109 protein-coding genes and 2 pseudogenes (2 of these 111 running past the window's edge) are annotated in these 111,911 nt (G+C 66.7%); 72 read left to right on the forward strand and 39 right to left on the reverse strand.

The annotated features are described in order from the left end of the window. From OVA06_RS18400 to OVA06_RS18430, 7 genes are all read left to right on the forward strand, one after another. On the forward strand, positions 1-381 hold the end of the coding sequence (locus OVA06_RS18400) for a bifunctional phosphatase PAP2/diacylglycerol kinase family protein (RefSeq protein ID WP_268160314.1). The gene continues 1,116 nt to the left of window position 1, outside the view; only the last 381 of its 1,497 coding nucleotides appear in the window; its start codon lies off the left edge, out of view; it ends in the stop codon at positions 379-381. 193 nt (positions 382-574) lie between these two features. Continuing rightward, positions 575-1,540, forward strand: coding sequence for an ABC transporter ATP-binding protein (locus OVA06_RS18405; protein ID WP_056080311.1), 966 nt, complete (start codon positions 575-577; stop codon positions 1,538-1,540). Between the two features lie 5 nt (positions 1,541-1,545). Continuing rightward, positions 1,546-2,442 (forward strand): ABC transporter permease, encoded by an 897-nt coding sequence (locus tag OVA06_RS18410; protein WP_056080315.1) that lies wholly within the window; start codon positions 1,546-1,548, stop codon positions 2,440-2,442. Positions 2,443-2,455: 13 nt separating this feature from the next. Beyond that, a complete protein-coding gene (locus tag OVA06_RS18415; protein WP_268160317.1) occupies positions 2,456-3,829 on the forward strand; it encodes a sensor histidine kinase in 1,374 nt (457 codons plus the stop codon). Further along, positions 3,826-4,518, forward strand: coding sequence for a response regulator (locus OVA06_RS18420; RefSeq protein WP_268160319.1), 693 nt, complete (start codon positions 3,826-3,828; stop codon positions 4,516-4,518). Before OVA06_RS18415 ends, OVA06_RS18420 begins: the two co-directional genes overlap by 4 nt. A 58-nt stretch (positions 4,519-4,576) precedes the next feature. Then, the gene (locus OVA06_RS18425) at positions 4,577-5,476 is read left to right on the forward strand and encodes an intradiol ring-cleavage dioxygenase (RefSeq protein ID WP_268160321.1); all 900 of its coding nucleotides are present in this window, start codon (positions 4,577-4,579) and stop codon (positions 5,474-5,476) included. Between the two features lie 10 nt (positions 5,477-5,486). Further along, complete coding sequence (locus OVA06_RS18430) at positions 5,487-6,794, forward strand: M18 family aminopeptidase (protein ID WP_268160323.1); 1,308 nt, start codon at positions 5,487-5,489, stop codon at positions 6,792-6,794. Here OVA06_RS18430 and OVA06_RS18435 read toward each other — a convergent pair. Together OVA06_RS18435 and OVA06_RS18440 are read right to left on the reverse strand one after the other, a co-directional pair. Next, a complete protein-coding gene (locus OVA06_RS18435; protein WP_268160325.1) occupies positions 6,791-7,462 on the reverse strand; it encodes a NeuD/PglB/VioB family sugar acetyltransferase in 672 nt (223 codons plus the stop codon). The genes OVA06_RS18430 and OVA06_RS18435 overlap by 4 nt on opposite strands. 14 nt (positions 7,463-7,476) lie before the next feature. Next, positions 7,477-10,164, reverse strand: coding sequence for an AAA family ATPase (locus OVA06_RS18440; protein ID WP_268160327.1), 2,688 nt, complete (start codon positions 10,162-10,164; stop codon positions 7,477-7,479). A 442-nt stretch (positions 10,165-10,606) separates the two neighbouring features. Here OVA06_RS18440 and OVA06_RS18445 point away from each other — a divergent pair, with 442 nt between their 5' ends. The 5 genes from OVA06_RS18445 (at position 10,607) to rplI (ending at position 14,048) form a co-directional block, all read left to right on the forward strand. Continuing rightward, the gene (locus OVA06_RS18445) at positions 10,607-12,025 is read left to right on the forward strand and encodes an amino acid permease (RefSeq protein ID WP_056080336.1); all 1,419 of its coding nucleotides are present in this window, start codon (positions 10,607-10,609) and stop codon (positions 12,023-12,025) included. A gap of 224 nt (positions 12,026-12,249) precedes the next feature. Next, on the forward strand, positions 12,250-12,555 hold the full coding sequence (gene rpsF / locus OVA06_RS18450; protein ID WP_013602900.1) for a 30S ribosomal protein S6: 306 nt from the start codon (positions 12,250-12,252) through the stop codon (positions 12,553-12,555). 73 nt (positions 12,556-12,628) lie between these two features. Next, positions 12,629-13,210: a single-stranded DNA-binding protein gene (locus tag OVA06_RS18455; RefSeq protein WP_015939035.1), complete on the forward strand. Its 582-nt coding sequence runs from the start codon at positions 12,629-12,631 to the stop codon at positions 13,208-13,210. 128 nt (positions 13,211-13,338) lie between these two features. Continuing rightward, positions 13,339-13,578 carry a 30S ribosomal protein S18 gene (gene rpsR / locus OVA06_RS18460; protein WP_003800144.1) on the forward strand — a complete coding sequence of 80 codons (240 nt, stop codon included), beginning with the start codon at positions 13,339-13,341 and terminating at the stop codon, positions 13,576-13,578. Positions 13,579-13,595: 17 nt separating this feature from the next. Further along, a complete protein-coding gene (gene rplI / locus OVA06_RS18465) occupies positions 13,596-14,048 on the forward strand; it encodes a 50S ribosomal protein L9 (protein WP_015939034.1) in 453 nt (150 codons plus the stop codon). Between the two features lie 64 nt (positions 14,049-14,112). On the opposite strand, the gene OVA06_RS18470 is transcribed toward rplI, so the two are convergent. Then, the gene (locus tag OVA06_RS18470) at positions 14,113-14,535 is read right to left on the reverse strand and encodes a DUF1801 domain-containing protein (protein WP_268160329.1); all 423 of its coding nucleotides are present in this window, start codon (positions 14,533-14,535) and stop codon (positions 14,113-14,115) included. A gap of 72 nt (positions 14,536-14,607) precedes the next feature. Here OVA06_RS18470 and OVA06_RS18475 point away from each other — a divergent pair, with 72 nt between their 5' ends. Both OVA06_RS18475 and OVA06_RS18480 read left to right on the forward strand, forming a co-directional pair. Then, complete coding sequence (locus tag OVA06_RS18475; RefSeq protein ID WP_442793588.1) at positions 14,608-15,444, forward strand: PhzF family phenazine biosynthesis protein; 837 nt, start codon at positions 14,608-14,610, stop codon at positions 15,442-15,444. A 138-nt stretch (positions 15,445-15,582) separates the two neighbouring features. After that, the gene (locus OVA06_RS18480; protein WP_261619005.1) at positions 15,583-16,209 is read left to right on the forward strand and encodes an FMN reductase; all 627 of its coding nucleotides are present in this window, start codon (positions 15,583-15,585) and stop codon (positions 16,207-16,209) included. A 33-nt stretch (positions 16,210-16,242) separates the two neighbouring features. Here OVA06_RS18480 and OVA06_RS18485 read toward each other — a convergent pair whose 3' ends face one another. Beyond that, positions 16,243-16,815: a hypothetical protein gene (locus tag OVA06_RS18485; RefSeq protein ID WP_268160331.1), complete on the reverse strand. Its 573-nt coding sequence runs from the start codon at positions 16,813-16,815 to the stop codon at positions 16,243-16,245. Between the two features lie 805 nt (positions 16,816-17,620). Here OVA06_RS18485 and dnaB point away from each other — a divergent pair. After that, positions 17,621-19,006, forward strand: a complete 1,386-nt coding sequence (dnaB, locus tag OVA06_RS18490) for a replicative DNA helicase (protein WP_015939029.1) — start codon at positions 17,621-17,623, stop codon at positions 19,004-19,006. Positions 19,007-19,034: 28 nt separating this feature from the next. Here the strand turns inward: dnaB and OVA06_RS18495 are convergent, their stop codons facing one another. The 3 genes from OVA06_RS18495 to OVA06_RS18510 form a co-directional block, all read right to left on the reverse strand. After that, positions 19,035-20,006 (reverse strand): acyl-CoA thioesterase, encoded by a 972-nt coding sequence (locus tag OVA06_RS18495; protein WP_268160333.1) that lies wholly within the window; start codon positions 20,004-20,006, stop codon positions 19,035-19,037. 153 nt (positions 20,007-20,159) lie between these two features. Further along, complete coding sequence (locus OVA06_RS19735; protein WP_314212701.1) at positions 20,160-24,557, reverse strand: rhamnogalacturonan lyase family protein; 4,398 nt, start codon at positions 24,555-24,557, stop codon at positions 20,160-20,162. Positions 24,558-24,888: 331 nt separating this feature from the next. Next, positions 24,889-25,323, reverse strand: coding sequence for a DoxX family protein (locus OVA06_RS18510; protein ID WP_056080361.1), 435 nt, complete (start codon positions 25,321-25,323; stop codon positions 24,889-24,891). Positions 25,324-25,515: 192 nt separating this feature from the next. On the opposite strand from OVA06_RS18510, the gene OVA06_RS18515 reads away from it, so the two are divergent. From OVA06_RS18515 to OVA06_RS18525, 3 genes are all read left to right on the forward strand, one after another. Further along, positions 25,516-26,868 (forward strand): MATE family efflux transporter, encoded by a 1,353-nt coding sequence (locus OVA06_RS18515; RefSeq protein ID WP_268160335.1) that lies wholly within the window; start codon positions 25,516-25,518, stop codon positions 26,866-26,868. Between the two features lie 26 nt (positions 26,869-26,894). Next, positions 26,895-27,485, forward strand: a complete 591-nt coding sequence (locus OVA06_RS18520; protein WP_268160337.1) for a hypothetical protein — start codon at positions 26,895-26,897, stop codon at positions 27,483-27,485. A gap of 101 nt (positions 27,486-27,586) precedes the next feature. Next, positions 27,587-27,955, forward strand: coding sequence for a hypothetical protein (locus OVA06_RS18525; protein ID WP_268160339.1), 369 nt, complete (start codon positions 27,587-27,589; stop codon positions 27,953-27,955). A gap of 72 nt (positions 27,956-28,027) precedes the next feature. Here OVA06_RS18525 and OVA06_RS18530 read toward each other — a convergent pair whose 3' ends face one another. Further along, on the reverse strand, positions 28,028-28,573 hold the full coding sequence (locus OVA06_RS18530; RefSeq protein ID WP_056080371.1) for a CGNR zinc finger domain-containing protein: 546 nt from the start codon (positions 28,571-28,573) through the stop codon (positions 28,028-28,030). 71 nt (positions 28,574-28,644) lie between these two features. Here OVA06_RS18530 and OVA06_RS18535 point away from each other — a divergent pair, with 71 nt between their 5' ends. Further along, a complete protein-coding gene (locus tag OVA06_RS18535; RefSeq protein ID WP_268160343.1) occupies positions 28,645-29,706 on the forward strand; it encodes an EamA family transporter in 1,062 nt (353 codons plus the stop codon). Between the two features lie 171 nt (positions 29,707-29,877). Here OVA06_RS18535 and OVA06_RS18540 read toward each other — a convergent pair whose 3' ends face one another. Then, positions 29,878-30,141, reverse strand: a complete 264-nt coding sequence (locus OVA06_RS18540; RefSeq protein ID WP_045731203.1) for a WXG100 family type VII secretion target — start codon at positions 30,139-30,141, stop codon at positions 29,878-29,880. A gap of 224 nt (positions 30,142-30,365) precedes the next feature. Between OVA06_RS18540 and OVA06_RS18545 the strand changes: the two genes are divergently transcribed. Continuing rightward, complete coding sequence (locus tag OVA06_RS18545) at positions 30,366-30,638, forward strand: DUF2277 domain-containing protein (protein ID WP_056080379.1); 273 nt, start codon at positions 30,366-30,368, stop codon at positions 30,636-30,638. Positions 30,639-30,660: 22 nt separating this feature from the next. Here OVA06_RS18545 and OVA06_RS18550 read toward each other — a convergent pair whose 3' ends face one another. From OVA06_RS18550 to OVA06_RS18575, 6 genes are all read right to left on the reverse strand, one after another. Next, entirely contained in the window at positions 30,661-32,979 is a 2,319-nt protein-coding gene (locus OVA06_RS18550) for a heavy metal translocating P-type ATPase (protein WP_268160347.1), read from the reverse strand. A 36-nt stretch (positions 32,980-33,015) separates the two neighbouring features. Beyond that, entirely contained in the window at positions 33,016-33,255 is a 240-nt protein-coding gene (locus tag OVA06_RS18555; RefSeq protein WP_056080383.1) for a heavy-metal-associated domain-containing protein, read from the reverse strand. Positions 33,256-33,328: 73 nt separating this feature from the next. Beyond that, a complete protein-coding gene (locus OVA06_RS18560) occupies positions 33,329-33,694 on the reverse strand; it encodes a metal-sensitive transcriptional regulator (protein ID WP_056080386.1) in 366 nt (121 codons plus the stop codon). A gap of 301 nt (positions 33,695-33,995) precedes the next feature. Next, the gene (locus OVA06_RS18565; RefSeq protein WP_056080389.1) at positions 33,996-34,511 is read right to left on the reverse strand and encodes a universal stress protein; all 516 of its coding nucleotides are present in this window, start codon (positions 34,509-34,511) and stop codon (positions 33,996-33,998) included. A gap of 52 nt (positions 34,512-34,563) precedes the next feature. Further along, positions 34,564-35,313 carry a class F sortase gene (locus tag OVA06_RS18570; RefSeq protein ID WP_268160349.1) on the reverse strand — a complete coding sequence of 250 codons (750 nt, stop codon included), beginning with the start codon at positions 35,311-35,313 and terminating at the stop codon, positions 34,564-34,566. A gap of 110 nt (positions 35,314-35,423) precedes the next feature. Beyond that, a complete protein-coding gene (locus OVA06_RS18575; RefSeq protein ID WP_268160350.1) occupies positions 35,424-36,185 on the reverse strand; it encodes a hypothetical protein in 762 nt (253 codons plus the stop codon). A gap of 288 nt (positions 36,186-36,473) precedes the next feature. On the opposite strand from OVA06_RS18575, the gene OVA06_RS18580 reads away from it, so the two are divergent. From OVA06_RS18580 to OVA06_RS18590, 3 genes are all read left to right on the forward strand, one after another. Then, complete coding sequence (locus OVA06_RS18580; RefSeq protein WP_056080394.1) at positions 36,474-36,674, forward strand: hypothetical protein; 201 nt, start codon at positions 36,474-36,476, stop codon at positions 36,672-36,674. A 72-nt stretch (positions 36,675-36,746) separates the two neighbouring features. Further along, entirely contained in the window at positions 36,747-37,853 is a 1,107-nt protein-coding gene (locus OVA06_RS18585; protein WP_268160352.1) for a WD40/YVTN/BNR-like repeat-containing protein, read from the forward strand. Then, positions 37,846-38,133, forward strand: a complete 288-nt coding sequence (locus OVA06_RS18590; protein WP_015939011.1) for a MoaD/ThiS family protein — start codon at positions 37,846-37,848, stop codon at positions 38,131-38,133. The genes OVA06_RS18585 and OVA06_RS18590 overlap by 8 nt, the downstream gene beginning before the upstream one ends. Positions 38,134-38,221: 88 nt before the next feature. Here OVA06_RS18590 and OVA06_RS18595 read toward each other — a convergent pair whose 3' ends face one another. Beyond that, complete coding sequence (locus tag OVA06_RS18595; RefSeq protein WP_261618941.1) at positions 38,222-38,458, reverse strand: hypothetical protein; 237 nt, start codon at positions 38,456-38,458, stop codon at positions 38,222-38,224. 150 nt (positions 38,459-38,608) lie between these two features. On the opposite strand from OVA06_RS18595, the gene OVA06_RS18600 reads away from it, so the two are divergent. Next, entirely contained in the window at positions 38,609-39,013 is a 405-nt protein-coding gene (locus OVA06_RS18600; RefSeq protein WP_268160355.1) for a hypothetical protein, read from the forward strand. 10 nt (positions 39,014-39,023) lie between these two features. Here the strand turns inward: OVA06_RS18600 and OVA06_RS18605 are convergent, their stop codons facing one another. Together OVA06_RS18605 and OVA06_RS18610 are read right to left on the reverse strand one after the other, a co-directional pair. Further along, on the reverse strand, positions 39,024-40,250 hold the full coding sequence (locus tag OVA06_RS18605) for a pyridoxal phosphate-dependent aminotransferase (protein ID WP_268160357.1): 1,227 nt from the start codon (positions 40,248-40,250) through the stop codon (positions 39,024-39,026). Between the two features lie 11 nt (positions 40,251-40,261). After that, on the reverse strand, positions 40,262-40,771 hold the full coding sequence (locus OVA06_RS18610) for a GNAT family N-acetyltransferase (RefSeq protein WP_268160359.1): 510 nt from the start codon (positions 40,769-40,771) through the stop codon (positions 40,262-40,264). Between the two features lie 147 nt (positions 40,772-40,918). On the opposite strand from OVA06_RS18610, the gene OVA06_RS18615 reads away from it, so the two are divergent. Next, positions 40,919-41,842, forward strand: coding sequence for an AEC family transporter (locus tag OVA06_RS18615; protein ID WP_268160361.1), 924 nt, complete (start codon positions 40,919-40,921; stop codon positions 41,840-41,842). Between the two features lie 75 nt (positions 41,843-41,917). After that, on the forward strand, positions 41,918-43,006 hold the full coding sequence (locus OVA06_RS18620; RefSeq protein ID WP_268160363.1) for an ATP-dependent DNA ligase: 1,089 nt from the start codon (positions 41,918-41,920) through the stop codon (positions 43,004-43,006). Between the two features lie 190 nt (positions 43,007-43,196). Here the strand turns inward: OVA06_RS18620 and OVA06_RS18625 are convergent, their stop codons facing one another. Continuing rightward, positions 43,197-44,516, reverse strand: coding sequence for an MFS transporter (locus OVA06_RS18625; RefSeq protein WP_268160365.1), 1,320 nt, complete (start codon positions 44,514-44,516; stop codon positions 43,197-43,199). 310 nt (positions 44,517-44,826) lie between these two features. On the opposite strand from OVA06_RS18625, the gene OVA06_RS18630 reads away from it, so the two are divergent. The 16 genes from OVA06_RS18630 to OVA06_RS18705 all read left to right on the forward strand — a co-directional run bounded on the left by OVA06_RS18630 (position 44,827) and on the right by OVA06_RS18705 (position 60,367). Beyond that, on the forward strand, positions 44,827-45,630 hold the full coding sequence (locus tag OVA06_RS18630; RefSeq protein WP_268160852.1) for an IclR family transcriptional regulator: 804 nt from the start codon (positions 44,827-44,829) through the stop codon (positions 45,628-45,630). 123 nt (positions 45,631-45,753) lie between these two features. Next, positions 45,754-46,635 (forward strand): shikimate dehydrogenase, encoded by an 882-nt coding sequence (locus OVA06_RS18635; protein ID WP_056080419.1) that lies wholly within the window; start codon positions 45,754-45,756, stop codon positions 46,633-46,635. Then, positions 46,635-48,509, forward strand: coding sequence for a bifunctional sugar phosphate isomerase/epimerase/4-hydroxyphenylpyruvate dioxygenase family protein (locus tag OVA06_RS18640; RefSeq protein WP_056080422.1), 1,875 nt, complete (start codon positions 46,635-46,637; stop codon positions 48,507-48,509). The genes OVA06_RS18635 and OVA06_RS18640 overlap by 1 nt, the downstream gene beginning before the upstream one ends. Positions 48,510-48,554: 45 nt before the next feature. Beyond that, a complete protein-coding gene (gene pcaH, locus OVA06_RS18645) occupies positions 48,555-49,433 on the forward strand; it encodes a protocatechuate 3,4-dioxygenase subunit beta (protein ID WP_261618950.1) in 879 nt (292 codons plus the stop codon). A 16-nt stretch (positions 49,434-49,449) separates the two neighbouring features. Then, complete coding sequence (gene pcaG, locus OVA06_RS18650) at positions 49,450-50,028, forward strand: protocatechuate 3,4-dioxygenase subunit alpha (RefSeq protein ID WP_268160369.1); 579 nt, start codon at positions 49,450-49,452, stop codon at positions 50,026-50,028. After that, complete coding sequence (locus OVA06_RS18655; protein WP_268160371.1) at positions 50,025-51,497, forward strand: lyase family protein; 1,473 nt, start codon at positions 50,025-50,027, stop codon at positions 51,495-51,497. Before pcaG ends, OVA06_RS18655 begins: the two co-directional genes overlap by 4 nt. After that, positions 51,490-52,308, forward strand: a complete 819-nt coding sequence (locus OVA06_RS18660; RefSeq protein ID WP_268160373.1) for an alpha/beta fold hydrolase — start codon at positions 51,490-51,492, stop codon at positions 52,306-52,308. The genes OVA06_RS18655 and OVA06_RS18660 overlap by 8 nt, the downstream gene beginning before the upstream one ends. Beyond that, on the forward strand, positions 52,305-52,775 hold the full coding sequence (gene pcaC / locus OVA06_RS18665) for a 4-carboxymuconolactone decarboxylase (protein ID WP_268160375.1): 471 nt from the start codon (positions 52,305-52,307) through the stop codon (positions 52,773-52,775). The genes OVA06_RS18660 and pcaC overlap by 4 nt, the downstream gene beginning before the upstream one ends. A 104-nt stretch (positions 52,776-52,879) precedes the next feature. Beyond that, positions 52,880-54,094, forward strand: coding sequence for a thiolase family protein (locus OVA06_RS18670; RefSeq protein ID WP_268160377.1), 1,215 nt, complete (start codon positions 52,880-52,882; stop codon positions 54,092-54,094). Between the two features lie 5 nt (positions 54,095-54,099). Beyond that, positions 54,100-54,789, forward strand: coding sequence for a 3-oxoacid CoA-transferase subunit A (locus OVA06_RS18675; protein ID WP_261618955.1), 690 nt, complete (start codon positions 54,100-54,102; stop codon positions 54,787-54,789). Between the two features lies 1 nt (position 54,790). Continuing rightward, on the forward strand, positions 54,791-55,492 hold the full coding sequence (locus OVA06_RS18680) for a 3-oxoacid CoA-transferase subunit B (RefSeq protein ID WP_268160380.1): 702 nt from the start codon (positions 54,791-54,793) through the stop codon (positions 55,490-55,492). Between the two features lie 11 nt (positions 55,493-55,503). Then, positions 55,504-56,313 carry an IclR family transcriptional regulator domain-containing protein gene (locus tag OVA06_RS18685; RefSeq protein WP_268160382.1) on the forward strand — a complete coding sequence of 270 codons (810 nt, stop codon included), beginning with the start codon at positions 55,504-55,506 and terminating at the stop codon, positions 56,311-56,313. A gap of 177 nt (positions 56,314-56,490) precedes the next feature. Then, on the forward strand, positions 56,491-57,660 hold the full coding sequence (locus OVA06_RS18690; protein ID WP_268160854.1) for a Re/Si-specific NAD(P)(+) transhydrogenase subunit alpha: 1,170 nt from the start codon (positions 56,491-56,493) through the stop codon (positions 57,658-57,660). Further along, the gene (locus OVA06_RS18695) at positions 57,660-57,995 is read left to right on the forward strand and encodes an NAD(P) transhydrogenase subunit alpha (RefSeq protein ID WP_268160384.1); all 336 of its coding nucleotides are present in this window, start codon (positions 57,660-57,662) and stop codon (positions 57,993-57,995) included. Before OVA06_RS18690 ends, OVA06_RS18695 begins: the two co-directional genes overlap by 1 nt. Next, entirely contained in the window at positions 57,992-59,365 is a 1,374-nt protein-coding gene (locus OVA06_RS18700) for an NAD(P)(+) transhydrogenase (Re/Si-specific) subunit beta (protein ID WP_268160386.1), read from the forward strand. The genes OVA06_RS18695 and OVA06_RS18700 overlap by 4 nt, the downstream gene beginning before the upstream one ends. A gap of 81 nt (positions 59,366-59,446) precedes the next feature. Beyond that, a complete protein-coding gene (locus tag OVA06_RS18705) occupies positions 59,447-60,367 on the forward strand; it encodes a diacylglycerol/lipid kinase family protein (RefSeq protein WP_268160388.1) in 921 nt (306 codons plus the stop codon). Here OVA06_RS18705 and OVA06_RS18710 read toward each other — a convergent pair. Then, positions 60,351-61,190, reverse strand: coding sequence for an ACT domain-containing protein (locus OVA06_RS18710; protein WP_268160390.1), 840 nt, complete (start codon positions 61,188-61,190; stop codon positions 60,351-60,353). The two genes, OVA06_RS18705 and OVA06_RS18710, sit on opposite strands and share 17 nt — an antisense overlap. A gap of 165 nt (positions 61,191-61,355) precedes the next feature. On the opposite strand from OVA06_RS18710, the gene OVA06_RS18715 reads away from it, so the two are divergent. From OVA06_RS18715 to OVA06_RS18725, 3 genes are all read left to right on the forward strand, one after another. Then, positions 61,356-62,432, forward strand: coding sequence for an FUSC family protein (locus OVA06_RS18715; RefSeq protein WP_056081585.1), 1,077 nt, complete (start codon positions 61,356-61,358; stop codon positions 62,430-62,432). Between the two features lie 92 nt (positions 62,433-62,524). Further along, positions 62,525-63,268 carry an IclR family transcriptional regulator gene (locus OVA06_RS18720; protein WP_268160393.1) on the forward strand — a complete coding sequence of 248 codons (744 nt, stop codon included), beginning with the start codon at positions 62,525-62,527 and terminating at the stop codon, positions 63,266-63,268. Positions 63,269-63,371: 103 nt separating this feature from the next. Next, positions 63,372-64,559 (forward strand): 4-hydroxybenzoate 3-monooxygenase, encoded by a 1,188-nt coding sequence (locus OVA06_RS18725; RefSeq protein WP_268160395.1) that lies wholly within the window; start codon positions 63,372-63,374, stop codon positions 64,557-64,559. Positions 64,560-64,564: 5 nt separating this feature from the next. On the opposite strand, the gene OVA06_RS18730 is transcribed toward OVA06_RS18725, so the two are convergent. Then, the gene (locus tag OVA06_RS18730) at positions 64,565-65,104 is read right to left on the reverse strand and encodes a TetR/AcrR family transcriptional regulator (protein ID WP_268160397.1); all 540 of its coding nucleotides are present in this window, start codon (positions 65,102-65,104) and stop codon (positions 64,565-64,567) included. A 67-nt stretch (positions 65,105-65,171) separates the two neighbouring features. Here OVA06_RS18730 and OVA06_RS18735 point away from each other — a divergent pair, with 67 nt between their 5' ends. Beyond that, the gene (locus OVA06_RS18735) at positions 65,172-66,227 is read left to right on the forward strand and encodes an FAD-dependent monooxygenase (RefSeq protein ID WP_268160399.1); all 1,056 of its coding nucleotides are present in this window, start codon (positions 65,172-65,174) and stop codon (positions 66,225-66,227) included. A 14-nt stretch (positions 66,228-66,241) separates the two neighbouring features. On the opposite strand, the gene OVA06_RS18740 is transcribed toward OVA06_RS18735, so the two are convergent. The 5 genes from OVA06_RS18740 to OVA06_RS18760 all read right to left on the reverse strand — a co-directional run bounded on the left by OVA06_RS18740 (position 66,242) and on the right by OVA06_RS18760 (position 71,432). Next, the gene (locus tag OVA06_RS18740; protein WP_268160401.1) at positions 66,242-68,068 is read right to left on the reverse strand and encodes an ABC transporter permease; all 1,827 of its coding nucleotides are present in this window, start codon (positions 68,066-68,068) and stop codon (positions 66,242-66,244) included. Then, complete coding sequence (locus OVA06_RS18745) at positions 68,065-69,141, reverse strand: ABC transporter ATP-binding protein (protein ID WP_268160403.1); 1,077 nt, start codon at positions 69,139-69,141, stop codon at positions 68,065-68,067. The genes OVA06_RS18740 and OVA06_RS18745 overlap by 4 nt, the downstream gene beginning before the upstream one ends. Before the next feature lie 48 nt (positions 69,142-69,189). Next, positions 69,190-70,263, reverse strand: coding sequence for an extracellular solute-binding protein (locus OVA06_RS18750; protein ID WP_268160405.1), 1,074 nt, complete (start codon positions 70,261-70,263; stop codon positions 69,190-69,192). A 169-nt stretch (positions 70,264-70,432) separates the two neighbouring features. Continuing rightward, entirely contained in the window at positions 70,433-70,867 is a 435-nt protein-coding gene (locus OVA06_RS18755) for an acyl-CoA thioesterase (RefSeq protein WP_268160406.1), read from the reverse strand. Positions 70,868-70,928: 61 nt separating this feature from the next. After that, a complete protein-coding gene (locus OVA06_RS18760) occupies positions 70,929-71,432 on the reverse strand; it encodes a GNAT family N-acetyltransferase (RefSeq protein ID WP_268160407.1) in 504 nt (167 codons plus the stop codon). 165 nt (positions 71,433-71,597) lie between these two features. Between OVA06_RS18760 and OVA06_RS18765 the strand changes: the two genes are divergently transcribed. The 3 genes from OVA06_RS18765 to OVA06_RS18775 all read left to right on the forward strand — a co-directional run bounded on the left by OVA06_RS18765 (position 71,598) and on the right by OVA06_RS18775 (position 73,328). Then, entirely contained in the window at positions 71,598-72,116 is a 519-nt protein-coding gene (locus tag OVA06_RS18765; RefSeq protein WP_261618965.1) for a MarR family winged helix-turn-helix transcriptional regulator, read from the forward strand. A gap of 64 nt (positions 72,117-72,180) precedes the next feature. Beyond that, positions 72,181-72,414, forward strand: coding sequence for a hypothetical protein (locus OVA06_RS18770; protein ID WP_268160409.1), 234 nt, complete (start codon positions 72,181-72,183; stop codon positions 72,412-72,414). Further along, complete coding sequence (locus OVA06_RS18775; protein WP_268160411.1) at positions 72,411-73,328, forward strand: serine/threonine-protein kinase; 918 nt, start codon at positions 72,411-72,413, stop codon at positions 73,326-73,328. The genes OVA06_RS18770 and OVA06_RS18775 overlap by 4 nt, the downstream gene beginning before the upstream one ends. Here the strand turns inward: OVA06_RS18775 and OVA06_RS18780 are convergent. Then, a complete protein-coding gene (locus OVA06_RS18780; protein WP_268160413.1) occupies positions 73,325-73,999 on the reverse strand; it encodes a histidine phosphatase family protein in 675 nt (224 codons plus the stop codon). The genes OVA06_RS18775 and OVA06_RS18780 overlap by 4 nt on opposite strands. Here OVA06_RS18780 and OVA06_RS18785 point away from each other — a divergent pair. Next, entirely contained in the window at positions 73,998-74,126 is a 129-nt protein-coding gene (locus OVA06_RS18785; RefSeq protein WP_268160415.1) for a hypothetical protein, read from the forward strand. The two genes, OVA06_RS18780 and OVA06_RS18785, sit on opposite strands and share 2 nt — an antisense overlap. Before the next feature lie 12 nt (positions 74,127-74,138). On the opposite strand, the gene purB is transcribed toward OVA06_RS18785, so the two are convergent. After that, a complete protein-coding gene (purB, locus tag OVA06_RS18790) occupies positions 74,139-75,581 on the reverse strand; it encodes an adenylosuccinate lyase (protein ID WP_268160417.1) in 1,443 nt (480 codons plus the stop codon). A gap of 160 nt (positions 75,582-75,741) precedes the next feature. On the opposite strand from purB, the gene OVA06_RS18795 reads away from it, so the two are divergent. From OVA06_RS18795 to OVA06_RS18805, 3 genes are all read left to right on the forward strand, one after another. Further along, positions 75,742-76,044, forward strand: a complete 303-nt coding sequence (locus OVA06_RS18795) for a hypothetical protein (protein ID WP_056080493.1) — start codon at positions 75,742-75,744, stop codon at positions 76,042-76,044. Continuing rightward, the gene (locus OVA06_RS18800) at positions 76,044-77,414 is read left to right on the forward strand and encodes a hypothetical protein (protein ID WP_268160419.1); all 1,371 of its coding nucleotides are present in this window, start codon (positions 76,044-76,046) and stop codon (positions 77,412-77,414) included. The genes OVA06_RS18795 and OVA06_RS18800 overlap by 1 nt, the downstream gene beginning before the upstream one ends. A 105-nt stretch (positions 77,415-77,519) precedes the next feature. Continuing rightward, on the forward strand, positions 77,520-78,497 hold the full coding sequence (locus OVA06_RS18805) for an IS481 family transposase (RefSeq protein ID WP_268160421.1): 978 nt from the start codon (positions 77,520-77,522) through the stop codon (positions 78,495-78,497). 18 nt (positions 78,498-78,515) lie between these two features. On the opposite strand, the gene OVA06_RS18810 is transcribed toward OVA06_RS18805, so the two are convergent. Together OVA06_RS18810 and OVA06_RS18815 are read right to left on the reverse strand one after the other, a co-directional pair. Next, the gene (locus OVA06_RS18810; RefSeq protein WP_268160423.1) at positions 78,516-79,442 is read right to left on the reverse strand and encodes a hypothetical protein; all 927 of its coding nucleotides are present in this window, start codon (positions 79,440-79,442) and stop codon (positions 78,516-78,518) included. 239 nt (positions 79,443-79,681) lie between these two features. Continuing rightward, positions 79,682-80,107 (reverse strand): phage holin family protein, encoded by a 426-nt coding sequence (locus OVA06_RS18815; protein WP_268160425.1) that lies wholly within the window; start codon positions 80,105-80,107, stop codon positions 79,682-79,684. A gap of 160 nt (positions 80,108-80,267) precedes the next feature. Here OVA06_RS18815 and OVA06_RS18820 point away from each other — a divergent pair, with 160 nt between their 5' ends. From OVA06_RS18820 to OVA06_RS18840, 5 genes are all read left to right on the forward strand, one after another. Beyond that, entirely contained in the window at positions 80,268-81,386 is a 1,119-nt protein-coding gene (locus OVA06_RS18820) for a histidinol-phosphate transaminase (protein ID WP_268160427.1), read from the forward strand. 149 nt (positions 81,387-81,535) lie between these two features. After that, a complete protein-coding gene (gene pdhA / locus OVA06_RS18825) occupies positions 81,536-82,777 on the forward strand; it encodes a pyruvate dehydrogenase (acetyl-transferring) E1 component subunit alpha (protein ID WP_056080504.1) in 1,242 nt (413 codons plus the stop codon). Beyond that, positions 82,777-83,757 (forward strand): alpha-ketoacid dehydrogenase subunit beta, encoded by a 981-nt coding sequence (locus OVA06_RS18830; protein WP_261618972.1) that lies wholly within the window; start codon positions 82,777-82,779, stop codon positions 83,755-83,757. The genes pdhA and OVA06_RS18830 overlap by 1 nt, the downstream gene beginning before the upstream one ends. Positions 83,758-83,764: 7 nt before the next feature. Beyond that, positions 83,765-85,300 (forward strand): dihydrolipoamide acetyltransferase family protein, encoded by a 1,536-nt coding sequence (locus OVA06_RS18835; RefSeq protein WP_268160430.1) that lies wholly within the window; start codon positions 83,765-83,767, stop codon positions 85,298-85,300. Further along, the gene (locus OVA06_RS18840; RefSeq protein ID WP_268160432.1) at positions 85,293-85,943 is read left to right on the forward strand and encodes a phosphatase PAP2 family protein; all 651 of its coding nucleotides are present in this window, start codon (positions 85,293-85,295) and stop codon (positions 85,941-85,943) included. Before OVA06_RS18835 ends, OVA06_RS18840 begins: the two co-directional genes overlap by 8 nt. A gap of 23 nt (positions 85,944-85,966) precedes the next feature. Here OVA06_RS18840 and OVA06_RS18845 read toward each other — a convergent pair whose 3' ends face one another. From OVA06_RS18845 to OVA06_RS18865, 5 genes are all read right to left on the reverse strand, one after another. Then, positions 85,967-86,305, reverse strand: a complete 339-nt coding sequence (locus OVA06_RS18845; protein WP_056080514.1) for a hypothetical protein — start codon at positions 86,303-86,305, stop codon at positions 85,967-85,969. Between the two features lie 154 nt (positions 86,306-86,459). Further along, entirely contained in the window at positions 86,460-86,888 is a 429-nt protein-coding gene (locus OVA06_RS18850; protein ID WP_045732676.1) for a universal stress protein, read from the reverse strand. A gap of 46 nt (positions 86,889-86,934) precedes the next feature. Continuing rightward, complete coding sequence (locus OVA06_RS18855) at positions 86,935-88,227, reverse strand: aminotransferase-like domain-containing protein (protein ID WP_056080517.1); 1,293 nt, start codon at positions 88,225-88,227, stop codon at positions 86,935-86,937. Positions 88,228-88,297: 70 nt separating this feature from the next. Continuing rightward, complete coding sequence (locus OVA06_RS18860) at positions 88,298-89,164, reverse strand: hypothetical protein (protein ID WP_235501514.1); 867 nt, start codon at positions 89,162-89,164, stop codon at positions 88,298-88,300. A gap of 210 nt (positions 89,165-89,374) precedes the next feature. Further along, positions 89,375-89,932, reverse strand: coding sequence for an NAD(P)H-dependent oxidoreductase (locus OVA06_RS18865; protein WP_056080520.1), 558 nt, complete (start codon positions 89,930-89,932; stop codon positions 89,375-89,377). Positions 89,933-90,056: 124 nt separating this feature from the next. Between OVA06_RS18865 and OVA06_RS18870 the strand changes: the two genes are divergently transcribed. The 6 genes and pseudogenes from OVA06_RS18870 (at position 90,057) to OVA06_RS18895 (ending at position 98,195) form a co-directional block, all read left to right on the forward strand. Further along, positions 90,057-90,662, forward strand: a complete 606-nt coding sequence (locus OVA06_RS18870; RefSeq protein ID WP_268160437.1) for a TetR/AcrR family transcriptional regulator — start codon at positions 90,057-90,059, stop codon at positions 90,660-90,662. 355 nt (positions 90,663-91,017) lie between these two features. Then, on the forward strand, positions 91,018-92,001 hold the full coding sequence (locus tag OVA06_RS18875; protein WP_056080526.1) for an ABC transporter permease: 984 nt from the start codon (positions 91,018-91,020) through the stop codon (positions 91,999-92,001). 2 nt (positions 92,002-92,003) lie between these two features. Continuing rightward, on the forward strand, positions 92,004-92,984 hold the full coding sequence (locus tag OVA06_RS18880; RefSeq protein WP_056080531.1) for an ABC transporter permease: 981 nt from the start codon (positions 92,004-92,006) through the stop codon (positions 92,982-92,984). Next, complete coding sequence (locus tag OVA06_RS18885) at positions 92,981-95,230, forward strand: ABC transporter ATP-binding protein (RefSeq protein WP_261618976.1); 2,250 nt, start codon at positions 92,981-92,983, stop codon at positions 95,228-95,230. Before OVA06_RS18880 ends, OVA06_RS18885 begins: the two co-directional genes overlap by 4 nt. Before the next feature lie 46 nt (positions 95,231-95,276). Further along, complete coding sequence (locus OVA06_RS18890) at positions 95,277-96,992, forward strand: ABC transporter family substrate-binding protein (RefSeq protein WP_261618977.1); 1,716 nt, start codon at positions 95,277-95,279, stop codon at positions 96,990-96,992. Between the two features lie 136 nt (positions 96,993-97,128). After that, a pseudogene (locus OVA06_RS18895) lies at positions 97,129-98,195 on the forward strand (Gfo/Idh/MocA family protein). A gap of 171 nt (positions 98,196-98,366) precedes the next feature. Here the strand turns inward: OVA06_RS18895 and ald are convergent. Further along, the gene (gene ald / locus OVA06_RS18900; RefSeq protein ID WP_056080543.1) at positions 98,367-99,485 is read right to left on the reverse strand and encodes an alanine dehydrogenase; all 1,119 of its coding nucleotides are present in this window, start codon (positions 99,483-99,485) and stop codon (positions 98,367-98,369) included. A 232-nt stretch (positions 99,486-99,717) separates the two neighbouring features. Here ald and OVA06_RS18905 point away from each other — a divergent pair, with 232 nt between their 5' ends. Next, positions 99,718-100,938 (forward strand): PucR family transcriptional regulator, encoded by a 1,221-nt coding sequence (locus OVA06_RS18905; protein WP_268160440.1) that lies wholly within the window; start codon positions 99,718-99,720, stop codon positions 100,936-100,938. Here OVA06_RS18905 and OVA06_RS18910 read toward each other — a convergent pair. Together OVA06_RS18910 and OVA06_RS18915 are read right to left on the reverse strand one after the other, a co-directional pair. Next, complete coding sequence (locus tag OVA06_RS18910; protein ID WP_056080548.1) at positions 100,935-101,738, reverse strand: alpha/beta fold hydrolase; 804 nt, start codon at positions 101,736-101,738, stop codon at positions 100,935-100,937. The genes OVA06_RS18905 and OVA06_RS18910 overlap by 4 nt on opposite strands. A 101-nt stretch (positions 101,739-101,839) precedes the next feature. After that, a pseudogene (locus OVA06_RS18915) lies at positions 101,840-102,226 on the reverse strand (helix-turn-helix domain-containing protein); the annotation flags it as partial. A 254-nt stretch (positions 102,227-102,480) separates the two neighbouring features. On the opposite strand from OVA06_RS18915, the gene OVA06_RS18920 reads away from it, so the two are divergent. From OVA06_RS18920 to OVA06_RS18950, 7 genes are all read left to right on the forward strand, one after another. Further along, positions 102,481-103,551 carry a LacI family DNA-binding transcriptional regulator gene (locus tag OVA06_RS18920; protein WP_268160444.1) on the forward strand — a complete coding sequence of 357 codons (1,071 nt, stop codon included), beginning with the start codon at positions 102,481-102,483 and terminating at the stop codon, positions 103,549-103,551. Between the two features lie 80 nt (positions 103,552-103,631). Further along, positions 103,632-105,305: an ABC transporter substrate-binding protein gene (locus OVA06_RS18925; protein WP_056080552.1), complete on the forward strand. Its 1,674-nt coding sequence runs from the start codon at positions 103,632-103,634 to the stop codon at positions 105,303-105,305. Between the two features lie 195 nt (positions 105,306-105,500). Further along, on the forward strand, positions 105,501-106,478 hold the full coding sequence (locus tag OVA06_RS18930) for an ABC transporter permease (protein WP_056080554.1): 978 nt from the start codon (positions 105,501-105,503) through the stop codon (positions 106,476-106,478). Positions 106,479-106,502: 24 nt separating this feature from the next. Further along, complete coding sequence (locus OVA06_RS18935) at positions 106,503-107,474, forward strand: ABC transporter permease (protein WP_261618981.1); 972 nt, start codon at positions 106,503-106,505, stop codon at positions 107,472-107,474. Further along, positions 107,471-108,460: an ABC transporter ATP-binding protein gene (locus tag OVA06_RS18940; protein ID WP_056080559.1), complete on the forward strand. Its 990-nt coding sequence runs from the start codon at positions 107,471-107,473 to the stop codon at positions 108,458-108,460. Before OVA06_RS18935 ends, OVA06_RS18940 begins: the two co-directional genes overlap by 4 nt. After that, positions 108,457-109,593: an ATP-binding cassette domain-containing protein gene (locus tag OVA06_RS18945; RefSeq protein ID WP_268160449.1), complete on the forward strand. Its 1,137-nt coding sequence runs from the start codon at positions 108,457-108,459 to the stop codon at positions 109,591-109,593. Before OVA06_RS18940 ends, OVA06_RS18945 begins: the two co-directional genes overlap by 4 nt. Then, positions 109,590-111,125, forward strand: a complete 1,536-nt coding sequence (locus OVA06_RS18950) for a glycoside hydrolase family 32 protein (protein WP_268160451.1) — start codon at positions 109,590-109,592, stop codon at positions 111,123-111,125. The genes OVA06_RS18945 and OVA06_RS18950 overlap by 4 nt, the downstream gene beginning before the upstream one ends. 88 nt (positions 111,126-111,213) lie before the next feature. Here the strand turns inward: OVA06_RS18950 and ptsP are convergent, their stop codons facing one another. Next, a protein-coding gene (gene ptsP / locus OVA06_RS18955; RefSeq protein ID WP_268160453.1) for a phosphoenolpyruvate--protein phosphotransferase crosses the window boundary here: on the reverse strand, positions 111,214-111,911 show its final stretch. It continues 988 nt past the right edge of the window; 698 of the gene's 1,686 nt are visible here — the last part of the coding sequence; the start codon falls outside the window, past its right edge — the gene reads right to left on this strand; its stop codon occupies positions 111,214-111,216.

A 111,911-nucleotide genomic window follows, 5' to 3' on the forward strand; every position in this document is an offset into this window, starting at 1 on the left:
ACGTTCGCCGCCGGAACACCCATAACGCTCACCGTGGACGGAACCCCGCACCGGGTGTGGATAGCGTACGTGGGGCGTGGCCGCTACTACCCCAGGGACCATGCGCCGCTGCTCCGGCCCGTGCTGGACGACGGCGTGCTGGATTTCAGGATCTTCTCGGCGGATGAATCGTTCGCACGGTTGAGGCTTCTATGGGCGGTCCTGACCGGAACTGTGGCCAGCTCCAGCATCACCCACCTCCGTGAAGCAACCGAGGTCACCATTGACGCCAACGGCGCGCCGATGGCGCTGGCAGTGGACGGCGAAGCACTGGCCGGTGTGCGCAAGGTGCACTACCGGGTGGTCCCCAGGGCGCTGGTCTACTACTCGCCGCAGGCCTAGGACCTGTTGCGGCGCACTCGCGTTTGGGCCGGACACCGGATGCCCCGGTGCGGTCATCCGTCGGGACTACCCTGATTCGCCCCTGAATCATCCCTGAGACCGGCGAAAAGCCCTGCAGGCGTGGGTAGCGTAGGGGGTACCACCTCCCTAAACGCATTCCGCAGCCCAGCGCTGCCGATCAAAGGAACACTCCATGATTGAGGCAACAGACCTGGCCAAGGCCTATGGCGGAAAGACCGCCGTGGCCGGGGTCAGTTTCACAGTCCGGGCCGGACAGGTTACGGGCTTCCTGGGACCCAACGGCGCCGGGAAATCCACCACCATGCGCATGATCATGGGACTGGACCGGCCGACGTCGGGCTCCGTCACAGTGAACGGACTGCCTTACGCCCAGCACAAGGCGCCGCTGCACGAGGTGGGCGCCCTCCTCGACGCCAAGGCGGTACACACCAGCCGCAGCGCCTACAACCACCTGTTGGCCATGGCCGCGACGCACGGCATCCCCAAGGCACGGGTCCACGAGGTCATCGAGATGACCGGCCTGGAGGCTGTGGCCAAGAAGAAGGCCGGCGGCTTCTCGCTGGGCATGGGCCAGCGGCTGGGCATCGCCGCCGCGCTGCTGGGGGACCCGCAGACACTGATCCTCGACGAGCCTGTCAACGGCCTGGACCCCGAAGGCGTGCTGTGGGTACGCAACCTGGTCCGCTACCTCGCGAACCAGGGCAAGACGGTGTTCCTGTCCTCGCACCTGATGAGCGAGATGGCCCAGACCGCTGACCACCTGATCGTCATTGGCCGCGGCAGGATCATCGCCGACGCACCCGTGAAGGACATCATTGCCGGAACCCGCCAGGCCAAGACCCTGGTCCGCACCGACGACGCCCAGTTCCTGCAGTCGCTGCTGGCGGGCAACGGAATCACGGTGGATCAGAGCGAGCCTGAAACCCTGACTGTCACCGGCCTGGATCCGCGGCAGATCGCCCAGGTGGCACTGGACAACAGCGTGCTGGTCTACGAACTCACCCCCAAGGTGTCCTCGCTTGAAGATGCCTACTTCGACCTCACCAAGGACGAAGTGGAATACCACTCGCACCTGGCAGGCGGCCCGGCAGGCACCCAGCCGCAGGCGGCCCCGGCTCCGGCGACGGCAGGAAAGTAAGGACCATGAGCACAACAATTCACAACGCCCCCGCGTCACGTTCCGCTGCCGGTGCCCGGCACAGCCTGAGCTTCGGCGGCGTCCTGCGCTCCGAATGGATCAAGCTGTTCTCCCTGCTGTCCACCCGTATCCTGCTGGTGCTGACATTCGCAGCCATCATCGGCGTCGGCGTCCTGACCGCGTTCGTCCGCTACAACATCCTCGATTCCATGGCCGCCAACGCCAGGGCCCAGGGTTTGGAACCGTCCTCCGACATGCTGGAGCAGTCCATGCCGCCTGGCTCCGGCCTGGACCTGTACAACCTGCCCAACGCGGGGCTTCAGATCGGCATCCTGATCTTCGGTGCCTTGGCCGTCCTGTTCATGGCCTCCGAGTACGCCACCGGCATGATCCGCTCCACCATGAGCGCCGTTCCGGCCCGCACCCCGGCCTTCGCGGCCAAGGCCATCATCCTGGCGGTGGTGTCCTACGTCATCACCACGGTGGCCGGTGCCGTCACCTTCCTGCTGTCCGTCCCCATGTTCCAGGGCCTGGGACTTGACCTCTCCTGGTCCACTGACGGCGTGGTCTACAGCGTCTTCACCGGTGGCCTGTACGTGGCGGGCGTGGCCCTCATTGGCCTGTCCCTGGGCACCCTGCTGCGCAATTCAGCCGGGGCCATCACCGTGCTGGTGGGCATCTTCTTCGTCATCCCCATCGCCGCGGGCTTTGCCTCACTCATCCCCGGCGACTTTTGGAAGTACGTACCGCAGTACATCCCGAGCGAAGCGGGCGGCCGTTTCCTGGCCATCGGCGAGATCGACGCCTACATCGACCCCTGGCAGGGCGGCCTGCTCTTCCTGGGTTACGTGCTGCTGTTCCTGGTGCCGGCCATGATCGTGCTCAAGAATCGCGACGTCTGACCCTGCGGACAGCATGAACGAAGCATCAACGGCAAAGGACGCGCTGGTCGCCGGCAACTGGCAGGCCGCCGCGTCCTTTGCCGAGCTTAACGAGAGGCGCCGTGGCAGGATCCGGCGCTACCTCTACGAACACCCGCGCGTCATGGACGCCGTGGTGGCGCTGAGCTACGTCCTCCTGGTGGCTCCCACCGCCGTGGATGCATTTGTCTCCGGCAAGTGGCTGGCCGCTGCGCTGCTGGGTGCTGTGGCCGGCGCCTTGTTCCTGCGGCGTTTCCACCCGGTGGGGCTGGTGGCCTTCGTGGCGGTTATGGAGGTCGCAGTGACGCTGCTGCACCCCTGGGGGTCCAACGTTTCAACGGGCCTGTGGTTCTCGCTGTATTCCGTGGCGGTGGTGCACACCCGGCGCTTCGCGCTCATCACCATGGCGGCAGCCACGGCACCGCTCGCCCTCCTCTACCTGCTGGCCGCCGTCGGGCCCATGGAAAACTCCTTCGTCCAGGACCAGGGCGCCAACCCGGCGGACTTCCACCTGCTCACCAGCATCGCCACCGGTGCCACCATCGCACTGTCCAACGTCATCGCCACGGGCATCGGCATCGGGGTGAAGCAGCGCCGGGAACACGAGCAGCAGGTTGCCGCTTGGGCCGCGCGGACCGCCAGGCTTGCCTCCGTCAACGAACGCAACCGGATCGCCCGGGAAATGCACGACGTCGTTGCCCACTCGCTGACGGTGATGATCAGCCTCTCGGACGGCGCCGGCGTCGTGGTCCGGAAAAGTCCCGAGCGGGCCGGCGAGGTGTTGGGCGAACTGTCGCGGACGGGGCGGACAGCGCTGGCAGACATGCGCCGGGTGCTGGGCGTGCTGCGCGACGACGCCGGAACGGCGGCCCCGAGGACTCCGCTGGCCGCGGGGCAGAGCCTGGCGAAGCTGCTGGAAGGCTTCCGCACCGCCGGGTTGCCGCTGCACTATTCGCATACCGGCCCGGCGCTGCCCAACGATGCCGCGTTCCAGCTCACCGTGTACCGGATCGTCCAGGAATCGCTCACCAACGTGCTCCGCTACGGGCGTTCCCTGGGACGGGTGGACGTGGACATCGCCCGGCAGGCCGCCACGGTGACCATTGACGTGCACGACGACGGCGCCGGCGGGAGTGCCCACCGCACCGATGACGGCGGCGCCCAGGCCGACGCATCGTCGGGATCAGGCCTGCCTTTTGGGACCGGACAGGGGCTCGCCGGCATGGCAGAGCGGGCCCGGATATACTCCGGGACCGTGACCGCCGGGCCGGGCGGGCGCGGCTGGCGCGTCCACGTGGTCCTGACCTGCCCGGCTGATGAACGCCCCGAACCGATCACCGCACCCTCCGAACTCCAAGGCAAGGCATGACTGAACACGCACCGATCACCGTCCTGCTGGTGGATGACCAGCCCCTCCTGCGGATGGGATTCCGCCTGATCCTGGAGGGCGAGGAAGACCTGCACATCGTGGGCGAAGCCTCCGACGGCGCCGAAGCGGTGAAGCTCGTCCGGAACCTCACCCCGGACGTGGTGCTCATGGATGTCCGGATGCCCGTGCTGGACGGCATCGAGGCCACCCGGGCCATCACTGCCGAAGGGTCCCCGGCCCGCATCATCATCCTCACCACCTTCGACGTGGACGAGTACGCCTTCGCCGGCCTCCAGGCAGGGGCGTCCGCTTTCCTGCTCAAGGATGTGGCGCCGTCGGAACTCATCCAGGCCGTGCGCGTGGTGGCCAGCGGGGACGCCGTGGTGGCGCCCAGGGTCACCCAGCGTCTGCTGGAAACGTACGTCCGCGGTGCGGCAGCCCCGGCCCCCGCCGCGCAGGCTCCCGACCCGCTGCTGGGTGACCTGACACCGCGGGAAACCGAGATGCTCGAAGCCATGGCGGAGGGTCTGTCCAACGCCGAGATCGCGCACCGGTACTTCCTGTCCGAGGCCACGGTGAAAACGCATGTGCGCCGGATCCTCACCAAACTGCACCTCCGGGACCGGGTGCAGGCGGTGGTGTACGCGTACGAAACCGGGCTGGTGGTGCCCAGCAACCCGGACTACTGACAGCCGGTTCACAGGAACGCCCTATGCAGGACATAGGGCCAGGCCCTTTGATGGACTCATGACTTCGCTTCCGCCGCATGAATCCGGCCCTGAGGAACAGCAGCCCCACCCGAACCACGACCGGGGGTTGGAGTTCGACCTCTCCACGATGCTGAGCCGGCGGTCGCTGGGACTGTTCCTCGGCGCCGGCGGTGCCGCGGCTGCCCTGGCCGCCTGCACGCCGGGAGGTACTTCCCCGGCCGGCCAGCCGGCGTCGTCCGCTTCCCCGTCTGCGGCGACTTCCGCCAGCGCCACTGCGTCCCCCACGCTGACCCGCGCCATCGCCGAATGCGGCGTAGAGATCCCGCAGGAAACCGCTGGGCCCTTCCCCGGGGACGGTTCCAACGGACCCAACGTCCTTGAAGGGTCCGGAGTGGTCCGCAGGGACATCACCTCCAGCTTCGGCTCGGCCTCCGCCGCCGCCGAAGGCGTCCCGCTGACATTTACCCTGACCCTGCTGGACAACGCCAACGGCTGCACCCCCCTGGCCGGCGCCGCCGTCTACGCGTGGCACTGCGACCGGGACGGAAAATACTCCCTGTACGACTCAAGCCTCACCAACGAGAACTACCTGCGCGGCGTCCAAGAGGCCGATTCGAACGGCCAGGTCACGTTCACGTCCATCTTCCCGGGCGCCTACTCCGGCCGGTGGCCGCACATCCACTTTGAGGTGTTCGAGTCCATGAACAACGCGACGGCGGCGGGCCAGGTGCTGGCCGTTTCGCAGATTGCGCTCACCCAGGCCGCGTGCGACGACGTCTACGCCACGGCCGGGTACGAACGCAGCGTCACCAACATGTTGCGCACCACCCTGCAGTCGGACAACGTGTTCGGTGACGATGGCGGCATCTATCAGCTGGCCATGATGGCAGGTTCGGCGGCTGCGGGCTACACGGCGGGGCTCAACGTCACCATCTAGACTCGGGAGCATGCCTAACCAATCCCCTGCCACAGACCACATCCAGGACCTTGGCGCTTTCGTCAGCGCGTCGCCGTCGAGCTTCCACGCGGCCCACGAGGCCGGACGGCGGCTGGCGGACGCGGGATTCACCCGGCTTGATGAGCTGGAGCCGTGGGACAGCGGGGCCGGCCAGTTCTTCATCATCCGGGACGGCGCACTGATCGCCTGGGTGGTTCCGGAGAACGCCGGTCCCACCACCGGGTTCCACATCCTGGGCGCGCACACGGATTCGCCGTCCTTCAAACTCAAGCCCAAGCCGACCACCGGCGCCTACGGCTGGCTCCAGGCCGGGGTGGAAGTCTACGGCGGCCCGCTGCTGAACTCCTGGCTGGACCGGGAGCTGCGGCTGGCCGGCCGGCTGGTAATGCTGGACGACACCGAACACCTGGCCGCCACCGGACCGCTGCTGCGGTTCCCCCAGCTGGCCATCCACCTGGACCGTGCCGTGAACGACGGGCTGACGCTCGACAAGCAGCGGCACATGAACCCCGTCTGGGGACTGGGTAACCCGGCAGACTTCGACGTCCTCCGGGTCCTGGCTTCGTCCGTGGAAGGCGCCTCCCTTGATCCGGCCCGCATTGGAGGGTACGACGTCGTCATCGCGGACACGCAGGCACCTGCGGTTTTCGGAGGATCAGGTGAGTTCTTCGCGTCAGGGCGGTTGGATAACCTCTCCTCCACTCACGCCGGGCTCGCGGCACTGATAGCCCACGCTTCGTCCGGTTCCGCTGACTCTGCTGCTCCCATTGCTGTACTGGCCGCGTTCGACCACGAGGAGATCGGCTCCAACTCGCGCTCCGGCGCGTGCGGCCCGATCCTTGAGGACGTGCTGGTGCGGATCTCCGACGGCCTTGGCGCCTCGGTGAGCCAGCGGCGGCAGGCCCTGGCGGCGTCGTTCTGTGTTTCCGCCGACGCCGGCCACGCTGTCCACCCGAACTACGCCGAACGGCACGACCCCGCCAACCATCCCGTGCTCAACGGCGGGCCGCTGCTGAAGATCAACGCCAACCAGCGGTACGCCACGGACGCCCCCGGGGCGGCGCTGTGGGCACGGCTGTGCGGTGAAGCGGGCGTGCCCTACCAGGAGTTCGTGTCCAACAACGCCATCCCGTGCGGCTCCACCATCGGCCCGCTGACCGCTACGCGGCTGGGAATCCGGACCGTGGATGTGGGCGTGGCACTGCTGTCCATGCACTCCGCCCGGGAGCTGTGCGGTGTGGAGGATCCGTGGCGGCTGGCCTCCGTGGCCGAGTTGTTCTTCCGCACAGCTTCCTAGCGTTCTCCGTCGCCGCGGGCACCGAACCGCATCCGGTGCCGGTCTATGGTCCGGGCCGGGACGCCGATCCAGGTTTCGCCGTCAGGTACGTTACTGAGGATGGCGGCGCCCATCCCCACGGTGGCGTAGTCCCCCACACTGGTCCGTTCGCGGACGCTGGAGTTCATGCCAAGGTCGGCGGCCCGCCCGATCCTGACCCCGCCACCCAGGGAAACGCCTGCTGAGAACGTGGCGAAATCGGCAACGTCGTCGTCATGGGTGAACGTTACCGACGGCATAGCCACTACGTGCGCCCCCAGCGTGACGCCCGCCGTCAAGGTCACATTCCGGAGGAGGATGCTCCCCCGTCCGATCCGGCAACCGTCCGGGTACGGGACCGTGGGATCAATGGCGGTAGCGTACCTGGACTCCTGGACGCCAACGCTCCGTAACCGGTCCACCACGGACTCGCGCGCCCGTCCGGAGGCGAGGCAAACCAGTAGGAAGGCGTGCTTGAAACTGACGGCATCCTCAACCCGTCCAAGCACCGGGGCTCCATCCACCGTGGTGTCCGCCAACTGCCTGTCGTCATCAAGAAACCCCACGACGTCGTATTGCCCACTGGCCCGGACCATGGCCAGGACCTCCCTGGCCAGGCCGGTCACGGAGACCAGAATCAGCTCGCTCATGTTCAGGGCCGCTCCTAGACGATCGGCAGGACATAGGGTTCGGCGGAGGGGCTGGACTTGCCGGCGGCCAGGGCAGTCAGCTGTGCGCGTGACTCCACGCCCAGCTTCCGGTAGATGGCCGTGAGCCGCACTTCCACCGTGCGTACCGACACGTACAGGGTGCCCGCGATTTCCTTATTCCGCATCCCCCGCGCAACCATCTTGGCAAGTTCGAGTTCATGGCTTGCGAGCAGCAGCAACGCCGGGTTCCCCCGGGGACGTTCCTCGCGATCATCCATGAGCAGCACGTCCACGTGCTGGGCCCATGAAGCGGCACCGGCCTCGTCGAAGAGCACCTTGGCCCGCAGCAGGGCATCCTTGGAGTCCCGAAGCCGGCCGAAAGCGCTCAGGCGCTCCGAATAACACAGCAGCGTCCGGCCTCGCTCCACCAACGGGACGTGCCCCTTCCCGGCTTCAATGGCCTGACTGAAGAGCTGGAGGGCCTGCTCACCGTCGGCCAGCATGGCGTGGCATCGCGCGAGGGCTTCCACAAGCCAGAGGGAGCGCAGACCAGCCGGATGTGCCTCCAGGCGCTGCAGGACTTGGGTCGCCTCCCGATGCCGTCCCAACCGGACCAGGACTTCCACCAAATCGGCTTCACATCTCAGCAGCACAGGGTTGGCGAACGCCTGGCCCAGCTCCGAGGCCCGGGAAAGATACGCGCAGGATTCTGCGAGGTCGCCGCGGAGCAAGGCGAAATGACCCTCCATGGCTGCAAACTGCGCAGCGATGGCCAGGTTGTTTCCCGATGCCGCAAACTGCTGTGCATCCGCCGCATGAACCTTTGCCCGGGCTTCATCTCCCACCGCGTGCGCCCGCCACACCCGGAAGAGGCACCGCTGGCCGCGCTGGTACTTCATCTCCGGGTCGCTGCGCTCGAGGTCGTCTATAAGGCGGATAGCAGCGCCGACGTTGCCGGCACGGATTTCGTTGTCCACGGCCAGGACCAGTGCCGTTTCCCGCCACAGGGTATTGCGGGGCTCAAGATAACCGGCAACGATCGCGAACGCCTGTTGCGCTTGTGGGTACGCTTCGGCGTAGCTGAGTGCCCTGCCCTGCACCAGCAGGCTGACCATGCGGGCCTCTCCGGCAGGTTCGTGCTTGCGGGCAAGGCTGGCGGTATCGCCCCTGATGGCGTCCGTCAGGGTCTGTGCCCGGTCGGTAATGGCACGGCACTCCGCTGACGCCGCGTCCCGGAATGCCGCGCTGCGCCGGAGCACCTCGGCCGCGTCCGCCAGCTCCCACCGTTCCGCATAGTAGAGGGCTGCGCCGGCCAACAGGGCCGCGGTGAACGCGGGGCTGTGCCGGCCGAACTCCTTGGCCAGGCGCAGCACCATGCTGGAGCGCACCGACGCGCCCTGGGCAAACTGGATTTCGAAGGCCAGGCCGGTCAGCCGAAGGATGAGGGGCGGGTTGCGGGTGACCCGGAGTGCCCAGTTCAGATAACGGCGGGCGTACACGAATTCGCCATGGCTGAAGAGGACTTCGGCAATGGCAGCGAGGCGGGCGGCGGTTTCAGCCTCCCACGGGTTGAGGGTCAGCGCGCGCTCAATGTACTCGACGGCGAAGGGCACATCTCCGCCACGGATCAGGTCCACCGCGTGCCGCAGCAGGCTGAACGCCGTTTTGCGCTCCAGCGCCGTGTAGCTCAGGTGCCAGCGCCTGGCGTAGGGGTCGGAAAGCTCCGAGGCATTTGCCAGCGCACGGTGGCTGGCTGTCCTCGCCGCGGGGGCCATGGTGGAAAAGACGTAGCCGCGCAGCAACTGGTCGCGGATCCGCAGGTGGGGCCCTGTTCGGCTGACCAGGCCTTCGGACAGCAGCTCGTCGACGCCGGACCACACGTCTCCGTTGACCTGTTCCAGGGCCCCGATATCGGTCCGGCAGGAAAGCGAGAGGAGGTCGAGGATGCCGCGGGCCGCTGGAGCCAGCTGGCCCACCACCGCCGCAAAATCTGTTTCAAAGCTGCCCCTGCAGGGCAACGGGATGGGCATGGCGTATTTCCCGTCGGCCTGCTGCTCCAGCAGGTGGTGGTACAGCTCGACGGCGGCGAGCGGATTTCCCAGCGTGGCCGAGGCAACTGCGTGGGCGGCCGCCGTCGTGCCCTGGTTGGCGGGGATCGCCTCCAGCATCCGCACCGTCTCGTTGTAGCTCAGCGGATTGAGCTTCAGCGAGTCCAGCCCGGTGAACGGGCCGTCAGGCGGGGAACCACGGACGCTGAGGAACAGCGCGATGTCGGTTCCACTCAGGCGCCGGGCCAGGAAACCGATCACGGCCTGGCTGCCGGGGTCGAGCCGGTCGGCGTCGTCAATGGCAATGACCGTCCGCGTTGACGACCGCTGGAGCAGGCCGGACAGGAGCGTCGCTGACAAAGCGGGGACGTTAGGGGTGTCCGCCGCGTCACGCAGGAGCTCGTCCGCGATCCTGTTCAGGACCGGGTCGTCCATCCTGTTCAGGAGGGCGGTGATTCCGGACAGCGGCCAGCCGGATTCGGACTCGCTGGCGCTGAGGAACACCGTGGGGTATTCGCACAGGGCGGACAGTTCGGCTAGGAGTGCTGATCTTCCCGATCCCCTGCTGCCGGACACCACCAGGGCTGAATCCTTGGGTCCGCGGATCACCGACACGACCCTGTCCAGTTCCTTGCTCCGGCCTACCAAAGACATGAGGTCCCCGTCCTGTGAAGAAAGGAGACCGCATTCTTGCGCATGTGTACCCGGCACGGCAGCCGTACCGCCGGGTACCCCGGAGATCCAGCACGGCTTGTCTCCGCCCCAGTGCGGTTCCCAGCTGTAGAAAGGAATATATAGCGGCCACGGATGGGGGTGCCATCCAAATAGGCGCTGGATTGGCTCAAGATTGGTCGCCGCGTTTCTTGAAGATTTCGGTGTTGCCCGGCATGCATCGTTTGATGCCCTCAGATGTTCGCAGCTGGAGGAAGTTCTGATTTGGGCGGGCCGGGCTTGTGCCGATGCACATAATGCCGTGACCGTTAGCGGGTCTAGGGTGGGAGAAACTTGTGATCCACCGCACTGGACGGGCCCCGGGAAACCTCCGCCGCCGCCAGTAGCCCCAACTCCACGCAATAACCAGAAGGACGGCGCACGCATGCCCGCTGACCAGCAACTGTCCAAGTCGCTCAAACCACGGCACCTTTCCATGATCGCCATCGCCGGCGTCATCGGCGCCGGACTCTTCGTCGGATCCGGTGCCGCCATCCAGCAGGCGGGCCCGGGCATCCTGGTGGCCTACATGGCCGCCGGTATCGTGGTCATCCTGGTGATGCGCATGCTCGGCGAGATGGCCGCGGCCCACCCTGAGACCGGCTCCTTTTCCACCTACGCAGACAAGGCGCTGGGCCGCTGGGCCGGATTCAGCATCGGCTGGCTGTACGCATGGTTCTGGATCATCGTGCTGGGCATCGAAGCCACCGCGGGGGCGGCCATCATGCACCGGTGGATTCCGGGCATCGACCAGTGGGTCTGGGCGCTGATCCTGATGGTCCTCCTGACGCTGACCAACCTCGGTTCGGTCAAGTCCTACGGTGAATTCGAGTTCTGGTTCGCCTCCATCAAGGTCACGGCCATCATCCTGTTCCTCCTCTTCGGCGTGGCAGCCATCCTGGGCCTCGTTCCCGGCGTCCCCGCCCCCGGCCTTGACAACCTGCTGAACAAGGGCGGATTCATGCCCAACGGCCCCGGCGCCGTCCTGGCCGGAATCCTGGTGGTGGTCTTCTCCTTCTTCGGCGCCGAAATTGCCACTATTGCCGCCGGCGAGTCCGAGAACCCGGTTGACGCCGTCAAGAAGGCCGTCAAGTCCACTGTCTGGCGCATCCTCGTTTTCTACATCGGCTCCATCGCCATCGTGGTCACCCTGCTGCCGTGGAACGATGCCAGCGTGGCAAAGAGCCCTTACGTGGCCGTCATTGAGCTCTTCGGAATTCCGGGCGCCGGAACCATCATGGACATCGTGGTGCTGACCTCGGTCCTGTCCTGCCTGAACTCCGGGCTGTACACCGCCAGCCGGATGCTGTTCTCACTGTCCAAGCGCGGAGACGCCCCTGCTTCCTGGACGAAGATTTCCCGGCGCGGCGTGCCGGTTGCTGCCGTGCTCTCCTCCACGGTGGTCGGTTTTGTCACCGTTGGCCTGAACTACATCGCACCGGACACCGTATTCCTTTTCCTGGTCAACACCTCCGGCGCCATTGCGCTGTTCGTCTGGCTGGTCATCGCCTCCTCGCAGCTGATCCTCCGCAAGCGCATGGGCGCCGCCGCCAAGGACCTTGCGCTGAAAATGTGGTTGTTCCCGTATCTGACGTGGCTGTCGATCGGCAGCATCGTTGCCCTGCTCATCGGCATGGTTATCCTGGACTCCACCCGGGAATCCCTGCTGCTGTCCGTGGCGCTGGCCGGAGTCGTGGTGGCCATCGGGGTCCTGCGCTACCGCCGGCGCGGAGCTTCCGCAGGCCAGGCCGGGGACGGACTCGAAGCCGACGACGTCCCGGCCAAGGCGGGACCGGCGTCGTAATCTGCTGCTTTTCCACATAGGAGAGCCCGTGCTGCCATCCCGGCAGCACGGGCTCTAGCCTTGAGTCAAGCGCGAATCGCCTATCCCGTCCAAATGCACTAAGATATTGAAGTCTGTGCTGCGCCTCAGTCACCGTTCCGGTGGCGGGCATGCATGGAATCGCAAATGAACCTCCTGTTACGGAAATGCCGTAACCGCTTAGCCCAAAGGAGGTGGGTTCACATATGCGTCCTTACGAATTGATGGTAATCATCGACCCCGAGGTCGAAGAGCGTACCGTTGAGCCGTCGCTTCAGAAGTTCCTGAACGTCATCACCAACGATGGTGGAACCATCGAAAAGGTTGACATCTGGGGCCGTCGCCGGCTGGCTTACGAGATCAAGAAGAAGTCCGAAGGTATCTACGCCGTGGTGAACTTCACCGCCAAGCCGGAAACCGCCAAGGAACTTGACCGCCAGCTGTCTCTTAACGAGACCATCATGCGCACCAAGATCACCCGCCCCGAAGAGCAGAAGGTTGTTGCCGAGTAATTTCGGTACCACTCTTCATTCTTCACCCCGCAGGACTCGAATCTTCACCCAGGATCGAACAAGGAGGCAGTAGATGGCAGGCGAGACCACCATTACGGTCATCGGTAATCTCACCAATGACCCGGAATTGCGGTTCACACCGTCAGGTTCGGCAGTAGCGAACTTCACCATCGCTTCCACCCCGCGTACCTTTGATCGCCAGTCCAACGAGTGGAAGGACGGGGAAACCCTGTTCCTCCGCGCTGCGGTGTGGCGTGAAGCGGCCGAGAACGTCGCGGAGTCCCTGACAAAGGGCATGCGCGTCATCGTTACCGGCCGCCTGAAGAGCCGTTCCTACGAAACTAAAGAAGGCGAAAAGCGCACCGTTATCGAGCTTGAGGTCGATGAAATCGGCCCCAGCCTGCGCTATGCAAACGCCAAGGTCAACCGCACCCAGCGCTCCGGCGGTCAGGGTGGCGGAGGCTTCGGCGGCGGCAACAGCGGCGGTGGCTTTGGCGGCGGCAACTCTGGTGGAAACCAGGGCGGCAACTCCGGCGGTAACTGGGGTGGCGGCGGGGGCAACCAGCAGGCTGCACAGGACGACCCCTGGGCAACGCCCGGCGTCTCCAACGCAGGTGGCTGGGGCAACGGCCCCGACTCCGAACCGCCCTTCTAAAAAAATCATCTCGGCCCGGCGTCTGGACCGCATCACTGTGCCTGCCGGCACGGTAGCGGTTATCGCCGTCGGACCACCACCATCCCGTGGATCAATATCCACGGGCTCCCTAGAATAGGAGCTCCACGATGGCTAAGGCTGAACTCCGTAAGCCCAAACCAAAGTCCAACCCCTTGAAGGCCGCTGACATCACTGTCATCGACTACAAGGACGTAGCATTGCTGCGCAAGTTCATCTCCGACCGCGGAAAGATCCGCGCCCGTCGCGTCACCGGCGTTACGGTCCAGGAACAGCGCAAGATCGCACAGGCAATCAAGAACGCCCGCGAAGTTGCCCTGCTGCCTTACTCCGGCGCTGGCCGCGGTTAAGGAAGGGATTTACTAACATGGCAAAGCTCATTCTGACCCACGAAGTCACCGGTCTCGGTGCTGCCGGCGATGTTGTCGAGGTCAAGGACGGTTACGCACGTAACTTCCTGCTGCCCCGCAACTTCGCCCTGACCTGGACGAAGGGTGGCGAGAAGCAGGTTGAGTCCATCAAGGCTGCCCGCGCCGCCCGCGAGCACGCTTCCCTGGAAGATGCTCAGAAGCAGGCCGCTGCACTGCAGTCCAAGCCTGTCCAGCTGGTTGTCAAGGCCGGCGAAACCGGACGCCTGTTCGGCACGGTCAAGCAGGCCGACGTCGCCAACGCTGTTGAGGCCGCAGGCCTGGGCAGCATCGACAAGCGCAAGGTTGAACTGCCGGTCCACATCAAGTCGGTTGGTTCCTACCAGGCCAACGTCCGTCTCCACGAGGATGTTGCCGCTGTGATCGAACTCGACGTAGTAGCCGGAAAGTAACTTCTGACTGCACCGAAGACCCCCGCTGCCGGATCACGGCGGCGGGGGTCTTTTGCATCTGCGGTCACGGCCGGTGGAGTTGGGCCATTACGTGGTGGTAGCCGCTTCTGATCATTGCCACCAGAACCTGCCGGTCAACGTCTCCCAGCCTGTTGATGTACAGGCAGGCGGCGCCGGTCTTGTGCTTGCCGAGGGCTTCAAGCTGCGGCCCGGCATCGGGCCCGTACGTCAGCCCGTACAGGGCAAGGTTGGCCTTCCGCGGGGAGAACCCAACGGCGGCTGAGTCGCCTTCCCTGCCGGTGGCATACCTGTAGTGGTAGCTGCCGAAGCCCACGATTGTGGGTCCCCACATCACCGCCTCCTGGCCAGTGATGTCCCGCATGAGCTCCAGCAGTTCGAAACCGTCAGCCCTGCGGACCGGGTGCTCCACTGCTGCCAGGAATTCGTTGACGCCGGCCCCGGTGGGGGCGGTCTTGTTCGCTGCCATGGACGTAGTCTGGCAGACGCCGCCAGGGTACGGCCACACCGGTGATAGCCTGCACCGGTGACCACCCAGAGCATGCGAATCCGCCCGTTCCACCAGGCCGACGTGTTTTCCGCTGAACCGTACCGTGGCAACCCGCTGGCCGTGGTGGTTGATGCCGAAGACCTGTCCGCGGAGCAGATGCAGCACTTCGCGAACTGGACGAATCTCTCCGAAACCACGTTCCTGCTGCCGCCCACAGATCCTGAGGCGGATTACCGGGTGCGTATCTTCACCGGCACTGAGGAGTTTCCTTTTGCCGGCCACCCGACGCTGGGCTCGGCGCACACCTGGCTTGAGGCCGGCGGCGTCCCGAAGTCGGCCGACTGGCTGGTGCAGGAGTGCGGGGCCGGCCTTGTGCGGGTTAAGCGCGACGGCGGCCGGCTCGCCTTCGCTGCGCCGCCGCTGACCCGCTTCGAACCCGTGGACAGTTCCACCCGCCGGCAGCTGGCCGCCGCTCTTCGGCTGCCGGGGCCGGACCTCCTTGATGCGTCCTGGCTGGTCAACGGTCCCGAGTGGATCGGCGTACTGCTGGGATCTGCTGAGCAGGTGCTGGCCCTCGAGCCGGACCTGGCTGCCATGGGGAGCCTCAAGATCGGGGTTATTGGCCCGCACCAGCCGGGTGGGGACGCCGTTTTTGAGGTCCGTACCTTTATTCCGGGCGATGCCATGGTGGAGGATCCCGTGACGGGCAGCTTCAACGCAGGCGCCGCGCAATGGTTGATCGGGACCGGGCGGGCGCCGGAGCAGTACGTGGCGGCACAGGGCACCGTCCTGGGCCGTGCAGGCCGCGTCCACATCTCTGCCGAGGGGGCGAACATCTGGGTGGGTGGCCACTCCGCCACCTGCATCCGCGGGAGCGTCACGCTCTAAGTCCTCTTTCCCGTGGGACTGATGCAGGCCGCGGCACGGCTTGAGGATCCTGCACCGGGAATACCCCGGAAGCGACGCCTGTTCAACAAGTAGATGCAAATGCATGTACGATCAGTGAACCAGCAACAGGAGAACGCCATGGAAACCCGCCGCATCACCGTCCTTTCCGCCGGACTCGGCGTCCCGTCGTCGAGCCGTCTTCTTGCCGACCAGTTGGCGGCGTCGGCCAAACGTCAACTGGAGGCCGCCGGATACAGCGTGGAAGTGGAAACCGTCGAGCTGCGGGACCTGGCGGTGGACATCGCCAACAACTTCGTCACCGGCTACGCCGCGCCGCACCTGGCCGACGTGATCGCCACAGTCGAAGCAGCAGACGGCATCATCGCGGTGTCCCCCGTGTTCAGTGCGTCGTACAGCGGGCTCTTCAAGTCGTTCTTCGACGTGCTGGACCCCAAGTCCCTGGACGGCAAGGCGGTCCTGCTGGGTGCCACCGGCGGAACGGACCGGCACCAGATGGTCCTGGACTACGCCATGCGCCCCCTGTTCAGCTACCTCCGCACCCGGATTGCGGCCACGGCCGTGTTCGCCGGGCCGCAGGACTGGGGCACAGCGAGCGACGCCGGCACCTCCCTGGCCAGCAGGGTGGACCGGGCATCCGGCGAGTTTTCGCAGCTCCTGGAAGGGCTGCAGCCGGGCCGCAAGCTGGCGCCCATGGAATCCCTTCCGTTCGAGCAGCTTCTTGCGGGAATCTCCGGAACCAACTGACCAGCAGGATGGCCTTCCGCCGGCTGGCCCGCCTTAGTCGTCGAGGAGCTCGATGAACTCCCGCGCCTGCTTCATCGAAATGTCTGAGTGGCGCGTCAGGGCTGCAGCTGCTGCCTCTGCATCGCCGTTGCGGGCCAGCGTGCGGATCCTGCCGTAGATCTCGTCGTTGAGCATGTTGCTGCTGACTTCACGGGTCACGTCGCCCTTGCTGGCGATGGCCCGGTAACGGTACGGGAAGCGCTGTGGCTCGTCATCCTCGTCGTCCTCCGGCGTGCTTCCTGGCGCTTCCGGGCTGCGGTAGGGCTGTGGGTGGGAGGCCAAAGCCCCCACGGCATCGCGGGAGGCCCGCAGGCCGTCCCCGGTCGCCTCGTAATACAGCTTGATGGCCGCCATCGCCTGGCCCTGCGCGATCAGCGCATATATACGCCGATGTTCCGCTTCGGACAGCTTGGCCGCCGCGGACCTGGCAAGCTCCGCCGCTCCGGGGGAAGGCTGCTGGGGGGCGGCGTCATGCGCGGCCTTCCTGTTGCCCAGGGCCCGGGAGGCCAGTGCAACGGCAACTGCCACAGCGACGAGGATCAGGGCGGGGATGACAAGCGATTCCATGGTTCTAAAGCCGTTCTCTAACTACCTGCTGCTGCGGGTATGGCCGGGGCCGCTGTGGAAAGGACCCGGGGCCGGTGGACGTCACTGGACCCCACATAATCACCACCAGGACAATCGCAGGCAACAGAACCAAGAGTAGTTCGCCCATACCTACGAGCTTAGGGCAGATCCGGGTTATCCACAGCAATATTCACCGCGCTGCATTCTCGGTCCACCGGCAGCCCGGGCAGTCTTCCGAGGGAATATGAAATCCTCCCCTTGACCCGCATGAGGTGTGTCACGGATACCGGCAACACGCGCAGGAGCGGCATGTTCCGACACGCCGCTGTGGATGAAATTCCACAGCAGAAATATTTGCTCCACATGCCCTGAGAAGAGTTTTAGCTGGTCAGAGCCTTGATGAGGGCTAAACTTTTTTCTTTTCCACAACTTTCCACACAGGCTGTGCACAAGCTATGCCGGTTAGTACACAGGTTATCCACAGGCGGTCCCGGCGGCGGACTTTGCGGTGGGGCCGGGGCCCGCTAGCGTGACGGGGTACCTGTTCCAGGGATCAATTGCGGCCCGCGGACCTGCACGGAAGGCAGGCCGGACAGCTGCGGCAAACCCTGGGGGAGGGGTCTCTGTGGAAAAGCTGTGGATTTGGGGATAACTCCTGTGCACAAGTCGGGTCGGAGGCCAGGTCAGGCGCAGTGTCGGACCCTGCCGGTAGAAATTGGACAGGTGGCGGAACCCGGATTTCCGGCGAAGCCTTTGCAGGACGGCAACCACCGGGCAGGCCCGGTAACTATGGAGGACGGCAGCTTTGTCAATCGCGCATCTGGACGAGGTCGAAACTACCCGCGGATCAGACGCGAGCCGAAAGCCTCCGCAGGACATCCCCGCTGAGCAGTCCGTCCTGGGCGGCATGATGCTGTCCAAGGACGCCATCGCGGACGTTGTCGAGATCCTCCGCGGCCAGGACTTCTACCGCCCCGCCCACGAAACCATTTACGAAGCGATCATCGATCTTTACGGCCGCGGTGAGCCCGCGGACGCCGTCACGGTCTCCGACGAGCTGACCAAGCGGGCCGAGATCAACAGGATCGGTGGCCCGGCCTATCTGCACGAGCTGATCCAGACTGTTCCCACGGCTGCCAACGCCGGCTACTACGCCGAAATCGTTGCCGAACGTGCGGTGCTGCGCCGCCTCGTCAACGCCGGGACCAAGATCGTCCAGCTGGGCTACGGCTCTGACGGCGAAGTGGAGGATCTGGTCAACCAGGCCCAGGCCGAGGTCTACGCCGTTGCCGAGCGCCGTACGGCTGAGGATTATGTGGTCCTCAAGGACGTCATGGAATCCACCGTGGACGAGATCGAGGCCTCGGGCCACCGCGGCGAAGGCATGGTGGGCGTGCCCACCGGCTTCTATGAGCTCGACGAGCTTACCCACGGCCTGCACCCCGGCCAGATGATCGTCATCGCAGCCCGTCCCGCGGTGGGCAAGTCCACCTTCGCACTGGACTTCGCCCGCTCGGCGGCCATCAAGAACAATCTGGCCACCGTCATGTTCTCCCTGGAAATGGGCCGGAACGAGATTGCCATGCGCCTCCTCTCGGCCGAGGCAACCATCGGCCTGCAGGACCTCCGCAAGGGCACCATCAAGGACGAACAGTGGTCCAAGATCGCCACCACCATGGGCCGCATGAACGATGCTCCGCTGTTCATCGATGACAGCCCCAACATGTCCCTCATGGAGATCCGGGCCAAGTGCCGGCGCCTGAAGCAGCAGCATGACCTCAAGCTCGTCATCCTCGACTACCTGCAGCTCATGAGCTCGGGCAAGAAAGTGGAATCGCGCCAGCAGGAAGTCTCCGAATTCTCCCGTGCCCTCAAGCTCCTGGCCAAGGAACTCCAAGTGCCGGTTATCGCCCTGTCCCAGCTGAACCGTGGCTCAGAGCAGCGGCAGGACAAGCGCCCCATGGTTTCGGACCTCCGCGAATCCGGCTCCATCGAGCAGGACGCGGACATGGTCATCCTGCTGCACCGTGAGGACGTCTACGACAAGGAATCCCCGCGCGCCGGTGAGGCCGACATCCTGATCGCCAAGCACCGTAACGGCCCCACCAAGGACATCGTGGTGGCGTTCCAGGGCCACTACTCCCGGTTCGCCAACATGGCTGGTGACGCCGGCGGCGGCGGAGGCTTCTAGGCTGGACGCCGGTGCAGCCTGGCCAGGGTCAGTCCCCGGCCAGTAGGTGGTTCGGCAGCCGGTTCCCTGGCGCCGTGCCCCTGATCTCCAGCAGTTCCCGCGCGTGGGCGTGAAGCCGCTTGTCTTCGTCGCTGACCGGCACCCAGGCCGGGATGGGCACGGAGTTGCCTGCGCCGTCGCGCGCCACCATGACCGTGAGGCAATACGTGGTGAGGTTCAGTTCACGGCCCTTGGGATCGCCGGAGCGGACGTGGACGGCGATGTGCATCCCCTTCGTGCCGGTGTACACCAGGCGGGCCTCTACTTCCACCACGTGCCCGATCAGGAGGGGCCGGTAGAAGCGGACACCGCCGGAAAACACGGCCACCGTGTCCTTGCCGCAGTAGCGTGACGCGCAGACGTAGGCGGCCTCATCGATCCACTTCATGACGATTCCGCCGTGGACCTTGCCGCCCCAGTTCACGTCGGTGGGCGCAGCCATGAAACGCAACGTCACCCGTTCGGCCGTGCCGGCGTCGGTATATTCCTGATGGTTCATAGCTTCGACGATCTGTTCGCGGACCTTGATGCGGGCCAGGGCGTGGTCGCGCTGTTCGATCTCCGCTGCGCTGTAAGGCTCAAACTGCTTGACCGGGATGGGTTTGCCGTCCTCGCCCACCGCCACGAAGATCACCATGCACTGGCTGCGCATGGTGGCAGGGCCGCCCTTGGGGTCGCTGGAGGAGACGACGGTGCGGATGTGCATGGAGGACCGGCCGGTGTAGACGATGGTGGCCTCCACCTCCACCATGTCGCCGCTGTTGACAGGATCCGCGAAGTGGATGTTCCCCACATATGCCGTGACGCAGTAGGACTGTGCCCACCCCACGGCGGCGGCATAGGCGGCCTTGTCCACCCATTCCAGTACCGTCCCGGCATCCACGGAGCCGCTGTGGCCAACGTCGGTGGGTGCCGCCAGGAAGCGGAGGGTCACGGAGTTGGGCGCACCGGTCTCAGTCATGCTGCCGATCTTACTGAGGCGCCGAGTTACCCGCCGGTTCCGGTGGGTAACAGACGCAACAGCGCGGCGCGGCCAGCCGGAAATTTGGCCGGAAACGCGGCTGCCCCGCCCGCCTGGAGGACGGACGGGGCAGCGCTATGGGGGAATCGCAGGCTAGCCGGCGCGGGTGTAAACGATGTCGGGCTGGGTGGGAAGCTCCATCCCTTCGCCGATGAAGAATCCCGGATGCGGCGGCTGGTTGTAGGAGATGTTCTCCCGTGCCACGGACAGCCGGTACACCGGATCGTGCATCAGGGTGCGGAGCCGGAGGTCCGTTCCTGAACTGGTGGTGTAAATTCGCAGCTCCGTGCTGTCTGCCGAGGGCCAGGCGATCTCTTCCCGCCAGTCACCCAGGAGGTCGGCCTGGATGGCCGGGGTTCCCTTGGTGCTGTTGTTGGACTTGGCGCCCGTGGCGGTCAGCAGCCGGTCGCTGGATTCCGTTTCCCAGTTCCACTTGGCGATGCTGGGCGTGCCCGTGTTGGTTGTGGCGTTCCAGTCGTGATCGACAATCTCGCGGAGGAGGTCGCCGTCCCACCAAGCCAGGAAGTTGGCGGCGGGGATTTGCTCCGCGATCAGTTCGCCCTTGGCGGACCGGAGCTGGCCGACCGGGGAGTTCCAGGCGGCGTCCCCGCCGATGGCCCAACCCTCGGCGCCGGCGTAGCGCGGATCGATGTCACCCATCGCAGCGCGTCCGGTGTCCTTTACTGCCGGGATGCTCCACAGGATCTGGCCGGTCTTCGAATCCCGGAAGGTGGCACCAAGGTTTCCACTGGACCCCATGTCCTCATGGGCGGCGAACGTTTCCAAGCCCGGACGGGACGGATCGAAGTCGCTCGTGTGGATGGCATCACCGTGGCCCAGGCCGGTGGTGTACAGCGGCTTGCCGTTGTCATCGATGGTCATGGAACCGAAGATGAATTCGTCCTTGCCGTCGGCGTCCACGTCCGCCACAGAGAGGTTGTGGTTGCCCTGTCCACGGTACTGCGCACCGGCGATGTCCGAATCAAATGTCCAGCGCTTTGTGATCTTGCCGTTCACCAGGTCGTAGGCGGCCAGTGCGGCGCGGGTGTAGTAGCCGCGGCTGAACATCATGGATGGGCGTTCCCCGTCCAGGTAGGCCACGGCGCCCAGGAACCGGTCCACACGGTTGCCGTACGTGTCGCCCCAGGCGCCGACGTCGCCGCGTGGCGGGTCGTAGGCCACGGTGTCCATTATGGTGCCGGTGGCCCCGTGGAACACGGTGAGGAACTCCGGTCCGCTGAGCACGTAGCCGCTGCTGTTGCGGTAATCCGCGCCGGCGTTTCCGATCACCGTTCCAGCTGCGTCCCGGGTGCCGTCAGCCGTCTTCATGGCGACCTCGGCCTTGCCGTCGCCGTCGAAGTCGTAGGCCAGCAGCTGTGTGTAGTGGGCACCTGCACGGATGTTTGGTCCCATGTTGATCCGCCACAGCCTGGTGCCGTCCATCCGGTAGGCATCCACGTACACGGTTCCCGTGTAACCGGACTGGGAGTTGTCCTTGGCGTTGGACGGGGACCACATCTGCAGGATCTCGTAGGTGCCGTCGCCGTCCAGATCGGCCACGCTGGAGTCGCCAGCCGAGTAGGTGTAAGGCTGCCCGTCCTTGGTGTAGTCGTCCGCCGGTTTGTCCAGTTTCACGGACAGGTAGCTTTGCGCCAGCGGTGTGAACTCCTGGGTCAGCTGGTCACCGCCGGCGCCGACCGCCTTGATGACGTACCGCGAGGAGACCGTGCCTGCCGGGTCCAGGAACGTGGTGCTGTTGCGGATCGGCTCTTTGGTGAGCTTGACGCCGTCGCGGATCACGTGGAAGCCGATCTGCTCGGGGTCCAGGCCCAGCATGCGCCAGCCCACACGGACGCCGCCGTCCACGAGCAACGCAACGGGAGCGCGGTCGAGCTTCTCCATCTGCCGGTTCACCACAGTGATCTTTTCGGTCCCCGCCACGGGTGAGGGGGCTGACTCGCCGCCCTTGTTCACGGTTGTGACACGGTAGTAGTACTTGATGGTGGTCAGCACGGTGTAGTCGGTGTAGGTGACTTCCGATGCCCTGCCTACGTATTCGAAAGGACCATCCGGTGAGGTGGAGCGGTAGACCTGGTAGAACGCAGCGTTTGACACCTTTTGCCATTTCAACGTGACGCTGGTCTTCTCGACTGCCTTGACGTCCACCTTGCCGGTAGCCGCCGGGACGGGCGTGTTGGGATCCACCAGTGCGGTCTCCACGGTGTTGGAGGGCACTGACTCGAGACCGGTGTTGTCCAGGGCGGTCACGAAGTACTTGTACTTCAGCCCGGCCAATGCGGTGGTGTCGTGGAAGGCGGGCACGGCGACGTTCTCGGCCACCAGATGCGGTTCTGTTTCGAAGGACGCCTGCCGGAAGACTTTGTAGCCGGCGGCGTCACCCACTGCGTCCCAGGCGAGGTCCACGGTCGCGGGTTCGACCGCTGCGTCCACGGCCGTGGTGCGCAGGTTGGTTGGTCCCACCAGCAGCGGGGTGACTTCGAGGCCATTCAGGCGCTGGCCGGAGCCGCTGATGGTCAGGTTGAGCTGCCCGTCCGAGACCAGGACCTGGTTGATGATCTTGGTGGCCGAGGAGGCCCGGCTGGAGGACACCTGCCCAAACGGGATGCCTTCGGCGGCAACGTCGGTGCGAGTGGAGCCGATCCAGTCGCTGTGATAGGTCTTCAGGGCGTAGGTGCCGTTGGGTACGTCCAGCTGGAATTCGAAGCTGGTGCCGCTCAGCACGAAGTCGCGCAGCAGGTTGCTGGTTACCGCGCCGCGGTCCCGGTCGCTGAGGACAGAGAGGTCCTTGAACCCGAACGTGCGCTCCGGGCTGTAAACCATGGTGCGGTTCACCTCGGTGTAGCCGGGCTCCACGGGGGCGCCCACCGGGCCGAAGTCGAACTTGTACTTCGCCTGCTTGGTGGATACGGCCAGCGTGTCGCTGGGTTCGGAGAGGCCCTTTCCGTTCATCGCCGCGATCCGCACGCTGTACTTAGTGCCTTCTGTCAGCCCGGCCAGGTTGGCGGTTGGCACCGTGGCGGTGGTGGTGAGCTGGAAGGCGCTGTCAGGTTCGGAGGCCAGCTTGCGGTACACCTTGTAGATGTCTGCGCCGTCAACCGGCTGCCATTTGAGCAGCGCCCCGGCGTTGGAGACACTGCCCGCCACCAGTCCCTGCGGCTTGGAGGGAACAGACGACGGCGGGGCCACCTCCTTGACACGCGACGCCAGGGGAACATTGAGCTGCTTCACGCCGCCCGCAACCAGCCGGGCGATCTGGATGGCGCCGTATTCCTGGAAATGGGTGTTGTCGACCGTGCCCGTGGGCCGGTTCGGGTAGACGCCGGCGTCCACATGAAGGAACACGGACTTGGTGTCCTCCGTACCGATTGCGTCGTAGTAGGCGCGGCTCGAAGCCGACAAATCCACCACAGCCACGTTCTCCTCCGCGGCGAGCTCCTGCATCTTGGCCACGTACTCCGGGAAGCTGACCCGGAACTTGCCGGTGGCCTCGTCGTAGTCGCGCCGTCCAACCGGCGTCACCAGGATGGGGATGGCACCGCGCTGGCGTGCGCCGTGGACATAGGTGCGCAGGTATTCCTTATAGTCGGCGGGGGACGCGTATCTGTCGTCCACGCCGACGGTTGCGTCGTTGTGGCCGAACTGGACCATGAGGTAGTCCCCGGGGTTGATGACGCGGAGAACCTCATCGAGCCGGCCCTGGCTGATGAAGTTCTTGGAGCTCCGTCCGCCGATAGCGTGGTTGCGGAACGTGACGGCACTATCGAAGTACCGGTCGATCATTTGGCCCCAGCCGGCCTGCGGAACGAACCCGGGATCGTAGGTCTGGACTGTGGAATCGCCGGTGAGGTACACGGCAGGATCGGTGGTTGCAGCGCGCGGAGCCCTGGCAGCGATGACAAGGGAGTTGATGTTGGCTGCGGCGCCGCTGAAATCAAGGTTCAATTGGCCGTCAACCAGCGAGATGGGGAATTCCATCTCAAGGTATTGGCTGGCGGGCTTGTCCGTGAGCTGGACTTTGGCCATTTTCTCCGCGGTGATCGCGATGTTGGTCGCTTCCACGGCGTCGCCCGCGATCAGCTTTACCGTGTAGTCGCCGTTCGGCAGGTCTACCAGGAAGCTGCTGCCCTGGGCCTGGACGAAGTCGGACCGCAGGGCGTCCTCGGTGCCGCGGTCGGTTCCGGAGGTGACTGAGGTGTCTGAAAAGCCGAATTTTCCTGTGGCGGAATACTGAGTGCCCGCTTCGACGCGCGTGTAACCGTCAGCGGTGGCGCCGGGGCCAAAGTCGAATTTGAATCCGCTGCCAACCGGGGGAAGCGCGGTATCTGCATGGACGGGCGGAAGACCGGCGAGGGCAATGGCCGCGGATGCGGCTGCGGCAGTGACGGCCTTGGCGCCGGTACTGCGAAGCGTTCGCCGCCTGGGTGGCGGGCCTTCGGGTTGGAGCGGTACGGCTTGCTGGGTTTGTCTCACTGTCATCTCCTTCGATGCGTGGTGCAAGCGGCCCCAGCTCGGTCTTGGAACGATTCAATGGAACTGCAAAATTTCGGGAGGCGCGCAGTTGCCGAATGGTTCCGGGGAGGACCGGTGGAAGGTGTGGCTGAGACCAGGGGTGCGATGCTGCAGCTCACACTGCAACAGACATTGGTCTATCAGGCCCAGCAATTCCAGGGCAAGCGTTTTCCCATCTTTCCCGAATCTTTTTGTGGGAAAATGTTCGGCTTTGTGATGTGCGTTGCCGCGCCGGTTAAACCAGGACGGCGGCCACGCCCCGTGGCGCGCAGCCGCCGTCGTGGGCATTGCCTTAGGCCAGGACTGCCAGCTTGGAGTTCCTGCGGCCGAAGAGGGCGCGGTCCACGGAGACGCGGCCGGCGCCCGTGAGGGCCAGTGCAAAGGCGGCAGCTGCGAGGAGCAGAACCAGCTCGTAGCCGCCATTGGCAGCGAAAACTCCGGCGGAAGCGTGCACCAGGAAGAGCGCGCCCAGCATATCGAGGGCCAGGAGGGCGGCCACAACGCGGGTCAGGATGCCCAGGATCAGGGCGATGCCGCCGGCGAGTTCGAGGACGGCGACGGCCGGGGCCATCACATCGGCGGCAGGGACGCCCATCTTGGCGAAGGAGGCCTGGGTGCCGGCAATGGTCCACTCGTTGAACTTCTGCCAGCCGTGGGCTGCGAAGAGGAAGCCCAGGACAATGCGGAGGGCCGTGATGGCGGTGGTGGTCAGGCGGGATTGGTTCATGGGGTTTCACCGTTTCGGATATCGGTCGGAGCTGGACACATGCAAGCAGGGGCCGGATCGCAGCGTTGAACCCTTCCAGTGTTCCGCAGGATTGGTTGAAGAGTCAACCAATCGATGGATTCTGTGGGATATGTCATGACCGTGACGTCACAGTCGCCAGGCTCCCCGCGCCGTGGCCGTTAGGCTGGCACGGTGTCCCAACCCTCCACCTCCGCGCCTGTAGCCTCGCGCCGCGGCAACGCCCGCGAGATCCTCCGCCTTGCCGTCCCCGCGTTCGGTGCACTCGTGGCCGAACCCCTGTTCCTGCTGGCGGACTCGGCCATTGTGGGGCACCTGGGAGTGGCCCAACTGGCGGGCGTGGGACTGGCCTCAGCCGTGCTGCACACTGTCGTGGGGCTGATGGTTTTCCTCGCCTACTCCACCACCCCCGCGGTGGCACGGGCCATCGGTGACGGCCAGCTCGGGAAAGCACTGGCTGCAGGGCGCGACGGCGTCTGGCTGGCCATGCTGCTGGGCGTTGTCCTGGCGGCGGCCGGCTTTGTGGCCGCCGAGCCGCTGATCGGGCTCATGGGCGCAGAAGGAGAGGTGCGCGCCTTCGCCGTCGACTACCTCCGGTGGTCCATGCCGGGACTTGTGGCGATGTTGCTGGTCTTTGCCGGGACCGGCGTGCTCCGCGGACTCCAGGACACCCGCACCCCGCTGGTGGTGGCCACTGCCGGCTTCGGGCTGAACATCGTCCTGAACCTCTGGCTGGTCTACGGGCTCAACTGGTCCGTCACCGGCTCTGCCGTGGGCACCAGCGTGGCGCAGTGGGGCATGGCGGCTGTCTACGTGCTGATGGTGCGGCGCAACGCCCTCCGGCATGGCGTGTCGCTGTTGCCCAGTTGGCACGGTATCCGAAGCATGACCAAGGTGGGGTCGTGGCTTATGCTGCGCACCCTCAGTCTGCGGGCCGCAATCCTGGTGACGGTCCTGGTGGTAACCGGACAGGGCGCCATCAACCTGGCGGCACACCAGCTCGCCATGACCATATTTTCCTTCCTGGCCTTCGCCCTGGACGCCCTGGCCATCGCCGCGCAGGCACTGATCGGCAAGGAACTGGGCGGTTCCAACGCCGCCCGCGCCCGGTTGCTCACCACCACCATGATCCGCTGGGGCATAGGCTTCGGCGTGGTCACGGGGCTGCTCCTCGCGGCGGTGGCGCCATGGGCCGGCGCGCTCTTTACCCCCGACAGTGAAGTGCAGGCCGCCCTGGCCATCGCCCTGTGGATCCTGGCCGCGGGCCAGCCCATCGCCGGGTACGTCTTCGTGCTGGACGGAGTGCTGATCGGCGCGGGGGATGCCCGCTACCTGGCCCTGGCCGGCCTGCTGAATGTTGCCGCCTATGCCCCGATGCTGGCGGCTGTCGCGTTGTCCGGGGCTTCAGGGGTCGCGGGGCTCGGCTGGCTGTGGGCAGCATTCTCCATCGGATACATGGCGGCGCGGGCACTCACCCTGGGCCTGCGCGCCCGGAGTGACCGGTGGATGGTGCTGGGTTCGGCCTAACCGTGACGCGCAACTAAACTGGACCGGTGACACATCCCTTGACACCCGCAGGCGCCGCCCAGGGAACCGCCCCGCGCACCGACCTGTGGAAGCCGGTCCTGCTGCGCTCCGCAGTCTCGCTGGGCTTCGGAGCAGTAACGATCTTTTGGGCAACGCCCTCCGTGGAAGCCATGGGCTGGGCCGGCGGCCTGTACCTCCTGTCCATCGGCGCCATCACCCTCTGGGGTATCCCGGCCACCGGCTTCGGGCGCGAGTCTGCGGCCGGCAAGCTGCTCTCGGCCTCCGGTTCCGTGCTGGCAGGTGCGGGGTTCGCGGTGCTCCTGCTGCACAGCGACCTCCTGTTCGGTGTCATCGCGGCGCTGGGACTCGGCGTCGCCGGAGCCCTGGAGCTGGCCTGCGGCATTCGGAACCGCGGCCGGCACGTCCTGGCCCGCGACTGGATCACCTCCGGCCTCATCAGCCTCGGAACTGCGGTGATCCTGCCGTTCTTCATCAGCCTTGGTGCGCACGCGCTGCTGGGCGTGGCCGGCGGCGGGGCCATCATCCTCGGTGTGCTGTGGGTGCTGTCCGGGCTGACGCTCAGGCACGATTCCCGCAGTACGGCCGCTAAGCCGTAAACTAGGAAGGTCCCGGTTCTACTCGTTGTAGAAATTTCGCCGGGGCCACCCACAACGTATACCGGGCCGGCCATCCATGCCGCCCGCAGGGAGGACTTACCGTGGCAGACCAGCACCAGGGAAAACCGCGCAAGCTGCGGACCTCTGTGAAGGGCCCGCTGATGTTCTCCGCGTTCTGGGCCGTCGTGGCCTTCTTTGCCGTGGTGATTTTCGCTTCCGGCGGCAGCGCCCGCGCTCCCCGTTTCGACCTTGCTTTCACGGCTGCCGGAATCGCCTTCATCGTCACCCTGGTGATCGCCGCCATGCTGTCCATGAGCCACAAGGAAAATGCCGAGCACCTGGGCAAGGGGTCCGGCGTCAACCTCAGCTCGGCCAAGAACACTTCCCACGGCTTCGGCGGGACCAACGCCCCCGGCTCGCCTGAGCAGCAGGATCCCGACGGCGGCACTGAAGGTTCCGCGGGCCGCTAACCCACCGCCGGTCCCGCCGTCCGCGCCAGGCTTATGAAGCCAACCCGCCGGACGTCGAAAGCCGGCGCGCCGCTAGCCGGCCGCGGCCTGCCGTGCCCGGTAGGCCGCCACGTGAGCCCGGTTGGCGCAGTTGCCCGTATCGCAGTAGCGCTTCGAGCGGTTTCGGCTGAGGTCCAGCACCGCCGCGTCGCAGTCCTCGGCCTCGCAGACGCGAAGCCTGTCCATCTCCTTGCTGCGCACCACATCCGCCAGCGCCATCGCGGCCTCCGTGCTGATCCGGTCCGCAAGCGGGGCCTCGGGCGTGGTGGCGTGCAGATGCCAGTCCCAGCCGTCGTGCCTGACAAGTTGGGGAAGGGCGTTGGCGTCGCGGAGCAGGCGGTTGATCGTCTCTACAGCACCGTCCTCCCCAGCCACCCACGCCCCGGCCAGTTCCCCGCGCAGCCGCCGGACGCTGGCCAGCTCTGCCTCATTCCTGGCCCTGGAGCCTGAGAACTGCTCGGCTGCAAGGAACCCGTCCAGATCCTGCTGGGATGCCAGGGCTTCGCGTCCGTTGGCACCGGAATTGATGAGGTTGACCACGCTGCGCAGCGCAACCTCAGTGTCAGGGGCAAATACCATCTTGACTCCTTACAGCGCCGAAGCGTACTGTCATGACCAATACCCCACTTTACTCCTGACAGGAGGCGACGGTGCCTGCCGCAAAGAACCATCCCGCCACGCCAAACCCGGTGGCACCCCGCCGCAGTTTCCTGGCCTCCGGCCTGGGCGTCGCCCTGTTCTCATCCGCCGTCTTCGGCACGTCGGGATCGTTCGGCAAGGCGCTCCTGGAAACGGGATGGTCCCCGGGCGCCGCCGTCACGGCACGCCTCACCGGCGCCGCGCTCATCCTCGCCATCCCGGCGGTTATCGCCCTGAAGGGCCGCTGGCACCAGCTGCGGGACAACTGGCTCACCATTGTGCTCTTTGGCCTGATCGGCGTCGCCGCGTGCCAGTTGTTTTACTTCAACGCCGTGGAGCGGCTCTCCGTGGGCGTTGCCCTGCTGCTTGAGTACCTGGCCCCGGTGATCATCGTCCTCTGGATCTGGGCGGCCAGCCGCAAACGTCCGCGCGCGCTGACCTTCGGGGGAACCCTGCTGTCGCTGGCGGGGTTGGTCCTGGTCCTGGACCTCACCGGTGCCGTGAAGGTGGATCCGGTGGGTGTCCTCTGGGGCATTGCCGCAGCGGTCTGCCTGGCCATGTATTTCTTCATCACGGCCAAGGAGAATGACACCCTGCCGCCCCTCGTGCTGGCATCCGGCGGCCTGATGGTGGGCGCCGCCGTCATGTGGCTGGCCGGCGCCACGGGACTGCTGCCCATGGCGTTCAACACGGCGGACACCGCGCTCGGTCCCTGGGTGACCCCGTGGTGGGTTTCGCTGTCCGGACTGGTGGTCCTGGCAACAGTGCTGGCATACGTCTCCGGGATCATGGCGGCCCGTGCACTGGGCTCCAAGGTGGCCTCGTTTGTCTCACTCACGGAGGTGCTGTTCGCCGTTATCTGGGCCTGGCTGCTGCTCGGCGAGCTGCCCGGTGCCATCCAGCTTGTGGGCGGTGTCCTCATTGTGGGAGGCGTCCTCCTGGTCCGGCTCGACGAACTCCGGGCTCCTGCCCCCACCCCGCAACCCTCGACCGGGCAGCCCTCACCGAAAGAACCCACGGCGAAGGTGGGCTCACCGCTCGAGCACGCGAACGACGTCGAACCCGTGCCCTAAGTGCCCCGGCATGCGCGGGTGCCTGCGCACCTCTGTCCGCGGAAGAGGTACGGGGAGGTCCGCCGGTACCTGGACCGTGGTTAAACGGGTGAGGGCCCGGACACCTTTCGGTGCCCGGGCCCTCGCCGTCTACAAACAGGATCCTGGCGACAGGTCCTGCGCAGCCAGTGCTTAGCGGGAAGCCTGGTCCTGCTCTTCGGCGTTGCGCTTGGCCTTGTCGCCGGCTTCCTTCAGTGCTTCGGCAACCTTGGTCAGCATGGTGGTGTGCTGGCCCGACCATTCGTTGCGGAACTTGTCAGCGTCGGGGCCTTCCCAGTTGGTGCTGCTCAAAACCTTGGTGAGAGTGGACTTCTGCGTCTCAATCTCGGACGCACCTGCCTGAAGCTTGCTGCCCAGCTGACGAAGCTGCTGAACGTCTGCACCCCAAATAGCCATCAGTATCTCCTTGTTGGTAAGTGGATCCGAACCAGGTCGGCATCCCCAGCGGCCCCCCGGCTCATCCGGAAGATCCATTGCCTAAAACCTATCCCGGCCCTCAAGGGAGTGTCGATGGGCACCCCTGCCCATGCTGTCCTCCCCATGGACGGACCTCCTCAACCTGCCGATCAAGCAAGCCTCGAAGGGTCGATCTTAGGCGCTCCAGAGCCTAGCATGGGCCTATGTGCCGGAACATCCGAACCCTTCACAACTTTGAGCCGCACGCCACCTCCGAGGAGGTGCACGCCGCCGCGCTGCAGTATGTCCGCAAAATCAGCGGAAGCACGAAGCCGTCCAAGGCCAACCAGGACGCTTTCGATGACGCCGTCCACGAGATCGCCCACATCACCCAGCACCTGCTGGACGCGCTGGTGACCCACGCGCCGCCGAAGGACCGCGACGAGGAAGCAGCCAAGGGCCGGGCGCGCGCCGCCGTCCGCTACGGCGCGGCCTGACCCTGCGCCTGCAAGGGATCCGCTACTTTCCGAAGCTCCGGAGCCGCAGCGAGTTGGCCACCACCAGCACTGAACTGGCGGCCATGGCAGCGCCGGCGATCATGGGGTTGAGCAGGCCGAGCGCGGCCACCGGGATCCCGACGGCGTTGTAGAAGAAAGCCCAGAACAGGTTCGTCTTGATGGTGGCCAGGGTCCTGCGGGACAGTTCGATGGCCTGCGGCACCTGGGCAAGGTCGTTGCCCATCACCGTGAGATCGGCGGCCTCGATGGCCACATCCGTTCCGGACCCCATCGCGATCCCCAGGTCCGCCTGTGCGAGGGCGGCGGCGTCGTTCACGCCGTCGCCGGCCATGGCCACTGTTGCTCCCGCGGCCTGCAGCGTGCGCACGGCCTCCACCTTGCCTTCCGGCAACACTCCCGCATACACATCGGCAGGGGGAATCCCGACGGCGGCTGCCACCTGGGCGGCTACGGCGGCGTTGTCCCCGGTCAGCAGGATGGGGCGCAGGCCAAGGTCCTTCAGCCGCGCCACAGCAGCGGCAGAGCCGTCCTTGACCGTGTCCCGAAGGCTGATGATTCCTGCGGGGACGCCGTCCACGGCCACCCAGACAGCCGTGGCGCCCGCCGCCTCCGCTTCCGCCAAAGCCTCCAGCTGCGCCGGGGACGGCTCGATGCCGTTCTCCCCGAGCCAGCCGGTGCGTCCGGCCAGGACCTGCCGGCCCTCAACGGTTCCGGTGACGCCGCCGCCCGGCGCGGAACGGAAGCCGTCGACGCCGGGCAGGCGGCCGTCGTCGTCCACTGCACTGCCGGGGCGGGCCGGAACGATCCCCTTGGCCGCCGCCGCAACGGCCCGTGCCACAGGGTGTTCCGATGCCGCCTCCACCGCCCCCGCGAGCCGCAGCACCTGCTGCTCATCGAAGGGGCCGAACGCGGTGGTGGAGCCGACCGCCAGTACGCCGGTGGTCACGGTGCCCGTCTTGTCCAGCAGGATGGTGTCCACCGTGCGGGTGTCTTCCAGGACCTGCGGCCCCTTGATGAGGATGCCAAGCTGGGCCCCGCGCCCGCTGCCCGTCAGGAGCCCCACCGGCGTGGCGAGGCCAAGGGCGCACGGGCAGGCAATTACCAGCACGGCGACAGCGGCGGTGAAAGCCTGGCGCAACCCGGCGCCGTCGGCATCCGGGCCGGCCGCAAGAAGCCACAGCAGGAACGTCGCCGCGGCAATGGCCAGCACCACCGGGACGAAGACGGCGCTGATGCGGTCCGCCAGGCGGGCGATGGGGGCCTTGCCGGTCTGCGCCTGCGAAACCAGACGGGCCATCTGCGCGAGGGTGGTCTCGGCGCCCACGCGGGTTGCCCGGACCAGCAGCCTGCCCGAGGTGTTAATGGTGGCGCCGGTGACCTTGCTGCCAGGGCCCACCTCCACGGGCACCGACTCGCCGGTCACCAGGGAGGCGTCCACGGCCGAGGTCCCATCGAGGACCACGCCATCGGTGGCGATTTTTTCGCCCGGACGGACCACCAGGACATTCCCCACCAGGAGCCGGTCCGCGGGAACCCGATATTCCACCCCCTCGCGAAGGACTGCGGCGTCCTTTGCACCCAGGTTGAGGAGGGCCTTGAGGGCATTCCCGGCCTTCTGCTTGGCGTTGGCCTCCAGGTAGCGGCCCAGCAGCAGGAAGGTGGTGACCACTGCTGCCACCTCAAAGTAGAGGCCGCCCGCGTCCATGCCTTCCATGCCCGGGTGCTCTGTCATCCGTGGATCGGCTGCCAGCTGCCAGGCCGAGAACAGGTAGGCTGCCGTCACGCCGATGGAGACCAGCGTGTCCATGGTGGAGGCCATGTGCCGGGCATTGACGGCCGCGGCCCGGTGAAACGGCCAGGCCGCCCACGTGACTACCGGCAGCGCGAGGACTCCTGCCGCCCAGCCCCAGTGTGGAAAATGGAACGCAGGCACCATGGATACCAGGAATACGGGAACCGTGAGGATGGCGGCCAGGACCAGGCGCGGGCGCAGCTGCGAGGCCGTGCCGCCGTGCGCCATGTGACTGTCCTGGTCCGTGCCACCCTCATCCGGTCCGCCGGTGTCCGCGGGGGCCGGCGGGATACGCACCGTGGCGGTGTAGCCGGCGGCGCTGACGGTAGCCACCAGCTGTTCGTCGGAGATCCCCTCCGGTGCCGTGACGTGGGCGGATTCCAGGGGGAGGTTGACCGAGGCCGCTACGCCCTCCAGTTTGCCGAGCTTCTTCTCCACCCGATTGACGCAGGACGCGCAGGTCATGCCCTCGATATCCAGTTCCACCACGCGGGTGCCGGGCGGTTGCAGCAGTTCCTGGTGGCCCATGCCGTCCTCTCAGGTTTGGTGCGGTGTGCGGGGGTCCTACGCTTCGTTGGCGACGACAAGGTAACCGGCCTCGGCCACGGCTTCTCCGATTTCGGAGGGTGACAGTTTGCCCGTGGAGGTGATGGTGACGGTGGAAATGCCGCCGGCGTTGAGGTCCACGTCCACAGCTTCGACGCCGGTGAGGGATTCGAGCTCCTCGCTGACGGCGGAAATGCAGTGGCCGCAGGTCATGCCGGAGACGCTGACTTTCGTGGTGGTGGGGGAGGTGGTGCTCATGGCTGCTCCTTCGTAGCGTCCGGCGGGTGGCCGGTATGGGTAGTGGATCGGGGCGTGAAAAATTTGCTGGCCGTCAGCGGAGCAGGCGGCCGATGGCTTCCGCAGCTTCTTTGACTTTGGCATCGATGGCCTCGGCGCGTGCTTCCGGGTCCGGCTCAGCAGCGGCGCCCACCACGCAGTGGCCGATGTGCTCTTCCACCAACCCCAGGCTGACTGCGTGCAGGGCCTTGGTGACGGCGGAAACCTGGGTGAGGATGTCGATGCAGTACTTGTCCTCGTCCACCATCCGCGCGATGCCCCGGACCTGGCCTTCAATGCGTTTGAGACGGCGCAGGTAGGCGTCTTTGTTAGCCGTGTACCCGTGCTCCGGTGCATGCTGCGCCTGCTCCTGTGCCCGCTCCGTGGGCGGCGCAGCTTCTGCTTCTTCAGTGGCGTCCATGGCATCAACCTATACCCCAACGGGGTATAGGCGCAAGTACCCCCTGGGGGTATACGGGGCGGACACGTCCAGGGCACAAAAAAGCTCCGGAGTGCGTTATTGGGGGATACGCACTCCGGAGCAGCTCTTGGGCAAACCCGGCATCCACTCTTCGCGGAACCGGCCTGCTTGACTCAGCTTACTGTCTGGTAGGGGACTCCGCCAGCACCCGGAATAATTACTTTCGCTTTATTTATCGGGCCCCGTTTGATGCCCACTTTGATGCGCTTTTACGCCCCATTCCCCGCTGGCTGCGGTGATTTCAGCTGTCCTGGTGTGCGGGCATCCTGTACGGAACCACCAGTACCGGCAGGCTCTGGTGGTGGCTGAGCCAGGCACCCACGGACCCGTTGAGTGCCTCCGAAAGCCGGTGCGAGAATCCCCGTTCCGAGGTGCCCACCACGATCATGGGCGCATTGGTTTCGGCGGCCAGCCGGGCCAGCGCCCGCGCGGGATCCCCGGCGAGCGTGCGCAGCGTCCATGCCACCGTTTCGCTGCCGGCAGGGACCTTATCCACAGCTGCCATGATGTCCGCCTTCAGCCCGGTGGTCAGGGCGCGGATGTCCTCGTCGTCGGCGTCCGGATGAAGGGAAAGCCGGTGGGCGGAGCGTGCCGGGTCCCATTCCACCAGGTAGCTGGCCTCGTCCACATACGCGCAGACCAGGGGCTGGCCCAGCCGGGCGGCCAGGCTGGCAGCGGTGTGGAGGACTTCCGGGTGCTGCTTCGGCATGATGCCCACCAGCAGCGGGGCGGTGCCGCTGAACCGTTCCGATGTCATAGCCCATTGTCCGCCCGGGATGCGGCAGGTGAACAGGTCCCGCCGGCCCTTCTCAGGGAACCGCGGGAGAGGCGGTGACCACCACGTTCTTCCCCCACGGATCCTGCGTGTAGCAGCTGATGAGGACCACCCTGTTGGGGACCATGTCCCAGATGGGGCTGTCCTTGAGGCTGGCCTTCACGTAGGTGGTCACGCTGTCCACCCGGTAAGGGATGGCTCCCGTGCCGGTCTCCACGGTGAACGTGTCGCCCACGCGGGCCGCTGAACTCAGGTGGTTGAAGGGGGCGTCCGCGCCGTCCCAGCTGTGGCCGATGACGTACGTGGTGTTGGCGGAGTTGCTGCCGGGTGTTCCGTAGGGCGTCAGCCAATAAGCGTCTTTGGTTTCCGGCGGAACGATGGTCTGGCTGGCAGCCGCGGCGGAATCAGGTTCCAGCGGGTGGACCGGAACGTCGAGATCGGCGGACGGGTAACTGATGCGGACCGGGGCCGCCGCTTCAGGGAGTCCAGGCTCCGGTGCCGCCTGCTCCGGCATCCCTGTGGCAGGCGTGCCAAGTGCCGGCGTCGTACCGCTGGACGCGGCAGCAGATGCGGGAGTGGCGGAAGGGACGGGTTCGGCGGTGGCCGGAGCGGCCGCCACGGCGTTGACGACGGCGGGAGGCTGGCCCTGCTGCAGGAGCGGGCCGCCGAACGTGATGCCCATGGCCGCCGTGACGCCGCACAGGAGGATCGCCAGGTCAGCGCGGTTCAGGCGACGCCAAGGCCGCCTTGGCCGCCCCGCGCGGCGGCTGTTCTCCTCGGCCATGGCGTTCCTCCGCTGGGTCGCTGGGGGGGTAGGAAGGAAGGCGTCCCGCCGGGCACTGGCGGAACGCCTTCCTTGTCAGGGGCCGCAGGGTTGCGGCGTTGACGACGGCGTCAGGGGGCCGTCGGTGAGGAAGCCGACCGGCGGCGGATGGCCACGGCAGCTCCGGCGGCGACCAATGCGCCGATGCCACCCAGCCAGGCGGGTGAGGCCGGGTTGCCGCCGACGGCGGTCTGGGCGTTGAAGCCCTGGTTGGTTCCCCTGCTGACGGGTGCAGCGGCCAATGCTCCCGTTGCCGGCTGCACCTGGGTGGCTGCGGGCTGGGCGGGCACCACCGGAGTCACCACTGCCGGAGCTGCGGCGGGCGGGACAACGGGCGTCACCGCCGGCGGGATGACCGCCGGTGGGCTGTCCACGGGTGGATTGACGACGGGTGGGTTGTCGACCGGCGGGTTGTCCACGGGTGGGTTATCGACCGGCGGATTATCTACAGGAGGATTGTCCACGGGTGGGTTGTCGACCGGTGGGTTATCCACGGGCGGGTTGTCGACCGGCGGGTTGTCCACGGGTGGGTTGTCGACGGGAGGCGCCGCAGCACAGCCGTTGTTGTAGATCGCCTGCCCCGCAGCGTCCCAGTTCTGCCCGTACTTCAGGCCGTCGTTGGGCGGAATGATGTCGTTGCCGTGATGGCCATGCCCGTTCAACGACGGGACCGGAACCGAGTTCACCGTGTAGTGCTTGGCATTCGAGCCCGAGCCCGCGTGGCAGATGATGATCTTAGCGTCATCGCTCCAGCCGCGGTCGGCCACGGCGGGGGCGGCGACAACGAGTGCCGCCAGGCCCACGGCGCCGAGTGTTCCAATGGTGCGTTTCATTGTTATCTCCCCAATTTTTGTCGTGAAACGGACCATGGCGGGGAAAGGCCAGCGGTGGCGCCCGTATGCCCCAGCAGCACGGTCAGCTTGCTTGAGTTTTCAGGCTAGGGGCGGCGCCCGGGGCAGGTCCTCAGTAGGGTGTACTCGTCTTTTCCGGACCCGCCGGCGGCCGGGTCACTTGCCGGTACCCGATCTTTGCCCGCAACTACCTGCGGGGGAGGGCGGAGCCTTGTCCCGGAATTCGCCCGCGCCTAACGTTGAATTCAAAGAAAGGCGGGTGGATCTGGCATGGAAATTTTCATGTGGTGGCTGGACCTTGACCTGGACAGCAAGGAATGGCTCCGGGAGAACCTTCGGACGGGTGAGCTGCCCTTGCCGGTGCTCCAGGGCATCGCCGAAGCCGGCGGACCGCACCCGGATAACCCTGCAGCCGTGCTGACGGCCGCCGACTGGGACTTCATCGAAACCCAGTCCGAGTTCGTCGATTAGGCAGCTGGCTGGACGGCCCTTCCCTTTTCCGTGCCTCCAAAACCGTTGCAGCCTGAACACGGCGGTGGTTGCATGGTGGGCATGGCAACCGCAGAGAATTTTGTCTTAGCGATCGGGACCAAGAAAGGCCTGTGGCTGGCCACCAGCCAGGACAGGCGCGAATGGTCCTTCACCGGCCCCCACTTCCTGATGGCGGAGATTCCCAGCGTCGGGATCGACACCAGGGGTGGCCGCACCCGGATCATGGTGGGAGTCCGCAGCGAACACTGGGGACCCACCGTGGCCCACTCGGACGACCTGGGCGCAACCTGGTCCGAACCCGAACAGGGGGCCATCAGGTTTCCCGAGAACACCGGGGCCGCCGTGGAACGCGTCTGGCAGATCTACCCTGACGCAGAGTCCCGGCCGGGCGTGGTGTGGGCCGGCGCCGAACCCATCTCCGTATGGAAATCCACGGACGGCGGTGAACACTTCGAATTGAACCGCGGCCTCTGGGACCACCCGCACCGCAGCGACTGGGGCGCCGGCTACGGCGGTGCGGCGGCACACTCCATCGTCGTCGATCCCGCCGGGGACACGGTGCACGTCGCCATGAGCACCGGCGGCGTTTACCGCTCGCTCGACGGCGGCACCTCCTGGGAGCCCCGCAACAAGGGGATCTCGGCGTACTTCATGCCGGACCCCAACCCAGAGTTTGGCCAGTGCGTCCACAAGATCGCGGCTGATTCCGCCGTGGAAGGCCGACTGTACGCCCAGAACCATCACGGCGTGTACCGCACGGACGACAATGCGGACACCTGGACGTCGATCGCCGATGGCCTGCCGGCGGATTTCGGATTCGTCATGCTGACGCACCCCCGCCGGGAAGGAACGGCCTGGGTGGTTCCGCTGAAAGCCGACGGCGAACGCATCCCTCCGGACGGGGAACTTGCCGTCCACCGGACGGACGACGCCGGAAGTTCGTGGAAGCGGCTCAGCAACGGCCTGCCGGGCAAGGAATACAACAGTGTGCTGCGGGACGCTGCGTCGGTGGATACCGCCGAGCCGGCCGGGGTGTACTTCGGCACCCGCGGCGGAACGGTGTATGCAAGCGCAGACGAGGGAGAAACGTTCTCAGAGGTGATCGCGCACCTTCCCGACGTCCTGTGTGTCCGGGCGGCAGTGGTGGCCGGTGCCTGACATTACGGTGGTGCTCCCCAGTGTCCTCCAGCCACTGGCCGGCGGGCAGTCCGTGCTGACTGCGCCCGCCGACGGGCCGGTGACCGTGGGGCAGCTCCTCGATTCGGTTACTGCCGGGTTCGCTGTGCTCGCCCGGCGGCTCCGGGATGAAACAGGTGCGCTGCGCCGGTTCGTGAACGTCTACGTGGACGGTGACGAGGTACGGCGCCTGCAGGGGCTGGATACCGAAGTTTCCCCGGGCCAGGAGGTGCTGGTGATCCAGTCGGTGGCCGGCGGCTGACGGTTCCCGCCGCGGCTGCGGGCAGTCCTTACTGACTGCGCCCGATGCCGCGCCACTGGTGTGCCGCCGTCGTGCGTCAAAAAATGGGTCAAGCGACGCGCCAGACCGTGCACTCGTCCGTATTGATGGCTTTGCGGAGGCCCGTGATCCGGTCCAGGATCCAGACGACGCCGATTCCTGGCGCTGTTTCCTGGACGCTGCCGCGGCGGATCACCACATCGTCGTAGGAGGGCCCCACGGACAGCCGGGCTTCGATTTCGTCACCGCGGTGGAGCTGGTCCAGGGTGCGGACTCTGGTTACATGCGTAGTCGCCTTCTTCAACATCGGGGCCTCCTGGCTGGAGCTGGTGCCGGCTCTTGCCTGCATTCACCAGTGTGGGCTGCGAATGTTGCGTCCCCGTTTCCCCGCGGTTAGCTGCCGGTTAGTTCTTGGCGCCGGGCCCGTAAATGTCCGGGCCACGCCTATGGTGGTGCCATGGAGATTCTGCAGGGGATCTGGGCCGTGGTGCTCGGGGCGGCGTCGCTGGCGCCCCTGGCGACGTTCGGCGTCGTCCTTGTTGCCTACCTGGCATACCGGCAGCGGGACAGGGCCGATCGCCGGGACCAATGGTGGAAACGGGCACAGTGGGCTATTGATGCTGCCTTGGACGGCCGTGACCCGCAACGCAGACTCGCGGGACTGAAAGTGCTGGTCCAGCTCATCGGCAGCGACCTGGCAACCCCCGAGGATGCGGACCTGATGAGCGCCCTGGCCGTAGGAATCCGGGATGAAGAGGGCAGCGGCCGGCGCGGGGCGGCCATCCCGCCGCCGATGCAGGGGCTGATCGTGGCTGAGGCGGAACGGCTGGTCGAGGCCGCAAGGGCCAAGGGCCGTCCCTGACCCCCTGCCTTTACGCCGCTTCGCGGTTGCGGTAGCTCGCCAGGAACGTCGAAATCCGGCGGACCGCTTCCTCGATGTCCAGGACGGAGGGGAGGATCACGAAGCGGAAATGGTCCGGGGTGGGCCAGTTGAAGGCCGTGCCGTGGGACACCAGGATCTTCTGGTCCTTGAGCAGGTCGATGACGAACTGCTCGTCGCTGGCGATGGGGTACAGTTCCGGGTCCAGGCGCGGGAACAGGTACATGGCCCCTCCCGCGGGGACGCAGGTGATGCCCGGGATGGCGGTCAGCAGTTTGTAGGCGAGGTCGCGCTGCTCACGGAGCCGGCCGCCGGGCCGCACCAGGGCTTCGATGCTCTGGTATCCGCCCAGGCAGGTCTGGATGGCATGCTGGGCCGGGACGTTGGGGCACAGGCGCAGGGAGGCGAGCAGTTCCAGGCCTTCCCGGTAGGCGGCGGTTGCTGCGAGGGGTCCGGTAACCGCCACCCAGCCGGCCCGGTAGCCGGGCATCCGGTAGGCCTTGGAGAGTCCGCTGAAGGTCAGGCAGCACACGTCCTCGGCCACGGCCGCGGTGTGGATGTGCACGGCGTCCCCGTAGAGGACTTTCTCGTAGATCTCGTCGGAGAACAGGACCAGGTTGTGCTTGCGGGCGAGGTCGGCGAACTGCTCCAGGATGCGGCGCGGGTAGACGGCACCGGTGGGGTTGTTCGGGTTGATGATCACGATGCCCTTGGTACGGCTGGTGATCCTGGCTTCGACGTCGGCCATGTTGGGCCACCAGTTATCGGCCTCGTCGCAGAGGTAGTGGACCGGCGTGCCGCCGGTCAGCGTCACGGCGGCGGTCCAGAGCGGGTAGTCCGGTGCGGGCACCAGGATCTCGTCGCCGTTCTCCATGAAGGCCTGCAGGCACATGGAAATCAGCTCGCTGACGCCGTTGCCGATGAAGATGTCCTCCACGCCGATGTTCATGAGGCCGCGGGTCTGGTAATACTGCGAGATCGCCGTCCGGGCGGAGAAGATCCCCTTCGAATCGCTGTACCCCTGGGCGCCCCGCAGGTGGTGGATCATGTCCACCACCACGGACTCGGGAGTCTCCAGGCCGAACGGGGCAGTATCGCCCAGGTTCATCTTCAGGATCCGGTGCCCCTCGGCCTCCATGTTCTTGGCTGCCTGGAGGATGGGTCCGCGGAGTTCGTACCGGACGTTCTGGAGTTTGCTGGAGTGTTGCATGGCGCGCATGGTTGATTTTTTCACAAAGCACGACGACGGAAGGCCGGTTCCTGCGCGAGTCCCCGCCCGGGCCGGTGCGCGCGCAGGAGAAGTCCCGTGCCGCCGTCGAACGTGGTGGTGTGAAACCGCGCAGCGCGGGCCACTTCGACGAAGCCCCACGCGCTGTGCAGGCCGATCGATGCGGTGTTTCCGGCATTCACCACGTACCAGGCATCCGGGGTGCGGTCCCAGATCCAGTGGAGCCGGGCCGCCGTGAGCGCGGCACCCACGCCCTGGCGGCGCTGCGACGGCCGGACGGTCACGCCGCCAAGGTAGTGGCCGGCGGGTGCGGGGCCGTCCGGATAGTCCCAGTAGTGGGTCTTGCCCCAGCCCACCACCTCGCCCCCGGATTCCGCGACCACGACGAGCCGGTTCGGGTCTGCCAGCGCAGCAGCCAGGGCCGAGGTCGCCGAAGGATTCCGTCCGCTTTGCCGGTCGGTGTCGAGGATGCCGGGCAGGTCCCCCTCTTCCGCTGGACGCACCGTAGCCATCGTTAACGTCTACCCTTCCGGGCCGGTCTGTGTCGAGGACATGGGCTCGCGATGCACCGCGGGAAGTACTTGACCGATAAGTTTGGTACTTGTAATACCGCTGGGACTGCGCGGGGCAGTAACGCGGGACGGGAAAGGAAGTACCCTATGGGCGGCGTGCTGGTGGGGCTTGCGGTGATCGGCGCCGTGATTGCGGTGGGCTACCTGGCCGCGCGGTGCGGACTGGGTGACGAACACACGGTCTCCGCGCTGACGAAGATCGCGTTCTTCATCACCAACCCGGTGCTCCTCTTTACCGTGGTGCTGGAATCTGACATCTCGGTGGTGTTCTCCGCCTATGTGCCGCTGGCCCTCCTCACGGCCACTGTCACCGCCCTGCTGTACGTCGCCGCAAGCCGAATCTGGTTCCGCCGCCCCATGGCTGACACGGCCGTGGGTGCCATGGCCAGTTCCTACGTCAACGCCAACAACATCGGCATCCCCATCACCCTGTACGCCCTGGGCGACGCCACACCGGTGGCTCCTGTGCTGCTGGTCCAGCTGCTCCTGCTGGCTCCCCTGGTCCTGACCGTCCTGGACCTCTCCGCCGCAGGCCGCTTCTCGCCGCGGCTGATGCTGACACAGCCCTTCCGGAACCCGATGATCATCGCAACCCTCCTCGGAGCCGTCCTGGCCGCTTTCCGAGTGAAGCTGCCCGAACCGGTCATGGCACCGCTGACGCTGCTGGGCGGTGCGGCGGTACCGGTGGTGCTGCTGGCCTTCGGGATGTCCCTCCGCGGCACGCGGATGCTCCGCAGCGGCGGGCACACGGCTGAAATCCTCACCGCCACCGCGCTGAAGTCCGCGGTAATGCCCGCAGTGGCCTACGTCGTTGGCCGCTTCCTGTTCAATCTGGAACCGCACATGCTCCTGGGTGTGGTGCTCATGGCCGCGCTCCCGCCGGCCCAGAATGTGTTCCTCTTCGCCAGCAGATACGGCAGGGGAATGGCGGTGGCGCGGGAGACCATCCTCATTTCGACGGCGGCAGCCGCCCCGGTCCTGGTCCTGATCGTCTGGCTCCTGGCCGGCTGAGTCCGGCGAAGGCCGCGCCGCGCCGCACGCCGCCGGGGGTACCGCCGCCGCCACTTGCCGGGCAAGAATGGGCACATGGAACTTCCCGTGATGCCGCCCGTCCCGCCCATGCTTGCCAAGGCCGTCAGCGGCATCGACGGTATTCCCCAGGGCGGAGGCCTCAGTTACGAGCCTAAGTGGGACGGCTTCCGGTCCATCATCTTCCGCGACGGGGACGAGCTGGAGATCGGCAGCCGCAACGAAAAACCAATGACCCGCTACTTCCCCGAACTCGTGGCAGCCCTCAAGGAAAACCTGCCGCCCCGCTGCGTGGTGGACGGCGAAATCATCCTGGTTGGTGCCTCCGGTGACAGGCTGGACTTCGACACCCTCCAGCAGCGCATCCACCCCGCCGCCAGCCGGGTGAAGCTCCTGGCCGAACAGACCCCCGCGTCGTTCGTGGCCTTCGACCTGCTGGCCCTGGACGGTGACGACTACACCGGCAGGCCCTTCGCCGAACGCCGGGCCGCCCTGGAAAAGGCGCTCGCGGCCAGCAAGGCCCCGGTCCACCTCACCGCAGCGACCACAGACAAGGACACCGCAGGGCAGTGGTTCGAGCAGTTTGAAGGTGCCGGGCTGGACGGCTTGGTAGCCAAGCGGCTGGACGGGACGTATGAGCCGGACAAGCGCACGATGTTCAAGATCAAGCACGAGCGCACCGCCGACTGCGTGGTGGCCGGCTACCGGCTGCACAAGAGCGGCCCGGATGTCATCGGGTCACTGCTCCTGGGCCTGTACAAGGACGACGGCGGCCTGGCCAGCGTGGGCGTGATCGGCGCGTTCCCGGTGAAGCGCCGGCAGGAGCTCTTCCAGGAACTGCAGCCGCTGGTGACCGACTTCGACAACCACCCATGGGCCTGGGCGAAGCAGGAGGAAGGGGAACGGACACCCCGCAACGCCGAGGGCAGCCGCTGGAGCGCCGGCAAGGACCTGTCCTTCGTGCCGCTCCGGCCCGAACTGGTGGTGGAGGTCCGCTACGACCACATGGAAGGCGAGAGGTTCCGCCACACCGCCCAGTTCAACCGCTGGCGGCCGGACCGGGACCCTGAGTCCTGCACGTACGCGCAGCTGGAGGAGCCGGTGAACTTCGATCTGGCTTCCGTGCTGGAAACCGGTAAGGCCTGACCGCCCACAGCATAAGGTCCTGGGCACAGCCTGGACCGGCGGCCGGGTACCCGGTCTGCGGCCGTCGTCGTGCACTCCTGCCCAGTTACCGGCACCCCACCGCTGCCGGTGGCATGGAAAAGCCCGCCGCCTCCGGGTTTTGCGGGAGGCGGCGGGCTTTGTCCGGTCAGTAACCGGGAAGGAACGTACGTTACTTGAGGCCGAGCTGCTTGGTGGGAATCCTGTACGACTCCTTGGCCGTCATGGCAGAAACAGCAGCGATGACGCAGATGACCGCGGTGAAGATGCTGATCTGCACCCAGCCGCCGGGCTTGATGCCACCCATGGCGGCCACGATGGCCGGGGCGAACCCTGCCATCAGGAAGCCCAGCTGGGTGCCGATGGCCAGGCCGGAGAAGCGGACCTTGGTGCTGAACATTTCGGCGTAGAAGGACGGCCATACGGCGTTGGCGGCGGCGTAACCGCAGGAGAACATACCGATCGCGGCCAGGAACATCAGCGGGACGTTGCCGGATTCCAGGCTCAGCAGGAACAGCGGGGTGAGCACCGCACTGGCCAGGGCACCGTAGATGTAGACGGGCTTGCGGCCGATCCTGTCCGCCAGCATGCCGAACAGCGGCTGGGTGCCCAGTGCCACCAGGTTGGCGCCCACGACGAGCCACAGGGTGGTGGTGCCGTCCACGCCGGCCACGGTCTTGGCGTAGCTGATGGCGAGGGTGCCGAACACGGTGGATACGGCGGCGATGAAGGCGCAGCAGATCACGCGGAGCACATCGCGCCAGTGGCCCTTGAGGAGGTCGGCCACGGGAAGCTTGGAGATCTGGGCGGACTTCTGGGCTTCCGCGAAGGCGGGCGGCTCGTGCAGGGTGCGCCGGATGAAGAACGCCACCACAACCACCACTGCGCTGAGCCAGAACGGGATGCGCCAGCCGATGCCGTACTTGATTTCGTCCGGCAGGGCCAGGACGGGGATGAACACCAGGGCCGCGAGGATCTGGCCGCCCTGCGTGCCGGTCAGGGTCCAGGACGTGAAGAAGGACCGGCGGTTGTCCGGGGCGTGCTCCAAGGTCATGGAGGAAGCGCCGGCCTGCTCACCGGCGGCGGAGAGGCCCTGGCAGAGGCGGGCCAGCACCAGCAGTGCGGGAGCCCACCACCCCACGGTGTTGAAGTCCGGCAGGCAGCCGATGAGGAAGGTGGACGCACCCATCAGGACGAGGGTGAACATCAGGACTTTCTGCCGGCCCACCCTGTCGCCGAAGTGGCCCAGGATGACGGCGCCCACCGGCCGCGCAACGTACGCGAAGCCGAAGGTGGCGAAGGACATGATGGCCGCGTTGGCGTCAGCGCTGGGGAAGAAGACTGTGGGGAAGATCAGTGCGGCCGCCGAGCCGAAGATGAAGAAGTCGTAGTATTCGACGGCGCTGCCCAGGAAGCTGGCGAGAGCGGCCTTCTTGGGGGTGCCGGCATGCGTGGCGGTGCCCGCTCCGGCGGAAGGAAGTGTCTGGCTCATGGAGTTCCTTTGTGTGACGACATTGTCGCGGATGGTTCAGGAGTCGCAGCCGCCGCGGCCTGGGTGCGGGCGGGGCGCGATGCGGCCGGAGTCCTTTCAAGACCCGAGCGAGTAGCCACATGGTGAGAGCTACTTGTGCGATACAGCAATGATGACTGTGAGGGGTGTCACTTGTCAAGAAAATAATCACCATCTAGAAATAGCTCTCACATTGTGGCAACATCGATGTATGAGTGTGAATCAAGCCACAATGGCCGATGATGTCCAGGATGATCCGACGGGCGAGGATGGCCCTGCCGGTGCCCCGGAAATGCAGGGCGAATCCCCGGATGCGGCCAAGGGTGCGGGCAGGAAAGGTGCCGAGCGGACCGACATGGTGGGCAAGGCCCTTGGCCTGCTGGTGCTTTTGGGTGATGAGCCGCGCGGGGCCAGTGCGGCCGAGATTTCGCGGCGCGCGGAGCTGCCCTTCAGCACCACCTACCGGCTCCTCGGTTCCCTCGCCCGCGATGGATTCGTGGACTACGAGCCGGATGGCCGGCGTTACCATCTGGGCCTGCGGATCTTCCAGCTGGGCCAGCGCGTTTCCAACCATCACGGTTTCGCCGGAGCTGCCATGCCGGTCCTTCGCCGGGTCACGGAACGGACCGGCGAGGCCACGATCCTCAGCGTCCGGGACGGCCATCACCACCTGACGGTCAACAAGGTGGACGGCCCGCAGATGTTCAGGGTGACCAGCGACCCTGGCCATCTGGGCTCGCTGTCCGCCACCGCCGTCGGCAAAGCCCTGGTGGCCTTTGCCGAAGACGCCGAGCGCGAGAAGCTCCTCGCAGAGCTGCCGCTCGAGCCACTGACGGAAAAGTCCATCTCGGACCGTGATGCCTTCCGCCGGGAGATCGACCAGGTGCGCCGCCAGGGCTACGCCGTGATGGACGAGGAAAACGAGATCGGCATGCGTGCCGTTGCCGTCCCGCTGCTCAACAGCCAGGGGCATGTTTTTGCGTCGCTGGCGACGGCGGCTCCAGTCTTCCGGATGACCCTGGACGAGCTGAAGGCGCATGTATCGCTCCTGCAGGATGCGGCGGCCGAGCTGGCCGCGCGGCTTCCGCAAAGGTAGTCCCGCGCCGCCGATGTTCGCTAGGCGAACACTAGTGCGCAGAATGAACAATTGCTGTACTGTAATCCCTGTCACCGGCATGCCGCCCCGCGGCCCGGTGCCGTTACCAAAGGAGCTGCACGGATGAGCCAACGAACTGAGTCCTACCTGGTGGGACTGGTCGGAGATGGCGTGACGCCATCGCTCACCCCGCCCATGCACGAACGGGAAGGTGACGTGCAGGGCCTGCGCTACCTGTACCGCCCCATCGACCTCCTCGAACTCGGCTTGGCCGGGGACTCAGTGGGCGAGGTCCTCCGCAGCGCCCGCACGCTGGGCTTCAACGGCCTGAACATCACGCATCCCTGCAAGCAGCTGGTCCTGCAGCACCTGGATGAGGTGAGCCCCGACGCCCGCCGGCTCGGCGCCGTCAACACCGTGGTCATCCGGGACGGCCGCTTCATTGGCCACAACACCGATTTCTCCGGCTTCGCCGCGGCGCTCGCCTCGGGTCTCCCCGGCGCGCGGCTGGACCGCGTGGTGCAGCTCGGCGCGGGAGGTGCCGGGTCCGCCGTCGCATACGCCCTGCTCAGCGCGGGCGTAACAGTGCTGGACCTGGTGGACATGGATCCAGGACGTGCCGCCGCTCGCGCCGCTGAGCTTTCCGGGTTCTTCCCGGACAGCACCGTTACGGCACGGGCGACGGCGGAGCTGCCGCAGCTCATGCCGCTGGCCGACGGCCTGGTGCACTGCACCCCGGTGGGCATGGCCGCGCACCCCGGCGTTCCGCTGGACCTGGAGCTGGTCGAATCCCGGCACTGGGTGGCCGATATTGTCTACCGGCCCATCGAGACCGAGCTGGTGCGCGGCGCGCGTGCCAAGGGCTGCGAGGTCCTGGACGGCGGCCGCATGGCCGTGGGGCAGGCTGCCGACGCCTTCCGGATCTTCACCGGCCTCGACGCCGACCCCGAGCGGATGCGCTCGCACTTCCTTGAGCTCGTGGCAGCCGAGGAGGTGGCCGCCTGATGCGTACGGGTATCGCCACCGTCTGCCTTTCCGGCACCCTGAAGGAAAAGATGCATGCCTGCGCCATTGCGGGCTTCGACGGCATCGAAATCTTCGAACAGGACCTGGTCACCTCGCCGCTGAGCCCTGAAGACGTGCGGAAAATGGCCGCAGACCTGGGGCTCGGCCTTGACCTCTACCAGCCGTTCCGGGATTTCGACGGCGTCACGCCGGACCTGCTCAAGGCCAACCTCCGGCGCGCCGAGGCCAAATTCAAGCTCATGTCCCGCCTGGGCATGGACACCATCCTGGTGTGCTCCAACGTTGCCACGGCCACGATCGATGACGACGGCGTCCGTGCCGAACAGCTCGCACAGCTCGCCGGGCTGGCCGGGGACCACGGCATCAAGGTGGCTTACGAGGCGCTGGCCTGGGGCAAGTACGTCAACGACTACGAACACGCCTACCGCCTGGTGGAGATGGTGGACCACCCCAACCTTGGCACCTGCCTGGACTCCTTCCACATCCTGTCCCGCGACTGGGACACCGCACCGATCGAGAAGATCAACCCGGAGAAGATCTTCTTCGTCCAGGTGGCCGACGCCCCCAAACTTTCCATGGACGTCCTGTCCTGGAGCCGCCACTACCGGGTCTTTCCGGGCGAAGGCCAGTTCGAGCTCGCCAAGTTCATGGGCCACGTGGTCCGCGCCGGCTACACCGGTCCGGTGTCGCTGGAGGTCTTCAACGATGTCTTCCGCCAGTCGGACACCGAGCGCACCGCAGTCGACGCGATGCGCTCGCTCATCTGGCTGGAGGAACAGAGCGCCAAGTGGCTCGCCGACAACGCCGGGAACGGCGCGGACGGTGCCCCGTCCGGCGGTGCCACGCTCCGGCGTCGTTATCCCATGGAACTGGCCACCCTCCCCAAGGTGAACCAACCCGCGGGCTTCAATTTTGCCGAGGTGAAGGCGGACAATACCGCGCAGCTGGAGAGGCTCCTGGGCCAGCTCGGCTTCGGATTCGAAGGCCGGCACCGTACCAAGGATGTCCAGCTGTGGTCCATGGGGCAGGCGCGGGTCATCATCAACGAACAGGCGGCCTCGCAGGCTGAGCCGTCCATCGCGGCCCTGGGGTTCGACGTCGATTCCCCCGTGATTGCCTCCGCCCGGGCCCAGCAGCTCAAGGCGCCGGTGGTGGCCCGCCGGGTCCAGGCCGACGAGGAAGTCTTCCAGGGCATCTCCGCCCCGGACACCACCGAGATCTTCCTCTGCCAGGGCAGCCCGGACGGCACCGCAGCGTGGACGCACGAGTTCGGTGAAGGGCTCGAGCATGCCCGTTCCGCACAGAACGCGGTGATCGACCACGTGAACCTGGCCCAGCCCTGGCAGCACTTCGACGAGGCCGTGCTCTTCTACACCAGCGCCCTCGCCCTCGAACCGCAGCCGTTCGCCGAGGTCCCCAGCCCCAGCGGCCTGGTCCGCTCCCAGGTTATGGAAACCGCCGACGGCGCGGTCCGGCTGGTGCTGAACCTCGCCCCGGTGCAGCAGGCCCACGGCCCGAAGACCTACCAGGAACACATCGCCTTCGCGGTGGACGACCTCGTGGCGGCGGCGCGGGCTGCCCGGGCCCGCGGCCTGGACTTCCTGCAGATTCCCGCCAACTATTACGAGGACCTGGACGCCCGGTTCGATCTTGACCCCGGATTTCTGGCCACGCTCCGGGAGCTCAATCTCCTGTACGACCGGGACGCGGACGGCGAGTTCCTGCACTTCTACACAGCCACCGTGGGCAGCGTGTTCTTCGAAATGGTTGAACGCCGCGGAAACTACAGCGGCTACGGCGCCCCGAACGCGCCCGTCCGCCACGCCGTCCAATACGACTCACTCCACCGCTGATATCTGCCCAACGCATCAATGAACACCCCCAGAAAGGAGCCGGACGTGCCGGAAGAGACCAACGCCCAGCCTGAATCGGACGAGTCCGTACCGCCCGCCGAGCCGAAGGCGGCCCACCTGCCGCTGGACAAGGCCATCGAAACCCAGGCCGACCTCAGTGCCGAGATCAACTCCCTCGGCGAGGCCTACCGGCGCGCGCTCAAGGACGGCGCGCAGCCGGAAACCCAGCCCCGCCTGGACTACCCGCCGTACCGGAGCAGCATCCTGCGCCACCCCACCAAGAGCCTGCACCATACGGATCCGGAAACCATCGAGCTGTACTCGCCGGCGTTCGGGCACCAGGACGTGCACGCGCTGGAATCGGACCTGACCATCCAGCACAACGGCGAACCCCAGGGTGAGCGGATCATCGTGGCCGGCCGCGTCCTGGACGGCGACGGCCGCCCGGTGGCCGGGCAGCTGGTGGAAATCTGGCAGGCGAACGCCTCCGGCCGCTACATCCACAAACGCGACCAGCACCCGGCACCCATTGACCCCAACTTCACGGGAATCGGCCGCTGCATCACCGGCCCGGACGGCTCGTACCGCTTCACCACCATCAAGCCCGGCGCCTACCCGTGGAAGAACCACCTGAACGCCTGGCGCCCGGCACACATCCACTTCTCGCTGTTCGGCACCGAGTTCACGCAGCGCATCATCACCCAGATGTACTTCCCCGGCGACCAGCTCTTCCCGCTGGACCCCATCTACCAGACCATCGTGGACCAGGACGCCCGCGACCGGCTGGTGGCCAGCTACGACCACAGCCTCACCGAGCCCGAGTGGGCCCTGGGCTACAACTGGGACATCGTCCTGACCGGGGCCAAGCGGACCTGGACCGAAAACGAGGCACTGGGTGCCGCCGGCGACGACGACAACGAATAGGCAGAGGACCACGCACATGAGCAACTCCACCAAACTCGTTCCCACCCCCGGCCAGACGGTGGGCCCGTTCTACGGCTACGCGCTCCCGTACGAGAAGGACAACGAGCTGCTGGCCCCCGGTTCGCCCGGATCCATCCGCCTGCAGGGCACCGTGTACGACGGCGCCGGCCAAACTATCCCGGACGCCATCCTGGAAATCTGGCAGCCTGACAGCGAGGGCAACGTGGTCCAGCGCACCGGCTCGCTGGTCCGCGACGGCTACACGTTCACCGGCTGGGGCCGCGGCGCCGTGGGCAACTCCGGCGTCTTCACCTTCACCACCGTGAACCCCGGCCCCACGAAACCCGTTCCTGGAAAAGCAGCGGCTGCGCCCTTTATTTCCGTAGCCATCTTTGCCCGCGGCCTGACCAACCGGCTGTTCACCCGCATCTACCTTCCGGAGGACACCGAGGCCCTGGCCAGCGACCCCCTGCTGAGCTCGCTGGATCCGGAGCGCCGCAGCACGCTGATCGCCCGCCGCGACCCCGATGGCGGCCTCACCTGGGATGTCCGCCTCCAGGGCGAGGGCGAGACGGTCTTCCTGGACTTCCAGTGACGCACTCCACTGCCGGGGATCTGCACCCCTTCGCGGACGGGGGCGACGCCGGCCTGCTCAGTCCCGTCTCGGCGTCGCCCCTGGTGGCGGCGCTCACCGGCGACCGTGCCGTGGTGGCGGCAATCCTCGCTGTCGAATCGGGCTGGGCCGCCGTGCTGGAACACGCCGGACTGGCACCAGCCTGGTCCGCCGCCGTCGTTGCCTCCGCTGCCGAGCCCGGGCGCTACGACGTGGCGGAGATCGCCCGGCGAGCCCAGGGCGGCGGCAACCCGGTGATCCCGCTGCTGGCGGACCTCCGGAAAAACGTCGCGGCGCTGGACACCGCCGGGGTTGGTGCCGGGAAAGCCGTGCACACCTCGCTGACCAGCCAGGACGTGCTGGACACGGCCCTGATGCTGCTGGCCAGGAACACGGTCCGCGCCGTGCTCGCTGACGTGAAGGGCACCACGACGGCGCTCGCCGCCCTGGCGCGGCAACATGCGGACACGCTGTGCGTGGGCAGGAGCCTGACGCAGCATTCGCTTCCCTATACTTTCGGGCTGCGGGCTGCGCAGTGGTTCCAGGGCGTGGCCGCCGCAGGCCGGCAACTGGAAAACCTGGAGTTCCCCGTCCAGTTCGGCGGTGCTGCGGGAACCCTTGCTGCAGGAACCGTGCTGACGGAGGGCGCCCCTTCCACGCCGTTCACCCTTGCCGGCGCGCTGGCGGCCCAGCTGGGCCTGGCACCGGCCCCGGCGCCCTGGCACACCAACCGCCTGGCCATCACCTCCCTGGGCCATGCGCTGGCATCCGTACTGAACGCCTTCGGCAAGATCGCCGCCGACGTCCTGTTCCTGAGCCGGCCCGAGGTGGCTGAGCTCGCCGAGCCGCGCGCGGCCGGACGGGGAGTGTCCTCCGCCATGCCGCAAAAGCAAAACCCCGTGCTGTCCGTCCTGGTCCGCAGCGCCGCCCTGCAGGCACCCCAGCTGGCCGCCCAGCTGCACGTGGCAGCCGCCAACTTCAACGACGAACGCCCCGACGGCGCCTGGCACACCGAGTGGCCGGCCCTGCGCCAGCTGCTGGCCCTGGCCCTCGGCGCAGCCGGCCACGCCCGCGAACTCGCCGAAGGGCTGCAGGTGTTCCCGGATGCCATGCGCCGCAACCTTGACCTCTCCGGCCCGCTGCTGCTGGCCGAGGGCGTCAGCGCCGCGGTGGCACCCCTGCTCGGAGACCAGGACGGCCGCAGCGGCAAGCAGCAGCTGCAGGACGTGGTGGACCGGACCCTCCAGGCGCCGCCCGCCGAGCAGGCCGGCACCTACCGCAAGCTGTTCCGCGAGGCCGTCCCCGCCGTCGTCGTTCCCGATGCCCGGCTGGAAGAACTCCTGGACCCCGCCAACTACTTGGGCCAGGCGGCGGAAATCTCCCGCCGCATCCTGGCGGCCTACCCCGAATTTGCTACCCCTACCGACGCGAATGGAGCTCCCCGTGGCTAAGCCGGCACTGAAGGCAGCGCTGCTGTCCCCCCAACGACCCCTGGGCGAGCACCCCCTTCTGTTGGTGGGCCCGTCCCTGGGCACCTCCTCCATCCTCTGGAACAGAACCGCATCCCTGCTTGGCACTGACTACGACGTGGTGGCCTGGGACCTGCCCGGCCACGGCGTTTCGCCAGCAGCGACCGAAGCGTTCGACGTTGCAGCCCTCGCGGACTCCGTGGTGGACCTGACCGACTCCGTTGCCCCCGGTGAAAACTTCCACTACGCCGGCGTCTCCCTGGGCGGCGCGGTGGGCCTGCAGCTGGGCATCAAGCACGGAGCACGGCTGAAAAGCCTGTCCGTGCAGAACAGCGGTGCCAAGATCGGAACCCCTGAAGGCTGGCTGGAACGCGCCGAAACCGTCCGGACCCAGGGCACGCCGGTGATGATCCAGGGCTCCGCCGAACGCTGGTTCGCCCCCGGGTTTATGGACAGCCAGCCGGAACTGAGCAGCCGCCTCCTGCACGCCCTGCGCGACGCCGACCGGTTCAGCTATGCGTTCTGCTGCGAAGCGCTGGCGGCGTTCGATGTCCGGTCCGAACTCGGCAGCATCCGGGTTCCCACCCAGGTGATCGCCGGTGCCCTAGACGGCGTCGCCACGCCTGCGATGGCCGATGACGTGGCCGCAGGAATCACCGGCGGCGGCGGAACCGCCACGGCCGTCACGCTCGAAGGCACCGCCCACCTGGCACCCGCTGAAGCTCCCGCCCACGTGGCCGAGCTGATGCGCGGGCTGATCAGCTGGGCCGAATCACAGGTGGCAGCGAAGTGAACGGCCCCGGACAGCCTGATCCGGCGCGCAACGGCGTGGTCCAGCCCGGCGCCACCAGCCAGGACATATACGACGGCGGCATGGCCGTCCGGCGCGAAGTCCTCAGCGACGAGCACGTGGACCGGGCCAACGCCGCCAAGGACGGGTTCACCGAGGACTTCCAGGACATGATCACGCGGATCGCGTGGGGCGGAATCTGGACGCGGCCCGGCCTGACCCGGCAGATGCGATCCGCCGTCACCATCACGGCCATGGTGGCGCACGGGCATTGGGAGGAGCTGGCCATGCATATCCGGGCAGCCCTCACCAACGGCCTGAGCAGGGACGAGATCAAGGAAATCCTGCTGCAGACCGCCATTTACTGCGGGGTCCCTTCCGCAAACACTGCCTTCAAGACAGCGCAGCAGGTGTTCCGCGACATGGACAAAACGGCCACGGACCCCTCTGCGCCCACCCCACCCAACTAACCCCCTTCCCAACTAGCTCGCAGTTGTTGTCGTTTTGAGCCCTCATAACGACAACAACTGCGACCTAGTTGGGAAACCACCCGCAGAATCTTTCGAGGAGCATTGTGAATCAGGCTTTTGTGTACGACGCCGTGCGTACCCCTTTCGGTAAGTTCGGTTCAGGTTTGGCGTCTGTGCGTCCGGATGACCTGGCTGCGCACGTGATCCGGGAGTCCGTGCGGCGGGCGCCGGGGCTTGATCCGGAGCGGATCGATGAGGTGGTCTTTGGCAATGCCAACGGCGCCGGCGAGGAGAACCGCAACATTGCCCGGATGGGCACATTGCTGGCGGGGTTGCCGGTGTCGATTCCGGGGACGTCGGTCAACCGGTTGTGTGGGTCCTCGCTGGACGCGGCGATCATCGCTTCGCGGCAGATCAATGCCGGGGACGCCGAGTTGATGCTGGTGGGCGGCGCGGAGTCGATGTCCCGGGCCCCGTGGGTGTTGCCGAAAACGGAGAAGCCTTACCCGGCCGGGGACATGACGCTGGCCTCCACCACCCTGGGCTGGCGCCTGGTGAACAAGGCCATGCCGGCGGAGTGGACGATTTCGTTGGGCGAGGCCACCGAACGGTTGCGGGAGAAGTACGGCGTGACGCGGGAACAGCAGGACGAATTCGCCGCCAACTCCCACAACCTGTCCGCCGCCGCCTGGGATGAGGGCTTCTACGACAACCTGGTGACACAGGTTCCGGGCACTGACCTGGTCCGGGACGAGGGCATCCGGGCCGGTTCGTCGGCGGCGAAGCTCGCGGGCCTGAAGACCGTGTTCCGTGCAGAGGGTGGGACGGTAACGGCGGGGAACGCCTCCCCGCTGTCGGACGGTGCTTCCGCAGCCTGGATCGGCTCCGAAAATGCTGCCGGGCTGTTGGGGCTGGAGCCGCTGGCCCGGATCGCGGGCCGTGGCGCGCATGGGAACGATCCGCAGTTCTTCGGGTACGCCCCGGTGGAGGCGGCGAACAAGGCCCTCGCGAAGGCGGGTATCGGCTGGGACCAGGTGGGCGCCGTCGAACTTAATGAGGCGTTTGCCGCGCAGTCCCTCGCCTGCATCAACGCCTGGGGCATCGACCCGTCGATCGTGAACCGGCACGGCGGGGCGATCGCGATGGGCCACCCGCTGGGTGCCTCGGGCACCCGGATCCTGGGCACCCTGGCCCGGTCGCTGCAGGCCTCCGGGGAACGCTGGGGTGTTGCGGCGATCTGCATCGGCGTGGGCCAGGGCCTGGCCGTTGTCCTCGAAAACGTCACGGCTGCCCCGTCGGCAAAACCAGTGAAGGGCTGAGAGAGATGCTGAATTTCGTAGACACCGTGGCCGATGCCGTGGCCGGGATCAAAGACGGTTCCACGGTGATGATCGGCGGGTTCGGGAACGCCGGGCAGCCGTTTGAGCTGATTGACGCGCTGCTTGAGTGCGGGGCCAAGGAGCTGACGGTGGTGAACAACAACGCCGGGCAGGGGGACCAGGGCCTGGCGCTGCTGATCAAGGAAGGCCGGGTAAAGAAGATGATCTGCTCCTTCCCGCGGCAGTCCGATTCGTGGCACTTCGATGCCAAGTACAAGGCCGGGGAAATCGAACTCGAGCTGGTGCCGCAGGGCAACCTGGCCGAACGGATCCGCGCCGCGGGCGCCGGGATCGGTGGGTTCTTCACCCCTACCGGGTACGGGACCATGCTGGCCGAGGGCAAGGAAACCCGGATCATTGACGGGCGCGGGCAGGTCTTCGAAACACCGATCCATGCCGACGTCGCCCTGATCAAGGCCCTGAAGGCCGACGGCAAGGGCAACCTGGTCTACCGCAAGACCGCCCGGAACTTCGGGCCCATCATGGCTGCGGCCGCCAAGCACACCATCGTCCAGGTCGCCGAGATCGTGCCTACCGGAGGGCTGGACCCGGAAAACGTGGTCACCCCCGGGATCTACGTCAACAGCATCGTCAAAGTTGCCGGCAGCGGCAACACGGCAGAAAAGGCGGCCTGAGATGAGCCTCACCGAAACGTCCATCCAGACCTCCGACGCACCAATGGGACGCGATGACCTCGCCCGGCTGGTGGCCCGGGACATTGCCCCGGGATCGTTTGTGAACCTGGGTATCGGCCAGCCGACCCTGGTGTCGAACTACCTCACCGAGGAACAGAACATCACCCTCCACACCGAGAACGGGATGCTCGGCATGGGCCCCGCCGCCGAAGATGACGAGATCGACGGCGATTTGATCAATGCCGGCAAGATCCCCGTCACCGAACTCCCCGGCGCCTCGTACTTCCACCATGCCGACTCGTTCGCGATCATGCGCGGCGGGCACCTGGACATCTGCGTCCTCGGCGCGTTCCAGGTCTCCGCCACCGGTGACCTCGCGAACTGGCACACCGGGGCACCCGGGGCGATTCCCGCCGTCGGCGGTGCCATGGACCTGGCCACCGGCGCCAAGGACGTCTTCGTGATGATGACCCTGCTGACCCGCGACGGCGCGTCCAAGATCGTGGAGTCCTGCACCTACCCGCTCACCGGCGTCGGCTGCGTCACCCGCGTCTACACCGACAAAGCCGTCTTCCTCACCGGACCCGACGGCGTCACCGTCCGCGAAACCTTCGGCACCACCCTCGAAGAACTCCAGGAACTGGTACCCGTCCCCCTCAAGGCCGCACCCGCCGCCGGACGCCGGGACCCTGGCGCACCCTAGGATTGGTAACCATGACCGACGCCGTCCGCACAGACACCCAGCCACCGCAGGCCAGCGACCAGTTCGTCCAGTCGCTTGCCCGCGGGCTGGCCGTGATCCGCGCCTTCGACGCCGACCGGCCCGTTATGACCCTCAGCGAGGTTGCAGGCCAAACCGGCCTGACCCGGGCCACGGCGCGGCGGTTCCTGCACACCCTGGTGGAGCTGGGATACGTCCGGACGGACGGAAAGACGTTTGCCCTCACGGCCAAGGTCCTCCAGCTCGGCTACGCCTACCTCTCCGGGCTGTCGCTGCCGCAGCTGGCCCAGCCGCACCTGGAAGAGCTGTCCCTGAAACTGGGGGAGTCGACGTCGGCCGCTGTCCTGGACGGCGTGGACATCGCCTACATCGCCCGGGTGACCACGCGGCGGATCATGACCATCGGCATCACCGTGGGTACCCGGTTCCCTGCCTACGCCACCTCCATGGGGCGGGTGCTCCTGGCCAACCTGCCGGCCCCGGCCCTCAAGGAATACCTCGCCGCAGCGGACATCAGGCCGCTCACGCCCCGGGCCCTGGGGACGGTCCCGGAACTGTTGGCGGTGCTGGAGACCGTCCGGGCGCAGGGCTGGTGCCTGCTGGACCAGGAACTGGAACCGGGCCTGATGTCCGTGGCGGCACCGGTGTTTGACGGGACCAAGGTGGTGGCGGCGGTCAACGTGTCGCTGCAGGCCCAGTCGGTGGCAGCCCGGGAGGACCCGGAAGCCTACCTGGCGTCGGTGGCGCAGGAGATCACGGCCACCGCCAAGCTCATCTCCGCGGACCTCACCGCCCGCGGCTGATTCCCCCGGCCAGGCAACGGGCAGGCCCAGGGCGGAACACCCCCAAGGTAACTGTTTGCCACCCAAGCCCGCCGCACTACTCCCGCAGCAGCAGCGTGCGCTCTAGACTCAACCCAACTGTGCGCAGCAGAGCGGCTGCCGCAAGACTGCCGGACGCGGCAGGAAGGGAGCGTGCGGGTGAAACTGGGCATTCCGCGGGAGCGCCGGCAGGGCGAACGGCGCGTGGCCGCCACTCCCGACACGGTGAAGCAGCTGGCCGGAATGGGCCTTGACGTCCTGATCGAGGCGGGCGCGGGCGACGCCGCAGGGCACCCGGACCGCGAGTACACGGAGGCCGGCGCCGCCGTCGTTCCTGAACTGGACACCGGCGCCGTGGATATCCTGGCGCATGTCCGCCCGCTGGACCCGCACACGGCCGCCGCGCTGAAAAGGGGAGCTGTCACCGTGGGGCTCGCGTCGCCGTCGTCCGAGTTGCCCACCGTGCGGGCACTTGCGGAGGTGGGCGCCACGTCCTTCGCCCTTGAACTGGTGCCGCGCATCTCCCGCGCCCAGTCCATGGACGCGCTCAGCTCCCAGGCCCTGGTGGCCGGGTACCGCTGCGTGCTGGAGGCCGCCATCCGGCTGCCCAGGTTCTTCCCCCTCTACATGACCGCCGCCGGAACGGTCCCGCCCGCGCGGGTCCTGGTCCTCGGCGCCGGCGTGGCAGGGCTGCAGGCGATCGGCACGGCCAAACGGCTTGGCGCCCGGGTGTCCGCCAATGACATCCGGCCCGCCTCCGCGGACGAGGTCGCTTCCATGGGTGGCACCTTCATCCGCCTGGACCTGGAAACCGCGGAAGCTGCCGGCGGCTACGCCCGCCAGCTCAGTTCCGACGCCGGCACCCGGCAGCGGCAGTTGCTCGCGCCGCACGTCGCGCAATCGGATGTCCTGATTACGACGGCGGCCGTGCCGGGCAGGCGGGCACCGCTCCTGGTGACCCGGGACATGGTGCAGGGCATGCGGCCCGGATCGGTCGTCGTAGACCTCGCCGCGGAATCCGGCGGGAACGTGGAAGGCGTGGTTCCCGGCGAGGACATCGCGGTCCCCACCGCCGACGGTGCCGGCCACGTGACCCTGGTGGGACTGAAGGACCCGGCCTCCGCCATGGCGTCCGACGCCTCCCGCCTCTATGCCAAGAACGTGGCCAACCTCCTGGCGCTGGTGGTCCGGGACGGGGAACTCGTCCTGGACTTCGAGGACGAGGTGGTGGCAGGGGCCTGTTTTGCCCACGACGGCGAAGTGCGGCACCGGCCCACCGCAGAGCTGCTCGGCGAAGCAGCCCGGGCCGGGCAGGAAGGGGTGCTCTGATGGACGGAATAAGCCTGCTGACCATCACGGTCCTGGCCGTCTTTGTGGGATTCGAGGTGGTGTCCAAGGTCTCCAGCACCCTGCACACCCCGCTGATGTCCGGCGCCAACGCCATCCACGGCATCATCCTGGTGGGTGCCATCATCGTTGCCGGCCAGGCCACCGACCCGTGGGTCCTCGCGGTGGCCCTGCTCGCCGTCGTCCTGGCCACAGCCAACCTCGTGGGCGGCTTCGTGGTGACGGACCGGATGCTGCACATGTTCCACGCCAGGAAGGACACTTCCCGCACGGGTGCCGCGCAGTCCGGCGCCGCGCAGAAGGCGGACGGGAAATGAGCATCCTCGAGCCCGCCTGGACCGCCCTGCTCTATCTGGCCGCCGCGGTCTTCTTCATCCTCGCCCTGCGCGGGCTCAGCTCCCCCCGCACCGCCCGCCGCGGCAACCTGATCGGTGCCTTCGGTGCCCTGATCGCCGTCGTCACCGTGTTCCTCTCCGCCCGGCTCGAGAACATCCCCTGGATCCTGGGCGCCATCGCCGTGGGATCCGCGGTGGCGGCGCCGGTGGCACGGCGCGTGAAGATGACGCAGATGCCCCAGCTGGTGGCGCTGTTCAACGGTGTGGGCGGCGGTGCGGCGGCGCTGGTGGCGCTCCTGGAACTGCCGCATGCTGAGGGGCCCTGGGTGCGGCTGGCCATCGTGTTCACCCTCCTCGTAGGTGCGGTCTCCTTCGCCGGATCCGGGGTGACGTTTGCCAAGCTGCAGGAACTGATGACCACCCGGCCGGTGCTGTTTCCGGGCCTGCCCGTGGTGATGGCTGCGGTACTGCTGGCGTCTGTGGCGGCCGCCGTCGCCGTCGTGATCAGCGGATCCACGGCGTTCGCGGTGCTGCTGCTGGCCCTGGGCCTCGGGGCCGGCGTCCTGCTGGTGCTGCCCGTGGGCGGCGCGGATGTACCCATTGTGATTTCGCTGCTGAACGCTTTTACCGGCCTGGCCGTCGCGGCGTCCGGCCTGGTGCTGGGCAACGTGCTGCTGGTGGTGGCCGGCACCCTGGTGGGGGCGTCCGGCACCATCCTGACCCGCGCCATGGCGGCGGCGATGGGCCGCAGCGTGGCGGGCATCCTGTTCGGCGCGTTCCGGGGAGGTTCGACGGCGGGATCCACCGCCGTGAGCGAACGCCCGGTGCGGTCCTCCACGCCTGAGGATGTGGCGGTGCTCCTGCGGTATGCGCAGCGGGTGATCATCGTCCCCGGGTACGGCTTGGCGGTGGCACAGGGGCAGCATACGGCGGCGGAACTGGCGCAGGCGCTGGAAGCCCGGGGGATCGAGGTGGACTTTGCCATCCACCCCGTGGCGGGCCGGATGCCGGGGCACATGAACGTGCTCCTGGCCGAGGCCAACGTGCCGTACGAGTCCCTCAAGGAAATGGTGGAGATCAACCCTGAGTTCAAGAACGCGGATGTGGCCCTGGTGGTGGGCGCCAACGACGTAGTGAATCCTGCGGCCAAGACGTCCTCCGGGTCACCGATTTACGGCATGCCCATCCTGGAGGTCTCTGCCGCGCGCCAGGTGGTGTTCCTCAAGCGCTCCATGCGCCCTGGCTTCGCCGGTATCGAAAACGAACTGCTGTACGAGCCTCAGACCTCCCTGCTATTCGGTGACGCCAAGGATTCGCTCGCCCGGGTGCTGGGGGCGGTCAAGGCCCTCTAGCCGGACTTGGCCGGAAGGCGGCGGCGGGCAGGCTACTCTTCTCTCAGAAGCTTGCTTTCCATTCCGCCACTGAAGGACGCCATGACTGCCAATAGCTCCACCTCCCCCAAACGCGCCGCCATCATCGTCAATCCGGCCAAGCCGGTGGAGTTCGATGTGCGCGGCCTGGTGGCCAAGCACTGCGTGGAAAACGGCTGGGGCGAGGCCATCTGGCTGGAGACCACCAAGGAGGACCCGGGTGTGGGCCAGGCGAAGGAAGCCCTGGCGCAGGGAGCGGACATCGTCATCGCAGCCGGGGGTGACGGCACTGTCCGGTGCGTGGCCGAGGTCCTGGCGGGCGGGGACGTCCCCATGGGCCTGCTGCCGCTGGGCACGGGAAACCTGCTGGCCCGCAACCTGGGTATGGACGTCACGGATTACGACGGCGCCATGGCCGGAGCCCTGAGCGGCACCGAACGCAAGATCGACGTGGTCCGCGCAAAGCGCAGCGAGCCGGACAAGGAACAGCTCTTCTTGGTCATGGCCGGCGTGGGCTATGACGCCACCATCATGGCGGACACCAACGAGGACCTGAAGGACAAAGTGGGCTGGCTGGCCTACGTGGACGCCGGAATCCGCAACCTGCCCGGCAAGCCGGTCAAGGCCACCGTAGTGATCGATGGCCAGACGGTGGTGCACCGCGGTGTCCGCAGCGTGATGGTGGGCAACTGCGGGAAGGTCCAGGGCAACCTGGAGATCTTCCCCGATGCCAAGGTGGACGACGGTCTGCTGGACATTGCCGTGCTGGCCCCGCACCACGGCAAGCTGGGCTGGCTTTCCGTGCTGGCGGGCATCCTCGGCAAGGGCCGGAACCGGGACACCGCCGTCGAATACTTCCAGGGCAAGTCTGTGGAAATCACCCTCGAACACGCGGACGACTACCAGCTGGACGGGGACCACGAGGGCGAGGGCAAGCACGTCCTGATGACCATGGAGCCGGGCGCCCTCACGCTCCGGATGTAACTCCGGGCCGGTGTGCCAGGATCTCCGCGAGTTCGGCCAGCCGGTGGGCGCGCGCCGATTCCGCCGGGGTGAAGGGCTCGCCCGGCCGGGCGAAAACGAGGGGCCCGTGCCATGCCGTTGGGACCTTGAGGTGGGTCCCGTCGTCGGGCATTTTCACGGGAACGCCCGACGACGGGACGATCCGCGCGCCCAGCAGCTCGGCCACGGCGAGGGGCAGCTCGTCCGGGGCGTCGGCGATCCGGGCCGCGAGGCTGAGCGCCCTGGTCTGACCGTCCGCCATGGCAAGTGCGGTGGTGGGCCACACGTGCGCACGGCTGCCGCCGCCGTCGTGCAATGCCGCCAGCAGCTCCCGTTCACCCATGGTGCCGGGAGCCGACAACACAAACTCATCCAGCACGCCGCCAGGGACCGGGTGCACGTGGATGCCCAGGATGTTGATGCCGTTCCGGGCCAGGGTGCCCGTGATTCCCTCCAGTGAACCGGGCTCATCCCGCAGAACCGTGCGCGCCCGCCACAGGGCGGGCGCGGCTCCCAGCTTCCGTCGGTGGCGCAGCGCCGGAGCGTGCAGCCAGCCGCGCAGGATCCGGGCAGCGGACGGTTCGGCCACCCAGATCACCAGCACAGTGGCCGTCAGCGTGAGCACCAGGACCTTGGCGACATAGGGCAGGTGGGTTTCCACGACGGCGGCATGGACCAGCAACTCGATGGGCAGCATCACGGCCACGTTGGCGAGGGTCAGGCGGGCTTTGGTTGGCTCGGGCATCATGCCACAGACTTCGCAACTCAGTTCGGCGGCGGGCGTGGCCCGTGATAAGCGCTTCATGTCCCAAGCATCCGGGGCTGCTGTTTCTACGGCATTGCCTGCCGATTCCATTCAAGGGAATTAAAGAGGCGGGTTCGGGCGCCGCCGCCGTACGATTTACCAGGAACGTCAGTGCGGCCGGCCGCCCATCAGGACAACCGGTTACCGCAGGAAGGCGCTGCCCACGTGAAGTTGCTTGCTGAGATGTTCAGCATTGGTCCAGGCAACAAGGACCACCACCCCGCCCTCCGCTGCGCCACCGGCGTGTTCGTCCCTTTGATCACCCTGGTGCTCCTGGGCCGGCTGGACCTGGCCATCTTTGCGTCCTTCGGCGCCTTCACCGGAATCTACGGCCGCGGCGAACCGCACGCCGCCCGTTTCGTGCTGCAGCTGCGGGCCGGGCTCCTCATGCTGCTGGTGATGCTGCTGGCCACCCTCGCCGCAAGGATGGAGGCCGCCTTCAGCCTTGACCGCACCGCCACCACCTGGCTCCTGGTCCTGGCCACCACCCTGGTGGCGGGCAGCTGTTCCGTGGCCATTTCCTGGCTGCGGCTGCGCCCGGGCGGGTCCCTTTTCCACATCTTTGCGTTCGCCGCCATCGCCTCCATCCCCAACCAGCCGCCACTGTGGGAAGGCATGCTGGTTGCGGTCCTCACCACCGTTCTGTGCCTGCTGATCGGGTTTTCGTCCCGTATCCTGCCAAGCCACCGCACCCCCTGGACGTGGCCGCCCAGCATCCGGCGCACGCCGGCGGAGAAACGCGCCGCCTGGCTTGAAGGCCTCGGCTACCTGGTGGCGGCGGGGCTGGCGGGATCGCTGGCCACCTGGGCCGGGCAGCAGCTGGGATTCGGGCACAACTACTGGGCCATGGTGGCCGCGGTGGTGCCGCTGGTGGGCCACACCACGCGGCACCGGATACGGCGTGGTGTCCAGAGAATCGTCGGCACAGTCCTTGGCCTGCTGGTCCTGGCGGCGGTCCTGCTGCTGGGCCTGGAGCCGTGGCAGACCGTGCTGGTGATGGCCCTCTGCCAGTTCGGTGCGGAGATGTTCATCATCCGCCAGTACCTGCTGGCCCAGGTCTTCGTGACGCCCCTGGCACTCATCTCGACCCTCCTGGTGGTCCCCGCCTCGCCCTCCGCCCTGCTGCGCGACCGCATCATCGAAACCGTCATCGGTGCCGCCGTGGGCATTGCCGTGGTGCTGGCCCCCGCGGCTTGGCGCCGCCTCAGGCCGGGTCAGGGACAGGGTACGACGCCGGCCTGACCGCCTTCCAGCCACGGCCGTCGTTCCAGCGCGCGGGCATCCCGGGCCCTGCCGCGGTACGCTGGACTTCCCATTGAACGGAAGGTGTGGCGGTGGCGAACTCACAATCGGGTGATTCGGTGGTGGACCGGATAGTCCGGCTGATCTCCGCCTTTCCGCAGGACGTCGGCGCCCTGCAGCTTTCCGACCTGGCCGCACGGGCCGGGCTGCCGCTGACCACCACGCACCGGCTGGTGGGCCAGCTCGCCGGCCACGGACTGCTCGAGACTGACCCCGGCGGCATGGTCCGCCCGGGACTCCGGCTCTGGGAGCTGGTAAACCGTGCCTCCCCGGCCTTGGCGCTGCGGCAGGCGGCCATGCCGTTCATGGAGGACATCCAGCACGTCCTCAACCAGAACGTGAACCTGGCGGTGCTGGACGGGTGGGATGCGTTGTTCGTTGAGCGGCTCTCGCGGCGGGGCTCGGTGGCCAACCGGGCGCAGGTGGCAGGCAGGATGCCCATCCACATTTCCTCCGCCGGACTGGCGCTGATGGCGCACCGGGAGAAGGGGCTCCAGGCCAGCTACCTTGCCCAGTTTTCCGATCCCGACGGGAGGCTCACCAGCGACGATGTCCGCACGCTGCTGGCCGAAACATCCCGCCAGGGTTTCGCCCAGCTGAAGAGGGTGGTGGATCCGGACACCTGGGGCATTGCCGTGCCCGTCCTCAACCGCCGCCAGCGCGCAGTCGCCTCGCTCGGCGTCGTGGTTCCGCTCCAGGAAATGCGGCTGCAGGCGCTGGTGCCCGCGCTGCAGACCGCGGCACGGGGCATCGCCCGCCGCCTTGCGGACTCGTGAACCATTCAACGGAATCACTGTAACGCCGGTCACCGCGCGTGGCCCACACTGGGTGCCAAGCAATCCTCTGGCCCCCGGGCCCGCAACGAAGCGAGACGCAGCCATGCCACGGAAAACCATCACCACCCAGGTAGCCATCATGGGCGCCGGCCCGGCGGGGCTCATGCTCTCCCACCTGCTGGCCAGGGCCGGCATCGAATCCACCGTGATCGAGGTCCGCAGCCATGACGAGATCGCCCGCACCGTCCGCGCCGGGATCCTGGAGCACGGCACCGTCAACCTCCTGGTGGACAGCGGGGTTTCGGACCGGGTCCTGACCCACGGCGACCGGCACGACGGCATCGAACTGCGCTTCAACGGCGAAAGCCACCGCATCGACTTCAAGGACCTAGTGGGCGAGTCCGTGTGGCTCTACCCGCAGACGGACGTGTTCACCGACCTTGCCGCACGGCGGAACGACGACGGCGGCGACGTCCGGTACAGCGTCACGGACACCTCCGTCCACGACCTGGAGGGCAAGCCGAAGGTCTGGTTCACCGACGCCGACGGTGCCGAATACGAGATCCAGGCCGACTTCCTGGTGGGTGCTGACGGTTCCCGCAGCCACTGCCGTTTCCAGATTCCCGAGGCCAACCGCAAGTGGTACTTCCACGAGTACCCGTTCGCCTGGTTCGGCATCCTGGCGGAGGCGCCGCGCAGCTCGGACGAACTGATCTACGCCAACTCCGCCAACGGCTTCGCGCTCATCAGCCAGAGGACCGAGACGGTGCAGCGGATGTACTTCCAGTGCGACCCCAAGGAAAACGTTGCAGAGTGGGATGACGACCGGATCTGGGCCGAGTTCCGCAGCCGGGTCAACGGCAACGGCTTCGAACTGAAGGAAGGCCCGGTCATCGAGAAGATGGTGCTGCCGTTCCGCAGCTTCGTCCACACTCCCATGCGGTACGGCAACCTGTTCCTGGCCGGTGACGCCGCGCACACCGTTCCGCCCACCGGCGCCAAGGGCCTGAACCTGGCCATCCATGACGTCAAGGTCCTCTTCGAGGGACTGGACAGCCACTACAACTCCGGTTCGGACCGGCTGCTGGACACGTACAGCGACCGCGCGCTGGAGCGGGTGTGGAAGGCGCAGCAGTTCTCCTACTGGATGACCACCATGCTCCACACCCCTGCCGACGCGGACGATTTCTCCCGTGCCCGCCAGCTCGGCGAGCTCAACTCGGTGGTCTCTTCCCGCCACGGCATGGCCTACCTCGCCGAGGCGTACACCGGCTGGCCGGGCCGCGGCTAAGGCCGCTACGGGCCCAGCAGGCGCCGGATGGCGGCGGCCACGGCGGCCACGTCCGGCTGCTCGTCCCGCCTGACGGTGAGCAGGTGGAGCAGGAGACCGTCGCCGTAGTCCGCCACATCCCGCGCACGCGCTCCCGCATCCGCTACGCCCATGGCGGTGAGGGCCAGTTCCAGGTTGCCCACCAGAAGCTGGTGGCCGGCCGTCACGGCTTCCGGGCGGTCCAGTGAAAAGGCCATCCGTGCCCGGCTCATACCGCCATGCTGCCTGGCCAGCGTCACCACCGTTGCCGCCAGCCGGCCGGCGAGTTCCTCGACGTTCCGTGGCGGCCCTGCCGCCCCCTGCTCCCGCAGGAGTCCGGCGTCCAGTTCCAGCAGCCGCTCCAGTACTGCGTCCACGAGAGTGGCCCGGTTCCGGTAGTAGTTGGAGGTGGTTCCTTCGGTGAGTTCCGCTGCGGCATCCACCGCCCGGTGGGTCAGCCCCTTCATCCCCTTGTCCGCCACCACTGCCAGGGCGGCGTCCAGGAGTTGGGTCCGGCGGTCGGGCATGCCCCCAGTCTAGTAAAGGGAGCGCCGGCATCTTCCCGCGCTACTACAAAAGTAGTAAATTAAACCCATGGAAACAGTCTCGATAGTGGGCGGCGGCATCGCCGGGCTGGCCCTGGCCTCGTGCCTGGACCCGGACAAGTTCCAGGTGACTGTCTACGAGAAGCGGCCGGAGCTGCCCACTGTGGGCAACGCCCTGGGAATGTGGCCCAACGCCCAGCATGCGCTGGCACGGCTCGGCATCCTTGACGAAGCGAAGGCGGTCAGCCCGGTGACAGGCAGCGGCTCCGTGCGGGACGCGCAGGGCAAGCCCTGGATCACGGTGGACGCGGGGGACATGTTCGGCATCTCCCGGGTGGATCTCCTGCGGTTGCTGGATGCAGCAGTCCCCGCAACCGTCCGCCGGGTCACCGGAAATGTCCGGGAGATGCCAGCAGACGGCGGACTGGTGGTGGGCGCTGACGGAGTGCACAGCGTGGTCCGCCGGGAGGCGTGGGGCGCCGCAACGGATGCCCGCCTGACGCCGTACCTGGCCCTTCGCGGGACCCTTCCCACTTCCGTCAGCCAGGATGAGGTGGGCGAATACTGGGGCCGCGGCGATCTCTTCGGTATGGCCGCCGCCCGTGGGGGGTCCTTCTGGTACGCCAGCTACCGGTCCGGGGCCGGCCCTTACGGCATGGACGCCGCGTCAGTACTGGACCAGGCGCGGGAGCGGTATGCCACCCATGCGCCGGCCATCCGCCGGACCCTCGCCGCAGCCACTCCCGGGGAGTGCCTCGTCCAGCGGCTTTGGACGGTTCCGCGGCTGGGCTCCTACGTGCGTGGCCGTGCCGTGCTCATTGGCGATGCCGCGCACGCCATGATGCCCACCCTGGGCCGCGGCGCGTGTGAATCCCTGGTGGACGCGGTGACCCTCGGCGACCTCCTCAACACCTTGCCCGAAACCAAGGCGCTCCGCGCCTACGACAGGCAGCGTCGGCTCCGGACCCGCGCCCTGAGTATGGCGTCGTCGGCGATGGGCCGCATCGCGCTCGCGGAAGGTGCGCAGCCCTTCCGGGACCGGCTGCTCGGCCTGGCCCGACGGCGCAACCCTCGCGCCGCCGTCGTCCGCGGTTCTGCCGGGTGAAGCGTCAGTCCCGGTCACCGCACGGGCGCGGCAGGGACCTTGCTGTCGGCGCCGGACGCTGCTGTCCCGCCAGCCGGCGGTACATCTGCGGCTCCGATGCTGCTTGCCGGCGGAACCTCCGGCAGGCGCTTCCGGCTGCGCCGTTTCCCGGACCGGCCATAGACGAGGTACATCGTGACGCCGGTGATGACCATCAGCAGCACGGTGTATACGAACGTGTTCGCGACGCCTTCGGTGCCCTCGGCACCGTCAGTGTTCGCCTTGATGACCAGGCCCAGTGGCTGGACCAGCGGGTGGGCCAGGAAGATGGCGGTGTCGTAATCGTCCAAAAGGCTGTTGAAGTTCAGTGCGGTGATGGCCGCTGCCGCCGGGAGCACCAGTGGCAACAGGATCCGGCGGAACACGTACAGGGTCTTGGCGCCCATGATGGCGGCGGCTTCCTCCAGCGAGGAATTCACCGAGGCGAACGACGCCTTCAGCATCCGCAGGGTGAAAGGGATCTTCACGGTGACGAACGCGATCAGCAGGATCACCGTGGTCCCGGTCAGGACCGCCCCGCCCACCAGCGGATTCGGGTGGTCGTAGCTGATGATCAGGCCCAGCGCCAACAGGGCGGACGGCAGGATCCAGGGGATATGCAGCAGGTACTCAAAGACTGACGCCACCCAGTTCCGGTACTTCTGCAGCAGCCGGGCCACGAACAGCAGGCCGCCCACCGCGATCACAGCCGCCAGCGCGCTATACACCACGCTGACGACGAACGGCCGCAAACCGGCCGGCTGCGTCAGCACCCGGACATAATTGTCCAGGGTCAGGCTGCCCGGCGAGAGCTGTCCGGTCTGGATGGCGGCGCCGTCCGCGAAGGAGTACAGCACAATAAGCACCACCGGCAGCGTGTACACCGCAAACAGCAGGTATGCCACCGCGTGGACGGCCACGTTGGCCACCGGATTGGTGATGTCCTGCTTCTGCAGCTCCGAGGACACCTTGGATACCGAGAAGTACGTGCCGCCCTTCTCCAGCCGGGCCATCACCGCCAGCATCACCATGGTGGCCAGGCCCAGGATGACGGCCAGCAGGGCAGCCAGGTCGCGCGACGTGGGGCTGTTGGTGAACGTCAGGATCATGGGCGTGATGGTCTGGAATTCCCGTCCGCCGAGGACCTGCGGCGCGCTCAGGGCGCCGAGTCCGGTCAGGAAGGACAGGATGGTGACGGCAAACAGTGTGGGCTTCAGCATGGGCAGGACGATCCGCCGCAGGATGGTCCACGTCGAAGCGCCAAGGTTCTTCGCCGCTTCGATGGTTTGGTAGTCCACCCCCTTCAGCGCGTTGGCCACGAACAGCATGTGGTTGGTGGTGGTGGCAAACGTCATGACCACCAGCACCGCGAAGAAGCCGGAGAACCAGGCGGGGTCCATGGAGGGGAACACCTGCAGCAGCAGTGAGGTGACGATTCCTTTGTCCCCATAGATGAACTTGTACCCCGCCGCCAGCACGATGCCGCCGTAAATGAAGGTGGTGGCGTAGCCCAGGAACAGGACCCGGGAGCCCCGGATCCGGAAGTAGTACGTCACCAGCACAATGAAGATGCCAACGGCGTTGACCGTGATGGAGAGGGCAACCGCCAGCAGGAAGCTGTTGCCCAGTGCCTTCATGGCGCGCTGCGAGGAAAACAGTTTCTCCGCCGCCCGCCCCGAAAAACTGCCGTCCGGGAAGAAGGTGGCAATCAGGACGTTGATGTTCGGCCACACCAGGAACGCCGCGATGAACCAGGTGAGGATGACGCCCACCACCAGGACGAACGGGGAGCGGACCATCGCACGGACGGGAGTTCCGCTCATGGCAGGGCGACCGCCTGGTCCTGACGGTCCTGCTCCTGAAGCGCCGCGCCTGTTTCGGAGTGGTACTGCAAAATGTGGTCCGGCCGCACGTACACGGTGGTTTCCGTGCCCGGTTCGGGGTGGGCGCCGCCGTCCTCGCGCACCAGCAGGCGGATGTCCGCGCCGTGGCTGCGCACCACGTACCTGCTGTGCAGGCCGTGGTAGGTCCGGGACAGCACCTTTCCGGGAAGTCCGACGGCGGCGCCGCCTCCGGCGGGCGCATCCAGGGACGCCTTTTCCACCCGCAGGTAGGAGCTTGCCCGGGTGCTGAGCTGGGCGCCGGACGCAGCGTTGACCTGCGCCACGAATTCCGGTGTCAGGGTGGAGCTGTCACCGATGAAATTGCAGACGAATTCCGTGGCGGCGTGGTCATAGATCTCCTGCGGTGTGCCCACCTGCTCCACTACGCCCTTGTTGAAGACCGCCACCCGGTCGCTCATGGCCAGGGCCTCGTCCTGGTCGTGGGTGACGTAGACGGTGGTGATGCCGAACTCGCTTTGCAGGTCCTTGAGCTGCTGCCTCAGCTGGTGGCGGAGCTTGGCATCGAGGTTGGACAACGGCTCGTCCAGCAGCAGGATCTTGGGCCGCAGGACGAGTGCCCGGGCCACTGCCACCCGCTGTTGCTGCCCGCCGGAGAGCTCGGCGACGTTCTTGGCCAACTGTTCGTCGCTGAGTTCCACCCGGCGTGCGATGTCCCGGACCATCCTGTCGCTGTCGGCGCTTTTCTCCTTCCGGACGCGCAGCCCAAAGGCGATGTTTTCCCACACGCTCATGCTGGGAAACAGGGCATAGTTCTGGAACACCATGCCCACCTGCCGCTTGTCGCTGGGAAGCCGGGTGACATCCTTTCCGTCCACTGTGACCGTGCCCCCGGCCGGCTGGATGAAGCCGGCCAGGGTGCGCAGCGCCGTCGTTTTCCCACATCCGGAGGGCCCCAGCAGCGTGAAGAACTCGCCGGGCCGGACGTGCAGGTCCAGGTGCGGAATGGCGGTGAAGTCGCCGAAGGAAACTTTGATGCTGTCCAAGCGGATCATGGCAAACCTGTCTGTGGAACTCGGGCGGGGCGGAAGGCTGGCGCCGGGCTACGTCATGTATTCGAGTTCGATCTTCTCCACCCAGGCGCCCATGTTCTCCTGTACGAACTCCCAGTCAATGTCCTGCTGCTTGAGGTCCGCGAAGAAGTCCACCACCTCGGGGTTGGCCTGTGCCTGGGCCGACTTGTTCACGGGCATGGAGTTGAACTGCTTGGCGAACTGGCCCTGGACGTCGGCACTGCCGAACCAGTCGATGAACTTTTGTGCCTGGTCCTTCTTCTTGGTGCCCTTGACGAGTGCGATCTGCTCCACCGCGAGGGGGACGCCAACGGAGGGTATGACGGTGTCCACATTCACCTTGAAGGACTTTTCCCGGTCGGCGATGATCGAGGACGGCATCTGCCCCATGTCCACTTCACCCGACGCGATGCGGGCGAAAAGATCGGTCTTGGCCACGGCGGGGCTGCCGTTCTGGAAGTACTGTTCCACCTGCTTCCAGCCCTCATCCGAAATTCCGAGGTCGCCGGAATCGTCACGGTACCGGCTGAGGATGCCGGCAAAGACGAGTTGGGCCGTGGCGGTGCCCAGGCCGGTGACCCGCTCGTACCGGGCCTTGAACTCATCCTTGGTCCACAGGTCCGTCCAGTCTTTCGGTGCAGCGTCCTTGGAGAACTTGTCCGAGTTGTAGCCCAGCAGGATGGCCTGCTTCACCAGCGGCCAGTAGGTCTCGCCGTCCGCCAGTTGGGTGTCCACCTCGCCGGCCCAGGCGGGCTTATAGGGTTCCAGCGCGTCCGCGGCTTTGATCTGGGAGAAGTACATGTTGTTCAGCCCGAAGGCGACGTCCGCGATGGGGTTGTTCTTCTCGGCGATGAGCTTGTTGGTGGCATCAGCGCCGCCGGCCCCCACAATTTCGATCTTGAACCCGGCTTCGCCCGCCTTCTGGGTCAGCCAGTCCCCGCGGCCTTCGCCGTTGGAGTTGGTGTACACCACCAGGGTGTCGCCGGATCCTCCGGCCGGGGCGGAAGAAGCCTCACCCGAGGCTCCGGGTGCGGCTTCTCCGCCGCATCCGGCAAGCAGGGTGACGGCGACGGCGGCGGCAACCAAGGTCTGTAATTTACGCACGATCAGGACTCATTTCTGCACTGGAACCGGAGCATGTCCGCACAGCCTATAGCCGGGCACGCGGAATGCGGGGCTGCTATTGCTATCGATTCGATAAACAGCCCGGCTGCCTAAGTTGGTCCAGCGAAGAGAACGCCTGGTGGTTTAGGAGTGAACGCGGGGTGAAGCGTCAGTCCTGCTGCAGTGTTTCCGTCAGGTGGTGGGTGGGGATCCTGTCCCGGTCGTAGGTGATTTCGGTGTATCCATGCGGTTCCGGCGTGCCGGCGTTGTTGAGGTTGACGAAGACAATTTCCTCGATGGTGAGGATGCTTTGCCGGGTGATCATGTTGCGCACTTCCGCCCGCATCGTCAGCGAGGTCCGGCCAAACTTCGTGGCGGTCAGGCCCATTTCAATCAGGTCGCCCTGGACGGCGGAGCTCACGAAGTTGATTTCCGAGATGTACTTCGTGACGGCCCGGCCATTGCCCAGTTGGAGGATGGCGTAAATGGCGGCTTCCTCATCGATCCATTTCAGCAGGCTTCCGCCGAACAGGGTCCCGTTGGCGTTCAGGTCTTCTGGCCGGAGCCATTTGCGGGTGCGGAAGGTGATGTCTGCTGTTTCCATAGGCCGAGGTTAGCCGAGGCAGACAGGGCCGCATGCAGTGTGACGCCCCACGTTTCAGCCGCTAGGCCATGGCTGTGTGGGCTGCGCTGTGCGAGTCGATGCTCTTGGCGTAACAGGACGAGTGTTTGACGCCCACATAGGGGCCGAAGTTGGGCACCGGCTCAAAGCCGGAGTTCTGGTAGAAATTCCGGCCGTCCGATTGCGCCGAGCCTGCCTCGGCCTTGATGCGGGTGATGCCTTGCTTGTAGGCCTCCGCCTCCAGGGCGGCGAGGACCGAACTGGCCACGCCGGAGCCGCGGGTATACGGAATCACATAGAGCCGCTTGATTTCGGCGGTAGTGGCATCCAGCAGCCGCAGCCCGCCGCAGCCCACAGGCTGGCCGGACCCCTTGTCGTACGCCACGAGGAAGACGGCGCAGTCAGCCTCCGACGGCGGAGGCCCAGGTTCATGGTCTGCAGAACCAAAGCGGGCGTTGAGTTCGGCCTGCTGCGCGCGCCTAAGGTCTGCGCCCACAGGGTGTGACCAGGCAACCTGCCTGATGTTCAGCCGCGGATTGGTCTGCATGTAGGCCTCGATTCGCCGAAGGGTTATGCAGATCAAGGCTAGGAGCGGCGGGTTACGCGGGTGTTTCTTGCCGGTTAGGGTCCGGATAACGTCACATGCCCTCAGCGGAGGTACCACTGGCAACTAGCTTGGTTGTCTAGTTAGCAGTTGGCCTAAGATATAAGCATGGTTTCTACAGGCAACGAGGGTTCAGGGTACTGGTACGGACCCGACGGTCAGTTGGACTACGGAGCGGCGGTTCTCAAGTCGCTCCGGGACTACAGGGCGGCGGAAACCATCATCCGCAGGTCCACCCGCGACTCCATGGGCATGGGCGAAACCGATATCCTCGCCCTCCGGTACCTCCTGCGGGCGCAGGCCTCCGGGAAAACGGTGGTACCCAAGGACCTTAGCCAGTTCCTTGGGATCACCAGCGCCTCCACGACCTCCCTGATTGACAGGCTGGTGTCCAGCGGGCACGTCCGCCGGGAGGCCCACCCCTCGGACCGGCGCTCCGTTGTTGTTGTTCCCACCGTTGAGTCGGATACCGAAGTGCGGGAAACCCTCGGCGCCATGCACAAACGGATGATGTCCGTCGCGGAGTCGTTGAGCGCCGAGGAGGCGAGGATCGTCGTCGCGTTCCTGCAGAAGATGGCGGACGCCATTGGCGTGCTTGACGAAGAACACCATAAATTATCTAGCTAAACTAGCTAGATGGCCTAGTTATATGTAAGCTTACGATCAACCGAAGAAACTGCCCGATGGAGTAGTGAGCGCGTTGATGACGTTTGAGAAGACTTTTGCTGGGGGAGTAGGGCACACCGTTCACTGCGGTACGCCCATGGAGCTGGTGACGCCTGCGGTGGGGCATGCAGCCATGGTCTACACGTTCGACCCGGACGAATTGGCGCCGGTAAAGCTCCCTCCGGTGTGGCGCTGCCAGTGCGGTTTCCAGCTCGATGCCTGGGTTCCGCACGGCGGAACCATTCAGGCGTCCCGGTGATCGCCGGCCGCTTCCTGCTCCGGGAGCGGTTGGGCCGCGGTTCCGTCGCCGAAGTCTTCCGGGCCGTGGATATGGCGGGAGGTCCTGACGTGGCCGTCAAGGTGGCGGCTGACAACACGGCCAAGCAGCATCAGCGCATCCGCAACGAGGCAAGGGTGCTCGCATCGCTGCGGCACCCGTCCATCGTCAGGTACATCGATCAGGGAGTCATGCCGGCCGGCACGTATCGCCCGGGGCATGCCTTCCTGGTTGAAGAGCTGGCGTTGGGAACCAGTCTCTCCGAAGCTGTGCGATCCGACCGCCACAGTACCGACGCCGTGGCGGTATGGGCGAGGAGCATGTTCAGCGCCCTGGCCCACCTGCACGCCGCGGGACTGGTGCACCGGGACATCAAGCCGGGAAACCTGATGCTGAGCGGCCTCCGGCGCAGCCCGGTCCGGGTCATCGATTTCGGCATCGCGGCTGTGGCGGGCACGGCCCCGGAGCCCGGAATCTCGTCCGGAACGGTCCATTACATGAGCCCGGAACAGGCTGCAGGCGGTGTTACCGATCCCTCCTGGGACGTCTATGCCTTGGGCCTGGTCCTGCTGGAACTGCTGACCGGATCGAAAGCATTCCCGGGGACGGCGGTGGAGTCACTCGTGGCCAGGACGCTCAGGAATCCGGCCATACCTGAGTCCCTTGGGCCGCGGTGGCACCACTTCCTGAGTTCGCTGACGGCAATGGAAGGCGGAGAACGCCCGACGGCGGATATTGCTTCGGCGATGGCCGCACGGCTGGTGCCTTCGGGCTCCGGCCGACTCAACAATTCTGCGCGGTGCCCCGCGGCCTCGGCCGGCAGCAGCCGCGGCGGGGTGCGTGCCTCTGCGGCAGCGGGCCAGGGCGCCGGAGCGGTGCGTGGACACCGGGGCTAGGGGCGGCTGACGTCCTGCCCCGTAGGATCTTCGGCCGTGGGATCGGCCAGGGCCAGCCCGCCCACCGGGCTGCCTGCCCAGTGGATCAGCTTCCAGCCACTGTCCGGGTCGCCCTCCAGCGCCACGATTCCGGTGTTGGCCAGCACATGTTTGGCCGCAAACTCATGATCGATACCCTCGGCGCGGAGCCCTGCCCAGGTCCTGATGGCTGCACCATGGCTCACCACCGCCACCGTGTCCTGGTGCCCGGCAGTCCTTTCGATGACCCTCGCAATCGCGGCGTCGAACCGGCTGAAGAATGCGTGGCCGTCGGGTCCTGCGGGCATCCGGTTGCCCAGGTCGCCGGCGGCCCAGGAAATCACCGTGCCCATGTACCGCTTATGTGACTCATGATCGGTCAGCTTTTCCAGCGAGCCGGCCTCGATTTCATGCAGCCCGTCCAGCACCGTGACCTCCAGGCCGTGGAGCCTGCCCAGCGGCGCCGCGGTAATCTGCGTGCGGACCAATGTGGAGGCGTAGAGCGCCCGGATTGGTTCGTTAGCCAGCGACCGCGCCATGGCCTCTGCCTGCCGTTCGCCCAGTTCGGTCAGGCCCGGTCCCGGGTGGGCCGTGTCCAATTGGCCGAGGACATTTCCGGGAGTCTCTCCGTGGCGGATAAGCAGCAGCTTCATGCCCTCCAGTTTCGCACTCCGCCGTGGTGCCGCCGAAACCATCCGCACCACGGCCCGGACGGCCGTGGAGAAACGAAAGGCGCCGGACCCTCCCGGGCCCGGCGCCGCCGTCGTACGTGTGGGGTAGTCCCCCGAACGCTTACTTGAGGTGGTCCACCAGCTGGTCCGCGATGCCCGTGTACTTGCCGGGCGTCAGGGCAAGGAGCCGCGCCTCGGCGTCGGCGGACAGGCCCAGGCCCTGCACGAATTCCTGCATCCGCGCGGCGTCCACGCGGTTGCCGCGGGTGAGGTCCTTGAGCCGCTCGTAGGGGTTTTCCATGCCTTCGACGCCGGCAATCGCCTCTGCGCGCATCACCATCTGGATCGCCTCGCCGAGGACCTCCCAGTTGGTGTCCAGGTCACCGGCCAGCACGTCCTCGGCCACGTCAAGGCGCTCCAGGCCCTTGGCCACGTTGGAGATGGCCAGGAGGGAGTGGCCGAATGCCACGCCGATGTTGCGCTGGCTGGAGGAATCGGTGAGGTCCCGCTGCCAGCGGGAGGTCACCAGGGTGGAGCCCAGGACGTCCAGCAGGCCGGAGGAGATCTCCAGGTTTGCCTCGGCGTTTTCGAAGCGGATGGGGTTGACCTTGTGCGGCATGGTGGACGAACCGGTGGCGCCCGCCACCGGGATCTGCGCGAAGTAGCCGATGGAGATGTAGCTCCAGATGTCCGTGCAGACGTTGTGCAGGATGCGGTTGAAGCGCGCCACGTCGGCGTACAGTTCGGCCTGCCAGTCGTGGCTTTCGATCTGCGTGGTCAGGGGGTTCCAGGTCAGGCCGAGGCCCTCCACGAAGGACTTGGAGACCTGCTGCCAGTCGGCGCCGGGGACGGAGGCGACGTGCGCGGCGTAGGTGCCGGTGGCGCCGTTGATCTTGCCCAGGTATTCGGTCCTGGCGATGCGGTCCAGCTGGCGGGTCAGCCGGTGCGCGATGACCGCCAGTTCCTTGCCGAGCGTGGTGGGGGTGGCCGGCTGGCCGTGCGTGCGGGACAGCATGGGAACTGCGCGGTTGTCCTCGGCCATCGTGCTGATCTGTGCCACCAGGGCGCGGGCAGCGGGCAGCCACACGTCCTCCACAGCACCCTTGACGCCAAGCGCGTAGGAAAGGTTGTTGATGTCCTCGGACGTGCAGCCAAAGTGGACCATGGCGGTCAGGTTTTCGATGCCGATGGCGGGGAGGCGGCGGCCGATGTAGTACTCCACGGCCTTCACATCGTGCACCGTCACGGCCTCGATTTCGGCCAGTTCCGCCACGGAGGCGGCGTCGAATTCGGTGACGACGGCACGCAGCTGCTGCTGCTGGTCCGCGGACAGGGGGGCCGCGCCGGGAAGGACGTTGTTGCTGGTCAGGTGGACCAGCCATTCAACTTCGACGGCCACGCGGTCCCGGTTAAGCGCTGCCTCGGACAGGTAGTCAACCAGCGGGGCCACTGCCGGCTGGTACCGGCCGTCCAGGGGGCCCAGGGCGATTTTTTCCGTGGACGCGGCGAGGGCCAGGCGTCCTGAGGGCGTGCGGGTATCAGCTGTGGCGGCAGTTTCAGGCATGTGCTGATTCTTTCACGAACTCCGGCGGCGCCTTAAGTGCACCGCTTACGTTACTTATCCACATGGCCGACGGCGGCACTTAGGCTGGTACGCCGTCTTCCGTAGCGTGGCCCCGTCAGCAGGTAAGCAACAGGTCCGGGGTGCCGGGGAAAGAGGTCACATGGGAAACGTCCTGGGGGATGGACTGCCGGGCGCCGCCGAGCACGTTGCCGCTGATTTGTTGCCCCTCGTGAACCGGCTTGCACGCTGCGGAGCGCGCGTCGAGGAGGCCCTGGCCTGCCTGCGGGACATCCAGATGCTCGACTGGCAATCGCCGGCCGGGCGGGCGTACCGGGACACGGTGGGCCGGCAGGGCGCCGCCCTGCGCCGCGCTGTCGACGCCCTGGAGGTGGCGAGGGCAGCCGTCGCGCGGCACGCTGAGGACACTATGGCGGCGGCCGCCAGTGCCTGCAGGGTGCCCTGATGGACCCGGCGGATGATGCCTATCCGGAGCCCGTCAGGCTGTCCGGCGCGTCGCGGGACGGCCACCTGAGCATTCGGGGCGGCAGCGGCGGCATCGGGGTCCAGCTCGAGGAGTTGACAGCGGGCGCTGAAAAACTGGAGACCCTGGCCGGTGACCTGGCCGCTGTGGAGCAGGAGGCGGGACGAATCCTGGACCAGCTCTGCTGGGCAGACCGGCAGCCGCCCTGGTCCGCTTCCGGGCATATTGCGGCCGTGCGGGACGGCCAGTGGCGGGTCCAGGCCAGCCGGGCGGAGCTGCATCGGATCAGCAGCCAGGTCCGTGCCTGCATGCGTGATTACCAGGATGCGGAGTGGCGGGCCAACGTGGGGAGGACCCTCGGGATCGCCGCCATGACGGAGACCGGTCTCTCGTGGGGCACCATGGCAGCCACCGGCGTTCCGGACCGGCGCGTCACCGAGAACGTCATTGCCATGATGCAACTGGCGGCGCCCCAGGTGCAGGCAGTGAACGAGCATGTCCCCTTGGTCCGGGATGCCCTGATGGCTTTGGTGGCAACCTTCATCCCGCGGCAGATCACGCTGCGGAAGCAGGAAGCGGTCCAGGTGGACCTGGACACGTCACCTGCAGGGTTGTTGGAGCGGCTTCAGGAAGTGGAGGCCCGCGGTGCCGGAGCCCTTGAGGTCCTGGAAGTGGATAACGGCGGCGAAAAGGCCTATGTGGTCATTGTTCCGGGGACCCAGGCTGCCGGAAGGGACGCCGGCGGGGACAACCCCTTTGATGAGGCGGGCATTGTGGAGTCCATGCTGTACAACTCCAGGGAAGTGAATGAGGCTGTCCTCGCGGCGCTGGACGAAGCTGGAGCAGAAAAGGGCGCTCCCGTGGTTGCTGTAGGTTACAGCCAGGGCGGCATCCATGCCATGAACATGGCAGCGGATCCCCGGGTATTGGAGCAATACGACGTGAAGTATGTCCTCACCGCAGGGTCTCCGGTGGCAGGGATCAAGACCCGTGAGGAGGTGGAGTCCCTGCACCTTGAGCATCAGGCGGACTGGGTTCCCGGCAGCGACGGTGCCGCCAACCCCGAAACCCGCAACCGGGTGACCGTATCGGTGGACACGCCGATCGCGCCCGGTGGGGACAAGGGCCTTGGTCCCGGCCACCGCCTGGGCGGGTACCAGGACGCCGCCCGGCTGGTGGCAGCGAGCAATGATCCGTCGCTCGTACACTCGACGGCGGTGCTGGGCGCTGTGCTTGGTGCCGGGGGAGCCGCCACGGCCACGCGGTATTCCCTGACCCGGGCCAAGGGCCCCTCCACTACCCTTGCGCCACCGGATCCCCGCGCCCACGAACGCCACCTTGGGGGCCGCTAGCTGTAGTTCCCACGGAGGTTGTGAACAGCGTGGCGTGATGTAAAGAGCGAGAGCCTCCGGTATCGATTTGGGTTACCACACTCATCTCGACACCAGGAGGCTCTCGTGTCTTACGTTACCCATGCCAACGCGGACCTGACGCCCAAGGCCAGAGGAAAACTCGCCCGGCTGGTCATCGAACAGGGTTGGACGCTGCGCCGGGCCGCAGAACGGTTCCAGTGCTCGCCCGCCACCGCGAAGAAATGGACGGACCGGTACCGGGTCTTTGGCGAGGACGGTATGGCTGATATGTCGTCTCGACCGCGCCGGAGCCCCAACCGGACTGCCGTGCGTATCGAGCGGCGGATCATCGCGTTGCGGTTCACCCGCCGCTGGGGACCACACCGGATCGCGGCCCACCTGCATTTGGCGCGCTCGACCGTGGGCAAAGTCCTGGCCAGGTACCAGATGCCCAGGCTGGCGTGCTTGGACCACGGCACCGGACTGCCCGTCCGGAAGCCGGCACCCCGTCGCTATGAGCATGAGAACCCAGGGGACCTCGTCCATGTGGATATCAAGAAGCTCGGCCGCATCCCAGATGGCGGCGGACACCGCACTCTTGGACGAGCAAAGGGCAAGCGCAACCGCCACGCGGGAGTCGGCTACGCCTACCTCCACCACGCAGTCGATGACCACTCAAGGCTGGCCTACTCAGAGATCCTCGACGATGAGAAAAAGGAAACCGCCATAGCCTTCTGGCTCCGGGCAGCTGCCTTCTTCTCCGCGCACGGCATCACCGTCAAGGCCGTACTCACCGATAACGGGCCCTGTTACCGCTCCCGAGCCTTCGCCGCTGCCCTGGGCCTACACATCAAGCACCGCAGGACCCGCCCCTACCGACCTCAGACCAACGGCAAGGTAGAACGCTTCAACCGCACCCTCGCCACCGAATGGGCTTATGCCCGGCCTTATGCCTCAGAAGCCGAACGCGCCGCCACCTACACCGGATGGCTCCACCATTACAATCACCACAGAACCCATACCGGCATCGAAGGCAAAACCCCTATCAGCCGCGTTCAGAACCTCCGTGGGAATTACAGCTAGCCATGACTGTTGCAGTGTTCAGGCGATCTGGGCGGCGGGAATCTCGGCGTAGCGGTTGGAGCGGGTCTTTGCGGGCGCCGGGGCAGGCTCCGGAACTGTCGGCGGAGTGAGCGCCGGCGGTGGAGCCGGCGGCTGCGCCACAGGGCAGCGGAAGTTGTAATCGAGGTTACCGGCGGTGAACTGCGTGAGTGCCACGACGCCGCCGGAGCTGAGGGGACCAGCCCCGCAAAGATCCGCCGCGCTGGAGGTGGATTCAGCGCCCGCCAGCCAGCTCTTCAGGGAGTAGAGGTTGCTGTGGGGGCCCACCTCACCCACAATTTCGCCGAACTGGTAGCCGGTGGAATATATGCCTACCTCCACCCCGGCGCCCTGGAGGTAGGCGGTCATGCCCTCCAGCTCCGCGGTGTTGGCAGCCTTATTGGACAGCCAGCTGTTACCGGTCTCGACATCCAGCCACCACATGCGGTGGGAAGCACCGCCTCCTGCCCCGGCGAGGCTTCCGGCGTCGTTGTATGCCATCGCATAGCCGTGGACATATGCGCAGGCGGGGGATGCGGTGCCATCGCACATCCCGTAGGGGTTTCCGATGTCCGTGCCCATCACGCTGTTGTTTACAGGCCACCACAAGGAGCCCACTGGGCCCGTCGCGGCGGTATTGACGTAGACGGCAGACGGAACTCCCGCCGCTGCCTCGGAGCTGCCATCCGCCCAGGCCAGCTGCTCCGCGAGGCAAGGGTTCGCCGTCGTTGGCCGGCCGCCGTTGATGCCCACCACGGCAAACGCCGGCGGCGCGGGGAGGTGGCCACCGCATTGGGGCCAGGAAACATCGTTGCCCAGAACGGCGGCCTCCTGGGGCGACGGCAAGGCTTCGGAATCCGCGTGGGCCGGTCCCGCCTGCCACGCCAGCAGCAGGCAGGCCGCAGCCAGTATTGTGCGTGCCTTCATTCTTTGCCCCCCGTACCCGGAACTGACAGCTGCGGGCCTTTCGCCGGCCCCGTTCGCAGCCTAGGAGCGGCGGCCCCGGGCGGTCATGGGTAGCGGGTACTGGAGTTTCGGCAGCCAGCCGGGGCGCTGCACCTGCAGGGTACCTGTTTCAGGCTCTTCCGGTACTCGGGCGGAAGCCCACAGTGCGCCGCCTCCCAGCCCACCTTCAGGAAGGCTGCCGGCACGGGTTCATGGAAACGTCAGCGCCGGCTGCCCGGCACAAGCCCGGCCACCAGGGACACCAGGGAGATGATGATCGCGGCCAGGATGGCGGTCCAGAAGAAGGAATCGATGGTGAGATGCACGGGGGTGTAGGCGCTGATCCAGGCTGTCAGGTAGAGCATGGCGGCGTTGATGACGATCGCGAACAGGCCAAGCGTCAGGATGGTGATCGGGAGTGCAAGCAGGCTCACCAGCGGCCGCACCAAGGCGTTGACCACACCGAAAATGAGGCCGATGAACAGATAGGCCAGGACTATTCCAATGGTTTCGGTGTCCTGCGAGATGCCGGTCCGTGCCACGGCATCGGAGGTGGCAGTGCTGGTGATGTCCATGCCCGGCAGGACCCAGCTTGCTACCCACAGGGCGGCTGCGTTGAAGATGACCCGAAGAATGAAGGAACCCATGGCCCCATGCTTCCACAACAGCCTTTGGACATCCTGGCAAACCTGACCCGGAGAGGGGTGCCTGGCCGGGTTCCACGGTTTCCGCGGGTTCCGCTGGCCGGCCGGCACTCCGGGTTCCAGCCCTGAATCCGTGGACACCCGCAGCAGTAGGCTAGTTTTCATGACCTCCTCTGAAACCCTGGCCGGCGGCGTCGCTCCGCGCCCGGTGGTGGGCCGGTTGCCCCGTTACGCCGCCGGAAAGCCGCCCGCCGCCGTCGACGGACTGGCCAGTTACAAACTGTCCTCGAATGAGAATCCTCTCCCGCCGCTGCCGGCGGTCCTGGAAGCCATCGCACGGCAAACAGACTTCAACCGTTACCCGGACCCGCTCAGCAGCAGGCTCCGGGCGGCGCTCGCGGAATTCCTGCAGGTTCCCGCGGAGGACATCGTCACGGGGGCCGGCAGCCTGGGCGCCCTCAACCAGATCCTGGCTGCCTTTGCCGGCCAGAATGACGACGGCAAAGCGGACGAAGTCATCTACGCCTGGCGTTCCTTCGAGGCCTACCCCATCAGCGTGGGCCTCGCCGGGGCCGAAAGCGTCCGCGTCCCGGTCACCGCCGACGGGCGGCACGACCTCGACGCCATGGCGGCGGCAGTCAGCGCACGGACCAAAGTGATCCTCCTCTGCACCCCCAACAACCCCACCGGGCCCGCCTTGACCACCGCCGAAACCGAGGCCTTTGTCCGGACGGTGCCGTCCAACGTGGTGGTGGTCATTGATGAGGCTTACCAGGAGTTCGTCCGGGACTCCGATGCCGTGGATGGCATCGCCCTCTACCGCAAATACCCCAACGTGGTGGTCCTGCGGACTTTCTCCAAGGCCCATGGGCTGGCAGGCCTCCGGGTGGGATACAGCGTTGCCAACCCCGCACTGACGCAGCACCTTCGATTGGCTGCCACCCCCTTTGCCGTGTCGCAAATAGCCGAATCAGCCGCGATTGTTTCACTGCAGAATTTCGACCAGGTTGTAGGAAGGGTACAAAGCCTGGTGGACGAGCGGGTCCGCGTGGTGAGCGGACTCCGGGACCTCGGCTGGGCCGTGCCCGATGCCCAGGGCAATTTTGTGTGGCTGGACTTGGGTGAGGCCAGCGCTGACTTTGCGGAGCAGGCAGGAGCCCGCGCATTGTCTGTCCGCGCATTCCCCGGGGAGGGCGTCCGGGTCAGCATCGGTGAGCAGGAAGCCAACACCCGGTTCCTTGAGCTGTGTGCGAACTATACAAAGGCGCCCCGGGGTTCCTAGCACTTAACAAGTAGGCCTGCGCCAACCTACTGAAGATAAAGTTAGGATCAGTAAGCCATTGTATATGCCGCTTCGGGAATGTATTCCTTGTGGGGCATATATCCCAGCGACATTGCATTGCATCCGCATGCGGGAAGCAAGGAGACGGTATGGGCACACATCTGCCTTCCACCGAGTTCGACGGAACAGCGGTCGACGACCAGCGGGAAGCTGACGCGGAAGCCGTCATGGGCCAACCCCCGGCACAGATGGTCCAGTTGCTGGGCCCTGATGGAAAACTCGGCGCAGACCCCGTGTACAGCAGCTACGCGGACAAGCTCACCCCCGAAGACCTGCGTGGACTGTACGCGGATATGGCCAGGATCAGGCGTTTTGACGTCGAGGCAACAGCCCTGCAGCGGCAGGGCCAGCTTGCGCTCTGGGTCCCGCTGACGGGCCAGGAGGCAGCCCAGATCGGTTCGGGCCGGGCCAGCCAGCCGCAGGACTACATCTTCCCCACCTACCGTGAGCACGGCGTGGCGCTGACCCGCGACGTGGACCTCGCCGAACTGCTCCGCCAGTTCCGCGGCGTGTCCAACGGAGGCTGGAACCCCAAGGACACGAACTTCCACCTCTACACGCTGGTCCTGGCCGCGCAGACGCTGCACGCCGTCGGCTATGCCATGGGCATCCAGCGTGACCAGAAGCTCGCTGCCGCCGCGGGCAAAGCCGGAAACGAACCGGACGCTGCCGTCATCGCCTACTTCGGTGACGGTGCCAGCTCCGAAGGCGACGTCCACGAGTCCATGGTCTTCGCCTCCTCGTACAACGCGCCCGTGGTGTTCTTCTGCCAGAACAACCATTGGGCCATCTCGGTCCCCACCAACGTGCAGACCCGGGTACCGCTGTCCAACCGGGCGAAAGGCTACGGCTTCCCCGGCATCCGGGTGGACGGCAACGACGTCATCGCCGTGCACGCCGTCACCGAGTGGGCCCTGGAACATGCCCGCCAGGGCAAGGGCCCGGTCCTCATTGAGGCGTTCACCTACCGGGTGGGTGCCCACACCACCGCTGACGATCCCACCAAGTACCGCGGATCCGAGGAGGAGGAAGCCTGGCGCGCCAAGGACCCGCTGATGCGCCTGGAGAAGTACCTCCGCGCCGAGGGCCTGGCCGATGACGCCTACTTTGCCAAGGTCAAGGCCGACGGCGACGAGCTCGCCGCGTACGTGCGCCGCACCGCCCATGACCTCGAGGACCCGGACATCCGGGCCGCATTCGCCAACGTCTACGCTGAAGCGCACCCCCTGGTGGCCGAGGAACTGGCATGGTTCGAGGAGTACAGCGCAGGATTCGCCGGCGGCGACGAGCCGTCCGCCCAGCACGGTGCAGCAGCAAAGGCAGGCCACTGATGACCACCATGACCATCGCCAAGGCCATCAACGAAGGCCTTCGCGCCACGCTCGCTGCCAACCCCAAGTCACTGCTGATGGGCGAGGACATCGGCCCCCTGGGCGGGGTCTACCGGGTCACGGACGGGCTCATCGGCGAATTTGGACCCGACCGCGTGGTGGACACGCCGCTGGCCGAGTCCGGCATCATCGGCACCGCCATCGGCCTGGCGCTGCGCGGATACAGCCCCGTCTGCGAGATCCAGTTCGACGGGTTCGTCTTCCCCGGCTTTAACCAGATCACCACCCAGCTGGCCAAGATGCACGCCCGTAGCCACGGCAACCTCACGGTTCCCGTCGTCATCCGCATCCCGTACGGCGGCGGCATCGGTTCCGTGGAGCACCACTCCGAATCCCCCGAAGCGCTGTTCGCCCACACGGCGGGCCTGCGGATCATTACCCCGTCCAACCCGCATGACGCCTACTGGATGATCCAGCAGGCCGTGGAGTGCCAGGATCCGGTCATCGTTTTCGAACCCAAGCGCCGGTACTGGCTCAAGGGCGAAGTGGACACCGCAGCTCCCGGCCCCTCAGGCGACCCCTTCAAGGCCCACATCCTGCGCGAGGGCACCGACGCCACCATCGTGGCCTACGGTCCCCTGGTTCCCGTGGCCCTTGCCGCCGCCAACGCCGCCCGGGAAGACGGCCACAGCGTGGAGGTCATCGACCTCCGCTCCATTTCGCCGCTGGACTTCGATACTGTCACCGCATCCGTGGAAAAGACCGGCCGGCTGATCGTGGCCCACGAGGCCCCCACCTTCGGCGGGATCGGCGGCGAAATCGCGGCCCGCATCAGCGAGCGTGCCTTCCACTCCCTCGAAGCCCCCGTCATCCGGGTGGGCGGCTTCCACATGCCCTACCCCGTTGCCAAGGTGGAGGAAGACTATCTTCCGGACATCGACCGCATCCTGGAGGCGCTGGACCGCGCCCTCTCCTACTGAGGACACCATGACGCTGAATAAATTCAACCTGCCGGACGTCGGAGAAGGCCTCACGGAAGCGGAAGTCGTTTCCTGGAAGGTCAAGCCGGGCGATGCCGTCGCCATCAACGACGTCCTGTGCGAGATCGAGACCGCAAAGTCGATCGTCGAACTGCCGTCCCCCTTCGCCGGGACCGTCACCGAACTCCTCGTACCGGAAGGCGTGACCATCGACGTCGGGACGGCCATCATCAGCGTCAGCGACGACGTCGCGGGCGATCCCACGCCCGCTGACGTCCGGGCGCCCGAAGCCCCGGCGCAGGCCGAGGCATCTGCGCAGCCGCTGTACGGCAAGCTTCCTGACGATGCCCGGGACAACGGCGCGAACGACGCCGGCGCGCAAGGCAGTGCCCCGGCGGGTGGTCCGCTGGTGGGTTCGGGACCGAAGGCCGACGCCGTCAAGCGGCGTCCCCGCACCACGCGGGCCGCGGCGGCGGTCAAGCCGGCCGACTCGCTGACAGTCAACGCTCCCGAAGTGGAGCCGGTCCAGCCGCATACCCCGGCAGAGGTCACCGGACGCCCGGCAACCGCCGCACCGCAGGCTGGCCAGTCCGCCGTCGTGGACACCAGGCCCACGCTGGGTGGCACCATCACCGGGCTGGTCAACCGCGTCCTCGCCAAACCTCCCGTCCGCAAGATCGCCCGGGACCTCGGCATCGATCTCGCCGACGTCGTTGCCACCGGCTCCCGCGGCGAGGTGACCCGCGAGGACCTGGTCAGCTACCAGGCGCAGCGCGACGCCGAACTGGACAAGGCGGACGGCTTCTGGGGCAAGGCCGGAAAGCCGCAGGACCAGCGGATCGAGACTATCCCCGTCAAGGGCGTGCGCAAGGCGACCGCCAAGGCCATGGTCGATTCGGCCTTCGCGGCCCCGCACGTCAGCATCTTCGTGGATGTGGACGCCAGCCGGACCATGGAATTCGTCAAGCGGCTCAAAGCCTCACGGGACTTCGAGGGCATCAGGGTCTCGCCGCTCCTCATCCTGGCCAAGGCCGTCATCTGGGCTGCCGCCCGGAACCCCAGCGTCAATGCCTCGTGGGTTGAGAGCGGGGACGGCACCGGGGCTGCCGAGATCCAGGTCAAGCACTTCATGAACCTGGGTATCGCCGCGGCAACGCCCCGCGGCCTGATGGTGCCCAACATCAAGGATGCGCAGGACCTGTCCCTGAAGGAACTGGCGCTGGCCCTGAACAACCTGGCCACCACGGCGCGTGCGGGAAAGACCCAGCCGGCCGAGATGCAGGGCGGCACGCTGACCATCACCAACATCGGCGCCCTGGGCATCGATACGGGCACGCCCATCATCAACCCGGGCGAGGTGGCCATCGTCGCCTTCGGCACCATCAAGCAGAAGCCGTGGGTCCTGGACGGGGAGGTCATTCCGCGCTGGATCACCACCCTGGGCGGCTCCTTCGACCACCGCGTGGTGGACGGCGACCTGTCGGCGAGGTTCATGGCCGACGTCGCGGCCATCCTGGAAGAACCCGCGCTGCTTCTTGACTGAGGCGGGGGCGGAGGCAGGGACCGGCGTGGCCGGGTCAGGCCGGGCCATCCGGGCGAAAAACAAAACCGCCCGGTGGCTGACCGAGGCGCTCCAGCCGCCGGTGGTGGTGACCGTCCAGCTGCTGATCAGCCCGCTGGTCCAGGAGGGTTTTCCCGCCACGATGGCCTACGGGGCGCTGGCTGCCCTGTTCGTCTGCGTGCTGCCGCTGCTCCTGTTGCTTGTCCTTGTCCGGCTGGGAAAGGTCACGGACCATCACGTCAGTGACCGCCGGCAGCGCCTTCCCGTGCTGCTCATGGCCCTGGCGTCCATCCTTGCGGGATTGCTGGTTCTGGCGGCAGCAGGTGCGCCAACCAGCGTCATCGCCATGGTGCTGGCCGTCGTGGGGGGAGTGGTGGTGCTGGCCGCGGTCAGCCCGTTTTGGAAGATCAGCGGGCACGCCGCAGCCATCTCCTGTTCGGCCGTGGTCGCCGTCCTGATGCTCGGCGCCGCGTGGACACCGTTGCTGCTGCTCATCCCGGCGGTCGGCTGGTCACGGGTGGTGCTGCGCGCCCATACCCTGGCGCAGGTGGTGGCAGGCTCGCTCTTCGGCGGTGTGGTGATGGCGGGGATCTGGTGGCTGCTGAGGCTCTGGCTGGTGCCGTAGGCGGCTTGTGCCACCCGGAACTGCTAGTAGGCGGGGTACGCGTACATCATCTCCACGGCGGCTGAGTCGCCCATCGAGGATGCGATGACGACGGCGGCACCCACCATGAGTGCGGCCCAGGCCGTGGCTGCACCGGTCATGATGGAGAGCAGTTTCCAGTCCTCGCGCATGACGCTGCGGACGGTGCGGGGGAGGTTGAGGTCCGGGGCGATCATGTTCGGCGCGGAGTCGGTGGTGCCGTCATCCAGCAGCGCAACCACCGTGCCGTTGCCGCGGTCCACGCGCATGGAGCAGATGTGGTTTCCGTGGCGGGCCAGAAGGATGTCGTGGCCTACCAGCTGGCGGCGCTGAAGAGTGATCAAGGGGTCCCCTCTAGTGGTGGGTTGTTGTCGTCCGCACCGTTGGGGGCTCCCTTAATTTTATCGTTTCGCCCGTAGCTGAATGGGCTTTTTGGGCGTGAGAACGCCCACCCCCCGCAGCGATCTGTGCCACCACGGGGAGTGTTGGGCGTAACTCCTAGTCGGCGTCGTACGTGTTCGCGATGTAGACGTCGCACGGGGCGTTGTGTGCCACGCTGTTGGCCACACTGCCCAGCACCCGGCCGATGCCCTGCATGCGCCGGTTTCCCACCACAATGATCTTTGCGTCCATGCGGAGGGCTTCCTTGATCAGGGCGTCTGCCGGACGGCCGCGTGCCGCCGAGTAGGTTACCTTGATCTGCCCGCCCAGGGACTCGGCCACTGTCCGGGCAACGTGCTCGGCCCCGTCCGCGTCGGACACGATCCACTGGTCACTGCCACTGCCGAAGACTTCCGTGCGGTCGCTGTCAAAGGCCGAGACAACGTGGAGCGTGGCGCCCAGCGCAGCTGCCAGGTCCCGGGCCGACTCTGCGGCCTTCTTGGCCGTACCGCTCCCGTCGACGCCTACAACGATGGTTCCGCTCATGAAATGCTCCTTTGCTTGGTTCCTGACGGCACTAATGAGCCCAACGCTACCGCGCGGCCAGCGCTTCCTGCAGTACCGGCGCCAGGCGGCGCACCCCTTCACGGATGGCATCCGGCGGGACGGCGCTGAAGGCGAGGCGCAGTTTGTTGGACGGCTCGTCCGACGGCGTGAAGGCGGCTCCCGGAATGAAGACCACCCCGGCGTCTATCGCCTTGTGCAGGAGGGGGTAGGTGTCCACGCCTTCGGGCAACGTCACCCAGACGAAAAAGCCACCGTCCGGGCTGGTCCAGGAGGCACCCTCCGGCATGTACTCGGACAGCGCCGCCAGCATGGCCCGGCAGCGTTCGGCATAAAGGCCGCGGTAGGTGGAGATCTGGCCCTTCCAGTCGTAGTCACGCAGGTAGGCCGAGACGAGCATCTGGTTCAGGGCCGGCGGGCAGAGGGTGACGGCCTCCGCGGCCAGGTAATACCGCCGCTGCAGATGCTCCGGCACCAGCGCCCAGCCGATCCGCAGGCCGGGTGCGAAGATCTTCGAGAATGAGCCCATGTAAATCACGTCGTCCGGATTGGCAGCGCGCAGGGGGGCCAGCGGTTCGCCGTCGAACCGCAGCAGTCCGTACGGGTTGTCCTCAATGATCAAAATATTCGCATTGCGGCATATATCAACGATCTCCTGGCGCCGGTCCGCGGCAAGGGTGATGCCGGAAGGGTTATTGAAGCTGGGGATGGTGTAGAGGAACTTGATGCTCTTTCCGGCCAGCTGGAGGGCGGCGATGCGGGCTTCGAGGAGCTCGGGGACCAGGCCGGACTGGTCCATGGCCACGGTTTCCACCTGCACCTGGTACGCCTCGAACGTGTTCAGGGCGCCGACGTACGTGGGGTCCTCCACCAGCACAACGTCGCCGGGGTTGCAGAACAGTTTGGTGGCGACGTCCTGGGCTGACTGGGAGCCCGCCGTGACCACCACATTCTGCGGCAGCGCATCCACAATCCCTTCGGCCGCCATGACCTCGCAGATCTGCGTGCGGAGCTCCTCCGTTCCCTGGCCGGCACCGTACTGCAGGGCGGTGAGCCCTTCCTCGGCGATGATCCGGGCGGCTGTTTCCGCCAGGCGGTCAAGGGGGAGCGACTGCAGGTAGGGACTTCCGCCGGCCAGGGACACCAGGCCGGGGCGCAGCGAGATGTCGAAGACGTCACGCACCGCCGACTGCCTGATGTTTGCGGCACGCTCAGAAAAGAGTTCGTCGTGGCGGTGCGCGGAGGTGGCCGCCCGCTCGATGGCGTCAATGGCTTCGGCTGGAAGAGACGCGGCTGCGGCGTCGAGTGTCTCGTGGCTCACACGCTCAGGATACAGCCGTGCGTTGCCTAAAAAGCAACACTTGTTGTTCCTGGAATTACTGGGCGCCGGCTCATCCCGTACCGGTGCCTTCCAGCCGCAGCACCTCTGCCAGCGGCCGCCCGTTGAGGTAGACCTGCGCCCTGACGGCGCCCACGGCGGCCAACGCTGTTTGGGTGAGCTGGGCTTCCAGCCGTGGAATGTCGCACACGCCGCCCAGGCTCAGTGCACCTGAAAGATAGACGCTCACGGCGGTCCCGTCGAAGCTGCCGGACAGGAACTTGAGCCGCGATCCCGCCAGTGCGTTGTAGATTTCGCGGCCGGACGGGACATCTGTTGCCGGAAAGCCGGCACCGCTGCCTGCCCCCAGGAGGGCATTCATTGCCGCGGGCAACGGTTCCTTGCCCGCGGGCCGCGCCTGGTCCACGCCAATCAGGCTGTCATTGCAGCCGAACCGCACTCCGTTGTTGCCGCCGTCGTCCAGCAGGACGAAGTAGGCCGTGACGGTGCTTTGGGCTGCCGGCACCCTTTCCGGGCCGGCGGCGGGGGACGGCGACGGGGAGGGCTGCGGTTCAGCTGACGGTGTCGGGCGAGGCTCCGGTTCCCCGCTGGCCGTGGCGGCGGAACCGGACTGGCCCGTCCCCGCCTGTACCGGAGCGGCAGCGGCCTCCGGTGCGGCCGCGGACGGCTGCTGCGGGGACGTTCCGCCTGATGCGGTGCCGGAGTCGGAGGGGATGGCAGCCGTAGCTGCCGGCGGCGGCGCCTGCGGCTGCGGGCCCGGCATGGCGGCGCCTGGAGCCGCGGCAGGGCTCGCATCGGTACCGCCCCGCGGTGACGCCGGGAGGCCGTCGCAGGCGGCGAGCCACAGTGGAAGAACCAGGGCGGCAGCGACCGCTGCCCGCGCGCTCCGCCGCCCCGCGTTTCCCGTTTCTCTTGGCATGCTGCACCGCAATTCCATCCGGCTTTCCAGTGAATTAACGTTACGGCTGGGCTCGCCGGCGGAGATGTCCGTGCGGTACCGGTTGGGATAAGAGTTGGTCACGGCGGAACGCGGACGTCAGTCCGGGGTGGTGGCGGAAGGTTCGGGGACGGGCCCGGTCACCCCGGATACAGCTGCGCCCGGAACTGCGCGGATGGTCCGCGCAGGACGCTAGGCTGCCGGGGCGGCTGCGGACAGTGCGTCGAAGACGCCCTTGATCTGCTCTACAACCTCGGCGTCGTCCTTGGGGTGGATCTCGGCGAAGCGCACCATGGAGCCGGGGACGGCGAGCTTGACGTCCTCAATGACCTGGGCGCCGGCAATGCCGGCGGCCTTGCGGGCTTCGTCCTGGGCCCAGACTCCGCCGAACTGGCCAAAGGCGGTGCCGACGACGGCGGTGGGCTTGCCGGAGAGGGCGCCGGCGCCGAAGGGGCGGGACAGCCAGTCGATGGCGTTCTTCAGGGGAGCGGGGACGGTGCCGTTGTACTCCGGGGTGACCAGCAGGATGGTGTCGGCTTCGCTGGCGGCGGCGCGCAGTGCGGCGGCGGCGGCGGGAACCTGGCCCTCGACGTCGATGTCCTCGTTGTAGAACGGGATGTTACCCAGGCTCTCGTGGATGACCACGTCCACCTGCTCGGGGGCGTTGAGCTGGATGGCTTCGGCCAGCTGCTGGTTGGTGGACCCGGCGCGCAGGCTGCCAACAAGGGTAAGGATGGTGCTCTTCGTCATGGAAACTCCTTGGTAGGGGCCGCGGGAGCGCCGTCGGCCTTTTCAAAGCTGGGGCACTTGATGCCTTCACCAGACTAAACGGACTATGGTCCGTTTATTATTCCCGGGGTCTAAACTGAATCCTGTGACCTCCATCCCACTGCGCCCCGAGCCGGCTCCGGCAGCGGCCGAACGCAGCGATGCCGCACGGAACCGGGAGCGCCTCCTGCTTGCTGCCAAGGAACTTATTGCCGACTGCGGAACTGAGGGCCTCACTATGGACCGCCTGGCAGAGCGTGCCGGCGTGGGCAAGGGGACAGTTTTCCGCCGCTTCGGCAGCCGGGCCGGCCTGATGCTGACACTGCTCAACGACTCCGAGGCAGCCTTCCAGGCACGTTTCATGTTCGGGCCGCCACCGCTTGGCCCAGGAGCGCCGGGCCTGGACCGGCTCATCGCCTTCGGCGCCGAACGCATTGCCTATGTAGTGGAATTCGGCGATCTGGTCCTCGCCGCCGAGAACGCCTCGCGGGGGCGGTTTGAGGTGCCCGCCGCAGCGCTCTGGCTCCGTCACATTGAGGTGCTGCTGCGGGAAGAGGGGTTCGACGGCGACCCCTGGCTCATGGCGGGGTCGCTCAGCGCAGCCCTGGACCCCGAGCGACTCCTTGACCTGGTCCGCCGGCACGGCGTTCCGCCGGAGCGGCTGGTGGATTCCTGGCGGGATCTTGTCACACGCGTGGTGAGGGCGGCCTAGATTAGCCCCAAGGGCGGGATCAGTCCAGTCAAATCAACTCCACAGAGTTATTCATAACGATCTGATACGGGCGTGTGCTTTTCCGGGCATTGGCGGGCATCTTGCGTTTACGGCTGTGATAGTTTCCTCTGGAATGTGACCCGCAACATAGTCCATCAGGACCAGCCCGCAAGGGCTGCGGGAGCCAGCTATCCGCTGGCAACGAACTCCGGCGACGCGGCACAACCCCCGCCCAGCCGGGGAAGACGGAAGGACCATCGAGTGATTGTTGTTTTGCCCCGCATTCCGGCACAACGGCGGGCCTGGCTGTGTCCGCCGCAGCAGCACGTGGCGGCGAAGCAAAAGTAGCCGTCCCATGCTCAAGTACCTTGCCAAGCGCGGCATCACGTATGTGGTGATGATCTTCCTGACCACCTCCGCCGGCTATTTCCTGGCGGTCAGCTCCCTCAAACCGGCGCTGCTGGAGCAGGAACGCATTCCCCGGCCCACCCCCGAACAGGTGGCCAACTCGATGCGCCTGAAGGGCCTCGACCCGGACCTGAATGCCTGGGAGCGCTACGTCCAGTGGCTCACCGGAGTCGTGACCCGCTGGGACTGGGGCAGGAGCCCCAACGGCGCCTTCATCAATGCCGAGTTCGGTGACCGTGTGTGGATTTCCACCAGGCTTTTCCTGGCCTCGATCATCCTCACCCTCATCATCGGTGTGGCCCTTGGCGTGTACTCGGCAGCCCGGCAGTACAAATTCCAGGACCGGGTCATCACGTCCTACAGCTACCTCGCCTACATCGTCCCGGCGCCCATCGCCTACTTCCTGGTGCAGCTTGGCGCCATCAACATCAACGAAACGGTGGGGAATCGCATTTTCTTCGTCACCGGCATTTCCACTCCCGGGATGGAAGCCGGCTGGCCCCAGATAGTGGATATGGCCGCCCATTACGCCGTCCCCACAGTGGCCATCACGCTGGTGGGCTGGGGCGCCTACCAGATTGCCCAGCGCCAATACCTGCTGGACAACGTCAACGCCGACTTTGTCCGGACCGCCCGCGCCAAGGGCCTCACCAGGAACCAGGCCATTGCCCGGCACGCCCTTCGCGTGTCCTTCATCCCGGTAGCCCAGAGCATCGCCTTCACCATCCCGGCCATCTTCGCCGGCGGTTTCTTTGCCGAAAAGATCTTCGCCTGGCCCGGCGTCGGTTCCTGGAGCATCGACGCCATCTCCCTCCAGGACGTCAATGCCGCCACCGCCACCCTGGCGTACGGCTCGGTTATCTTCGCCCTGGGAGCCATCCTGGCCGACTTCGCAACCACACTGGTTGACCCGAGAGTGCGGGTGCAGTAACCATGACCAACCTGAACGCAGTGGATCCCGCAGCCGTGGCGCAGGACGCGCACCTGGAAAGCGCCGACGTTGTCATCGCCAAGTCCACCATCATCTTCCGCCGCTTCATGCGGAACAAGACCGCCGTGGCCGGCCTGGTCATCTTCCTGGCCCTCACCGTTTTCTCCTTCGTTGGCGGCTTCCTCACCACCTGGGACAAAGAAACCATCGACCCCTTCAACATCGGCATGCCGCCGTCGGCCGAGCACTACCTGGGCACCTCCCAGGCGGGGATCGACCTCTACGCGATGACCGTTGAAGGCACCCGGATCTCCATCCTGATCGGCCTGATCGTGGGACTGGTCTCCGTCCTGATCGCCGCGGTCTACGGCTGCACCATGGCCTACTTCGGGGGCAAGGTGGACAAGGTGATGCTCTTCGTCCTCGAAGCGCTCATCATGATGCCCGCGCTCCTGGTGGTGGCAGTGGCCACCAGCGGTGGCGGCGCCGGCCTCAAGCGCGACCTTCCGTCGTGGCTGCTGCTGATCATCGTTTTGCTCGTGTTCAGCTGGATGGGCACCGCCAGGCTGATCCGCTCACTGTCCATGTCCCTGATGCAGCGCGACTTCGTGAAGGCAGCCCAGTACATGGGCGTCCCGCCGCGGCGGATCGTCTGGCGGCACCTGGTCCCCAACATCGGCTCCCTGCTGGTCCTCGACATCACCCGCGGCGTTACCGGCGCCATCCTCGCCGAGGTGGCGTTCTCGTTCATCGGCATCGGCATCAAGGTTCCGGACGTCAGCCTGGGCGTCCTGATCGGCGGTGCCACCTCGCAGGTGCAGACCTTCCCCTGGATGTTCTGGGTGCCGCTGACGGTGATGTTCCTGCTCACCGGTTCACTGGCCATGATGAACGACGGCCTGCGGGACGCGTTCGACCCAAGTTCCAGTTCCACGGGCAAGGCCCGAAAGGCCAGGAAAATCCGGGCGGAGAAGAGCAAATGAGCAGCGAAACCACTACCGGATCCGGCACCACGGCGTCGGTCAACTCCACCGCCGACGCCGTCGAGCGGCTGCACATAGCGGGGCTCCACGCGCCCACTGACGCTGTGCTCTCCGTGCGGGACCTCAACGTCCGGTTCAACTCCGAGAACGGAGTGGTCCACGCCGTGCGCGGAGTGGACTTCGACCTCCTGCCGGGCAAGACCCTGGGCATCGTGGGCGAATCAGGCTCCGGAAAGTCCGTGACATCACTGGCCATCATGGGCCTGCTTCCGGAGACCGCAGAGGTCACCGGTTCGGTCCGGCTCAAGGGCCGCGAACTGCTGGGGCTCAGCGACAAGGCCATGTGCGAATACCGCGGCAATGAACTGGCCATGGTCTTCCAGGACCCGTTGTCCTCCCTCACACCCGTGTACACCGTGGGCACCCAGATCATCGAAGCGCTGACCATCCACAACCCCACCATGAGCAAGCAGGCCAAAGAAGCCCGCGCCGTCGAGCTCCTGGCCATGGTGGGCATCCCCAGCCCGAAGGACAGGCTCAAGGCCTTCCCGCACGAATTCTCGGGCGGCATGCGCCAGCGCGTAATGATCGCCATCGCCATTGCCAACAACCCCCGGGTCCTCATTGCGGATGAGCCGACGACGGCCCTGGACGTCACCATCCAGGCCCAGGTCCTCGAGGTGCTGCACACCGCGCAGGAGGAAACCGGCGCCGCCGTCGTGATGATCACGCACGACCTCGGCGTGGTGGCGGGCATGGCCGACGACATCATGGTGATGTACGCCGGAAAGCCCGTGGAAACCGGCGCGGTGGACGACATCTACTACAACCCCCGGATGCCGTACACGATGGGCCTGCTTGGAGCCGTCCCGCGCGTAGACATATCCGAAAAATCCTCCCTGGTACCCATCGACGGCATACCGCCGAACCTCCTGCACACCCCCACGGGATGCTCCTTCGCTCCGCGCTGTCCGCTGGCCACCGATGCCTGCCTGGACGGGGAACCTGCGCTGGCACCGGTGTCCGGCGGCGCCCTGCACCACGCCGCCTGCATCAAGTCGGCTGCCCTCGGCGGTGACGTGGACGTCCACGACATCTTCGCCGCCCCGCCGGTACCGGAATCCCGCTTCGACGCCATCCCGAGGGAGGACCGCGCCACCGTCCTCCAGCTCAAGGACGTGCGCAAGCACTTCCCGCTGACCAAGGGCGCGCTGATGAAGCGGCGCATCGGCACGGTCAAGGCAGTGGACGGGCTGAGCTTCGATGTCCGTGAGGGCGAGTGCTTCTCCATCGTGGGCGAGTCCGGCTCCGGAAAAACCACCACCCTGCTGGAAATCATGGAGTTCCACAAGGACCAGGACGGCGAGGTGGTGATCGGCGGCATCAGCAACAAGCAGGCCGCCGACACCAAAACCAAGAACGCCATGCGGCGCGAACTGCAGATGGTGTTCCAGGACCCCACCGGCGCCCTGGACCCGCGGTTCACCGTGTACGAGGTCCTCGCGGAACCGCTGCAGAACGCCGGCCTGGACCGCCAGGCCATCCGGAAACGGATCATGGAGCTGATGAGGCTCGTGGGCCTGCAGCCGGACCACGTGAACCGGTTCCCCAACCAGTTCTCCGGCGGCCAGCGCCAGCGCATCGGAATTGCCCGCGCGCTCGCGGTCAATCCCAAGCTCGTGGTCCTGGACGAACCCGTCTCGGCATTGGACGTGTCGGTGCAGGCCGGGGTCATCAACCTCCTGGACAAGCTCCGCGCCGAACTGGGCCTGAGCTACCTCCTGGTGGCCCACGACCTCTCCGTTGTCCGGCACATCTCCAACCGCGTGGCGGTGATGTACCTGGGCAAGATCGTGGAGATGGGCGAAGTGGACCGCGTGTTCGACAACCCGCGCCACCCCTACACCCGCGCCCTGCTGTCCGCCATCCCGGTGCCGGACCCCCACGTGGAACGCACCCGGGAACGCATCATCCTCAAGGGCGACCTCCCGTCGCCACTGGATGCCCCCAAGGGCTGCAACTTTGCCACCCGTTGCCCGGTGTTTGCCGCCCTTCCTGCCGCGAAGCAGGAAAAGTGCCTCACCCTGGAACCGCCGCTCGAAGCCGTGGCCCCGTCGTCGGCGGCGCAGGCGCTGGAACCCGCGGCGCCGGCACCGGATCAGCGTTTCGCCTGCTTCTTCCCCGACGGGGAACTGGACGAAGACATGCTGGTGACCCACGACCAGGCGGAACACCATGCACCCTAGATTTAGCCGACCCACCCGCACCATCCGCATCAATGAAGGGAAAACCATGAGGAATCTGAACAGGATCGGCGGAGCTGCAGCCATTGCTGCGGCTCTGGCGCTGACCGCCTGCGGCAGTGGCGGCTCCACGGGGCCGGAGACAGCCAAGGGGCAGGAGGCAGGCAGCGACCTGTCCAAGCTGATCAGCATCAACGAGAAGCCGGCAGCCGATCTTGAGCAGGGCGGCAAGGTCACCCTTCCGCTGGGCAACATCGGCCCGGACTTCAACGGGTTCTCCAACAACGGCAACAGCGCGGACAACTCCGCCCTGCAGGTACCCATCAACCCGGTCGCCATGAACAGCGGCGGCATGGGTGGCTGCTGGAAGGTCGACTTCACCGGAAAGGTCACGCCCAACACGGACTTCTGCGAGTCCGTGGACAGCGAGGTCAAGGACGGCAAGCAGACCATCACCATCAAGGTCAATGACAAGGCCACCTACAACGATGGCACCCCGATCGACGTGAAGGCGTTCCAGAACACCTGGAACATCCTCAAGAGCCCGGACAACGGCTACGACATCGTCAGCTCCGGCGCCTACCAGTTCGTCGAGTCGGTTGAGGCCGGCAGCAGCGACAAGGAAGTCATCGTCAAGACCACCCAGCCGGTCTACCCGATCGACTCGCTCTTCTTCGGCCTGATCCACCCGGCAGTGAACAGCCCGGAGGTGTTCAACGAAGGCTTCAACGGCAACATGCACGCAGAGTGGATGGCAGGCCCGTTCAAGCTGGACCAGTACGATTCCGCCGCGAAGACGGTGACCCTGGTTCCCAATGAGAAGTGGTGGGGAAAGAAGCCGGTCCTGGCCAACGTCACCTTCCGCCAGCTGGAAAGCAGCGCCCAGATCGCCGCCTTCAAGAACGGTGAAATTGACGCCGTCTCCGCTAACACCATCACTCCGTACAAGCAGCTGGAGGGAACCAAGGACGCGGACGTCCGCCGCGGCCAGCGCCTCTTTGCCGGCGGCATGAACATTAACGCCCAGAAGGTCACCGACGTCGCCGTCCGCGAAGCCATTTTCGCCGCCGTCGACCGCGAAGCGCTCCGCAAGGTCCGCTTCAACGGCCTGAACTGGGAAGAGCCGAGCTCCGGCTCCATGATGCTCCTGCCGTTCTCGGAGTACTACCAGGACAACTACCCGGTGAAGGAAACCGGTCCTGACGCCGCCAAGAAGGTTCTGACGGACGCCGGCTACACGGCCAACGCCAACGGCATCATGGAGAAGGACGGCAAGCCTGCCGCCTTCAAGATCAGCAACTTCGGTGACGATCCCACCACCCTTGCCTTCACGCAGACCCTGCAGAAGCAGCTTCAGGCCGGCGGCATGGACGTCGGAATCGACCAGCGCGCCTCCGCTGACTTCGGCAAGGTCATCGGTGGCCGCGACTTCGACATGAGCGTCTCGGGCTACACCGTGGGCCCGGACGCCACCGACGCCGTGAAGCAGTACTACGACTCCAAGACCAACGAGAACCAGCTGGGCGACGCCGAGCTGGACAAGAAGATTGCCGACCTCGCCTCCATCGAAGACAACGCAGAGCGCAACAAGGCGGCCATGGAGGTCGAAAAGGAGCACATGGCGAAGTACTTCTCCATGGGCGTGGTCATGAACGGCCCGCAGATCTCCTTCGTCCGCACGGGACTGGCCAACTACGGCCCGTCGCTGTTCCAGAGCCTGTCCCAGGTTCCGGACTGGACCACCCTGGGCTGGGAAAAGAAGTAACACCCTTTAGGCGTTCCCCCGCATCCTGCGGATAGCGCGCCAGCGCCCTCCCACTGTTCGTCCGCTACGGCGGCGGATGGTGGGAGGGCGTTTGGTTTAAGGGTGCTGGATCGCGCTGCGGAGTAGCGTTGGTTGCATGACCGGAACTGAAGCTAAGCCACGCACAATCCGTACTGCCGTCGTCGGCTATGGACTCTCCGGCAGCGTCTTCCACGCGCCCCTGCTGGACGCGGACAGCAGGTATTCGCTGGATATTGTGGCCACCTCAAACGCAGACCGGCAGGCGGCGGCGACGGGCCGCTACCCGGGCGTACGGACGGTGCCGGACGGGCGCGCCGTCCTCGAGCGGGCGGACAGCCTGGACCTCGTGGTACTGGGCACCCCGCCGGCAACCCACTATCCGCTGGCGAAGGCGGCCCTGGAGGCCGGGCTGGACGTGGTGGTGGACAAACCGTTCGTCATCTCCAGCGGCGAAGGGGAGGAACTGGTCTCGCTGGCCCGCGACCTGGGCCGGACCCTGACGGTGTTCCAGAACCGGCGCTGGGACGGCGACTACCTCACCCTGCAAAAGCTGCTGGCGGCCGAGGCCTTGGGCACGGTGCTGCGTTTCGAGTCCCGCTTCGAGCGATGGACGCCGTCGATCGCCAAGGCCTGGAAGGCCAGGGCAACAGCGTCCGACGGCGGCGGCGCACTTTTCGACCTCGGCAGTCACCTGATCGACCAGGCCCTGCAGCTCTTCGGGCCGGCCGGCGTGGCCCATGCGGAGCTGCACGCCCGCCGCTCCGACGAGCGGGCCGACGACGACGTCTTCCTGGTGCTTCGCCACCACTCGGGGGTGCTCAGCCACCTCAGCATGAACATGCTGTGCGCGCGCAGCAGGCCCCGCGGTTCCGGGTGCTGGGCTCCGTGGGCGGCTTCACCAAGCATGGCGTGGACCCGCAGGAACCGTTCATAGTGGCCGGGGGCAGCCCCCTGGACCAGGAGTACGGCGTGGAGGCACCCGATTGGGCGGGCCTCCTGGGGCGCGACGGCCACCTGGACCGGCTTCCCACCGAACGGGGCAACTACCCGGAGTTCTACCGCCTCCTGGCAGACAAGATCCTCGACGGCGGCACGGCATCAGACCTGCCCCTCCCGGTAGACCCGGAGGACGCGGTAGAGGTCCTAAAAATCATAGAAAAAGCGCGGGAGCTCGCCTCGTAAGTGCCCGAAAAAGCCGAACGCCGAACGACAGGCATCCGGCAGCGTGCTCCCCACCAGCGCCCTAACCTCGCAAGCTCGGTCAGGGAACCCTGCTGGCGTGGCCCCAAGACGAGACGTGGAGCACGCGAGGATGTCTGTCGTCCGGCGCAGCAGGACGACCTGTGAAGGGGCTTACGCAGAAACCAGTTCGTGCCAGTCGGAAACCAGCGGCAGGTTGTGTGCCTCGGACACGGAGTGGTGCGCCACGTGGCCGGCGGCGATGTTGAGGCCGGCGGCGAGGGCGGGATCGCGGTCGAAGGCTGCCTTGACGCCCAGGTTCGCGAGGGACACGGCGTAGCGGAGGGTGACGTTGGTCAGCGCGTACGTGGACGTGTTCGGCACCGCGCCGGGCATGTTGGCCACGCAGTAGAAGATGGTGTTGTGCACCTTGTAGGTGGGTTCCTGGTGCGTGGTGGGGTGGGTGTCCTCGAAGCAGCCGCCCTGGTCCACGGCGATGTCCACCAGTACCGAGCCGGGCTTCATGCGGGCCACGAGATCGTTGGTGACCAGCTTGGGGGCTTTGGCGCCGGGGATCAGGACGGAGCCGATCACCAGGTCTGCGTCCACAACGGACTTTTCGATCTCGTAGGCGTTGGAGGCCACGGTCTTCAGCCGGCCCTGGTACTGGGCGTCCAGTTCACGGAGGCGGTTGATGTTGATGTCCAGGATGGTGACATCGGCGCCCAGGCCCAGGGCCATGGCGGCGGCATTGGTGCCGGCAACGCCGGCACCGAGGACAACCACCTTGGCGGGGCGGACGCCGGGAACGCCGCCCAGCAGGACGCCCTTGCCGCCGGCGGGGGCCATCAGGGAGGAGGCGCCCACCTGGACGGACAGCCGGCCGGCGACCTCGGACATGGGGGCGAGCAGCGGGAGGGTGCGGCCCTCCTGGACGGTCTCGTAGGCGATGGCGGTGACGCCGGAGTTGATCAGCTCCTGGGTCAGTTCGGGTTCGGCGGCCAGGTGCAGGTACGTGAAGAGGATCAGGCCCTTGCGGAACCGGTGGTACTCGGCCTTGACGGGCTCCTTGACCTTCATGACCATGTCCGCGCGGGACCAGACGTCATCGGCGTCGTTGACGATCTCGGCGCCGGCAATGGCGTATTCCTCATCGGTGATGCCGGAGCCCAGGCCCGCGCCGCGCTCCACCAGCACCGAGTGGCCGTGGGTGCGGAATTCGTGCACGCCAGCGGCGGTGATGGCGACGCGGAACTCGTTGTTCTTGATTTCTTTCGGGACACCGATGATCATCGTGGGCTCCAGGTTCTCGGCGGGTAAGCCGGAAAGTGCGGAAGGATTTCGTGTTTCCACGATAAATCCGCTGTGAGCCAGCCGACATTGGCCGCAGCCGGGACTGCCCGCGGAATCCCCGGAATTCCGCGGATTTTGGCTGGCTGCGGTAGACATATGTCGAGGCTGAGGGCGTCAGGTGTCGCCTGTTGTCCGTTCGTGCCCATGGGCTGCCGGGCAGTAATGTTGGCGCATGCAGCAGCAGGGTGTGGAACAGCTCGTGGAGCAGGTGGCGCAGAAGCTGGGCCGCGGCCTTTCGCTGGAGGACCTGGACGGCCTGCTCCTCGCCTACAGCTCAAACCAGTCCCACGCGGACCGGGTGCGCGTGAACTTCCTGCTCAGCAAGAAGGTGCCGGCGGATGTGAGCGCATGGCAGCTCTCGCAGGGCATCGCCACTGCCGTGCGCCCCGTGGTGGTGCCGGCCAACCCGGACCTGGGCATGCTGGGCCGGGTCTGTGTCCCGCTGATGGTGCGTGGCTTCCGCGTTGGCTATCTGTGGGTGCAGCAGGACTCGGCAGAGGAGAGCCCGACGGCGATCCTCACCCAGTTGCCGGCGGTCAACCATGAGCTGGAGCTGCTCTCCGGGCTCCTGTTGGACTCCAATACTGCCGAGTCCGAGTTCCGGCGCAGCCGTGAACGGGAGTTTCTCTCCGCCTGTGCCGGCGAACCGAACGCCGTGGCAGCAGTAGCCGGCTGGAAGGAAGTCCAGGGCCGCGGGCCGTGGCAAATGGTCACAGTGGTGGACGCCGACGGCTGGGCCAGCGGTCCGGACCCCATCGCGTCCACCCTGATCCACCGGTCCACCGCGCTGCAGGCCACCGTGGGCGTGGACGCGGCATTGTTCAGTGCCGGTACGGAGACCCACTCGGTGGTGCTGTTCCGTGAGCTGTCCGGCCGGGCCAACCATGCGCAGGTCCTGGTGCACTACCAGTTGGAACTGGCCAAGCGCTCCGGGCGGCCGGTGCACCGCATCATCCTTGGCATCAGCGAAGGGTTCACCCGCACCCGGCAGCTGGGGGAGGCGTACCGGCAGTCGAAGCTCGCAGCCCAGGCGGCCGCCGTGGACCCCCAACTGGGTGAGCTGGTGGACTGCCGGTCCACCGGCGTGTACCAGCTGCTGGCTTCCAACGGGGGCGGGGTGGGGGCCTGGGCCGATTCGGCGTCCGTGTACTTCCGGATGCTCGAAGACCATGACCGGAACGGCGAACTCATTCCGGTGCTGGAACTCCTTTACGACAACGACGGTTCCGTCCAGGATGTGGCCACGAAGCTCCATCTGCACCGGAGCAGCATCTACAACCGGTTGGGCAGGATCCGCCAACTGCTGGGCGTGGACCCCTTAAAGGGATTGGCCCGCCTGGAGCTTCACGCCGCCCTGAAGATGCGCCGGTGGGCCGCCCGGCCGAGGATCTAGCGGCGGGCCCGCCCGGATGTCGCCGTCACGAAGGACCTGATGGCCTCGGCCACCTGCTGGGGCCGGAGGTGCTGGGCCACATGTCCGGCGCCCGGGATTTCCGCAAAGTGCCCGTGCCGTGCCGTGGCCGCCAAGCGCCGGGACCACTCGGGGCCGGCAACCTGGTCCTCGCCGCCGCGCAGCACCAGGACTGGCAGGTCGATTTCCGCCAGCCGTTCCTCGGTGCGGTAGTTCATCATGACGGGCAATTCGGTGAAGTACCAGCGTGGGCCGCAGCGGAAATAGTCGCTGAGGACGGCCCAATTGGACGACGCACTCTCCCGCAGGAGGGCATCCAGGAACAGGGCGACACTCTGGCGGGGGACCGTCCGGTGCCGTTCATCAACCACGGGGCCCATCAGCACCAGCTGCCGCACCCGGTCCGGCGCATGATGGGTCGCCTCGATGGTGAACTGAACGCCCATCGAATGGCCCACCAAAATATAGGATTCGATGCCGCTGGACGCCAGGGCCTCACCGATAAAGGCGCCGTAGTCCTCCGCGGACACCTGCTGACCGGGCCGGGGCGTTCCGCCGAACCCGGGAAGGTCCAGTGAATACGTGGGAGCGGTGGCGGCCAGCACCTCGTGCAGCCGCCGAAGGTAGCGGTGCGAGACGCCGATTCCGTGGACCAGGACATACGCCGGCCCCGCGTCGCCCGGAACGGCGCCGGGCGAGGGCGGCGGGGTGCCGTCCGCCCAGAGGATCCGGCCGGACAGGCCGCGGGCTTCCACCGCCGAGGACCGCAGGGGGACCGTCATCGGAGCCCCGCGCCGCCGTCGGAAGCACCGGAACCGCCGGCGCTGTCCGTAGCCGGGCCGTCCGAAGCAGGGCTGTCCGTCACCGCGCCATTCAGGCCGCCGTCCGCCGCGGCCTCGTGTTCCTTCCGCCGCTGCGTTTCGAGCCAGGCCAGGATGGCGCTCTGCCGGATCCGCCGGTGCGTGCCCCGGTATTCCACGGGGATTTCGCCGCGGTCCGTCATGTTGCGCAGGTACGTATGGGAAATGCCGGCCAGTTCGGCGGCCCTGGAGGTGGTCAGCATTTCCTCGACGCTGCTCACGGTCACCGCCTCGCCACGGCTGAGCCGTGCGAGGAGGTCCACGACGGCGTCCCTCGCCTGGGCGGGCAGCCGGTGGACAGTGCCGTCCACAAATACGGTGATGTCGTCGCTGTCCCGGAGGGCGCGCGCGAGCCCGCCGGCGTCATCGGTGGGCAGTCCGGCAGTCACGCGGGGGGCTATCAGTGCCATACAGGAAGCCTAACCCTCCGTTTCGACGGTTCCCTGCGGCCACGATGTCCGCGCAGGCCTCGTGGGCGGGGAACCGTCGAACCGGGAACTGTGGAACAACCAAAAAGAAGCCGTTGACACGGAGTTAGTAACGCGCGTAACCTCAATCACACGATCCAAGTAACGCGCGTTACCCAAAAGGTGGCCGCGGTATAGGAAACACCTCACCACGCAGAAGCTGGCATGGCCCAGTCAACGAAGACCCGGAGCATTCAATGGCGAAAAGCACCACACCCCACCAGGCCGCCTCCGTGCGGCAGCGGGGCGTCACCATGAATGACGTCGCCAAGCACGCCGGCGTTTCCCGGACCGCAGTTTCGTTCGTACTGAGCAACCGCGAAAACGCCAGCATCTCCGAGGAAACCCGCACCCGGATCAACGAGGCCGTCCAGGAGCTGGGCTACCGGCCCAACGCCGGCGCCCGCGCACTGGCATCCCAACGCACTGGCTGGTATGGCATTGTCACCGAGATTGTCACGGCCCCGTTCGCCGTCGACATTATCAAAGGCGCCCAGGACCAGGCCTGGCTTGACCGCCGGTTCCTGCTCATCGCGCCCTCCGACCAGGCCGATGCCGTAGGGCCCAACCAGGGCCTGGAAGATGCTGCAACTGAAAAGCTGTTGGAACAACGCGTGGAAGGACTTCTGTACGCGGCCACCTTCCACCGGGGCGTCCACGTTCCGGAGAGTGCCAATGAAGTGCCCACGGTGTTGATCAACTGCTTCGACGCTGACGGAAAGTTGCCCTCGATCGTCCCTGACGAGCGTGCGGGCGGCCGGGTCGCCGTCGAACGATTGCTCCAAGCCGGCCACACCCGGATTGGGGTCATCAACCTTGACCCGGTTATTCCTGCTGCAGTGGGGCGGTTGGAAGGTGCACGCGAAGCACTGGCCATCGCCGGACTGGACCTGGATCCGGAACTGGTGGTGTCCGGATACGCGACGGCCGACGGCGGCTACGAGGCCGCCGGCCGGATCCTGGACAGGTACGAGGGGGGGCGCAGGCCAACGGCACTGTTCTGCCTCAATGACCGCATGGCGATGGGCGCCTATGACGCCATCAAGGAACGGGGCCTGACCATCCCCGGAGACATCGCCGTGATCGGCTTCGACAACCAGGAACTGATTGCGGCCTACCTGCGGCCCAAGCTGACCACCGTTGCGTTGCCGTTCGAAAAAATGGGCGCCCTGGGAGTCCAGACGCTCGCCGCTCTTACAGCAGGACAGCCGATCATTGCCGACCAGCAACTGGTCGACTGTCCGCTGCTAGAACGCTCCTCGGTCTGACCGCGAAATCAAGTTCCGAAGAGCAAAACCCCTAACCCACCCTTCACCTCGCTGATGAAGACAGGAAAGAGATAACCATCATGACACAACCCCGATTCTTCAGGGCTGCCCGGATCACGGCCGCTGGCCTGGCCGTGGGAGCGATGCTGCTGACCGGCTGCGCGGCCAACGTCAACAAGACTTCCGGCACCGACGCCGCGGCAAACGCGAGCGCGTTCCTCACCATCCCGCGGGAGGACATGGGCACGTTCGTGCAGAACTTCAACCCGTTCGCCCCCACTGTGAACCCCATGGTCCAGCAGGCCATTTACGAGTCACTCCTGATCTTCAACCCGGCCAACGGGGACACGGTGCCGTGGCTCGCCACCGAGTGGAAGGCTGCCGACGACGGCAAGTCCGTCACCTTCACGCTGCGCGACGGTGTGAAGTGGTCCGACGGGCAGCCGCTGGTTGCCGAGGACGTGGCCTACACCTTCGAGCTGCAGAAGAAGATCAAGGGCGGCTTTGAATACCTCGACGGCGTCACCGCTGAGGGAAACAAGGTCACCTTCAATTTCAACAAGCCATGGTCCCCGGCACTGTACGACGTCGGCCAGCTCACCATCCTGCCCAAGCACATCTGGTCCACGCTCGCCGATCCCGAAAAGGAAGCAAACGCCAAGCCCGTCGGAACCGGGCCCTACACCGAGGTGGACAGCTTCCAGGCCCAGTCCTTCGTACTGAAGAAGAACCCCAACTACTGGCAGCCGGAAAAGCAGAAGATCGCCGGCATCAAGATGCTCGCTTTTGCAGGGAACGACGGCGCCAACCTCGCCGCTGCGAACGGCGACGTCGACTGGGCGCCGCAGTACATCCCCAACATCGAAAAGACATTCGTCTCCAAGGACAAGGAACACCGCCAGTACTGGTTCCCGGCAACCGGCGCCATGATCAACTGGCAGCTCAACACCACCAAGGCCCCCTTCAACGACGTTGACGTCCGCAAGGCACTGAGCATGGCCCTTGACCGCGACCAGGTCACCAAGATCGGCATGAGCGGCTACGCCAAGCCCGCCGACTGCACCGGCCTTTCCGGGAACTACGAGAAGTGGAAGAACTCCAAGGTCAAGGACAACTGCACCTGGACCAAGCTGGATGTGCAGAAGGCCAACGAGCTGCTGGACAAGGCCGGCTACGCCAAGGGTGCTGATGGCAAGCGCACGCTCAAGGACGGCAAGCCGTTCGAGTTCAAGATCTCCGTGGGTGCCTCATCTTCCGACTGGCTCTCCGTAGCCAACGTAATTTCGCAGAACCTCGCCGAGGTGGGCGTCACCGCCAAGGTCGACTCCCCGGACTGGGCTGCCGTGGTTGCAGGTTACGAGACGGGCGACTTCGATTCCGGCATCGTGTGGAGCGCCAACGACCCCAGCCCGTACAAGTACTTCAACACCTCCATGGGCACGTCAACCGTGAAGCCGGTGGGAACCAAGACGTTCGACAACTACCACCGCTTCGGTGACACCACGGCTGATGCCCTGTTGGCGGAATTCGCAGCCGAGGCCGACGAGTCCAAGCAGAAGGACATCGCCAACAAGCTTCAGGAAGAGTACAACGACGCCGCACCGCTGGTGCCGCTGTTCTCCGGTCCGGAATGGGGCGCCTTCAATGACACCCGCTTCACCGGCTGGCCCACGGAGGGCAACCCGTACGCAACCCTCTCGGTACGGTCACCCACCACAGTCCTGGTGCTGACCACGCTGGAACCGCGCAAGTAGTCCCCACCGCCGCCCTAACCTCGCTGCGCTTCGGCCAGGGAACCTCCCCTTACCTCCCCAAGCTCGCAAGCTCGCTCGGGGCCCCTCGGTAAGGGGCCCCGCGGCGGCGTGGGCCCATCACGCACCACGGCTGGCCGCCGGATCATCCGGCGGCCAGCCCCCAAACTTTCCGTAATTCCCGAATGGAGGGAAACCGTGCGCTTTATCCTGCGCCGCCTGGGTTTCTACCTGATCGCCTTCTGGGCATCCATCACCCTGAATTTCCTGCTCCCGCGCTTCATGCCCGGCGACCCCGTCTCCCGCATGTTTGCCCGCTCCCAGGACAGAATGCAGCCCGAACAGATTGAGGCCCTGCGCAAGCTTCTTGGCGTGGACGACCGGCCCATTTGGGAGCAATACGTCGACTACATGCACAACATCTTCACGGGCCAGATGGGCGTCTCCATCTCCCGTTTCCCCACACCGGTCACAGAGGTTATCTCCGCCCAGATCGGTTGGACCCTCCTGCTGGGCGGAACCGCGCTGGTGATTGCCGCCGTCGTGGGTAACCTGCTGGGCATCCTGGCCGCTTGGCGGCGGGGCGGTGCGATCGACTCGGCACTGCCGCCGGTGCTGGTGTTCATCGGCTCGTTCCCATACTTCTGGCTCGCGATGGGTGCGTTGTACCTGTTCGGCGTGGTGCTGGGCTGGTTCCCCATCCGCCACGCGTTCACGGACGGTCTGGAACCCGGGTTTACCTGGGAGTTCATCGGCGACGTCGGTGCCCACCTGGTGCTCCCTGCGCTGACCATCGTGCTGGTTTCCATTGGCGGCTGGATGCTGGGCATGCGCAACACCATGATCGCCACCAATTCCGAGGACTACATCACCATGGCCGAGGCCAAGGGCCTGCGCCCCGGCCGGATCATGCTCCGCTACGCGGCCCGGAACGCCATGCTGCCGTCCGTGACCAGCTTCGGCATGGGACTGGGCTTCGTGGTGGGAGGGGCGCTGCTCACCGAAGTGGTGTTCGCCTACCCCGGCGTGGGCTACCAGCTCCTCAACGCCGTCCAGGGCCTGGACTACCCCCTCATGCAGGGCCTGTTCCTGACCATCACCGCCGCCGTGCTGCTGGCGAACTTCCTGGTGGACATCCTCTACGTCCGCCTAGACCCGCGCGTGCGCAGCAACTGACCGGCCGCAGAAAAGGACCCCACCATGGCAACCGCAATCCTCCAGCAATCCGGCACCACGCCCGGTAAAACCCCCGCCGCAAAACCCAAAACCAAACCCAACCGCAGCTTCGTCCACGGGCTCGCCACCAACAAGAAGGCCCTGGTGGGCATGGCCGTGATGGCAGTCTTCATCGGGGTGGCCCTGCTGGCCCCGGTGCTGTTTCCCGGCGACCCCTCCCGGATCACCGCGATGGCGTCCCTGGAACCGGATGCAGACCACTGGCTGGGCACCACGGCGAAGGGGCAGGACGTGCTGGCACTGACCGTGCACGGCGCCCGGAGTTCGCTGCTGGTGGGCCTCACCGTGGGCTTCGCCTCCACGTTCATCGGCATCCTGGTGGGCCTGGCCTCGGCCTACTTCGGCCGGTTCATTGATGAGGCACTGTCCCTGGTGACCAACGTGTTCCTGCTACTGCCCGGATTGCCGCTGCTCGTCATCCTGGCTGCTTTCCTCCCGCCGGGCCTGGGAACGGTGATCCTGGTGCTCATCATCACCGGCTGGGCAGGGTCAGCACGCGTCCTGCGCAGCCAGGCCCTGTCCATCCGCTCCAAGGACTTCGTGGCCGCGGCGGTGGTGTCCGGCGAACGGGCGGGCCGGATCATGTTCCGGGAAATCCTGCCCAACATGGCCTCGATCGTGATGGGCACGCTGCTGGCCTGCGTGATCTACGGAATCGGCGCCCAGGCGGGCCTTGAGTTCCTGGGACTGGGCGATGTCAGCACCGTCTCGTGGGGCAACAACCTGTTCTGGGCCGGCAACGAGGGCGCGCTGCTCACCGGAAGCTGGTGGGTCTTCGTGCCGTCGGGCGTGTGCATCGCCCTGGTGGCCTTCGCGCTGGCCCTCATCAACTACGCCGTGGACGAGGTCACCAACCCCCGCCTGCGGAAAATCAAAACCCCCCGGCCCGCCACGGCCGAAACCCCGGCACCCATCGAAAGGAGCGCCGCCAAGTGACTGTCTCCCAAACCTCCTTCGGGTCCCACGAACCTGTCCTGGACGTGCAGGACCTCACCGTGAAGTACATCGGCGACTCCCGCTCCACCACCGCCGTCGACCGCGTTTCCTTCAGCATCGGCACCGGCGAGGTCTTCGGCCTGGCAGGGGAATCGGGCTGCGGCAAGTCGACCATCGCCAACTCGATCATGCGGCTGCTCAAGGACCCCGCGAAGATCGCCGCTGGCAGCATCTCCTTCGGCGGCCGGGATGTCCTGGCCATGAGCCCGGAAGAACTGCGGCGCTTCCGCTGGCAGGACGTGGCCATGGTGTTCCAGTCGGCCATGAACTCGCTCAACCCGGTGCTGACCATCGGCGAGCAGATCGTGGACATCTTCACCACCCACGCCGGGCTGTCCCGCAAGGAATCGCTGCGGCGGGCGGGGGAACTGCTGGAGCTGGTCAGGATCGACCCCGCACGGCTGAAGTCCTACCCGCACCAGCTCTCCGGCGGGATGCGGCAACGCGCCGTCATCGCGATGGCCGTGGCACTCAAGCCCTCCCTCCTGATCCTGGACGAGCCCACCACCGCCCTGGACGTGGTGGTGCAGCAGGAGATCATGGCCCAGATCAAGGAACTCCAGCGTGAACTTGGCTTCTCCGTCCTGTTCATCACGCACGACATGTCCCTCATGGTGGAACTGTCCCACCGGATGGCTGTGATGTACGGCGGGCGCATCGTGGAGACCGCCAGGGCCCACGACGTCTACGCCGATCCCCGCCACCCCTATACGCAGGCGCTGATGGGCGCGTTTCCGCCCCTCACCGGCCCGCGGGTTCCGCTTTCGGGATTGCCCGACGGCGTGAAGTTCCGGAACATCCCGGACCTCGCCGAGGTGGCACCCGGCCACCTCGTGGCGCCGTTCGGTGCCGGCGACTTGTCCATCGCGCACGGAACGCAGGCCACTGATGACGAAGATGCAGCCCTGGAAGGAGCCATCCGATGAGCCATTCAATGCTTTCCACCCCCACCGGTTCAAGCCCGGCCCGGACGGACACCCCCGCCCTGGAGGTCCGCGGCCTCGGTAAGTCGTTCCCCATCGGCGGGCTGTTCTCGCGGGACTCGGTGCGGGCCCTCCACGGCGTGGACCTGGCCATCGGCCGCGGCGAAATCGTTGCGCTGGTGGGCGAATCAGGTTCCGGCAAGAGCACCCTGGCCCGCTGTGTTGCCCGGCTCGAGCGGCCCAGCGAAGGCAGCATCCTGCTGGACGGCACCGACGTCCTCAAACGGGACCGCTTCCAGGCCTCGCGGGCGTTCCGCTCCCAGCTGCAGATGGTGTTCCAGGACCCCTTCGGGTCGCTGAACCCGGCACACCGGATCGGGCATTTCCTGCGGCGTTCCCTGGCGATCCACGGGAAGGGCGGCCGTTCGGAAACGGAAACCCAGGCCCGCCTCGAACAGCTCATGGACACCGTGGGGCTGCAGGCGGACATGCTGGACTCCTACCCGCATGAACTCTCCGGCGGCCAGCGCCAGCGCGTCGCCATCGCCCGGGCGCTCGCCGTGGAACCGCAGGTGATCCTCGCGGACGAACCAACCTCGATGCTGGACGTCTCCGTCCGGATCGGCGTGCTCAACCTGATGCGCAGGCTCCGGGACGAGCAGGGCATCTCGATGCTCTACATCACCCACGACCTCGCTTCGGCCCGCTACCTCGCGGACCGCACGGCCGTGATGTTCGCCGGCGAGCTCGTGGAGGAGGGTGAGTCCCTGGACCTGCTGGCCAATCCGGCCCACCCCTACACACAGCTCCTGGTCTCCGCCGTTCCGGATCCGGCCCGTGCCGGTTCCTACGATCCCGTCCGGCGGGCCGAATTGCGGCAGGCCGTCATGGCCTCGACAAGCTGCGCGTTCGACGGCGACCCGGACCAGCCCTGCTCCGGCGACCAGCCCGTCCGGCACCAGGTGGGCGATCCCGGCAACCGGCACTGGGTCCGCTGCCACCTCTACCGCCCCCGTGCCGGCGCTGGCGGCCACGCCCTCGCTGCAGACCCGGCAGCCGACCCATCCGCAGACGCCGGCACCTCCGCAGACGCCGGCCCGCCGGCGTCGGCCCATCCCCGGAAGGCTTCAGCATGACTGAACTGACCCACCCGCTCGCCACCGTCCCGCGCGGCGAGCTGGTTGCCCGCGCCGAAGCCGATCCGCTGCGGCCCCGCTTCCATTTCGTCTCTCCCGCCGGATGGCTCAACGATCCCAACGGCGTGGGCCAGTGGAACGGCATCTACCACCTCTTCTACCAGTACAACCCTGAGGGCGCCTTCCACCACCGCATCCAGTGGGGCCACGCCACCAGCACGGACCTCGTCACCTGGACGGACCGGCCGGTAGCCCTGGAGCCCTCGGCAGGTCCGGATGCGGACGGATGCTGGTCCGGCGTGCTGGTCAACGACGCCGGTACGCCCACCCTGGTCTACTCGGGCAGGCTCGGGGAGCGCGAACTTCCCTGCGTCGCGGTGGGCTCACCGGACCTGTCCACCTGGACCAAAGCCCCGGAGAACCCCGTCATCGCAGCCCCGCCGGCCAGCGTCGACATCACCGCCTACCGTGACCACTGCGTGTGGCGCGAAGGCAACAGGTGGCGGCAGCTGGTGGGCTCGGGTGTCCGCGGCCGCGGCGGAACGGCGTTCCTGTACGAGTCAGCGGACCTGCGGTCCTGGGATTACGTGGGGCCGCTCTTCATCGGCGATGCCTCACAGGGTGACCCCGCCGGCACGGACTGGACCGGCACCATGTGGGAATGCGTGGACCTGTTCCGCGCCGGCACCGGGACCCTGGGTACCGAACCCGCGGACGGTTCACCCGACGTGCTGGTCTTCTCCGCCTGGAACGACGGCGACACACGCCACCCGCTGTACTGGACGGGCCGGTACTCCGGGGACTCCTTCGAACCGGCGGAGCTGCACCGCCTGGACTACGGCGGCAGGTACTTCTACGCGCCGCAATCCTTCCTCGACGACGCCGGCCGGCGCATCATGTTCGGCTGGCTGCAAGAGGGCCGCACGGACGCCGCGATGGTGGAAGCCGGCTGGTCCGGCGTGATGAGCCTGCCGCGGGTCACCACCCTGGCCGAGGACGGGACGCTGCGGTTCGCGCCGGTCCCCGAACTCGAACAGCTTCGCGGCAACCACACCAGCCTGCCGGAACAGGAGCTGGCGGCGCCGCTGGATACCGGAGTCCGGGGCAGTCAGCTGGACCTCGAACTGGACATCCACCTGGCACCGGGTGCCGTGCTGCGGCTGGGCGTGCTGGGATCGGGCGACGGCGCGGAGGACACCGTCATCGAAGTGGGCCGTCCCGCGCACAGCACCGGTGACACCGAGGGAACCCTCCGCCTCGACCGCACCCGCAGTTCCCTGGACTCCTCCGTGGACCTGGAGGACAGGTCCGGGCCCATCCCGATGACCGGCGGGCACGTCCGCCTGCGCGTCCTGGTGGACCGGTCCGCCGTCGAGGTCTTCGCCAATGGCAAGCCGCTCACCGCCCGCGCCTACCCCACCCGCGGCGGCGGCCACGTCACCCTCTCCACGGCGGGAGCCGTGCACCTGAACGCCTTCGACGCCTGGACCATGGCGGACATCCGGGGAGGTGGCCGCACCCTCTTCCCGTAGCCCTTACGGTGGGCGGCAGGGCCGCGTACCAGGACGTGCTGGTGGCGGCCCTGCCGTAGGGCAGGTTTTCCGGTGCTGGCGGGACTGGCTAGAGGCCCAGTTCCGCCAGGACGGGGAGCTTCTCCCGCACCCGGTCGCGGGCCTCGGAGGCGCTCGGGGCGGAGAGCGCCAGCTTGGCCAGTTCCTGGGCTTCCTGGAGGGTCACGGTCTTCAGGACGGCGGCGACGGCGGCGAGGGAGCGGGCGGTCATGGACAGTGTGTTGACGCCCAGGCCGGTCAGGACGACGGCGAGGGCGGGGTCCGCCGCCGCCTCGCCGCAGACGCCCACGGGCTTGCTGTTGCCTTCCGCCCGGGAACCCTCCACCGTCAGGCCCACCAGGCGCAGGACGGCCGGCTGCCAGGGCGTATTCAGGTTCGCCAGGGGACCGAGTTGGCGGTCCGCTGCCATGGCGTACTGGGTGAGGTCATTGGTGCCCAGGCTGGCAAAGCCCACCTCGCGGAGGATGGCCTCGGCGGTCAGGGCGGCGGAGGGGACCTCCACCATCACGCCGGGGGTCTGCAGGCCGGCGTCAGCGCACATCGAGGCAAAGCGCGCAGCTTCCTCGGCCGTGGAAATCATCGGGGCCATCACCCACACGTCCGCCTCCGACGCGTTGGCCGCCAGGGCGATGGCTTCCAGTTGCCGGTCCAGCACGCCCGGAGTGGTGAAGTCGGTGCGGTAGCCGCGCACGCCGAGGGCGGGGTTGGGCTCGGTGGAGTCGGTCAGGAACGGCAGCGGCTTGTCGG

It is taken from the genome of Pseudarthrobacter sp. SL88, from assembly GCF_026672455.1.
In the GTDB taxonomy this organism is placed as follows: domain Bacteria; phylum Actinomycetota; class Actinomycetes; order Actinomycetales; family Micrococcaceae; genus Arthrobacter.

What these genes read in the sequence shown, in the direction of transcription:
- OVA06_RS18830 (WP_261618972.1), top strand. Translation starts at nt 82,777, where the DNA reads ATGACCACCATGACCATCGCCAAGGCCATCAACGAAGGCCTTCGCGCC.
- OVA06_RS18600 (WP_268160355.1), top strand. Translation starts at nt 38,609, where the DNA reads ATGGAGATTCTGCAGGGGATCTGGGCCGTGGTGCTCGGGGCGGCGTCG.
- rpsR (WP_003800144.1), top strand. Translation starts at nt 13,339, where the DNA reads ATGGCTAAGGCTGAACTCCGTAAGCCCAAACCAAAGTCCAACCCCTTG.
- OVA06_RS18760 (WP_268160407.1), bottom strand. Translation starts at nt 71,432, where the DNA reads ATGCAGACCAATCCGCGGCTGAACATCAGGCAGGTTGCCTGGTCACAC.
- OVA06_RS18580 (WP_056080394.1), top strand. Translation starts at nt 36,474, where the DNA reads ATGGAAATTTTCATGTGGTGGCTGGACCTTGACCTGGACAGCAAGGAA.
- OVA06_RS18635 (WP_056080419.1), top strand. Translation starts at nt 45,754, where the DNA reads ATGAGCCAACGAACTGAGTCCTACCTGGTGGGACTGGTCGGAGATGGC.
- OVA06_RS18470 (WP_268160329.1), bottom strand. Translation starts at nt 14,535, where the DNA reads ATGGCAGCGAACAAGACCGCCCCCACCGGGGCCGGCGTCAACGAATTC.
- OVA06_RS18550 (WP_268160347.1), bottom strand. Translation starts at nt 32,979, where the DNA reads ATGGGCCACCAGGAACTGCTGCAACCGCCCGGCACCCGCGTGGTGGAA.
- OVA06_RS18910 (WP_056080548.1), bottom strand. Translation starts at nt 101,738, where the DNA reads ATGACGGTCCCCCTGCGGTCCTCGGCGGTGGAAGCCCGCGGCCTGTCC.
- rpsF (WP_013602900.1), top strand. Translation starts at nt 12,250, where the DNA reads ATGCGTCCTTACGAATTGATGGTAATCATCGACCCCGAGGTCGAAGAG.
- ald (WP_056080543.1), bottom strand. Translation starts at nt 99,485, where the DNA reads ATGATCATCGGTGTCCCGAAAGAAATCAAGAACAACGAGTTCCGCGTC.
- OVA06_RS18425 (WP_268160321.1), top strand. Translation starts at nt 4,577, where the DNA reads ATGACTTCGCTTCCGCCGCATGAATCCGGCCCTGAGGAACAGCAGCCC.
- OVA06_RS18885 (WP_261618976.1), top strand. Translation starts at nt 92,981, where the DNA reads ATGAGCAGCGAAACCACTACCGGATCCGGCACCACGGCGTCGGTCAAC.
- OVA06_RS18865 (WP_056080520.1), bottom strand. Translation starts at nt 89,932, where the DNA reads ATGACGAAGAGCACCATCCTTACCCTTGTTGGCAGCCTGCGCGCCGGG.
- OVA06_RS18595 (WP_261618941.1), bottom strand. Translation starts at nt 38,458, where the DNA reads ATGTTGAAGAAGGCGACTACGCATGTAACCAGAGTCCGCACCCTGGAC.
- OVA06_RS18890 (WP_261618977.1), top strand. Translation starts at nt 95,277, where the DNA reads ATGAGGAATCTGAACAGGATCGGCGGAGCTGCAGCCATTGCTGCGGCT.
- OVA06_RS18950 (WP_268160451.1), top strand. Translation starts at nt 109,590, where the DNA reads ATGACTGAACTGACCCACCCGCTCGCCACCGTCCCGCGCGGCGAGCTG.
- OVA06_RS18620 (WP_268160363.1), top strand. Translation starts at nt 41,918, where the DNA reads ATGGAACTTCCCGTGATGCCGCCCGTCCCGCCCATGCTTGCCAAGGCC.
- OVA06_RS18610 (WP_268160359.1), bottom strand. Translation starts at nt 40,771, where the DNA reads ATGGCTACGGTGCGTCCAGCGGAAGAGGGGGACCTGCCCGGCATCCTC.
- OVA06_RS18625 (WP_268160365.1), bottom strand. Translation starts at nt 44,516, where the DNA reads ATGAGCCAGACACTTCCTTCCGCCGGAGCGGGCACCGCCACGCATGCC.
- OVA06_RS18640 (WP_056080422.1), top strand. Translation starts at nt 46,635, where the DNA reads ATGCGTACGGGTATCGCCACCGTCTGCCTTTCCGGCACCCTGAAGGAA.
- OVA06_RS18850 (WP_045732676.1), bottom strand. Translation starts at nt 86,888, where the DNA reads ATGAGCGGAACCATCGTTGTAGGCGTCGACGGGAGCGGTACGGCCAAG.
- OVA06_RS18780 (WP_268160413.1), bottom strand. Translation starts at nt 73,999, where the DNA reads ATGAAGCTGCTGCTTATCCGCCACGGAGAGACTCCCGGAAATGTCCTC.
- OVA06_RS18920 (WP_268160444.1), top strand. Translation starts at nt 102,481, where the DNA reads ATGGCGAAAAGCACCACACCCCACCAGGCCGCCTCCGTGCGGCAGCGG.
- OVA06_RS18430 (WP_268160323.1), top strand. Translation starts at nt 5,487, where the DNA reads ATGCCTAACCAATCCCCTGCCACAGACCACATCCAGGACCTTGGCGCT.
- OVA06_RS18755 (WP_268160406.1), bottom strand. Translation starts at nt 70,867, where the DNA reads ATGGAAACAGCAGACATCACCTTCCGCACCCGCAAATGGCTCCGGCCA.
- OVA06_RS18905 (WP_268160440.1), top strand. Translation starts at nt 99,718, where the DNA reads ATGCAGCAGCAGGGTGTGGAACAGCTCGTGGAGCAGGTGGCGCAGAAG.
- OVA06_RS18475 (WP_442793588.1), top strand. Translation starts at nt 14,608, where the DNA reads ATGCGAATCCGCCCGTTCCACCAGGCCGACGTGTTTTCCGCTGAACCG.
- OVA06_RS18785 (WP_268160415.1), top strand. Translation starts at nt 73,998, where the DNA reads ATGCCCTCCAGTTTCGCACTCCGCCGTGGTGCCGCCGAAACCATCCGC.
- OVA06_RS18405 (WP_056080311.1), top strand. Translation starts at nt 575, where the DNA reads ATGATTGAGGCAACAGACCTGGCCAAGGCCTATGGCGGAAAGACCGCC.
- OVA06_RS18440 (WP_268160327.1), bottom strand. Translation starts at nt 10,164, where the DNA reads ATGTCTTTGGTAGGCCGGAGCAAGGAACTGGACAGGGTCGTGTCGGTG.
- OVA06_RS18810 (WP_268160423.1), bottom strand. Translation starts at nt 79,442, where the DNA reads ATGAAGGCACGCACAATACTGGCTGCGGCCTGCCTGCTGCTGGCGTGG.
- OVA06_RS18435 (WP_268160325.1), bottom strand. Translation starts at nt 7,462, where the DNA reads ATGAGCGAGCTGATTCTGGTCTCCGTGACCGGCCTGGCCAGGGAGGTC.
- OVA06_RS18555 (WP_056080383.1), bottom strand. Translation starts at nt 33,255, where the DNA reads ATGAGCACCACCTCCCCCACCACCACGAAAGTCAGCGTCTCCGGCATG.
- OVA06_RS18565 (WP_056080389.1), bottom strand. Translation starts at nt 34,511, where the DNA reads ATGACATCGGAACGGTTCAGCGGCACCGCCCCGCTGCTGGTGGGCATC.
- OVA06_RS18820 (WP_268160427.1), top strand. Translation starts at nt 80,268, where the DNA reads ATGACCTCCTCTGAAACCCTGGCCGGCGGCGTCGCTCCGCGCCCGGTG.
- OVA06_RS18585 (WP_268160352.1), top strand. Translation starts at nt 36,747, where the DNA reads ATGGTGGGCATGGCAACCGCAGAGAATTTTGTCTTAGCGATCGGGACC.
- OVA06_RS18675 (WP_261618955.1), top strand. Translation starts at nt 54,100, where the DNA reads ATGCTGAATTTCGTAGACACCGTGGCCGATGCCGTGGCCGGGATCAAA.
- OVA06_RS18925 (WP_056080552.1), top strand. Translation starts at nt 103,632, where the DNA reads ATGACACAACCCCGATTCTTCAGGGCTGCCCGGATCACGGCCGCTGGC.
- OVA06_RS18415 (WP_268160317.1), top strand. Translation starts at nt 2,456, where the DNA reads ATGAACGAAGCATCAACGGCAAAGGACGCGCTGGTCGCCGGCAACTGG.
- OVA06_RS18735 (WP_268160399.1), top strand. Translation starts at nt 65,172, where the DNA reads ATGGAAACAGTCTCGATAGTGGGCGGCGGCATCGCCGGGCTGGCCCTG.
- OVA06_RS18730 (WP_268160397.1), bottom strand. Translation starts at nt 65,104, where the DNA reads ATGCCCGACCGCCGGACCCAACTCCTGGACGCCGCCCTGGCAGTGGTG.
- OVA06_RS18420 (WP_268160319.1), top strand. Translation starts at nt 3,826, where the DNA reads ATGACTGAACACGCACCGATCACCGTCCTGCTGGTGGATGACCAGCCC.
- OVA06_RS18875 (WP_056080526.1), top strand. Translation starts at nt 91,018, where the DNA reads ATGCTCAAGTACCTTGCCAAGCGCGGCATCACGTATGTGGTGATGATC.
- OVA06_RS18570 (WP_268160349.1), bottom strand. Translation starts at nt 35,313, where the DNA reads ATGGCCGAGGAGAACAGCCGCCGCGCGGGGCGGCCAAGGCGGCCTTGG.
- OVA06_RS18445 (WP_056080336.1), top strand. Translation starts at nt 10,607, where the DNA reads ATGCCCGCTGACCAGCAACTGTCCAAGTCGCTCAAACCACGGCACCTT.
- OVA06_RS18540 (WP_045731203.1), bottom strand. Translation starts at nt 30,141, where the DNA reads ATGGCTATTTGGGGTGCAGACGTTCAGCAGCTTCGTCAGCTGGGCAGC.
- OVA06_RS18495 (WP_268160333.1), bottom strand. Translation starts at nt 20,006, where the DNA reads ATGACTGAGACCGGTGCGCCCAACTCCGTGACCCTCCGCTTCCTGGCG.
- OVA06_RS18680 (WP_268160380.1), top strand. Translation starts at nt 54,791, where the DNA reads ATGAGCCTCACCGAAACGTCCATCCAGACCTCCGACGCACCAATGGGA.
- OVA06_RS18530 (WP_056080371.1), bottom strand. Translation starts at nt 28,573, where the DNA reads ATGGTATTTGCCCCTGACACTGAGGTTGCGCTGCGCAGCGTGGTCAAC.
- OVA06_RS18575 (WP_268160350.1), bottom strand. Translation starts at nt 36,185, where the DNA reads ATGAAACGCACCATTGGAACACTCGGCGCCGTGGGCCTGGCGGCACTC.
- OVA06_RS18700 (WP_268160386.1), top strand. Translation starts at nt 57,992, where the DNA reads ATGAGCATCCTCGAGCCCGCCTGGACCGCCCTGCTCTATCTGGCCGCC.
- OVA06_RS18815 (WP_268160425.1), bottom strand. Translation starts at nt 80,107, where the DNA reads ATGGGTTCCTTCATTCTTCGGGTCATCTTCAACGCAGCCGCCCTGTGG.
- OVA06_RS18725 (WP_268160395.1), top strand. Translation starts at nt 63,372, where the DNA reads ATGCCACGGAAAACCATCACCACCCAGGTAGCCATCATGGGCGCCGGC.
- OVA06_RS18710 (WP_268160390.1), bottom strand. Translation starts at nt 61,190, where the DNA reads ATGAAGCGCTTATCACGGGCCACGCCCGCCGCCGAACTGAGTTGCGAA.
- purB (WP_268160417.1), bottom strand. Translation starts at nt 75,581, where the DNA reads ATGCCTGAAACTGCCGCCACAGCTGATACCCGCACGCCCTCAGGACGC.
- OVA06_RS18945 (WP_268160449.1), top strand. Translation starts at nt 108,457, where the DNA reads ATGAGCCATTCAATGCTTTCCACCCCCACCGGTTCAAGCCCGGCCCGG.
- OVA06_RS18410 (WP_056080315.1), top strand. Translation starts at nt 1,546, where the DNA reads ATGAGCACAACAATTCACAACGCCCCCGCGTCACGTTCCGCTGCCGGT.
- OVA06_RS18695 (WP_268160384.1), top strand. Translation starts at nt 57,660, where the DNA reads ATGGACGGAATAAGCCTGCTGACCATCACGGTCCTGGCCGTCTTTGTG.
- OVA06_RS18455 (WP_015939035.1), top strand. Translation starts at nt 12,629, where the DNA reads ATGGCAGGCGAGACCACCATTACGGTCATCGGTAATCTCACCAATGAC.
- OVA06_RS18560 (WP_056080386.1), bottom strand. Translation starts at nt 33,694, where the DNA reads ATGGACGCCACTGAAGAAGCAGAAGCTGCGCCGCCCACGGAGCGGGCA.
- OVA06_RS18935 (WP_261618981.1), top strand. Translation starts at nt 106,503, where the DNA reads ATGGCAACCGCAATCCTCCAGCAATCCGGCACCACGCCCGGTAAAACC.
- OVA06_RS18615 (WP_268160361.1), top strand. Translation starts at nt 40,919, where the DNA reads ATGGGCGGCGTGCTGGTGGGGCTTGCGGTGATCGGCGCCGTGATTGCG.
- OVA06_RS18630 (WP_268160852.1), top strand. Translation starts at nt 44,827, where the DNA reads ATGCAGGGCGAATCCCCGGATGCGGCCAAGGGTGCGGGCAGGAAAGGT.
- OVA06_RS18480 (WP_261619005.1), top strand. Translation starts at nt 15,583, where the DNA reads ATGGAAACCCGCCGCATCACCGTCCTTTCCGCCGGACTCGGCGTCCCG.
- OVA06_RS18795 (WP_056080493.1), top strand. Translation starts at nt 75,742, where the DNA reads ATGGGAAACGTCCTGGGGGATGGACTGCCGGGCGCCGCCGAGCACGTT.
- OVA06_RS18800 (WP_268160419.1), top strand. Translation starts at nt 76,044, where the DNA reads ATGGACCCGGCGGATGATGCCTATCCGGAGCCCGTCAGGCTGTCCGGC.
- OVA06_RS18485 (WP_268160331.1), bottom strand. Translation starts at nt 16,815, where the DNA reads ATGGAATCGCTTGTCATCCCCGCCCTGATCCTCGTCGCTGTGGCAGTT.
- OVA06_RS18685 (WP_268160382.1), top strand. Translation starts at nt 55,504, where the DNA reads ATGACCGACGCCGTCCGCACAGACACCCAGCCACCGCAGGCCAGCGAC.
- OVA06_RS18510 (WP_056080361.1), bottom strand. Translation starts at nt 25,323, where the DNA reads ATGAACCAATCCCGCCTGACCACCACCGCCATCACGGCCCTCCGCATT.
- OVA06_RS18765 (WP_261618965.1), top strand. Translation starts at nt 71,598, where the DNA reads ATGGTTTCTACAGGCAACGAGGGTTCAGGGTACTGGTACGGACCCGAC.
- pcaG (WP_268160369.1), top strand. Translation starts at nt 49,450, where the DNA reads ATGAGCAACTCCACCAAACTCGTTCCCACCCCCGGCCAGACGGTGGGC.
- OVA06_RS18835 (WP_268160430.1), top strand. Translation starts at nt 83,765, where the DNA reads ATGACGCTGAATAAATTCAACCTGCCGGACGTCGGAGAAGGCCTCACG.
- OVA06_RS18880 (WP_056080531.1), top strand. Translation starts at nt 92,004, where the DNA reads ATGACCAACCTGAACGCAGTGGATCCCGCAGCCGTGGCGCAGGACGCG.
- OVA06_RS18740 (WP_268160401.1), bottom strand. Translation starts at nt 68,068, where the DNA reads ATGAGCGGAACTCCCGTCCGTGCGATGGTCCGCTCCCCGTTCGTCCTG.
- OVA06_RS18705 (WP_268160388.1), top strand. Translation starts at nt 59,447, where the DNA reads ATGACTGCCAATAGCTCCACCTCCCCCAAACGCGCCGCCATCATCGTC.
- OVA06_RS18860 (WP_235501514.1), bottom strand. Translation starts at nt 89,164, where the DNA reads ATGCCAAGAGAAACGGGAAACGCGGGGCGGCGGAGCGCGCGGGCAGCG.
- OVA06_RS18545 (WP_056080379.1), top strand. Translation starts at nt 30,366, where the DNA reads ATGTGCCGGAACATCCGAACCCTTCACAACTTTGAGCCGCACGCCACC.
- OVA06_RS18745 (WP_268160403.1), bottom strand. Translation starts at nt 69,141, where the DNA reads ATGATCCGCTTGGACAGCATCAAAGTTTCCTTCGGCGACTTCACCGCC.
- pdhA (WP_056080504.1), top strand. Translation starts at nt 81,536, where the DNA reads ATGGGCACACATCTGCCTTCCACCGAGTTCGACGGAACAGCGGTCGAC.
- rplI (WP_015939034.1), top strand. Translation starts at nt 13,596, where the DNA reads ATGGCAAAGCTCATTCTGACCCACGAAGTCACCGGTCTCGGTGCTGCC.
- OVA06_RS18605 (WP_268160357.1), bottom strand. Translation starts at nt 40,250, where the DNA reads ATGCGCGCCATGCAACACTCCAGCAAACTCCAGAACGTCCGGTACGAA.